We start from the raw sequence: 115,343 nt of genomic DNA, 5'->3' as shown, positions 1-115,343 counted from the left end.
GTGGATTCGTCGAATCCGAGTTGACGAATGGCTGCTGCCGAGTCGCCGCCACCGACCACCGAGAACATTGAGCCTGATGACAGTGCCTGCGCCACGGCGCGGGTGCCCTCTGCGAATGCCTCGAACTCGAATACGCCCATCGGGCCGTTCCACGCCACAGTCTTGGCCTCGGCCAGTGTCTGTGCGAACAATTCGCCGGACTTCGGTCCGATGTCCAGACCCATCTGGTCAGCGGGCATCTTGTCGGCGTCAACAACCGTTGCCGGCGCGTCAGCCTTGAATTCGGGCGCCGCAACGACGTCGACTGGGAGAACCAGCTTGACGCCGCGCTTGTCGGCCTCGTCGATGTATTCCTTGACTGTATCGATCTGATCTTCCTCGAGCAGGGACTTGCCCACCTCGTAGCCTTTCGCGGCCAGGAAGGTGAACGACATGCCACCGCCGATGAGCAGCATATCGGCCTTGGTCAGCAGATTCTCGATGACGCCGAGCTTGTCGGAGACTTTCGAGCCTCCCAGCACAACGGCGTAGGGACGCTCAGGATCGCCTGTCACGCGTGACAGGGATTCAATTTCCTTGACGACCAGGAGGCCGGCTGCGGAGGGCAGGAGCTTGGCGATGTCGTATACGGATGCCTGCTTGCGGTGGACTACGCCGAATCCGTCGGAGACGAATGCGTCGGCCAGTTCAGCCATTTCCTTGGCGAAGGCTTCACGCTCCGCGTCATCCTTCGAGGTTTCGCGGGGGTCGAATCGAACATTCTCCAGCAGGACGATCTCGCCGTCCTTGATCTTTTCTGCCGCCTCGTGTGCCGAGGGGCCCGTTGTGTCCTCTGCGAGGCTGACGGGGGCATCGATCAGCTCTGCCAGACGTGCGGCAACGGGCTTGAGTGAGAATTCAGGCTTCACTTCGCCTTTCGGTCGACCCATGTGTGCCATGACGAGGATGCGTGCTCCTTCGTCAACAAGCTTGTTCAGTGTCGGTAGAGCTGCCCGGATACGTCCGTCGTCGGTGATTTCGCCGTCCTTGATCGGGACATTGAAGTCCGAGCGGACGAGGACGCGCTTGCCGCGCAGGTCACCCAATGTTTCTATGGTCCTCATTGAACCTCCCTTGATTGTGCAGTGCAGGGTATGTCAAATTCGTCGATGGGGGCGGCTCGTTAAGCCACCATGGAAAAGGCGCCCGCACGCAGAGATATGCATGCGGGCGCCTCTCCTCATTCTAACGTCGTGCTCAGAGCGCGGCCGCGACCTTCGAGGTCAGGCGAACGAGGCTGTTGGAGTAGCCCCATTCGTTGTCGTACCAGGAGACAACCTTGATCTGGTTGTCAATGACCTTGGTCAGCTTCGAGTCGAAGATGGAGGTGTGGGGATCGCCGGTGATGTCGGTCGAAACCAGTTCATCCTCGGAGTACTTGAACGCTTTGGCAAATTCGCCGGTCGAGGCTGCCTTGCATGCTGCGTTCACGTCTTCGGCGGTGACGCCTTCCTTCTTCGGGATGAAGGTGAGGTCGACGACGGAGCCGGTCGGAACCGGGACGCGCATTGCGTAGCCGTCCAGACGGCCCTTCAGCTGAGGAAGAACCAGGGACACGGCGCGGGCTGCACCGGTCGAGGTCGGGACGATGTTCAGAGCTGCTGCGCGGGCGCGACGCAGATCCTTGTGCGGTGCGTCGTGGATGCGCTGATCGCCGGTGTAGGCGTGCACGGTCACCATGAGGCCGCTATCGATTCCGAAAGCCTCATCGAGAACCTTGGCCAGAGGAGCAAGGCAGTTGGTGGTGCACGAGGCGTTCGACACGATGTTGTGCTTCTCGTTGTCGTAGTCGTCGCTGTTCACGCCCATGACGAATGTGGCGTCAACGTTCTTGCCAGGCGCGGAGATGATTACCTTCTTGGCACCGGCTTCGATGTGGGCCTTTGCCTTCTCACCGTCTGTAAAGAATCCGGTGGACTCGACGACGACATCTACGCCGAGGTCCTTCCACGGCAGGTTGGCCGGATCGCGCTCTTCGAGAGCAACAATCTTCTTTCCATCGACGGAGATTGACTCCTCGTCGTAGGTCACCTCTGCGTCAAGACGACCCGTGATGGAGTCAAACTTGAGCAAGTGAGCGAGGGTCTTGTTATCGGTCAGATCGTTTACTGCCACGATTTCAAAATCCGCACCCTGCTGACGAGCGGCACGGAAGAAGTTGCGGCCGATGCGGCCGAAGCCGTTGATTCCAACGCGGATGGTCACTATAGTCCTCCTGCTTGTACCCCATAAAGGGGCACGTATTTCGTGCAACCGGATAGGGCTCGGTACCACAATCCAGCCCGCAGACTTCTGCGGTTCAAGCACTCTTCAATGTACACCCCATAGGCCATTTAGTCAGGGTCGAATGGCCTACAAGAAGTTTGCGTCAAGCGAACAGGCTGTTCGTGACACTTCTAATCATCGAACATTTCGAGCGTGAGTGCAGACTCAGTGTCGGGTATCCCCTGCTCGTGTGCAGCCTTATCGGCCATTGCCAGCAGTCTACGGATGCGCCCCGCCACGGCGTCCTTAGTCAAGGGTGGATCAATGTGCTTACCCAGTTCTTCCAATGAAGCCTGGCGGTATTGGATGCGCAGTTCGCCCGCCTCACGCAGATGCGGCGGCACGGAGTCGCCCAGAATCTCAAAGGCACGTCGAACCCTGGCACCTGCGGCTACTGCCGCACGAGCCGAGCGCCGAAGGTTCGCATCATCAAAGTTGGCCAGGCGGTTGGCGCTGCCTCGCGCTTCGCGACGTTCGCGGCGTTCTTTCCACACCTCAAACGTCTTGACGGCACCCATCGCATTGATGAGCGTGGAAATCGAGTCCGCCTCCCGGATGACAACCCGATCAGCTCCGCGGATTTCGCGCGACTTCCCCGTAGCTCCCAGTCGTCGTGCACACCCGACAAGGGCCATTGCCGCTTCAGGGCCGGGACAGGTCACTTCCATCGACGTTGATCGACCCGGTTCCAGCAGGGATCCTCGTGCCAGAAAGGCTCCTCGCCATCCTGCTGCTGCTTCGTCTTTTCCGGCGCTGACCAGGTGCGGCGCCAAGCCTCTGACCGGGCGTCCCAGTTGATCGACCAGTCCTGTCACGCGTGCCAGGGCGTCTGCTTCCTTGACGACGCGCACCACGTATCGGTCACCGCGACGCAGCGCACCACCTGACACGACAACGACAGATGATTCCGTACCGTACAGCGAGGTGAGGAAGGCTCGCAGGCGTCGAGCGACAAGTGGGGAATCCAGTTCAGCCTCGATGATAATTCGACCAGACACGAGGTGCAGACCTCCGGCAAATCGGAGCATCACAGCAGCCTCGGCCGCCATTGTCGATTGACGTGCAGGAACCAGGTGAGCAAGCTCCTCTTTCATGTCCATCGTTAAAGACATGATCGCCTCCTCGTGTCGTGTAGAGCGCCTTGATGACAACTGCTCATGCTAACCACGGTTCCGATCGTCCCACCTCTCCCATGAATCCATCGAATGCATCTCGCAGAGCCGCAGCCAGACGCAACGGATCATGATGGGGCTTCCCGTCGCCCGTTCGCACCTGGCGCAACATGACTCGAGCGCCCACGTCCTGCGCTGCCTGAATGAGCGTATCAATATCATCCGTGGCAGTCGGGTCGGCAATGACAACGTCCAGCTTGAGATCAGGTGCATGGTCGCGTAGGACGCGCACGTGATCGGCAGCGCTCATCGTGTCTGTTTCACCACGCTGGCGGGCCAGATTCAGGACCAGTGCCCTGTGGGCATCTGTTGTGACCAGTGCCCGGTGCAACTGTGAAACCAGCAGGTGCGGAATTAACGAGGTGTACCACGACCCTGGACCGAGCACGACCCATTCAGCTTCCTGGATGGCGTGCATTGCAGCCTCTGGGACGGGCGGATCCTCAGGGATAAGGCGCACGTGGCGCACACGTCCGGGCGCGACGGCGACGCGTGACTGGCCCCGTACCGTGTACAGCTCGCCTTCGTTTTCCATATCGGCTTCAATGTCCAGTGGAACTGATGCCATCGGCAGGACCCGGCCCTGAGCGCCCAGGAGCCGGCCGACCCATTCCAAACCCTCAACGGGGTCGCCCAGAAGCTGCCACAGGCCGGAGATCAGCAGGTTCCCAAGGGCATGGCCATTCAATGGTCCGTTGGTACGCAGACGCAGCTGCATCACATCGCGCCAGGTCAGTCCCCATTCGGTTTCCTCGCACAAACTGGCCAGAGCCATTCGCAGATCTCCTGGAGGTAGAAGATCTGTTTCAGAACGCAGACGTCCTGAGGATCCCCCATCGTCGGCTACTGTGACGATCGCTGTGAGCTGATGCGTGATGTGTCGCAGAGCCCGCAGGGTTGCGGACAGCCCGTGTCCACCCCCCAAAGCAACGACACGTGAGCCGGATTCACCGCGCTGTGCCCATCCTTCTGCATCCAGATATCCCGCCATAATCAGTCCCTGCCTATGTCGCGGTGAAGGACTCGCACCGTCAATTGGTGGCTACGGAAACGCTGAGCGATCAGTTCTGCGATCGCGACCGACCGGTGCCGACCACCTGTGCACCCGACGGCAATCGTCACGAAAGGCTTCAGCTCACTGACATAGCCCTCCATGATGGGCAGCAGCAGGTCAACATAATTCTCGGCAAATTCGCGAGCTCCGGGCTGATCGAGCACATACTGTGCGACCGGTTCGTCGCGCCCCGTCAAGTGGCGCAGCTCCCCCACCCAGTACGGGTTCTTCAGGAAGCGGACGTCCACGACATGGTCGGCATCCAGCGGCAGTCCGTACTTGAATCCGAAAGATTCAACTGTGAGCTGCAGGGGACGCTCTCCTTCCCCTGCAATGACGTCGCGGATGTGTCGCGACAGGTCATGCACTGACATAGCGGACGTATCGATCACTTCATCCGCGTGTTCGCGCAGCGGTGCCAACAACTCCATTTCACGTGTGATGCCGTCCAGTAGTGTCCCGTCCCCCTGAAGAGGGTGCGGCCGCCTGTTCGACTCATATCGGCGCACCAGTGTCGGTTCGTTGGCTTCCAGGAAAATGAGGCGGTACATGATTCCGCTGTCGCGCATCTTTTCCAGTGTGGATGTCAAGTCAGCGAAAAAGGCGCCTGAGCGCACATCTACCACGGCGGCCAGGCGGTGTACGCCCGCACCTCCGCGTGGAGACATCATGCCGACCAGTGCCGGCAGCATCGAGGGAGGCAGATTATCGACCACGTACCAGTCGAGGTCCTCTAACGCACGCGCAGCCTGAGAGCGGCCAGCACCTGAACGGCCGGTGATAATGAGGACTTCGTTCGTGTCCTCCTCCGCTTCTTCCGGCGGAGGCGTGTCACGATCTAGCAGTGGAATGCCCTGAGGAACTGTCAGCGGATCCACGTCGTCACTGTTGTGCGTTGTCGTCATGAAACTAGGATGCCATCTTCATCGGTATTTTGTGCTGAGTCATCACGTTCGACTACCGTCACTTCGCTCGCAATCGCCTGAGCACGTTCACGTGCTTCCGGCACCGAGTCGCCCCATGCCAGCGCCACCGCCAGCCTGCGGCCGGCACGCGTGGCGGATTTCGAGAAGATTCTCAAATCTCCTCCGTCACGTAGCGCGCGGGCGACACCCTCGTAACCGGCAAGGGAAAACGCTCGTGGCGCCTTCACAACTGCAGATGCTCCAGTGCGGCGCATCGTCGTGTCGACGGGCAGGCCAAGGATCGCGCGAGCATGAATGTCGAATTCAGATTGGTCCTGCGTCATCATGGTCACCATGCCGGTGTCATGTGGGCGCGGTGACAACTCGGAGAACCATACGTCGTCGCCCTGAATGAAGAACTCCACTCCAAACAGTCCCAGACATGGCTCCGTCCCGTGCTCTGCCAGAGCGCCGGTGACGGCAATAGCCATCTCCTCGGCTCGCTCACGTGCACGCGGTGAAATGTCGGCGCTTTGCCACGATTCAACGTAGTCACCGCTGACCTGCCGGTGACCGATCGGTTCACACACGCTGGTTCGAACCTCGCCTGCCTCGTCGTCCCACCACCGCACGGTGAGCAGAGTGATTTCACAGTCGAATGTCACGCCCTCCTCAACGATGACGCGCCCTGTGGTGGCCCGCGCATCGTCCTGGGCACATGTCCACGCCGATTCAGCCTCGTCAACGGATTCAACTCGCGACTGTCCATGTCCCGACGAGGACATCGTGGGTTTAATGAAGGCCGGTACGCCCGTATATTCCAGCGCGCTGCGCACCTCGTCGACACTGGATGCGAAGCGAAACTTCGATGTGCGCACCCCTGGAACAGCACTCGCCACGCTACGTATGCGTTCGCGATCCATCGTTGCCTGCACCGCGAACGCGTTCGGAACGACGCGTGCGCTCCCAGCCTGTTCAAATTCGGCCAGCACGTGCGTGGCAATTGCTTCCAGTTCGGGCACAATCAGGTCAACGTGCACGCTGCTGAGCACGTCACGCAAAGAGTCCGGATCGCTCATGTCGATCACACGATAGTCATCCGCAACCTGCATCGCGGGAGCATGCGCATAGGCATCGACCGCAGTGACATGGGCGCCCAGGCGCTTGAGCGAAATCGTCAGTTCACGCCCCAGTTCCCCCGATCCCAGCAACAAGACCCGCGCCGGAAGCGGTGTTGGAACGGGCCACGTCGATTCAGTCATTGCGAGTCTCCTCACGGTCAGTGCCAAGCGATTCCACAATAATAGCGGCCAATGCTGGTCCGATACCCTGGACGTGTTCAATCTGCTCAGCGCTGGCAGCCCGCAGGCGCTTCACCGAGCCGAAATGAGCCAGCAACGCTTTTTGACGTACGGGCCCCAGTCCCTCAATTCCGTCCAGGACAGACCGCGTCTGTGCTTTCGTGCGTCGACGCCGATGGTGCGTAATCGCAAAACGGTGAGATTCATCGCGCAAATACTGCAGCAAATACAGAGCAGCCGAGGTGCGAGGCAAAATCAGTGGAAACTCATCACCAGGCACCCACACTTCCTCCAGACGTTTGGCCAGTCCTACAACCGGCAGGTCAACCCCCACCCCCGTTAAAGCCTTTTCGGCCGCATTCACCTGCGCCAGTGCGCCGTCAACCACCACAAGATCCGGCCGGTAGGAAAATCGACGAGGGCGTCCCGTGTGCGGATCGATCGGTCCAGTAGCGAACTCCACACCATCATCGTCTTCACCTTCAATGCCGGCCTCTTCCGCCAGCAGGCGGGTGAAGCGCCGCTGCAATACCTGCGTCATTGCCGCCGTATCGTCAGGCGGTGTGCCGTCGGAGCGCGGTCGGATATTGAACGTGCGGTAGTCCGACTTACGCGGGGCACCATCTTCAAATACCACCATCGAAGCAACCTGCTGCTGGCCGGCTGTGTGGGAAATGTCGTAGCACTCGATACGCAGCGGTGCTGCTTCCAGGCCGAGGTTCTCAGCCAGTTCTTCGAGCGCCCGGGACCGCTGGGTGAGGTCACCGGCACGTTTCGTGCGGTGAAGAACCAGCGACTGCTGCGCGTTTTCCTGCACCGTTTTCATCAAGGAAGCCGCGGTTCCGCGCTGAGGCACACGCACACGCACACGCGCACCGCGCAACGTGGTGAGCCACTTCTCCAGGGCGTCGCGATCCGCAGGCTCCACTGACACCAGAACTTCCCGGGGAAGCGCTGATGTGGGCGTATGTGCCACATCGTCGACCGACCGGGCTTCAGCCTGGCCGCGCGGCCGCCCTCGTAAAGGTTGTTCGGCGGCAGGAACGTCTCCGTAAACTTGCTCGAGCAGAGCGCTCATCAGATCTGCCTCACTCGCATCGTCAACGCGGTCTACTACCCAGCCGCGTGTGCCTCGTACGCGACCTCCCCGCACGTGGAAGACATACACGGCAACATCCAGTTCATCACACGCCAGGGCGAATACGTCAGCGTCAGTTCCGTCCTCCAGGACCATCGTGTTACGCTCCAGCACCGTCGTCATGGCTTTCAGATCGTCACGCAGCCTGGCGGCTTTCTCAAAGTCGAGTTCGGCGGCAGCCTGCTTCATCTGTTCCTCAAGGGAGCGAATAACCGGCGCAGCCTTGCCCTGCATGAACTCACACAGGTTCTGCGCAAGTTCACGATGAGCGTCGGCACTGATGCGCCCGGCACACGGCGCAGAGCATTTGCCAATATCGCCCAGCAGACACGGCCTGCACTGCGCCTGGTAGCGTTTGAAGACACCAGGTGAACATGTTCTGACAGGGAAAACTCGCAGCAGCATGTCGATGGTTTCGCGGATCGCCCACACTTGCGTGTAGGGGCCAAAATAGCGTGTGCCTTTTCTGCGTGACTGCCGCGTGATATGGACGCGCGGAAACTTTTCTGACATCGTCACCGCAAGGTACGGATAGGACTTGTCATCGCGATACATCACGTTGAATCGCGGGTCGAATTCCTTGATCCACGTGAATTCCAGGGAGAGCGCTTCGATCTCGTTGGACACAACTGTCCACTGCACGCTGGCAGCTGTTGCAACCATGTGGCGGGTGCGCGGGTGCAGAACCTGAGGATCCTGAAAATAGTTGGTCAGCCGGTTGCGAAGGTTTTTCGCTTTACCGACATAGATGACGCGACCCTGGTCGTCACGAAATCGGTACACTCCCGGCTGCGTGGGAATGTCGCTCGTCCGAGGGCGCCACTGATCCAACTTCGCCATTCCTTTAGCCTAGCTTCCGGCAGCGACGGCGCCAATTGAACGGCACGACGCAGGACGGACGCGATGTGAGTGCGGGCGTTCAAATGAGTACACTCAGACATGGCGACTGCCGTGATCTCATGAATCGACCCGGAAGGGACACACGAATGTTCACCAGCGAGAAAGAAATAGTCGACTTCATCACACGTGAAGAGATTGAATTCATCGATGTACGCTACTGCGATCTTTTCGGCATTCAGCAGCACATGATTGTTCCTCCCAATGAGTTCATCGACGGCGCGTTGTCAGACGGCCTGATGTTCGACGGTTCATCTGTGCGCGGCTTTTCCGCGATTCACGAGTCCGATATGAAGCTCGTCCCCGACATCACCACCGCCTACGTCGACCCTTTCCGCGCTGCCAAGACACTGGTCGTCGTCTTTTCGGTCGTTGATCCGTTCACCTCTGAACCGTTCTCCCGTGATCCGCGGCAGGTGGCGCAAAAAGCTGAGGCCTATCTGAAGTCGACCGGCATTGCCGATACGTGCTTCATCGGCGCTGAAGCCGAGTTCTACATGTTTGACAGCGTGCAGTACAAAGTCGAGCCTCACCACAGCATGTTCCGTCTAGACAGCGATGATGCCTACTGGAACACCGCGCGCAACGAGGACGGCATGAACCTGGGCTACAAGACGCCACTGAAAGGCGGGTACGCGCCGGTTTCCCCGATAGATATGTTTGCTGACGTTCGTGACCACATGACACACAATCTTGCTGAAGCGGGCCTCGTCATTGAGCGCGCGCACCACGAGGTCGGTGCAGGCGGCCAGCATGAGATCAACTACCGTTTTGCACCTCTGTGCCAGGCCGCCGACGACATGATGAAGTTCAAGTACATTGTGCGCAACTCCGCGTGGGAATGCGGCAAGACCGCCACGTTCATGCCTAAGCCACTCTTCGGTGACAACGGCTCTGGTATGCACACCCACCTGTCCCTGTGGAAAGACGGCGACCCGCTGTTCTATGACGAACGAGGATATGGTTCCCTGTCCGACCTGGCGCGCTGGTTCATCGGAGGCCTGTTGGAGCACGCGCCCGCCCTGCTCGCCTTTACGAACCCGTCGATTAACTCCTACCGTCGACTCATGCCGGGCTTCGAAGCGCCGGTCAACCTCGTTTATTCGGCGCGCAACAGGTCAGCGTGTATCCGCATTCCGGTGTCAGGAACCTCACCAAAGGCCAAGCGTGTCGAGTACCGCGTACCTGACCCGTCAGCGAACCCGTACCTGTCCTTCTCGGCGTGCCTGATGGCCGGCCTGGACGGTATTCGCAACCGCGTGGAGCCTGCCGCCCCCATCGATAAGGATCTGTACGACCTGCCTCCGCAGGAATACACCGATATCGCCAAGCTGCCTCACTCTCTTGAAGCGGCGTTGGATCACCTGCGTGCCGATTCAGACTTCCTGACAGAAAACGACGTCTTTACGCAGGATTTGATTGACACGTGGATTGAGTACAAGATCGCCAACGAGATCGCGCCGATGCGTGCCTACCCGCACCCAGCAGAGTTCGACATGTACTTCAACGTGTAAGGTGCTCGCCCGCCTGCGGTAAGCTTGTCTGAAACATAGATGATGGCCGCCCCGTCGTCCATCATGACTGTCCACATGAAAGGGAATCACAATGCCTGACCGAGATCAGACCGTATATCGAGCTGACCTCTCCCAGCCGGTGGATCCATCGATGACGATTCCAGCAATGCTGCGCAAGCGCGCCGACGAGTTTCCCTTTGATGTCGTGGTTGAAGATCGCTCCTCGGTGGGCGCAACGCTTCCCATCACCGCGTCTGACCTGCTGGATCGCGTCGAGGTGATCGCACGAGGTTTTCTTGCGTGGGGTCTGGAAGCCGGTGAGCGGGTGGCAATCTTGTCGCCCACCAGTTTTGACTGGCTGGTCCTTGACCTGGCAGTAATGACCGTTGGCGGCGTAGTTGTGCCCATCTACGAATCGGATTCAACCGCACAGATCGATCATATTTTGACCGACGCGCACATCCGACACGTCATCACGGCAACCGTGCAGCAGGCAGATCTGGTGGAGACTGTTCGCCCCGAATGCGTCGAGTCGATCCATTCCCTCGATCGCGGAGCAATGCGTAACCTGGCGCGCGCGGCGGGCCGCATCGTGCCGGACAAGGTTGAGGAGCGTTTCCGCGATGTACGTGGTGATTCTCTGGCCACTCTGGTCTACACGTCGGGCACGACCGGCACCCCGAAAGGTGTCGAGCTGACGCATCACAACTTTGTGGGCACGACGCTGGGTCTGGGGCAAGTCCTGCCGCAGCACCTGTACAACGAGAACTCACGCCTCTTGCTGTTCCTCCCGGTCGCGCACGTCCTGGCGCGCCTGGTCATGCATGCCTTCGTGAGCGGCCGAGGGCGACTTGCTTTCTCACCGGACATTAAGAACCTGCTTCCCGATATTCAGGCCTTTAAACCATCGATTCTGCTGGCGGTGCCTCGCGTCCTTGAAAAAGTTTACAGCGCGGCGTCAGCAAAAGCGGGGAAGGGCACAAAGCTGCGCATCTTCCAGTGGTCAGCCAGACAGTCCCGCCTGTATGCACGCGCAGAGCGCTCCGAAACCAGCACTCCCCTGACGCTGAAAGTCAATCATGGGATCGCGACGGCTCTGGCGTTACGCAAGATCCAGGCGGCACTCGGTCCCAATATCGAGCTGATTATTTCCGGTGGCGCGCCCCTGGCACCGGAACTTGCTGAGTTCTTCTCAGGCCTCGATCTCACGTTGATTCAAGGCTACGGGCTGACCGAGACAACCGGCCCGATCGCCGTGCAGCATGCCGATTACACGCCGTTCAACACGGTTGGCAGTGTTGTTCCCGGAAATGAAATGAAAATCTCCGAGCACGGTGAAATTCTGGTGCGCGGCGTATCTGTTTCAACTGGCTATCACAGCTTGCCTGACGAGACCGCTGACTCGTTCGAGGACGGCTGGTTCCATACGGGCGATCTAGGAACGATCGACCCGCGCAATGGTCACCTGTCGATTACAGGGCGCCGCAAGGAACTCCTGGTAACCGCCGGTGGCAAGAACGTGTCGCCCGAGGTACTCGAAGAACAGCTTCAGACACATCCGCTGATCGGACATGTGATCGTGGTGGGCGATAATCGGCCCTACATTGGTGCACTCATCACCCTCGATTCAGATATGCTCGCCAACTGGCTGGTCGCGCATAATCTGCCAGTTGTTGATCCCTCGGTTGCAATGCGCATGCCGGAAGTCCAGCGTTCTTTGCAGCGGGCCATCGACCGCGCCAACCGCGCTGTTTCGCGAGCTGAGTCGATTCGTCGTTTCCGCCTCGTCGACACCGTCTTTACTGTTGAGAACGGGTACCTGACCCCCTCGTTGAAACTTCGTCGCTCGAAAGTGCTGAAGGATTACGCGCGGGAAGTGGATGCCCTGTACGAGGAAGGCCTGGCCGAGCGCAATGCGACCGTGCGTGCACGTCAGCCGCACGCGAGGCCTGCGTCCACGATGAGCAGGAAACTGCGGTCCTGGCTGCGGCGCTAATTCAGGTGGACTACCGCGCCACTGCGTGCCGATTGCTGTGCTGCCAGCATGATGTCCAGTGACCGGATAGCCGATGCTGCGTCCGGCTGAGGTGTGTGACCGGTGCGCACAGCGTCAGTGAACGTGCGCAGCATGACGCCATCCATATCTTCACCGTATCCCAGCCATGCGGCTTGCCCACAGACGGCACCAGACACCCGCGCATCAAAGGGGGCGAAACGCGCGGTACCTCTTGTGCCGATAATGTCGAGGGTAAGGCCACCCCATGTTGGCGCCGCTTCCGGCATGCTCCATGAACAGTCAATTGTGCCGACCAGACCTGACGGATAGCGCACCGTGACGAGTCCGCTGGTCTCCACGTGAACGTCGGGATTATCTGCGCCCAGAATCCGGTTATCGGCAGCCCACACGGATGATGCCTGTTCACCGTCGAGCAGCATGTCCAGAATGTCAGCGATGTGGACGACATGGTCGACGAGGGCACCGCCACCGGCCTGATCCGGATCAGTGAACCAGGTGCGGCCACCACTGGGGATTTTCCCGTTATTCGAGCCAGCGAAGCCCACCAGATCGCCCAGCTGGCCGTGATCAACTCGCGTCTTGAGTTCTCGGCACGCTGTTGAAAAACGCACCGGATAAGCGGTCATCAGGAAGACTCCTGCCTGACGGCATGCATCCCACATGGCGACAGCATCGTCATGACTGGTGGCGATCGGTTTCTCACACAGGACGTGATATCCACGCTCAGCCGCCCATTCGACCATGCGCCTGTGTTCGGTATTTTCGGAGCAGACGATCACTGCGTCCGGCCCCCATTGCTCTAACTCCTCACAAGTGTCGACGTAGGGCACACCGAGCGCGCGGGCTCCTTTTCTGCCGCGCCATGCAGGGCTGGGGCGTCCTGCCCTGTGTGAATCCGGGTCGGTGCACATCAATTCGACGCCGTCCATGCCCATGAGGGCTGTGGCGTATCCCTCGGCATGCATGTGTGCGAACGACAACAGTCCGATACGAATGGTTTTCATCTCACAACTCCACTACCGCATCGCGATGGGCTGACAGGCGAACCGCGTCTGCCAGCTTCAGCGCTTCGACCGCGTCTTCTGCACTCACCCTCGGCGTTGAGCCGGTGGACATGGACTCCATGAAGTCGCTCAGTTCTGCGTAGTAGGGGTCGGCCGGGGATCCTGATGTGGTCGGCAGCATTGATGCGTCAGTTGGTGCGTCGCTGCGGACCTGCAGAGGTGGGTGAGCTGTTGAATCGTGCTCCAGACACCCGTCGGTTCCCGCAACATAGAATGAAGTGCGAAATGGTGTGCCCACCGGCCCCCACGTCGCGCGCACATTCGAGATCGCTTCGTCCTCATGACGCAATGTCGCCTGAGCAACGCTCACGCGCCGCCCATCGGGAGCAGTGGCATGGCGCAGCGTTGCATACACGCTGCGTACCTCTCCCAGCACCCATCGGGCAATATCAAGGTCATGGATCATGAGATCATCGACAATTCCACCGGATTTTTCCTCGTCAGCGAACCACGAGGCCCATTGCGGGAACGTGCCGGTCCGGTTCAGACGTGCTACCGCCGGGCGGCCGATATATCCGCTGGAGACGGCATCGTGGAGGGTGGCATATTCCGGGAAATACCGCACGACATGCGCGACGTACAGTGCGTTGTCGCGTGCGCGTGACAATTCAAGCAGCTGCTGTGCTGTCGGCGCGTCCAGTGCCAGCGGTTTTTCACAGATGACCTGGCGCCCGGCGTCCAGTCCGGCGCGCACAGCTTCCTCGTGTGCGTATGTTGGTGTCAGGACATCGATCACCTGGGATTGTGCGACCAGGTTCTCGAGCGTGTCAACGACGCGTCCGGTGGAGAACTCCGCGCACAGCTCGTTGGCGTCTTCCTTCGAATAGACGAGGATGTCAACGCCCAGTGACCGCCACGCTGACATGTGGGATCGCGCAATGCCGCCAGCTCCGACCAAACCTACTATTATGCGCCGGTCACCACTCATAGATCTACTCTACGCTGAAGTCGAGAATTTTTCTTAAATACTGACCAGTGAATGATTCGTCGACGGCGGCAACATCTTCAGGTGTGCCCTCAGCCACGACCTGGCCACCGCCGGATCCCCCTTCAGGGCCCATGTCAATGATCCAATCCGCGCACTTGATGACATCCAGGTTGTGCTCAATCACGATGACCGTATTGCCTTTATCAACCAGTGTCTGCAACACCATCAAGAGCTTGCGAATGTCTTCGCTATGCAGACCCGTCGTCGGCTCGTCCAGAACATACACTGATCGTCCTGAGGAGCGTCGCTTCAGTTCGGACGCCAGTTTTACACGCTGAGCTTCGCCACCGGACAGTGTCGTGGCGGCCTGTCCCAGCCGCACGTACCCCAGGCCAACCTCGACGAGCGTGTTGAGATGACGAGCGATACGCGGCAGCGACTGGAAGAACTCCGCCGCTTCCGAGATGGACATATCCAGAACATCTGCCACTGTCTTGCCCTTGTAGTGGACTTCCAGTGTCTCCCTGTTGTACCGCTTGCCGTGACACACCTCGCACGGCACATACACGTCGGGCAGGAAGTTCATTTCAATGCGAATCGTGCCGTCGCCCTTGCAGGCTTCGCACCTGCCGCCCTTGACATTGAAGGAGAAACGTCCCGGCATGTAGCCGCGAACCTTGGCTTCATGCGTTTGTGCGAAAAGCTGGCGAATCAGATCCCACACCCCGGTGTAGGTAGCTGGGTTCGAACGCGGGGTGCGTCCAATGGGTGACTGATCCACATGAATCACCTTGTCGAGGTGATCCAGACCGGTGATCGCGCGGTGGCGTCCCGGAACCATGCGCGCCCCATTGAGGCGGGATGCGAGGGACCGATACAGAATCTGGTTAACCAGAGTGGATTTGCCCGATCCTGACACGCCCGTCACGGCGATGAACACTCCGAGAGGGAATGACACGGTGAGGTTATCGAGGTTGTTTTCACGCGCGCCTTTCACCGTGATGACGCGGGAGCGGTCCACCGGCCTGCGTTCGGTTGGAATGGCAATGGACCGGCGCCCCGACAGGTACTCCCCTGTCAACGAGTTCCGATTCTTCTTCAACTCCTCCACGCTTCCGGAGTACACGACCCATCCGCCGTTTTCTCCGGCACCCGGTCCAATGTCCACGACCCAGTCGGCCGATTCAATCGTTTCTTCGTCATGTTCGACAACGATCAGCGTGTTGCCGAGGTCGCGAAGGCGCTTCAGGGTGGCGATCAGGCGCTGGTTATCACGTTGATGCAGGCCGATAGATGGCTCATCCAAGACGTAGAGAACCCCGACCAGTCCCGACCCGATCTGGGTGGCCAGCCGGATACGCTGAGCTTCACCACCGGAAAGGGTTCCGGCCGCCCTTGACAATGTCAGGTACGTCAACCCCACATCGTTGAGAAACTTCAAGCGGGCGATGATTTCCTGCAAAATAGGGCGCGCAATGAACTGCTGTCGCTGGTCGAGCTCGAGCTCACTCATGAAACGCTCGAGATCAGCAATCGACAGGTTCGACACCTCGGCAATGTTCAGGCCACCGATGCGCACAGCCAGCACTTCCGGCTTCAGGCGGGCACCCTGACACACGGGACATGGCACCTCACGCATGTACGCTTCCAGGCGTTCCAACGTTCGATCCGACTCAGTTTCCTCACGCTTGCGTTCGATGTAGTTGACAGCGCCTTCGAAGCCAGTCGTGTAGGAACGCTCGCGCCCCCACCTGTTACGGAACTTGACTTTCACTTCGTAGTCTTTGCCGTACAGGATCGCCTGGCGCGCCTGACTGGGCAGCTCCTTCCACGCAGTCCTGGTCGAAAAGCCGAGCTCCTTACCGAGGGATTTCAGCAAGCGTACGTGGTACTTAACGTTCCGGCTCCACGGTGCGACAGCCCCATCCTCAAGAGACAGTTCTTCGTCGGGAACGACGAGGTCAGGGTCGACTTCCAGCCGCGAGCCGATTCCCATACATTCAGGACATGCACCGTAAGGAGCGTTGAATGAGAATGTGCGAGGCTCGATCTCTTCAAGTGCAAGTGGATGGTCGTTCGGGCAGGCGCGCTTTTCAGAGTAGCGGCGCCGCCTGTTCGGATCGTCCGCGTCCAGATCCACGACGTCAATGACAACCAGGCCTTCCGACAGCCCCAGCGCTGTTTCTACCGAGTCAGTCAGACGCTGCTTCATACCGTCGCGCACCACCAGTCGGTCGATGACGACTTCGATGGTGTGTTTCAGCTTCTTCTCAAGGGTCGGCGCGTTCTCCAAACGCACCACTTCACCGTCAATCAATGCGCGTGAATAGCCGGCAGCGCGCAGATCGTCAAGTAATTCGCGGTACTCACCCTTGCGGCCACGCACGACGGGTGCGAGGACCTGGAAGCGGGTGCCCTCCTCCATCGAGCGCACACTGTCCACGATCTGCTGCGGGGTCTGGGCGGTGATTTCAGCGCCACACGTCGGACAGTGCGCAGTGCCCGCCCGTGCGAACAAAAGACGCAGGTAGTCGTGGATTTCAGTGATCGTGCCTACCGTTGATCGCGGGTTACGTGAGGTGGATTTCTGATCGATGGACACTGCCGGAGAGAGGCCCTCGATGAAGTCAACGTCAGGTTTGTCCATCTGACCGAGGAACTGGCGCGCATATGACGACAGGGATTCAACGTAGCGGCGCTGCCCCTCGGCAAAAATGGTATCGAATGCGAGGGATGACTTTCCGGAGCCGGACAGGCCGGAAAAGACGATCATCGCGTCACGAGGTAACTCGAGGTTGACGCTTTTGAGGTTGTGCTGGCGCGCTCCGCGCACGATCAACTGGTCTGACACCCCTCGATCCTACGGCTCCGGCGCGATTCTCGCACATCTGTTCCATGTGGGGTGGGTGCGCAGGATCTGTTCATGCATTCAGGCGCGCCGCGATCGCAATGCTGGGATAATTGACCTATGCGTATCTATGTCGTTGAGTACACGTATGACACCAAGTTGAATTCTCTGACGCAGGATTTCCGCCCGGCGCACCGCCGTTTCCTGCGGGATCTGTATACGAAAGATGTTCTGCTGTCCTCAGGTTGGCTCCGCGATGCGATGCATGAGGGTGCCCTCATCATCTTGAAGGCAGAGTCCGCCAATGTGGCGCTGAAGATCCTCGAGGATGATCCGTTCTACGTTCAGGGGTTCATCATTGATCGGCGCATCATGCAGTGGGAACCGACCATCGGCAGCCTGGCCGAAGAATTCGACACGAAGTTCCCGTACTCGTAGATTTCGGCTGCCTCTAGTCGACCAGCCCTTTGAGAGCCCGAGCCACCAGCTCCGGCTTCTCAACGGCGCTCATATGCCGCGCCTGAGGGATGCGTGCCACCTGCACAGTCGCCCCTCCACTGCGGATGGTGCGGGCCAGTTCGTCAGCGCCCGCCCAGTTCAGTGAACCGTCCTCTTCAGCGCTGATCAGGAGGGTTGGAGTGTGGATGCTCGCAACGTCGCCACGCATGTCCGTACTGGCGAGGACCTCGCAGCACTGCGCGTATCCCTCGTCATCACAGTTTTCGAAGATCCTGCGAATCGCCTCAACGCGGTCAGCACCCTCCCCCGAAGCAAATTCAGGCATGAACCAGCGCTCGAACGTTGCGTCCACCAGGCTTGCTGTGCCGTCGCGACGCACAGCCTCAGCTTTGTCGTACCACTGATCAGGCTGACCATTGATCGGCCCGGCACTCATGACGGTGAGGCTGCGCACCCGCTGAGGATGTGTGATTGCAGTAGCCATGGCGACCATGCCACCCAGTGACAGTCCGGCGCAATGAAACGTATCGACGCCGTGATCATCCAACGCGCCAAGCAATGCTTCCACAACGTCGGTCATCTTCAGTTCGCGGCCGACCGGAGCAATCGGTGTTCCTCCGTGCCCGGGAAGATCGTAGAGGACAATATAAAAATCGTCGCGAATCAAGGGGATGACGCTCTCCCACATGTCGTGGCTTGATCCCAGTGAATGTCCCAGCACCAACGCCGGAGCATCCTCGTTTCCCAGGATCGTCAGCGGCAGCTTCCATGCAGTCATCTTCAACTCCTTCACGCGGTATCTCCGCACTGTCAGTCTAGTGGCGCACCGTCCGTTTCAGCCTTTCGCTGGTGGCGCAATGAGTATGCGCGATGCGCCGCTTCGATGAGGATACAGGCGGTGAGGCCGCACGCGAGGATCACCCATCCGTCGTGCGCTGCCGGCCACTCCAGCGCAAAGAAGTCGCGGATGAGTGGAATGAATACTCCCGCGATGGCACAGATCAGCATGAGGGCGATCAGTCCCGCCCTCCACGAATTCACCGGGCGTGCGGTAATGGACAGGAGCCACAGTGCACCACACATCAACGACAACGCGGCAGCGGTTTGGCCCTCCACTTGTCCTACGCCCACCATCCAGTACGCAGTCAACGCAGCTGCAGCCAACACGCACCCTGATGGAACGGCCAGGCCGAGCACGCGCTTCAAATATCCGCTGACGTATCGTCGCCTGTTCGGTCCCAGCGCGATGAAGAATGCCGGGATTCCGATGGTCAGCGCATCAATGTAGGTGAAGTGACGGGGCAGGAACGGGTAGTGCCAGGCGGCAAGCGCGCAGATCACGGCTATGAGGCTGGCGTAGACCGTCTTGGCCAGGAAGAGCGCGGAGACACGTTCCATATTCGCCATGATGCGCCGCCCTTCAGCGACGACCCCTGGCAGAGCTGCAAACGCTCCATCGACCAGCACGATCTGCGCCACCGCTTTCGTGGCGCGGGCACCGCTGCCCATCGCGATTCCCAGGTCGGCATCTTTCAGGGCAAGTGCGTCATTGACGCCGTCACCCGTCATCGCGACAGTATGCCCGCGAGACTGTAATGCCCGCACCATTGCGCGTTTTTGCTCCGGAGTGACACGTCCGAACACATCATGATCCATCACGGCCTGCACGAACGCGTCGCTGTCCATGTCCTCAGGCAGGGTGCGCGCATCCATCCCGCGAATCGTCGCCTGGTCCTCACGCAATGAGGCCACGCTCGCGATAGCCTGCACAGTCGCAGGATTGTCACCTGATATCACGCGTACCCGCACGCCCTGCCGGCGGAAATACGCCATTGTGTCAGCAGCGTCGGGGCGGATCTGTTCGCGCAGGACGATCAGAGTGTTCGGCTGAAGTCCCTGCGGCAGTTCCTCCCCCATTAACGAGGGCGCTGCCGGCGCACAGCTGAGCACCACAACGCGAAGTCCCTGGTCGGCAACGCGCGTGACGTGATCCAGCACGTTCGCGTCAGTCACCGTCATTTCCGGAGCGCCCAGCACCCAGGCCTGCTGTCCATCACTGAATCCCGACCATTTGCGTGTCGAATTGAATGGGACGCTCCAGTTATCAGACAGGTCAGCTGGCTCCACCTCGAGTGCCTGCGCCTTCAGATGAGCAACGATCGCTTCCGCAGTTGCGTTGTGTGTGGAAGCATTGAGTGTCAACAGTGCGCGGGCGGCACCCTCGTCAATTCGGTCACCGCTGTCACCCGCGCCTAGGGGAATCATGGAATCGACGCTCACTCCGCCAGTGGTCAGCGTTCCCGTTTTGTCAACGCAGAGGGCATCCACACGCGCGAGGACTTCCACCGCGGGAAGCTCATTGACGAGGACTTTGCGCCGTGCCAGTGTTGCCGCGCCGAGGGCGAAGTTCATGGAGGTCAGCAGAACCAGGCCCTGCGGGATCATGCCGACAACTGCCGCGACCGCCAGGACGAGTGCGTGCCGCCATCCACCACTGAGTGGATCGAGGCGGATCTGCGACCATACGATCAGCGCGGTGACGGGCACAATCAGCCACGAAATGACCCGCAGGACGCGGTTAATGCCCTGCTGAATCTCGGAAGTGGTGCGCGTAAACCGGCGGACCTGCTCTGTGAGCGTATGGGCATAGACGGCGTTTCCGACAACAGTGGCTTCGATAAGGCCGTCACCTGAGACGACGGCGGTGCCGGCCAGGACGCGGTCACCCTGCTTTTTTCTGATCGGTACGGATTCGCCCGTCAACAAAGATTCGTCAATGTCGAGGCTGTGGGAAGTCTGCACGATTCCATCGACGGGAACCTGGTCCCCCAGGCGCAGCTCGATGATGTCGCCGCGTACCACGTCTTCCGACAGGACCTCGCGCTCTTCACCATCCCGCCACACCAGCGAATGCGGCGCGTCGACAATCGCCAGGGAATCGAGCGTTTTCTTCGCGCGGTATTCCGCCGCGATACCGATGATGGCGTTGAGTACCATCACGCCGCCGAACACTGCGTCCCGCCAGTCCCCCACAATCAGTACCACAACAATTGCGGTGGTAAGGATCGTGTTGAACAGGGTGAAAACATTCGCTCGCGCTATTGATCCGAGCGAGCGGGACGTCTTCGTATGGTGATGGTTGACCTCACCCTGACGGGTGCGTTCTTCCACTTGTGCGGCCGTGAGGCCGGATGGCCCGGGTGCTGGCATCAGTCCACTGACGGACGCGGCTCAGTATGCTGCTCGTCGGAGTCAGCGACCTCACGCACCGAGGAGCGTGCCGCATCCTGCTCGGCCTTGGCACTGCGATTAATCGGCTGAGGCGCCCGCTGGGCGTTTGAGTGGCGTGACTTCAGGATCGAGGCGATCACCGTGATGATCAGCGTTCCGGCGATGACGGCCAGTGAGAGCGGTGTGCCCACCTCGGGGACGCTTTCGAAGCCCTGTCCACCGTTAATGAACGGCAACGTGTTCTCATGCAGGGCGTGCAAAATGAGCTTCACGCCGATGAAGCCAAGAATGACGGCCAGGCCGTAGTGAAGGTACACGAGACGATCAAGCAGTCCGTCGATCAGGAAGTAGAGCTGACGCAGGCCCAGCAGGGCGAAGGCGTTGCACGCGAAGACCAGGTACGGCTCTTTCGTGAGGCCGAAGATTGCCGGAATGGAGTCGAACGCAAACATGAGGTCGGCTGACCCCAGAGCGAGGACCACCAGCAGCAGCGGTGTCACAGCAGTCTTTCCGCCATGGCGATAGAGGAACCGGTCCGAGTAATACCCGTCGGTGACGGGAACGATGCGGCGCACGAGGCGGATGAACCCGTTTTCACCCTGTTCGGATTCTTTCTCGTCTCCGCCGGTCCCCTGGCGTGCCTGAGAGTATGCCGTCCATAGCAGCCATGCACCGAAGATAAAGAAGACCCAGGAGAAGCGCTCAATCAGTGCGGCGCCGATCAGGATGAAGATCAGGCGCATGACGAGCGCAATGATGATGCCGCTGAGCAGCGCTTTTTGCTGATATTCTCGCGGCACTCTGAACGAATTCATAATGATGACAAAGACGAACAAGTTGTCGAGCGACAGGGACCATTCGGTGATCCAGCCGCCGTAGAACTCTCCGGCATACTGGCCGCCATAAATCGCCCAGATCCCGATTCCGAATAGCATCGCGAGAGAAACGTAGCCCACAGTCCACAATGCCGCCTCTTTCATGGTGGGGGCGTGCGGTGTACGGACATGACCGATGATGTCGATAGAAATAAGCACAATGACGACGAGGCCTAGGCCGACCCAGCCGAGCGCGTGAACGTCCACGTAAAACCTTCCGTGTTCGGGGTGATACAGCCGAGGTCTGGTCCGCCTGTCTGCGACAGGCCTCGGTACCGGGTTCGCTGCGCGCACGTAGCGTCCCGAGATGACGATACCGGGTTAAAGGATTACTCCCCTCGTGGATCTCATACTACCGCGTTCAGACGCCCCGGAATCAGTTTGCTTCCTTCATCTGTCGAAGCTCACGTTTGAGATCCGCCACCTCGTCACGCAGCCGGGCGGCCAGCTCGAACTGAAGGTCGCCTGCCGCCGCATGCATCTGCGCTGACAGGTCGTCAATGAGCTGCGCCAGTTCAGCTTCAGCCTGAAGTCCCAGTCGTTCACGGGTATCCCTGGCGTGGCGCAACACGTCGTCGCTGGCTCGGGCATGTCCGATGGGCTTGCCGGAGCGTTCCTGACGGTACCCACCTTCCAGCAGTGATTCCGTGTCAATGTCCTCGCGTGCGAGCATGTCTGTCACGTCAGCGATCTTCTTGCGCAGAGGTGTCGGATCAATGTGATGTTTTTCGTTATAGGCAATCTGCTTGGCTCTGCGCCTTTCGGTTTCCTCAATCGCCGCACGCATCGAATCGGTGATGTTGTCGGCGTACATGTGAACCTCGCCCGACACGTTACGGGCTGCGCGGCCAATCGTCTGAATGAGGGAACGCGTTGAGCGCAGGAACCCTTCCTTGTCCGCATCCAGAATGGACACGAGCGATACTTCGGGCAGGTCGAGGCCTTCTCGAAGCAGGTTGATCCCGACAAGGACGTCGAACTTGCCCTGACGCAGTTCCCGCAACAGTTCCACGCGGCGCAACGTGTCGACATCCGAGTGCAGATATTCGACGCGAACGGAGCGTTCGGCCAGATACGTGGTGAGGTCTTCTGCCATTTTTTTGGTCAATGTGGTGACGAGGACGCGCTCATTGCGTTCCACACGCACCCGGACTTCTTCGAGCAGGTCATCAATCTGTCCCGAGGTAGGCTTCACAATCACCTTCGGATCGACTAGGCCAGTTGGGCGAATGATCTGTTCAACAACTCCGTCGCAACGCTCGAGCTCGTAGGGGCCGGGTGTGGCCGACAGATACATGGTCTGCCCGATGCGCTCAACAAATTCATCCCACTTCAGTGGCCGGTTGTCCATTGCCGAGGGAAGACGGAAACCATGATCGACGAGGGTGCGCTTACGCGACATGTCGCCCTCGAACATGGCACCGATCTGCGGAACCGTGACGTGAGATTCATCGATAATGAGCAGGAAATCGTCCGGGAAATAATCCAGGAGAGTGTGCGGCGGCGTGCCGGGGCCGCGACCGTCAATATGGCGTGAATAGTTCTCCACACCCGAGCAGGTGCCGACTTCCTTGAGCATTTCCAGATCATAGGTTGTGCGCATGCGCAGTCGCTGCGCTTCGAGAAGTTTGCCCTGAGATTCGAACCATTCGAGGCGTTCGGCCAGTTCATCCTCAATCGACTTGATCGCACGCTTCATACGCTCTTCGCCAGCGACATAGTGAGAGGCCGGAAACAGGTAGACCTGGTCAACGTCACGTATTACGTCACCTGTCAGCGGGTGCAATACGGCGAGCTGGTCGATTTCATCACCGAACATTTCGATGCGGATAGCGAGTTCCTCGTACACCGGGATGATCTCGATGGTGTCCCCGCGCACACGGAACGTGCCGCGGGTGAATGACATGTCGTTGCGCACGTACTGCATATCCACGAAGGCGCGCAGCAAATCGTCGCGGTCAATGACCATTCCTCGCTGCAAATCCACCATACGTGCCACGTATTCTTCAGGCGTGCCCAGGCCGTAAATGCAGGACACCGACGAGACCACAACCGTGTCCCGACGCGTCAGCAATGAGTTGGTTGCCGAATGTCGCAGGCGTTCAACCTCGTCATTAATGGAGGAGTCTTTTTCAATATAGGTGTCTGTCTGAGGCACGTATGCTTCAGGCTGGTAGTAGTCGTAGTACGACACGAAGTATTCGACCGCGTTCCTGGGCAGGAATTCGCGGAACTCGGCGGTGAGCTGAGCGGCCAGCGTCTTGTTGGGCTCCATGATCAGGGCGGGACGCTGAATTTGTTCGATGAGCCACGCGGCCGTTGCCGTCTTGCCGGTGCCGGTCGCGCCCAACAGCACGACATGTTGTTCCCCACCGTTGATGCGTTCGGCAAGCTCACGAATCGCGTGTGGCTGGTCGCCTGAAGGGGAATACTCCGCGATCACTTCGAAAGGATGTTCCTGGCGTAAGATTCGTTGCCCGCTCATACGTCCCACCGTAGTCGCTGCTAACTGCTACCGCTTCCCGCCCATGGAGCAAGTGTCCTAGACTCATATCTATATGAGTGCCTGCATGCGCCATAAGACCAGAGTTGTCTTCGATGAAGGTGGATTACTGTGACACATACTGCTGATCAGCCCCAATGGTGGAAGTCCTCGACTGTTTACCAGATCTATCCTCGGTCTTTTCAAGACTCCAACGGTGACGGCATCGGTGACATTCCCGGCATTACATCGCGGGTGCCGTATCTGAAGAAACTCGGTGTTGACATCGTGTGGCTGTCTCCCCTGTACCGCTCCCCTATGGCCGACATGGGATACGATATTGCGGATTATCAGGATGTTGATCCGATGTTCGGTACCCTCGATGATCTTGATGAGCTGATCGCGCAGCTGCATTCTCACGGCATGCGCCTGATCATGGATCTTGTAGTTAATCACACCTCCAACCGGCACCCCTGGTTCCAGGAGGCGCTCGACCCCGCATCAGACAAGCGCGACTGGTACATCTGGCGCGACCCGCGCCCGGGAGCAACCGCCCACGAGGTGCCGGCAGGGCAGCGCCGCGGTGATGAGCCTAACGACTGGACTGCGGCATTTAACGGCCCGTCATGGACGTGGCACGAAGCCTCCCAGCAATACTACCTGCACCTGTTTGCGCCTGAGCAGCCGGATTTGAACTGGGACAACCCTCAGCTGCGCCAGGCGATCTTCGAGATGATGTGCTGGTGGCTTGACCGAGGCGTTGACGGCTTCCGCATGGACGTCATCAACCTGATTTCCAAGCCTGAAGGATTCGACCAGCCTGGCGAAGGCTCTATCACATCGGCCGCTTTCGGCCCGCACTTCCACGAGTACATCCAGCAAATGCACCGCGAGGTGTTCGACCGCTATCCCGACCGCGTGTTCTTCACCGTCGGTGAGACACCGGGTGCCACACCCCATGATGCGATTTTGACCTCTGATCCGGCGCGCCGCGAGTTGGATATGATCTTCCAGTTCGAGCACATGGGGCTGGACAGTGCTGACGGGGACAAGTACCACATTCGCGATCTGCATTTGCCTGACATGAAGCGCAACCTTGCGCGCTGGTCGCAGGAACTGGCTGGAAAGGGCTGGAACTCCCTGTACCTGTCGAACCACGATCAGCCGCGTCCCCTGTCGCGCTATGGCGATGAGGAGAATCACCGCTACCATTCAGCCACCGCATGGGGCGCGATGCTGCACGCTCACCCGGGCACACCGTTCGTGTTCGAAGGCGAAGAGATCGGCATGTCGAACTACCCGTGGTCCGGTATCGACCAGTTCAAGGATGTGGAAACGATTGGTCAGTGGCGCCAGTCAGTCACCCTCGACGGCCAGGATCCTCAGGCAGTGTGGCCGGCGATCGTGAAGATGAGCCGCGACAATGCCCGCACCCCGATGCAGTGGGATGCGACCGAGAACGCCGGATTCACGACCGGTGAACCGTGGCTGCCGGTGAACCCGAATTATGAGACGGTCAACGCGCAGGCACAGGTTGATCAGGCAGGCTCCACGTTCGAGTTCTACCGCGCGATGATCGCGCTGCGCAAGGAGTATCCGATTCTGGTCGAGGGTGACTTCGAGCTGGTCGAGCCAGATGATCCATCGATGTGGTGGGTGCGGCGCACCCTGGGCGGCCAGGTGCTCGATGCGGTGGCGAATATGTCCTCGCATTCCATTGCCTGCGCTGTCCCCGACGGCGACGTGATCTTGTCGAACCGTCGTCACGACAACGGGGATGACTGGGAGTACGCGGCTCTGGCCCCGTGGGAAGTCCGGTGGGTGATCCACCCAGCTTAAGTGCTCACCCGACCAGGGTGCTGCCCAGGTAAACGGCCACGAGAATCAGCCCGACCCCGGCGATGCGCTGAGAGATCAGTGCTCGCGAGGGGGCGGGCTGTTCCGATGCTTGCGTGCCGCGTACCAGAAGCTTCCAGATGATCTGCGGGCGGATGACCATCAGGAGGCCAAGGGCGCCAAAAAGGACGACGAAAAACCACAACATAAGGTGATTTTACAAATTCTGCCCGCGAACCACAGCGACGATTCGCTGCGCCTCGTCAGGATCGGTGCGTCCTGGCTGCTGTGCCGGAGCACGCATATGCACTTCAGTCGCTCCGGTGCTATGGATCACGGAGGCGACATTGTGCGAGCGCAAACCGCCCGACACGAGGATGATCATCTCTCCAGCTGCGCGGTCTGTCAGGTGGCGAATATTCTCCACGTTGACCACAGACGCATCACCGCCGGTGGTAAGCACTCGATCGAATCCCGCACAAATAAGCTGGTCGAGGCTTCGGTCCATATCCTGCACGGTGTCGAAGGCACGGTGGAAAGTCAGTGGTCTCTCCCCGGCCGCGTCGCGCCACAGTAACAGCACATCCTGATCGATCTCGTGGTCACTGGTCAGCCCACCGACGACAAAACCCACCGGTATGTCGGTGTGGTCGGTGCGTTCACGCAGGCGTCGCATCGCCTCGGCAATGTCGCGTTCCTCACCGGAGGGCATCACGAATGTGCCGGGACGGGGGCGGATCAGCACCTGCATCCCGCCTGACGGTGCGACGCTGAGCGCGCTGTCCACCACTCGATCAGAAGGAGTCAGGCCTCCGCAGCTCAGGTCATCGCACAGTTCGACTCTGTCGATGCCCATCTGTGAGGCAATCTGCACTCCCTCAGTGTCTTCAACACATAACTCGATAACCGTCATTGATCTTCCAGTCGTTCCACATCTGCCGGTTCGCAGCCTGGGCACCCAGGATCGCGGCTCCCCACTTCCCTGCCTCTGCGCCCAGGCGGGCCGTCACAATTTCGGGAGGTGTTCGCCACGCCATCAGGTCACGCAGGTGACGGCGCACCGGTTCCAGCAACGTCTCACCGGCGTTGGACAGGCCCCCGCCGACAACGAAGCGGGTGGGGTCGAGGGCGAAGGTGAGGTGCGCGAAGCACAGGGCCAGCGCGTAAGTGGCGGTATCCCATACTTCATCTGCAATGGGGTCGATTCCCAGCAGATCCTCTACCGTGCGAGCTGTTGCCTCTTTGCCGGTCTTCTGCGTGAAGCGTCGCGCGATGGCTTTTGCTGATGCGTACACCTCCGTGCAGCCTCGCTGTCCGCACGTGCATGTTTCACCATTCGGAATGACCGGCGTGTGGCCAACTTCTCCGGCGCTGAAGGCATCACCTGCCCACGGTCGGTTACCGTGGCAGATGGCTGCCGAAATGCCGGTGCCGATGGGAACCATGATGAAGGTGGGTGCGCCCTGGCCAGCGCCCAGGAGACCTTCAGCCAATCCTGCTGCCCGCCCGTCATGTCCGAGGCGCACCGGCCGTAAGCATGCTTCCTGCATGCGCTGGGCAAGGTTCACGTTCTTCAGTTCGAGGTTAGACGCATACTTGATAACGCCGGCCTCTTCGTCCACCACACCAGGTGTGATGACACCGATTCCGGCGACCTCTGGCCACTTGTCCACGATGGTCCGGGCGACGTGGCACGCTTGTTCGACCACGTTGCCCGGACGCGTGTCCAGGTGTACAGCATCGGTGACGTGTCCAGCTGAGTCCACCAGGAATGACTTGATGGACGTACCGCCAACATCAACCCCCGCAACCACGGTGTTCAAGAGATAAACACCTCTACGTCCAGTTTGGCGTCGGTCACATCCTCATCGAATGGGAACATCGGTCGGTCAATGCGGCGATGTCCCAGACGAATCAGATCCTGATCAACTCCGCCTGGAGTCAGTGCCATCATCCAGTCGGCCTGCGCCTTGTACAGATCCGGTTCCAGGTAGCCGATCTTGACTACCACGACATCGGGATCATCGATCGACAGCCCCAGTCGCTCATATTGCACGCGAGAATGGTATTGCATGCGCTGAGAGGTCACAATGACAGTCAGGCTATTGATCTTCAACGCACAGGTGCGACCACCCTCCGGATCGTCGATTACTCGGAGCACTGTCGCGTGGACCTTTTGCGGTCCGGGTTCACGCGTATCGATGTGCGCGCCCAGCTCAACATCGACCTGTGCCCCTTCACCGGCCTGATCCGCCATCTTCACGGCATTCGGATCAACCAGCGATGCATACAGAACGTTGAGCGCCTCATCCTTTACCGGTGCCCACTCCAGGAGCTCCGACAGCGCCGCAGTGCAGTCATCAGCACCGCCGGCACCGGGGTTGTCTCCGGAATCCGAAATGAAGAACGGACGCGGAGCGTCGAGGGCGTGCTCAAGGCACTCGCTCATGGTCCCCACGGGTGCAACGAATTCGAACTGATCGCGTACATCCCAGAAATGCTGAGCCAGACGCAGAGCCTGAGCCTTCACGTCCTCAGCGTCATCGCCTGTGACCACAACGGCCCCCTGGCAGCGTGGCTGATCCGCCCATGCGAATCCGACCCAGATTGCCGCGTCAAGAATACCGGGACGCTTTTCAACCTCCGGAATCATGGCATACAGCGACTTGGCTGGTTCAATACGTGTCGATGTCTTCTCACCAGGCAGCAGCACCGGCACGTGAACCAGTGCCTTAGCCGGCCTGCCTTTGCCACTGACCAGTCGTTCCACTAGGTTCACCGCTGCTCGCTTGCGCGATTCGAACGCATCCTCATGGGGTGCCATCCTGTAGCAGGTGAGCAGATCGCATCCTGCGAACAGGGCTCGGGACACGTTTCCGTGCAGATCCATGGAGGTCGAGATCAGGGGTTTATCTCCGACAACTGCACGGACGGCTGTGATCAGGTCACCCTCGGTATCGTCGTATCCCTGAGCGGTCATGGCGCCGTGGATGTCGAAGAAGACTGCGTCGACAGGTGCAACGGCGGTTAAGCCGTCAACTATTTCCTGCCGCCAGGCTTCGTAGTCTGAACGCAGCACCTGGCCGCCCGGCAGTGCGCGGGCGTGAAGGATCGGGATCCATTCGACCTGGCGCGCCCAGTCCTCGTCCATCCACGTGTAACGTGCGAGCAGCTCGTCACCACGGCTGACCTGGAAATCCTTTTCAGTTGAAACGTATGGGGTAAAAGTCGAGGACTCGATGTGGAGCCCACAAATTGCTATTCGCGGAAGAGTCATGTTTTTTCCTATTTCACCAGTTCTGTTTAGCGACCACCCATGCCGGACATGGCGATACCTTTAATCAGGTGTTTCTGAAGAATCATGACCAGGACTGTTGTCGGGATCATTGAAATAATCGCTGCAGCAATCTGCAGATCCCATCGCGTCCCGGTCTGGCTTGAGAACGAGGCAAGACCAATTGGCAAAGTTCCCAAGCGCGAGTAGTCGACGGTCACAATCAGCGGCCACAGGTATGAGTTCCAGAAAGACATAAATGTGAAGACCGCCAGCACGGCGATTGCCGACTTGGTCAAAGGAAGAATGATCTGAACGAACGTGCGGATCGGACCGGCACCATCAACACGTGCCGCTTCTTCCAGTTCGAATGGGATACCGCGCATGAACTGACGCATCAGGAATGTGCCAAATGCGCCGAATGCGAATGGGAAGATCAATGCCTGATAGGTGTCAACCCAGCCAAACCATTTCATCACGGTGAACATCGGAACGACCAGAACTTCCTGCGGAACCATCATGGTTCCGAGGAACAGGACGAAGACGAGTTCTCGCCCGCGCCAGCGCAGTCGACTGAATGCGTAACCGGCTGTCGCGGATACGAACAGCACCAGCAGCGTTCCTGCGATTGAGACGATGAAGGAGTTCTTAATGTAGGTCAGGAACGGGCCGTAGGTGAAAACTTCGAGGTAATTGCTCCACCGCAGCTTCTCACCAACCAAAGTCGGGGGCATCGAGAAAATCTCGTCCTTCGACTTCAGTGATGAGAAGAATGCGTAGATCAGTGGGGACGCAAAGAGGATGGCTGCGAGCCATACGGTCGCATTTGCCACGATGTCCTTGACGCGCGAGGGTTCACCGCCCAGAAGTCCGGGCTGACTGTGCCTGTTGGCAACCTGCTTTTTCTGTGTCCCCTTCTGGGGTGCCGTGGTTGTTGCGACATCAGTACTCATAGTGGACCCACCTCTTTTGAGCCTTGAACTGGAAAGCTGTGACCAGGATGACCAGAATGAACAGAATCCATGCGCCGGCAGCTGCAACACCGAGCTGCTGGAACTTGAAGCCCTGGTTGTAGATGAACATGACCAGCGGCAGCGTTGCGTTTCCAGGCCCACCACCGGTGAGCATCTGCGGCTGGACGAAGACCTGAAGTGAGGTGATGATCGTCATGACTGCAGCGAAGAAAATTGACGGCGACATCATGGGAAGGATGACGCGGAAGAGCATCTGCGCTCCCTTGGCTCCGTCGAGGCGTGCTGCCTCGATAACGGGTTCGGGAAGCTGCTCGAGTGCTGCTGAGAAGATCAGCATGTTGTAGCCCACGCCCTGCCATACCGACATGACAACGATCATGACCATTGCCCATACGGGATCAGCAAGGAAGTTCGGCAGTTGGAAACCGAATACTGATACCGCTATGCCGTTGAAGAGACCCTGAGGCTGGAGCAGCATCTTCCAGACCAGGACGTTGGCAACCATTGGCGTGACGACCGGAATGAAGAAGAGAACGCGGAAAGCGTTGCGTCCCTTGATTCTCGGGCCGAGGAGCAGTGACAGCGTCAGTGCGACAACGATGTTGACAGGTACGTAGGTAACCGTGAAGATGATGGAATTTCGCAGAGCAGGATAGAAGTCAGGATTTTGACCTGACAGCAGGTTGCGATAATTCTCAAGGCCAATGAAGGTCCGTTCGCCAAAGGCTGGCCAGTTGAACAGACTCATCACGACCGACAGGACGACGGGAACGACTGTGAAGAGGCAGAGGCCCGCAAGCGCTGGGCTGACAAAGCCCAGCGCTTGACGGGACTCAATCTTCCGCAGTGAACTCCGCCGATTCGTGACGGCAGGTTGTGCGGTCATTGCGGTCAACCTCACTTATTGCCAAATTGTGCCTGAGCTTGCTCAAGCATCTGAGACATTGGCGTCTGGCCAGTGTAGACCGACACGAGGTTGGGCTGAATGTAGTTGTTAACCTGCGACCACACAGGGGCGGAGTTCTGACCCTGCTGATCCTTGAATGCAGCGTCGAATGCGGCCTTCACTTCTTCCCGGACAGCTTCATCGAAGGAATCGAAGTACTGCGCCTGAGATTCGATACGTGAGGGGTAAGAACGGCCCGAGGAGCTCAGGAGGTCCTGTGCTTCCTTCGACACCAGTGAGCCCAGTACCTTCAGTGCGGCGTCACGGTTGTCACAGTTGGCCGAGATACCGAAACCGGAGCCAAGGATAAGGCCCAGAGATCCGTTGTCTCCCTGAGGAAGACGTGTTGCGCCGGCCTTGAAGCCTGCTTCGTTGTTGAAGTAGCCGTAGGCGTTCCAGGTGCCGTCCACAGCCATTGCAACGTTGCCGTTCTGGTACTGTTCTTCGCCCCAGCCAGCTTCAGATGCTGACGGGACCGGATCGGCAACCTTTTCCGTCAGAACAAGGTCGGCATACCATTCAGCGGCCTTGACGAAGTCAGGGTTCGTCAGGTCGATGTTGCCATCAGCGGTCACAGGCTGGGTGCCGGACAGTGCGATCGGCAGTGCCATCCATTGGAATTCACCCATGCCGATACCGAAGCCCTTGTGCTGGTCGGTCGTGGTCTTCTTCACAGCTTCATTGAAGTCGTCGAAGGTCCAGTCCAGGGTCGGTTCCTTCGCACCGGTTTGAGCGAACATGTCCTTGTTGTAGAAGACCATCATCGCTGACACGTCGTAGGGAATGCCGTACAGGTTGTCGTTGAAGGTCATGATGTCGAGGGCTCCGTCGGTGAAGTCCTCTTTCTTGATACCTGCTTTTTCAAGGTCTTCATCTGTCAGCGGTGACAGTGCCTGATAGAAGCCCGACAGCTTCTGCCCGTTCATTGAGGTGATGCACGCCAGGTTTCCTGACGACATGTTCGAGGTGAGCTTGGTGAAGTAGTCGCCCCATGAAGCGGTCTGTGTTTTCAGCTCAATATCCGGATTCTGTTTGCGGACGATGTCGGCAGTTTGGCTAATCCAGTCCAGATCATCGTCGGAGCCGCCCCACATATCCCATGTGATCGATCCGCCTGATCCATTCCCAGATGCCGATGCGTTGTCACCGCCCCCAGAACATGCAACGAGGGAACATGTCATACCTGTAGCAAGTAGCGCCGCTGCTGCTTTTTTCTGTAGAGATTGCATTAAGAGACCTTTCTTCGGTGAGTCCCACATAGGACTTGACCTGTGTATCGAGATGCTGATTCCAAGAAGTCTTCGCGTCGTCAACGATACTTCAGCCTTCTTTTAACGGCATCGAAGAAACTATCATCGTTTCCAATAGAACTATATATGACTTTCTAGTAAAATTCGAACCAGACAGGTAACAAATCGATGACGTAGTCCCGCTGTCCGATCCTTCAAACCGAAAGAAGCGTCCTCTTGACGAACCAGACATTTACTCCACAGGAGACAAGCACAACTGATGCGATGATTATCGAAGCGGTTGCAAGTGGTTCTGCGACGACACGTTCAGACCTCTCGACTCTCCTTAAGTTATCGCCTTCTACCGTTTCGGTGCGAGTGCAGGCACTTCTCGAGAACAACGTGTTACGTGAGGCCGGAGCGGGTAAGTCCAAAGGTGGCAGGCGTCCTCAGGTTCTTGAGACGGCTGGCACCCCCAGCACGTTCGCCGCCATTGACATGGGCGGCGCCCATGTTCGCTTCGGAGTGTTCGACACGCAAGGGAACCTTCTGGCCTCGTGGGAAGCGTCTCTTGACCTGTCTTTACCGCCCCGGGATGTTCTGTCCAGCGCCCTTGACTCACTTACAGGGGCCGATCTGGACGTCGACCTTGACGCGACGCTTCGTGGCATCAGCCTTGGCGTTCCGGCACCTGTGAACCAGGAACTCCAACGCATCGACGTCGGGGCACGCATGGCAGGGTGGACTCACTTCCCTATTCGCGAATGGATGGAATCTCACATCGATGTGCCCGTCGCGGTCGAGAACGACGCGAACCTCATGGCATTGGGCGAAGCCCGTCACCATCCGGAAATCGAGCGCTCCATTACCGTTAAAGCTGGTGCCGCCATCGGCAGCGGCATCGTGGTGGACGGAAAGATCTATCACGGCGCCTCCGGCATGGCAGGTGACATTTCACACGTGCGCTCCCATCGCAGTACTGACCGGCCGTGTGGATGCGGAAATATCGGGTGCCTCGAAACGATCGCCTCTGGAGTCGCCCTCGTGGAGCGTGCACGCGCCAACGGGATGTCGATCACCTCGCTACCCGAACTTGTCGCGCGTGCGCACGAGGGTGATTCAGCGGCGACCACTTTGATACGCGATGCCGGTCGCGCGCTCGGTGAAGTTCTGTGCAGCGTGGTCGGTTTTGCCAATCCTAATGCACTGTTTGTCGGCGGCAGGCTTTCCACGCTGGAGATCTTCATCGCCTCCATACGCAGTGAGCTGTACGGCGGATGCCACCCCCTCGTCACTCGCAACTTGCTGATATCGCAGGCAACTCTGGGCGCTGACGCCGGTATCTACGGCGGCTTTGAGCTGATTCGAGATACCGTCTTTCATCTTCCTGACCTCATTCATTAAGACCACCGAAGAAATCAACAAATGACAAAGGATAGTGTCCATGATTAATTTCGAACATCGCACCGGCCCGGTTTTCTCTCCTGAGCCAACCTACCCACAACGCGATGTGCCCGACTGGTTCCAGGATGCCAAACTCGGCATTTTCGTTCACTGGGGTCTCTACTCTGTTCCCGCCTGGGCATCGCTGCCTGAAGAAGGCGTACAGCCCGATGACGAATACGCAATGCATTCCTACGCCGAGTGGTATGCCAATACAGTGCGGATTCCGCACAGCCCGGCGCATATTCGCCACAACAAGAAGTACGGAATCGGAACCTCCTACGAGGATTTTGCGCACATGTGGCACGCGGAGAAGTTCGATCCGCGCGCGATGGTGGATCTTTTCGTTGAGGCAGGTGCGCGCTACCTCGTTCCCACAACCAAGCACCACGACGGTTTCTGCCTGTGGAACACGGACACCACGAACTTCTCAGCCGCGCAGCGAGGCCCCCAGCGCGACATCATTCAGGAGTTTCATGACAGTGCGCGCGAGGCGAAACTCAAGTTCGGCGTTTACTTCTCGGGCGCCCATGACTGGCACGTTGCGCATTTCCCGCCGATCGAATCGGACAGAGATCTGTTCGTCTACCGTCGCAATGACCCTGAATTTGCGCGCTACGCGGCCGATCAGCTGCGCGAGCTGATTGACCGCTTCCATCCCGACATTCTCTGGAACGACATCGAATGGCCCGACAGCGGAAAATCGAATGAGGATTACGCTCTGGCCTCGCTTTTCCGCAAATACTTCTCGACTGTTCCCGATGGTGTCGTGAACGATCGTTGGGGTATTCCCTACCATGGCTACCTGACGCGCGAGTACAGCATCATCGACTCAGTGATCCCCGAGCCGTGGGAAGCAACACGTGGTCTGGGGCATTCATTCGGCTACAACACCAATGAAGACGAGAACAACACCCTGTCGGCACCAGCCCTGATTGATCTTCTCGTCGACACTGTCTCCAAGAACGGCAATCTGCTCATCAATGTCGGACCACGCGCCGATGGCACGATCCCGGAGCTCCAGCAAAACTCGCTGCGCGGCCTGGGACAGTGGTTGAAGACGAACGGCGAGGCGATCTACGGCACGCGCGTCTTTATCGATGCTGACAGTAGGAAAGCCTCGCAACGCTACACGCGCAATGATGGTGAACTCTTCATCTTCGTGGATCCTTCTCAGCGCAGCGACGTTGAGATTCCGTCAGGGTGCCCGAGCGATGCGTCTGTTCGCTGGCTCGGTAATTCGTCACCGGCTGAGCGCAACGGTCTCGCGGTACAGATTCCGGACAGCCTACGTTCAGGTTCCCTCGCGGTGTGCGCAGTGCGCATGAAGTAGGCACCACCGTCGCTGTCATATAGAAAGATCCCGACTCGCTTCGCGAGTCGGGATCTTTCGTGCAGCTTCTTACCGCATCAGCATCAGTTGTTCGTCAGCTTCTCGCGCAGAGCGGCGAGTGCCTCATCCGATGCCAACGTGCCGGAGTTGTCAACCGGCGAGGAGTAGGACGCCTGTTCCTCGACTGACGGAGCAGCCTCTGCGTCTTCTTCCAGCGCCTTGGCAACCTGGGCACGGTGGGCTTCCCAACGGGCGTGCGCTTCGGCGTACTGGGCTTCCCAGGCCTCGCGCTGCTCGTCGTATCCTTCCATCCATTCCTGGGTTTCCGGATCGAAGCCTTCAGGGTACTTGTAGTTGCCGTTTTCGTCGTATTCGGCAGCCATTCCGTACAGTGACGGATCGAAGTCTTCCGATTTCGGGTCGACGCCCTCGTTGGCCTGCTTAAGCGACAGCGAGATGCGGCGACGTTCCAGGTCAATATCAATGACCTTGACGAAGACCTCTTCACCGACCTTGACGACCTGCTCCGGCATCTCAACGTGGCGCTGGGCGAGCTCGGAGATATGGACAAGGCCTTCGATTCCGTCCTCGACGCGCACAAACGCACCGAACGGAACGAGCTTGGTGACCTTACCGGGCACAACCTGGCCGATTGCGTGGGTACGGGCGAATGCCTGCCACGGATCTTCCTGGGTGGCCTTCAGGGACAGGGAGACGCGTTCGCGGTCCATGTCGACGTCGAGGACCTCGACGGTGACTTCCTGGCCGACCTCGACAACCTCTGACGGGTGATCGATGTGCTTCCAGGACAGTTCGGAGACGTGCACCAGGCCGTCCACGCCACCCAGGTCGACGAATGCGCCGAAGTTGACGATCGAGGAGACGGTGCCGTTGCGGACCTGTCCCTTCTGCAGGGTGTTGAGGAAGTTGGTGCGAACCTCGGACTGCGTCTGCTCGAGCCATGCGCGGCGCGACAGGACCACGTTGTTGCGGTTCTTGTCGAGCTCGATGATCTTGGCTTCAAGCTCGCGGCCGATGTAGGGCTGCAGGTCACGCACGCGACGCATCTCAACCAGGGATGCGGGCAGGAAGCCGCGCAGGCCGATGTCGAGGATCAGGCCGCCCTTGACGACCTCGATGACAGTGCCGGTGACTACACCTTCTTCTTCCTTGACCTTTTCGATCTGGCCCCATGCGCGTTCGTACTGTGCGCGCTTCTTCGACAGAAGCAGGCGGCCGTCCTTGTCTTCCTTCTGGAGTACCAAAGCTTCGATCTGATCACCCACCGCGACGACGTCATCAGGATCGACGTCATGCTTGATGGATAATTCGCGTGAAAGGATGACTCCTTCGGTCTTGTAGCCGATGTCGAGGAGGACCTCATCGTGGTCAATCTTGACGACTGTTCCCTCGACAATGTCCCCATCGTTGAAGTATTTGATGGTCTTGTCGATGGCGGCGAGCAGGTCTTCTTCAGACCCAATGTCGTTCACTGCAACCTGAGGCGTAGAGATGCTCGGCTGCTCGGTGCTGGTGGTCATGTAGTTATGTACTCCGAAACGGACGATCTAGTAGATGGACAAAATTGAGTGTGTCCGTCAGTCACCGCGAAGGCAACTGACACACACCCGAGAAAGTTTACCAGTTCAGGATCAAAGATCTACCCTCAGCTCCTGAAAAGATGTGTGAGCAGTGACATATTTGACCAATCTCACAACTGGTGCACTTAGTGAGCAGCTTCTTTCCATGAATGGCCGATCCCCACCGCTACATCCAGCGGCACGCGCAGCGCCAGCACCGGGTGTTCGGCGCGCGTATGGTCGGTGGCTTCCTCCTGGCCGGTGGGTTCCACATCGCCATCGTCATCGGATTGCGGGGCGCGAGCAGTCTGCAGGCCATGCGGCAATGGAGGATAGGCCATGTTCTCACGTACCAGCTCTTCCACGTGCACAGCTTCTCCCTCGGCTATTTCAAGAATCAATTCATCGTGAATCTGCAGCAGTATGCGCGAGCGTAGTTTCTCGTCGCGCAAGGCACTGTCGACTCCAACCATCGCGATCTTGATGATGTCGGCTGCCGATCCCTGGATCGGCGCGTTCAGTGCGGCACGCTTGGCTATTTCACGGCGCTGACGGTTGTCGGAGATGAGATCGGGCAGGTAGCGGCGACGACCGAACATTGTCTGGGTAAAGCCATCCTTCTGGGCCTGCTCCACGATGCCGTCCAGGTAGTCACGCACGCCGCCGAAACGCTCAAAGTAGCGTTCGCGCAGCTCCGCCGCCTCCGGCACACCGATTCCGAGCTGCGCAGACAGACCGTACGATGACAGCCCGTAGGCCAGACCGTAGGAGGTGGCCTTGATGCGCGAACGCTGCTCGGATGTCACCTGATCGACAGGCGTGTCGAACACCATCGACGCCATCGTGCGGTGCAAATCCTCACCCGAGTTGAATGCGTCAATCAGTCCTTCATCGTTGGACAGGTGCGCCATGATGCGCATCTCGATCTGCGAATAGTCCACGCTCATCAGGGACTGCCACCCCTCCCCTGCAACGAACGCGTGCCGGATGCGCATGCCGTCGGGTGTGCGCGCGGGGATATTCTGCAGGTTCGGTTCCGACGAGGCGAGCCGCCCCGTGGCAGTCGCAATCTGAGAAAACGTCGTGTGAATCCTGCCGTCATCAGCAATCGCGCTGTGCAGGGACTGCGTCATCTGGGACAGCTTGATGCGGTCGCGGTGCGTGAGCAAATGCTCCAGGAACGGGTGGCGCGTCTTCGCGAACAGTGTCTCCAGCGCTTCCGCATTCGTCGTGTACCCCGTCTTCGTCTTCTTGGTCCTGGGCATATCGAGTTCATCAAACAGGACCTGCTGGAGCTGCTTGGGGCTCGACAGGTTCACCGTGTGGCCGATTGCGTCATAGGCGCGTTGCGCAGCACCTTCAACAGCTTTCGACAGCTCCTGACGTTGCAGGTCGAGTTCCTCACTGTCAATCGCGATCCCCACGTGTTCCATGCGTTCCAGCATGCGCGCGACAGGCTGTTCCACATCGTCAAGCAATGTTCGTTCATCATCATTCATCGCCCGCCTGAGAGCATCAGCCACATACGGCAGGACGGCTGCGCGCTGCGCCATCTGTCTACGCGCCGCAGCCTGTTTCTCCTCCGATTCACCGTCCAGATCCAGCATCTGCTGACCGGATTCTTCCTCTTCTAGGGCCGTGATGTGCACGCCCAGATACTGCTCAGCCAGATCGTCGATCGCGTAGGAGCGCTGCTCGGGCCGCAGCAAGTAGGCGCCCAATGCAACGTCGAAGGTCACCGGCAGGGTCTCCACGTCCCAGGCGCGCATCATATGCACCAGTGTTTTGAGGTCATGGGCAATCAGGGGTCGTGTCAGGTGCGCCAGCCATTGCGTGCACTGAGCCGTCTGCTCGGTGGTGACCTCTCGAGCATCAATGAGGAGTACCTTCATGCCGCTCGCGATCGCAAGATGTTCCAGGTCAGGCAGGGGCGGGTTCGCGACGCCTTCGCACCAGATTCCCACTGACGTCTCTGCCTCAAAGGTTGCAAGGACCTGCTGGACATTCGTGTTCGCATCGGCTCGGATAATTTCCACGTCATCAAGGATGAGTGATTCTTCCGCGCCACCCTCGTCGGCCGTGCTGCCCCCGGAATTGACGAGGGCGTCCGGAGCAGAGGGGTTGAGTGCGATCGATGCGACCGAGACGATCTCGCGGCGCGTGCCGGGTCCGAATTCAAGGCTGTCGCACAGACTCATCGCCTCTGAATGCTCGGTGGGACGACGGTAAAGGTCATCGAGGGTGATTCCCAGATCAACGTCAGTGAGCAGGCGGTTCAGCGAGCGGTTGCGGCGCACGTCATCGATATGGGCGCGCAGATCTGTTCCGCGTTTGCCACCGATCTCATCTGCGCGAGCCAGGACATTTTCCAGTCCGTCGAATCTGTTAATCCACGTGGCAGCGGTCTTGGGGCCGACGCCAGGCACTCCTGGCAGATTGTCGGCGGTCTCCCCCACCAGCGCGGCAAGCTCCGGGTAACGCTGAGGCGGCACGCCGTACTTCTCCTCAATGGCTTCCGGTGTCATGCGACGCAGGTCCGACATCGACTGACCGGGGTACAGAATCGTGACGTGTTCGTTCGCCATCTGGAAGGCGTCGCGGTCACCTGATGCCACGACAACATCCAGCCCCTGTTGAGACGCAGTATGTGCAAGGGTGGCCAGAATGTCGTCAGCCTCTATATTGTCTTTGCGCAGACGGCAGATACCCATGGCTTCCAGGAACGCGTCGATCAGATCAACCTGTCCGTGAAATTCAGGAGGGGTCTCATCGCGCGTGCCTTTGTACTCCGGGTACTTATCCGTGCGGAACGAATGACGCGAGACGTCGAAGGCAACAGCGACACGTGTCGGATTCTCATCCTTGAGGATCTTCGTGAGCATGCGGATAAATCCGAACACAGCACTGGTGTCCTGACCGGTCGAGGTCTGGAAATTACCCGAACGCATCGCGTAAAACGCGCGGTAGGCCATCGAATGTCCATCAATAATCAGCAGTTTTCCGTCCACACATGACACCCTAGAGGTATGAGCGAGACGAATCACGCCAATGACACACATTCACATCAATCTGATGACCATCAGGAATCTCACAGTGACTATGGGCCGACGATGGTGGGTCAGCATTGGCCAGGGACGCTGATGGAAGCGATGGGCATGGAAGTGACACAGTATGGCCCTGACTGCACGTCGATCACAATGCCGCTTGAGGGCAATACGCAGCGAATCGGAATCCTGCATGGCGGCGCATCGGCGGCTCTGGCTGAGACAGCGGGATCGCTTGCGGCGGGAGCACATGCCTACAGTGTGGGCGGCCCGGATGCCTACGTGGTGGGCGTGGAGCTGTCCATCTCGCATCTTCGAGCAGGCACCAAGGGGCCGATTACGGCGACGACCCGTGCGGCCCATCTGGGTGGCTCATCAACGGTTCATCTGGTCTCGATCACCGATGGAGATGAACGCCTCATCGGAACCGCACGTATTTCCAATCGTGTGCTGAAGCGACGCTGACCTCGAACTTTAGCGAGACTGACAAAAGCGACGAAATTACGCGGTCTACACCTCTTGAGTTCACTGAGACGAATGCCACAGACACTGTTAATCTCATTTTTGGGATAGGGACTTACGTCACACCTACCTAAACTCCAATTGAGAGGACATTGTCATGACCACACACTCAATCGAAGAACTTGCCAACGCAATAGCTTTCGACTCCAACGGCGACAAGCTGGGCGACGTGAAGCAGGTATTTACCAACGATGCGACGGGTGAGCCCGATTTCATCGAAGTTGCTCACGGCCTCTTTGGCATGGGCTCCAGCCTTGTCCCACTGCGTGGATACCGCCTCGACGAGGAAGGCCTGCACCTCGCGTTTGAAAAGGATCGCATCAAGGATGCGCCTGACCTCGCTGATGAAGGTCACCTGACTCCTGAGGATCAGGACACACTGTACCGCCACTACGGTGTCGGTTCTCTGGCCGATGGTGCAGCACCGATCGAGGACCAAGCTCCGCGCACTGCACCGGAATCAGACGTTCCTGCCGCCGCCCCCGTTGCGCCTGTGGCAGACGAGGAAGTTCACGAGGAGGATCGCGCCGCTGAGGCTCGTCACCTGGCTGACCAGGAGCCGATCCACGACGAAGCAGACCAAGGCGAAATCATTCGTTCCGAAGAACAGCTCAACGTTGCCAAGGAACGCGTCGCGACTGGTGAAGCTCAGCTCCGCAAGACGGTCGTCACCGAAACCGAGACTGTCGAGGTTCCCGTCGAGCGCGAGGAAGTACGTGTGGTTCGCACCCCCATCAGTGAGGAAGAGGCAAAGAACCTGGATGGCCAGGACATCTCCGAGGGTGCTGCTTCCGTGACCCTGCATGAGGACCGTGTCGTTGTCTCCAAGGAGAGCGTGCCTGTTGAGCGCGTGTCACTCGAGACGCAAACCGTTCAGGACACGCAGACCGTGTCAGAAGACCTCAAGAAGGAGCGCATTGAAAGCAACGTCGACGGCGAAGAGCGTCTCGACTGATTGAGCGCGACTCTCACTCAACAATGCGGGTCTTGCAACTTCGTGCAAGACCCGCATACACATATCTCAAGCAGTCTCAGTCATCCACCTGATCGATCACTGCGTCTGCGACCTCACGCATGGACAGGCGACGATCCATGGACGTCTTCTGGATCCATCGGAACGCCTCAGGCTCAGTCATGTCCATCTTTTCCATCAGGAGTCCCTTGGCGCGGTCAACGCGCTTGCGCGTCTCGAAACGCTCCGACATGTCGGAGATTTCTTCTTCCAGTGACTCGATTTCACGGTGACGGGACAGGGCGATTTCAACTGCGGGAATCAGGTCGGCAGGGCTGAAAGGCTTCACGACGTACGCCATAGCTCCTGCGTCGCGCGCACGTTCGACCAGTTCTTTTTGTGAAAAGGCAGTCAGCATGACAACAGCGCAGGAGAGCTCTCGCAGAATCTTCTCTGCAGCTGTGATGCCATCCATTTTGGGCATCTTGACATCCATCACACACAGATCAGGAGTGTCATCCTCGTTGTCGGGCTCCAGTGCCAGCCGAACAGCCTCTTCTCCGTCACTTGCCTCTGCGACGACGTCGAAACCTGCTGCGGTCAGCGTCTCGACAATATCAAGGCGGATCAGGGATTCGTCTTCAGCTACTAACACTTTTCGCGGCTTGTTTTCGTCTGTGCTCATCTGAAATTCCTTCAATTGGTGTCTGATCAATAAATATCTTATCCTTGATGAGCACGTTCGCGTGTGCCCTGGTAGCCCAATTGGCAGAGGCGGTCGGCTCAAACCCGGCTTGTTGTGGGTTCGAATCCCACCCGGGGTACAGATGTATTCGGCATTATTCGGCTGAAAACTCCCTCGACGAGGGCGTTTAGGGTGCGTTTATCACACCAGTTGGAATCACCCTTCTGAGCTGTGTTTCACTGCAGTATCCGCTCGTAATGGGATGGAAAAAGTCCTGCAGCAGGCTACGACAATGTGAATGTCTTTTCACCCCCGAAGCAAGAAAGATCTCACTCGATACGGCCGAGAAGCAGGGCAGCGCCGTGGACCAATGGAACACAACCGCTGCGCCTGGTCACATTCCCAGCAAACTGACAGGTGGAATGAAGTATCTCCCAAGAATCGTTTCTTATGCTCAAGCTATCCGAGCCGGACAGAACATGAAGCACGACACGTGCTGGTGCGACTGGCCGTTACGCTCGGGGATCTGAAGGAAGGGGCTCTGTTTTCGAAGGACTCGCACTGTGTTGATGGGATAGTGTTGGGGGTCGGCCACATGTGGCCGACCCCCAACACTGCGTCTGTGGTAGCTTTCCCTTATGCAGCTTCAATGAGTTCAAGACCCAGAAAGTCTGCTGCAGCGATGCGGCTGGCAGGCACACGCAGAGCCTCGATGGCGCGACGTACGTCGCCGTTCGTGAAATCAGCAAACCACGGGCGTACCGCATTGGAAAGTTGATCAAGCAGAACGTTGTTTGCCTGCCGATCCGAATTCCGGTCATGGACTGACACGGTCTTTGCATTGCGATCTTCAATTGTCATATTTCTATCCTCTTCTTCTTCCTCACGCCATAACGGGGTATGTACTCTTTGCGCACAGGCCGCCCCGTCAGGCATTCAGTTCTCAATCACACTCGCCCACCCCTCATCAGGTGGAAAGTGTGAAGTCATATCAGCGCAACTCTCAACACCAGGTTGACAGTTTGCATCCACGTCAACGATAACACATCATCGGGTCGCGTGAGAATAAGCCTCGGCGGCCGTTAGAGAAAACGTCCTCCCCGCAGCATCGCCGTTGATGCTGACGGCTCGACGCGATCATCTACTGTCTGCCCAGCATTCCGACTCGGCCACCAATGGAGTAATCAATATCGTCACCCACTGAGTGAACACGAATCAGGTTCGACGAGCCCGACACGCCCGGCGGCATACCGGCCACGATGACCAGCTGGTCACCCTGCTTACACAGCCCGGCTGTCTGTGAGATTTGATCGACCTGCCAGACCATGTCATCGGTGTGCATCACCGAGGGCACACGGTAGGTCTGCACTCCCCACGTTAGTGCCAACTGCCTGCGTGTCTCTTCGAGCGGCGTGAAAGCCAGCATTGGGATAGGGCTACGCAGACGCGCCATATAGCGCGCCGTCATTCCTGCCTGCGTGAAGGTCACCAGGAACTTCGTATCGAGCTTCTCTCCCACTGACACGGCGGCCTGGGAGATCACGGCCGAGCGGTCTGCGATGAAACCACCCAACGGCGCGATGCGCTCACCACCGTTTTCTTCGATGTTCTCCACAATGCGTGCCATCGTGCGTACAGCCTCGATCGGATACTGACCAATCGACGTTTCACCCGACAGCATGACGGCATCAGCACCGTCAAGGATCGCGTTCGCACAGTCCGATGCCTCAGCCCTGGTCGGACGCGGGTTCTTGATCATCGACTCCAGTACCTGGGTCGCAACGATAACCGGCTTGGCTGCCCGGCGTGCCAACTCAATGGCGCGTTTTTGAACCAGCGGCACAGCTTCAAGCGGCATCTCCACACCCAGGTCACCGCGCGCCACCATGATGCCATCGAAGGCGTCGACGACCTCCTCGAGCACCTCAACCGCCTGCGGCTTTTCAATCTTCGCGATGACAGGGCGCCTGCGGCCTTCCTCGTCCATGATCGCGTGCACTTCGTCAATGTCGCGGGCGTTGCGCACAAAGGACAACGCAATAAAGTCCGCACCGATCCTCAGTGCCCACCGCAGGTCATCGCGGTCCTTTTCCGACAGCGCCGGCACTGACACCGCAACACCCGGAAGGTTCAGGCCCTTGTGATCGGACACAAATCCGGGGACCTCTACCTTGGTGGTTACGTCGGTGTCCGTTACTTCCATGACACGCACGGCGACGTTTCCATCGTCGATCAGGAGACGGTCACCAGGACGACAATCCCCCGGCAGGCCTTTGAACGTCGTGCCGACGCGTTCCTTGGTGCCCTCGACATCTTCAGTCGTGATCGTGAAGGTGTCTCCCATCTCAAGGAACTGCGGGCCGTCCTTGAATGTCTGCAGACGAATCTTCGGGCCCTGGAGGTCCGCAAGAACAGCTACGGCCCGGCCCGACGTCATCGCTGCACGACGCACACGCTCAATGACACGTTCGTGTCCTTCGTGAGTTCCGTGTGAGCAGTTGATACGGGCCACATCCATGCCCGCGTCCACGAGTGCCTGTACTTGTTCGGCAGATTCAGTGGCTGGGCCTAACGTACACACGATTTTTGCTCGACGCATACTCTTACTCTACAGTGCCGATCTCGATTCAGGGGAACCCTCACCGGCTTCGACGCTTTCAAAGACGTTTTTCGCGCCCTGCGCGCTGCCCGATTCGTCCGCGAGTTTCGATACATCCTCTTCATCTAAAGATTCGTCGGCCTCATTATCTGCGCCATCCGACTTGTCGAGGCCCAGGTGTGCCCGCAGGCGCTCATGCTCGTCTTCGCTGACAGTCGTTGACCTGCCGAGGCGTCCTGCCACGCAGAAAACGGCCAGGCCCGCGAGGAAGACCGCGATCGATGTCCACACGTTCAGACGCAGCCCCAGAATGTGCTGCGCTTCGTCAACGCGGAGCATCTCGATCCACACACGCCCGAGCGTGTATCCCATCAGATACAGCCCGAAGACCTGACCTGAAGCGAACCTTGCGCGTCGATCCACCCACACGATCAGTGCGGCAATAACCAAATTCCACAGGCATTCATAGAGAAATGTCGGGTGAAAGAGCGTGCCGGCGGCATACTGGGCAGGCATGTGAGCCGCGTCGACCTGCAGCCCCCACGGTAGTGTCGTCGGCGCGCCGAACAGTTCCTGGTTAAACCAATTCCCCCACCGGCCTATTGCCTGTGCCACCAGGAGGGCCGGTGCAATGGAGTCAGCCAGAGGTCCCATTCGTTGGCCGGCGCGTCGCAGCGCAATGTAGGCACCAACAGCGCCCAGAGCTACGCCGCCCCAGATTCCAAGACCGCCATTCCAGATTTTGAACGCGTCAATGGGATTGCCGTTGGGGCCGAAGTAGGCATCAGGTGAGGACACCACGTGGTAGATTCGCGCTCCGATGATTCCCAGCGGGATCGCCCACAACGCAATTTCGTACATGAAGTCGGCCACGCCACCGCGCCGCTCGTACCGCCGGCCGGTGATCCACACTGCAGCGACCATCCCCACCATAATGAGGATGCCGTACATATGGATGGTCAGTGGACCAATGTTCCACGCTCCCTGCGGCGGAGACGGTATCGCTGAGCCAATCAGTGAGCTTGCCACAGTCAGATCGTTCATCGTCACCGCGCCTTCCGGTTAGACAGTTCGTGAGTTCTTAACGCCATCACTGAGTTCACGGGCCAGAGTTCCGAGCGCTTCGAAAGCCTGTTCCCTGTCCTCGTCAAAAAGTGTGCGCACAAGTGCAGAACCCACAATAACGCCATCGGCGTAGGAGCCTATTTCATGTGCCTGCGTGCCGCTGGAAACGCCCAGACCCACACACACGCGTTCGGCACCGGCTTCACGCGTGCGTGCGACCAGTTCGCGCGCGTGAGTGTCGACCGAGGATCGCGCCCCTGTCACGCCCATCGTTGACGCGGCGTACACCCATCCGCGTGCGTGGGAACTGATTAGTTCCAAACGCGTGCGAGTTGACGACGGTGCCACCAGGTAGATGCATTCCAGGTCATTTTCGCGAGCTGCATTTTCCCATTGCTCGCCTTCGTCGGGTGGCAGGTCCGGCGTGATCAGGCCTGATCCGCCGGCTTGGGCAAAGTCACGGGCAAAATGGTTCACGCCGTACCATTCGACCGGGTTCCAGTACGTCATGCACACGGTGGTCAGACCATAGTCCACGACTTCCCTGGTCGCTTCCAGCAGGTCCTCCAGGTGTGTTCCATGTTCGAGGGCGGCCACGGTTGCGCGCTGGATCGTGGGGCCATCCATCCCAGGGTCGGAATACGGGAAACCAAATTCAAGGACATCAACGCCGTTATCTGCCAGCACTTTCGCTGCACGCACCGAGTCTTCCACAGTGGGGAAACCGACGGGCAAATATCCGATCAGGGCGGCGTGCCCGGCATTATTGGCGCGATCAATCGCATCTGCGCTGTGCATCATTTGTCGGCCTCCCTGCTCGGATCAATGTTCTGGTATGTGGGTTCACCCAGGCCGAACCACTTCGAAGCGGTTGTCACGTCCTTATCGCCGCGCCCAGACAGGCACACCACGATAATGGGTTCCTTGCCTTTTTCGATCGGTCCTGCTTCGAGTCGCTCGTGGGCCCACTGAATTGCCCCTGCAAGTGCGTGTGCCGATTCGATGGCGGGAATGATACCTTCGGTGCGACACAGGCGCACGAATGCGTCCATGGCGTGCGTGTCGTCAATCGCAATGTAGCGTGCTCGTCCGGAACGGGCCAGCCATGCATGTTCGGGTCCCACACCCGGGTAGTCCAGGCCCGCAGAAATCGAATGGGAGGCCTTGGTCTGCCCGTCGCGTTCCTGCAGCACGAATGTGCGCGCACCGTGCAGAACACCGACTTCGTTCGCTGAAATCGATGCAGCGTGGCGACCGGTCTCGATGCCGTCGCCTCCGGCTTCACATCCGATCAGCTCGACGTCCTCATCATCGATAAAAGCAGTGAAGGATCCAATCGCATTTGAACCACCGCCCACGCACGCGGTCACGGCATCCGGCAGGCGTCCCTCGCGCTCCAGGATCTGCTCGCGGGCTTCGTCACCGATGACGCGTTGGAGGTCACGGACGAGGCTGGGGAACGGGTGCGGACCTGCAGCAGTGCCGAAAATGTAGTTCGTGGTCTCCACATTCGTCACCCAGTCACGGAACGCTTCGTTAATGGCGTCCTTGAGCGTTTGAGACCCCTGAGTCACACCAATGACTTCCGCGCCGAGCATCTGCATGCGGGCTACGTTGAGTGCCTGACGTTCGGTGTCTTCCGCGCCCATATAGATCGTGCAGTCCAGGCCCAGCAGCGCCGCGGCCGTTGCGGTGGCAACGCCGTGCTGTCCGGCTCCGGTCTCAGCGATGATACGGGTCTTGCCCAGTTCCTGTGTGAGCAACGCCTGTCCCAGCACGTTGTTGATCTTGTGGGATCCGGTATGGTTGAGGTCCTCGCGCTTGAGGAAGACTCGGATTCCCCCCAGATCGGCAGCAAAGCGCGATGCTTCTGTCAACAATGAGGGGCGTCCGGCATAGTTGACGAACAGGTCATGGAGTCGTTTCTGGAAACCGTCATCATGCCACAGACGCTGCCACGTTTCATCAAGTTCTTCCAGTGCAGACATCAGCGATTCGGCCACGAAACGACCACCGAAGGCTCCAAAATACGGGCCTCTCAGGTCGTCCGAGCGCGGCGATGCGGTTTTCGACATGCCGACTCCTCCTTACTCGTCAGATGATTCATTGCGTGCCATGCGCACGCGAGCTTTTCTATCGGTGAGCAGTGCCGGATGTTGGCCGGCGCTGACGATATCGCTGACGGCGGTCGCTGGATCACCGGACGTTACCAGTGCTTCTCCGACCAGCACAGCATCAGCGCCCCAGTTGGCGTACTGGATGACGTCGTGGCGATCGCGCACACCGGATTCGGCTACAGCGATCACGTCGGGCGGGATGACATCGATCACCTGCTCGACAACAGTTGGATCGACATCCAGGGTGGTCAGGTCGCGTGCGTTCACGCCAATGACGCGCGCTCCGGCATCGAGCGCCCGCAGCACTTCCAGGCGCGAATGCGCCTCGACCAGCGCCGTCATTCCCAGTGATTCCGTTCGTTCCAGCAGCGACACCAACGCCGGCTGTTCAAGTGCGGCAACAATCAGCAGCACAATGTCAGCGCCGTGAGCGCGCGCTTCATGGACCTGATACGGGGTGACAATAAAATCCTTGCGCAGCACAGGGATATCGACTGCTGCGCGCACTGAGTCAAGATCGGACAGTGACCCCGAGAAGCGACGCTGTTCAGTAAGCACCGAGATTGCAGCCGCACCGTTCGCCTCGTAGATGTGGGCCAGTGCTGCCGGATCGTCGATATGCGCCAGCGCGCCCTTCGAGGGCGAGGACCGCTTGACCTCCGCAATCAGCGAGACGGCACCACTGCTGCGCAGTGCTGACACCGCGTTTTTCGCGTCGGCGCAGCGTTGCGCACGCTTCTTGATGTCATCCATCGGCACGCGTGCTTCCCGCTCACGCAGATCTTCCAGCACTCCCGCGATGATCCCATCGAGGACTGTTGCCATCGCTCCTCCTCACCGTTGCCTACTGTGATGCTAACCAAAGTCAGGGTGTTTTCCCCAATTGGCTCACATGATGGGCTCAGTCCAGGTCCCCCGTCAGCTTCGCTGCGGTCAGTACGGATGCCAGTGCCGCGGCCGCTTTATTATGGGTCTCCACATACTCCGTGTGTTCAACCGAATCAGCCACAATTCCAGCTCCCGCCTGCACGCTGGCGCGGCCGTCTTTCAGGCATGCTGTGCGGATCGCGATCGCAAAATCTGTGTCGCCGCCCAGGTCAAAATAGCCGACCACTCCCCCGTACACGCCGCGCGCACACGGTTCGAGCTCGTCGATCAGTTGAATGGCGCGCGTCTTGGGCGCACCTGACAGTGTTCCGGCAGGGAACGTTGCCACCAGACAATCCAGCGCGTCCACCCCCTCGTTCACGATGCCCGTAACGGTGGAGGAAATGTGTTGAATATGGGAGTAGCGCTTGATTTCCATCAGCGTAGACACTTCCACCGATTCAGGCCTGCAGACTCTCGACAGGTCGTTGCGCGCCAGGTCCACCAGCATGGCGTGTTCGGCCAGCTCCTTCGGATCCTTCAGCAGGTCTACGGCCAGGTCGTGGTCCTCGCTCCCGTTCGCTCCGCGTGGGCGTGACCCGGCAATCGGATAGGTCCACACGCGCTGTCCCTGCGTACGCACCAGTGTTTCAGGCGAGGAACCCACCACGTCGAAGTCACCGCCCACGCCATCGGGCAGGCGCAGCAGGTACAGATACGGCGAAGGGTTGAGGGTGCGCAGCACCGAGTACACGTCCAGCGCATCCGCCTGGGTGGACACATCCATGCGTTGCGACAGCACAATCTGGAAAGCGTCGCCTCGCCCGATCGCCTCTTTCGCATCCCTGACGGATTGTTCAAAATCGTCCTGCGGTGTGCGGTGCTGGATCGCCAGATCATCCGACGAGGGGGATGCACTGACCCATACAGCTGGATTCATGCTGGATTCCAGGCGGTGACACATGTCGCCCACTCGACGGCACGCTTCGTCATACGCCCAGTCGACTCGTTCATCGGTACCGTCCATGTTCCACGCATTCGACACCAGCCACAGTGAGCCGTCACTGTGATCGATAGCAGCCACGTCGCGCGCCAAAATGAGCGATGCATCCGGTACGTCCATCTCGCGCGGAGCCGACATCGTGATGCTCGGCTCCCATTCGCGGGCCATTGCCCAGCCAATCGAGCCGACAAAAGCGCCCGTCAAGGGTGGCAGACCTTCGATGGGATCAGCTCGCAGCACCTCGAGAGCCGAGTGCATCACCTCTCGAAATGATCCGGTCTCCATTGCGCCCCTCGGGCACACCCCCTGCCAGGACGTGACGCCATCACGGGTGATCACTGACGAGGCGGAATCCACTCCAATGAATGACCAGCGTCCCCACCTGCCGTCGTGTTCGGCTGATTCAAACAGGTACGTCCCCGGCTTCGAGGCACACAGGTGGCGGTACAGGCCCACCGGTGTAATATCGGGCGCTAGGACTTTCCGTGCCACGGGAATGAGCCGTCGGTTGGCCGCCAGCTCATGGAACTCTTCACGCGATGGCCATATCTGTCCCAGAGGCAGGTCAGTGGCGTGACGTGTCATTGAATTGTTCCTCCCGCTTCAAAACATGAATGTGTCCCCGTATGACACGCAGCACCGATCTGATCGACTTTCATCAACAGGGCATCCCCGTCGCAGTCAATCTGAATGCTCTTGACGTGCTGCACGTGTCCTGACGTGTCGCCTTTGCGCCAGTACTCCTGACGGGAACGTGACCAGTAGGTCGCACGCCTGCTTTCCAGTGTGCGTCGCAGTGCTTCGTCGTCCATCCATGCCAGCATCAGAACTTCGTCAGTGTCGTATTGCTGGACGATGACTGCCACGAGACCTTGCTCATTTCGCTTCAGTCGCTGCGCGATGCGCGGGTCGAGGTTCTCAGCCGACCGTTTCACAGTCGCACCGCGATTCCGGCACGCGCCATCGCATCCTTGACCTGCGTGATCGTCAAGGTACCGAAGTGGAACACTGAGGCAGCCAGAACTGCGTCCGCACCTGCCTGAGCTGCCTGAACGAAATCGTCAGTTGTACCGGCCCCGCCCGAAGCGATCAGAGGAATGGACACTGTGGATCGAATCGCGCCGAGCATTTCCAGGTCGAATCCGCCCTGAACCCCGTCTGCGTCCATCGAGTTCAACAGGATTTCGCCTGCTCCCAGTTCAGCGACCCGGTTTGCCCACTCGACCGCGTCGATGCCGGATGAGCGCGTTCCACCGTGTGTCGTGACTTCGAATCCGGAGGTCGTTGAGACACCCTCGGGCGTGCGCCGTGCGTCCAGGGACAGCACGATGATCTGGTCGCCATAGCGTGAGGCGACCCGTTCGATCAGGCTCGGGTCAGCGATCGCCGCCGTATTGACTGATACTTTGTCGGCTCCGCAGTCCAGAAGGCGTGACACGTCGTCCACACTGCGTACACCGCCACCGACAGTGAGCGGCACAAAAATCTGGCTCGCAGCGGCAGAGACGACATCGAGCATTGTCGAGCGCTGCTCGGTCGAGGCGGATACGTCGAGCAAAGTGATTTCATCAGCGCCCTCGTCGCTGTAGTGACGGGCACGCTCAACAGGATCGCCCGCATCTTTCAAATCTGTGAAGTTGACACCTTTAACGACGCGTCCGGCGTTGACGTCCAAGCATGGAATGATTCGGCAGGTCACTGACATGCTTCCATCGTAGCCATGTGCACGCACTTGGTTGGCACCGGCTCAGGAAGTGGATGACGACGGCGGGTAGGTGGCAAGGATATCGACCAGGACGCACAGCGTATCGTCACCTTCGGCCAGATCAGGAGGAATGGTGATCGCCAGGCGTGAGCCGACTCTTTGATCGACCAGCCCCTGCTGCAGGCCCGGCATGATGGTCGCCATGTCCAACCGTTCCGGCATTCCGTCGTTCCACGTTGATCGACGCTTGTCCGGATTGTTCCACCCCGCAATCACGTATTGCACCAGGACCCGGTCATCGGGCCCGACCTGAGGACCGTCGCCTTTGATATGTGGGGCGATGACGATCTGGCTGGGGGCCTCTCCCGTGTGAGTGACCTTGAAGCCATCTTCTGCGAATTCGACGCTGAATGGCTGGGTTGGTTCGGGATCAATCGGTGTGCCAGTAGCAGTCGAGGAGATCACATCAACGACGTCAATTTCAATGCGTGGCTGCGCAGGGGTCGTTCCGGCAAGTGTCTCCCCGTCCTTATCCGCCGCCGGTGTCAGTGGTCTGACGAACAGGAGGCGCGTCCCTTCGCGAGACCCGATCAGGGCCTGAACCAGCGTGGCATCCAGTTCGTCACTCGTTGCACGCTCCGTAAAGATCGCAGGCTGCCCGTCGGCCGTGATGACTTCCCCCGTGTCTCCGTCAAACGGTGTGATCGCGGCGATCACGGGCGACCCCTCGGTAATTTCCCGTCCTTGCCCCTCGATAATCGTTCTCACGAAAGGTGCCGTCACCGTCAAGGTCCCGTGAATGGACACAGTCGGTATGGCCCCGTGGTTACCGAATACTTCAACCTGATTGCCCACTGACTGTGTGTCATCAGCGCTTTGCACCACGTCAGGTGAGCTGCGGCGCCCCAGGGTCCACCACCCGACCATGATGAGGACGACGACCACCAGCACAGTCACTGTGGCAACCGTTCTGCGCGAAGACAGTGTCATGTGATCACGCCGGCAAGTCAGGCGCCGACTGGTTAATGTGCTCGATCAGCGCATCCACTCGCGCATCCTCGTTCGAGAGCGGGTCATTGAGTGTCAGTGGGGTGGCTGAAATATCTCCGAGCCGCACGTGCACCCAGTCGACCGACAGATCCCGGCGCGCGTCCTGTGCTGCACCGATGATCCGGCCGCGCAGGGACGCCCTCGTTGTGGCAGGAGGCGTGGTGACTGCGCCTGACACCTGGTCGGCTGCGATCAGCCGGCGCATCAATCCGCCGCCTTCCATGCGGTCACGCAGGCCTGTCGCCGTGATGTCGTGGTAGCTGAGCTCCAGGCGCGCCACGCGCGTGTCGGACAGCGGCACTGAGCGGCGTTCACAGTACTGGCGCAGCAGGCGGCGCTTGATTGCCACATCCAGTTCGGTCTCGACGCCGGACCAGTCTCCTGATTCGATCGCATCCAGTCCACGCTTCCACAGGTCCAGAACGTAGGTGTGCATGGGATCGAGGGCGCTGGTGTCCGTGTGGTCGAGGATCCTGCGCCGGATTTCCCGCTGGATTGCCACAGGTGACATGGATGTTCCCGAGGCCAATGGGATAGGTGCCTGTCCCGTCAGGTCCGCGTTGATGGAGCGAATAGCCGACATGGGATCGGCCAGCGCCAGGTCTGCCAGCTTCACACCATCTTCGACCGCGCTCAGCAGCAGCTCGGTTGCCCCGACCTTCAGGGCGGTTGTCGGCTCGGACACGTTCGTATCCCCCACGATCACATGCATACGCCGGTAGGAGCCTGAATCTGCCAGTGGTTCGTCGCGCGTGTTGATGATTGGGCGCGAACGAGTGGTTGCTGCCGAAACTGCGTCCCACATCTGGTCTGCACGTTGGGAAAAGACGTACGTGCTGCGTCCTGAAATGGTGCGGATATGTCCAGCTCCGACGACGATTTGTCGGGTGATGAAGAATGCGACGAGGGCGTCCGCGACTTCTCTGAAGTCACGTCGGCGGTGCAGCAGATAGTTCTCGTGGCAGCCGTAGGAGTTTCCCTGGGAGTCCACGTTGTTGCGAAACAGGTGGAGTCGGGCTGGGACGCCCTCGGACTCGAGCTGCTCGTCTGCGCGAGAGGCGAGGTCAGCCAGTAGAAGGTCACCTGCACGATTTTGGGCCAGGAGGTCCTCCAGCAGGTCGCATTCGGCTGTCGCATATTCAGGGTGTGAGCCGACGTCGAGGTACAGGCGCCCGCCGTTGCGCAGGAACAGGTTCGAAGAACGTCCCTGGTCAATGAGCGGGGCGAACAGGTACCGCGCCGCCTGATCCGCATCCACTGGTGAGGGCGCGGAGGTGGTGGAAGCTGCGGTCAGCCCGTATTCCGTTTCGATTCCGACGACTCGGCGCCTCACTTTATTGGCCGCCCTTCTGCACGAAGCCCTGAACGAAGCTTTGCGCGTTTTCTTCCAGGACGGTGTCGATGTCATCCAGCAGGTCATCGAGGGAATCGGTGTTCGCCTGAACCTGCCCGGCCTGGGCGTCGTCCTCGTCGAGCGGGTCTGAGTGAGGTGAATGTGTGTGTGACTGAACCATGGATGCTCCTTAGACAAGGTCAGAGATGTCGGTTGTGGTATCAGATGCGTCAGGCAGTGAGATGCGGACCAGGCGGTTGTGTTCGGGGTCGTCGACTACCACTGATGTCCATGATGCCCGAACGACGTTCGGTATCGAGGCAACAGCGTGTCCGCGTACTCTGGCGCGGGTTGACTGCGGCGGCGTATCGGCCGCACGGATCACGTCGTCAGGTGTGAAGAGTCTGCGGACTCGTCCCGCACGGTCGAGGCGGTTCACCAGGGAGCGTTCTTCTCGCAGGTCCGCCCATTGCAGATCCATTGCCGCCAGACGTGGGTCGGCCCAGTCGGTGTTCAGCCGCTCACGCTGGCGATCGAAAAGCTGGTATTTTGCCACCCATTCAACGTCGCTGGCCACCGAGAACATGTCGGTGCGCAGACCGTCCAGGACTCGCTGCCAGGTGTCAAGCAGGTCGCGTGTGTCCTCATCCGGATTCTGGCCAGTCTCGTCGAGTGTTTCGAGCACCAGATCCAGGTAGATCTGCTGAATATCAACGGCATTCAGTGCGCGTCCGGCAGCGATCGGAACTTTGTGGCTCAGCGTCGGGTCGTGACTGACGTTCCATGTTTCCTGCACCGGATCGTCAATGCTCAGTCCATCCCAGTGCATCGACGTGCCCTGTTCAATGGCCCACAGGACAATCGAGGTCGTCCCCATCTTGAGGTAGGCCGAGATGTCGAAGAGGCTGGCATCGCCTCCGATGACATGCAGGCGACGGAACCGTGCGGGATTGGCATGAGGTTCGTCGCGCGTATTGATGATCGGGCGATTGAAAGTGGTTTCCAGGCCGACCTCGTTTTCCACGAAGTCAGCGCGCTGCGAGAGCTGGAAGCCGGGAGCCTGTGACTTTTGACCCAGCCCGACCCGACCCGAACCACAGGTGACGGGGCGCGTCACCATGAATGGGATGAGGCCGCGGATCAGGTCATCCAGATCAACTGAACGCTCCACCTGGTAGTTCTCATGAGTGCCGTAGGCCGCACCTTTACCGTCGGTATTGTTCTTGACCAGGACGAGCGGCACCTCCGAGCTGGCATCGATATGTGCCATGATTCGGCGCGCAATCTCATCACCGGCCCTGTCCCACAGCACTGCTTCGCGCGGTGACGAGGTTTCAGGTGCGGAATACTCCGGATGTGCGTGGTCGACGTACAGGCGCGCACCGTTGGTCAGCACCGCCACCGTCGGAGTTGGCAGTGCGCGCTCACTGTCACTGGGGCGTTCCAACGCTTCCACGCCCCCTGACGGTGCCAGGTGGTAGGGATCATCGGTCAACAGTGACGGGTCGGCTGCGGCACGGGACAGGCGCATACCGCGCAGATCATTGAGCGGGTCCTCACCCGTGTAATCCCATCCAACAGGGTCGCCCTCGCGTGACAGCTGTCCGCCTGCAGCGATTGCCTGCGTGGACAGTGCGACCGCATTTGCCCACGGGTTGCCTGGCTGATAGACACCGAATTCTGTTTCGGTGCCCATGATGCGGTGGACGCTCATTGTGGATCTCCTTGAATGGGGGTCACGGATTGAATATCATCACGCACTCCCACGGTGCGTGCCCAGTCCACTGGCGAAGACGTAGCAGCCAGCTCCATTGATTCGCGCATCTCTTCTTCCACGCCGCGCAGCACGTGTTCCTGGCTCAGCCCCTGCTCGCTCCCGCCAAGCGTGGCGCGGATAGCGTGTTTCTTGGCTCGCTCCACGCTCGAGGCGATCAATGCGCCTGAAACGATGTCACTCAGGTACAGCGTCGTCTGCGCGCCTGAGGTCAGCGTCGCGTGGAACAGTGCAGTGGACTGATCGCGTGCATACAGACGCTCCACGGCGGCGTCGATCATCTGATTGAGGGCCTCCTCGTGGCTCCCATAGCGGGAAATCTCGCTCGCTGCAATCGGGACGTGCGTGGTCAGATACTTCGTGAAGATATCGCGCGCGCCCGTCCGGTCGGGTCGGTCGATGCGTATACGCACGTCGAGGCGTCCGGGCCGCAGTACAGCAGGGTCGATCATGTCGGCTCGGTTGGATGCGCCAATGATGATGACATTGTCGAGGGCTTCCACTCCGTCCATTTCAGCCAGAAGCTGCGGGACAATCATGGTTTCCACGTCAGAGGAGATACCTGCGCCGCGCGTGCGGAACAGAGCTTCCATCTCATCGAAGAACACGACAACAGGGATCCCGGTTGCCGCCAGTGCACGAGCACGGGAGAGAATTGCCCGAATCTGGCGCTCTGTCTCCCCTACGAATTTGTTGAGCAGTTCGGGGCCCTTGATAGACAGGAAGTGGCCGCGCACGCCTGATTCGGTCTGCGACAAGGCGTTTGCCACTGCTTTGGCAATGAGTGTTTTACCCGAACCTGGCGGCCCGTACAGCAGGATGCCTTTGGGCGGGCGCAAGCCGTAATCGCGGTAGAGCTGCGGGTGACGCAGCGGCATCTCGATCGAGTCACGCACACTGGCCAGCTGCTGATCCAGTCCGCCGATGTCGTCGTAGGTGACGTCCGGGACCTGCGGGGTGAGCAGCTGCTCGACATCCGAGCGGGTGACGCGTTCGATGGCCTGACCGGCGCGCAGATTCGCCATGACGGAATCGCCTGCCCGTACGCTTCCGTGCCGCAGTGGTCCGGCCAGCGTCAGAACCTGTTCCGCGCCGCCTTCCAGGGACACCAGTACGCGATCGGCGCCCAGTACTTCCAGCACCGATGTCAGTGTCCCGGTGCGCTCGAAGTGGTCCACACCCACCACGACCATGTTCTCGTTGAGGCGTACCAGCTGTCCGACGGCCACCGTTGACAGGTCAACACTGGAGTCAACGGTCAGGCGCATGTGTTTGGTGCCCACCATCGCATCGATCTGACGCGCGGCGGTATCGACCGCAAGAACTGAGACGAGTGTGTGTGGAGGCTGCTGAGAGCGGTGGATTTTCTCGTTGAGTTGGACAAGCTGTCCGCGGGCCGTCGACAGGGCACGTGAGAGGCGTTCGTTCTTCTCTTCCAAAGAAGCGACAGATCGCCGCAACGCGTCAACGGTCTGTTGGTCGGCAGACGTGCTCACTCGTACCCTCCTCGCGAGTCAGTTTTAGTGGTCATTCAACACTATGACGATCAGTGGGATTCCTCCAGATCCTTCCGAACCGTGGTCTGTAATGTTTCTCCCACCCAATGTTCGCTGCGCGCAGTTGCGTCACGACGCACTCGCCGTACTTTCTTGTCACTGGGCACTCGCTGCCCGATTGACGAGGGTGTCCACCCATCCTCGTCGTCCCACATTCCACCCTGTCCTTCAGCAGCCGGAGCGGGGCGGCGTTGGGCGGTTTGCGGACGGGTGTGCGGTGCCAACAGACGCGTGGTGACCAGAAAGCCGGTATGGGCCACCATGCGGTGTTCGGGACGCACAGCCAGCCCTTCGAGATGCCACTCACGCTGCATCGTTTCCCACGCCACTGGCTCTGTGAATCGTTCGCATGCGCGGATGTCTTCGACCAGACGGGACATCTGGGTCACTGTGGCGACGTAGCACGTCAATACTCCTCCGTAGTTCAATGCGTGTTCCACGGCTTGAAGGTTCTCCCACGGGGCCAGCATGTCGAAGACGATGCGATCCACGCTATGCGCCTCGCATCGATTGAGCACATCAGCCACCTCGCCTACTTCCAGGGTCCACGCGGGGTGGTGAGAGCCGAACCAGAGATCCACATTGGCGCGCGCAATGTCCGCAAAGTCTTCGCGGCGTTCCACTGAGTGGAGGTGGCCGTGTTCGCCTACCGCGTTGAGCAGTGCCAGTGTCAATGCACCTGATCCCACACCTGCTTCCACTACGCGTGCGCCGGGGAAAATGTCCCCCATATGAATGATGGTGCCGGTGTCTTTGGGGTAGATCACCGTTGCGCCGCGCGGCATCGACATGACGTAGTCGCTTTGCAGGGGTCGCAGCACCTGGAATGAGCGTCCTTCAGGCGTGGTGATCACCTGACCGTCGGGCTGACCGATCACGGCGTCGTGATCGAGCCACCCGCGATTGGTTTGGAAGCGTCCGCCCGCCACCAGCGTGATGGTGTGGAATCGTCCCTTTGGGTCGCGTACCTGCACCCGATCGCCTTCGCGCAGTGGCCCGCGCCGGTTTTCCTGACCTAGTTCACTATGAGTACTCATCGCTGGGATTGTATCCACAACCGGAGCAGGCGAGCACGCAGATGCCGGTGCGCGGCGCTACGGTAGGCACATGTCGTCTTCATCATCGTCTGAACAGTGGGCGCCCGCACTGTCGGTGTCGCGCGCCCGCGATTTCATGAAATGCCCTCTCAAGTTCCGCCTGTTGGTTGTGGATCGCATTCCCTCGCCCGCCACACGTGCCACGGCGATGGGCACCCTCGTACACGCTGTCCTCGAGCATCTCTTCGACGTGCCGCAGCACGATCGCACCCCTGAGCATGCTCAGGAACTGGTTGCCCCGCAATGGGAAGTGCTACGCAGCAACGATCATACAGTGATGAATCTGTTCGATTCTGAAGAGGATTTGCAGTCATGGATGCGTGACGTGCGAACCGTCATCGAGCAGTACTTCCATATCGAGGATCCACGGTGGCTTGAACCGGTTGGACGTGAAGAACTGATCACTGTGGTGATGCCGGAAGGCATTCGTCTGCGCGGATTCATCGACCGCATCGATCAGGCTCCCACAGGCCAGCTGCGCGTTGTGGACTACAAGACTGGCAAGGCACCCAGTCCACGTTTCCAGGACGAAGCTCTCTACCAGATGCGCTTCTACGCATTACTGCTTCAGCTCACTCGTGAGCTTCCGGCCCGCACGCAGTTGGTGTACATCAAGTCCGGTCAGGTCCTCACCTTGGACCCCACCGACGCCGACATGGTGGACATTCGCGCCGATGTGGCACAGCTGTGGGAGCGCATCGAAAGTGCGGCTCGCCAGCGTCGTTTTGTTCCGACAAAAAACCCGCTGTGCAACTGGTGCCACGTGCAGTCCATGTGCCCCATCTTTGGCGGTCAGGTGCCCGATATTCCTGAAGAAGGCATCGAGCGTGTACTGTCCATGCGTGCGAGTCAGTAAGTCACCCTCGTCAGGCTGCGACTCCCCCGGGCGTCAGGACGCCGGTCAGCAGCAGGATCGCGACGAGGGCGGCCAGACCCAGGCGGTACACGACGAAGGGGCTGAACGAGCGGGTGGAGATCAATTTGAGGAACCACATGATCACCACGTATCCCACGCCGAAAGCGATGAGCGTGGCCAGGATCGTCGGCCCGACCGCAACAATGTCACCACCGCCGATCACCTTGGCCATCTTGTAGAACCCCGATGCGAAGACGGCGGGCATGGCCAACAGGAATGAGTAGCGCGCTGCTGCTTCTCTCGTGTAGCCCAGCGCGCGCCCCATCGTGATGGTGCCACCTGAACGGGAGACGCCGGGAATGAGAGCCATCGCCTGAGCAAAGCCGTAAGCAATGGCATCGCGCCAGCTCATGCGATCAAGGGTGAGTTCCCTGCGCCCCAAGCGATCAGCCGCGCCGAGCAGCAGACCGAAGAAAACAAGCATGGCCACCGTGATCCACAGGTTACGGAATGATGTGTCGATCCAATCTTCGAGCAGCAGTCCAAGGATTCCGATCGGCAGGGATCCGACGATGATCATCCACCCCATGCGCGCATCGGGATCGGCACCGCTGACGCGCTTGGCGGGGCCGACTACGGGAAGGGAACGCGCCCATTTCGACACGATCCTCACGATGTCTTTCCAGAAGAACACCAGCACTGCAGCTTCAGTTCCGATCTGCGTGATCGCGGTGAAGGCAGCTCCCGGATCTGCCTGTCCGATCAGCTCTCCCACAATGCGCAGGTGAGCAGATGAGGAAATAGGAAGAAACTCCGTGAGGCCCTGAACCAGCCCCAGGATGATTGCATCAAGCCAACTCATGAGGCCTACTGTACGGGCACCACGCCGATTCCCCTACCGCGCCACCCGGTCACCACCACACTACGGTTACAGTATGCGCACTCGTTTTTGCGGCCGTTCGGGCCTGAGCGTCTCTGATGTTGGACTCGGCACACTCACGTGGGGCCGCGACACCGATGAGCACGAAGCTGAAGACATGCTGCGCCATTTTGTCGATGCCGGTGGGAACCTGATCGAAATTGCACCAACGCACGGAGACGGCGCGGCGGTGGACGTCCTCGGGTCGCTCATCAGCACAGTCAGTCGCAATCAGCTCGTGATCGCACTTCGAGGGGGCGCACACCTGGATGCGTCCACTAAGTGGCGTGCCAGTGCGGCGCGCGGCGACATGCTCGCCAGTCTGGACGATGCGCTGGCCCGGTGGCACACCGATTTCGTTGACCTGTGGCTCGCGGAGTTCACGCCGCACATTCCGGTCGACGAAACACTGTCCGCGCTGGAGGTCGCCTGGCGTTCGGGTCGTGCGCGCTACGTAGGGATCGCTCACGCGTCGGCGTGGACGGCGGCATCAGCATCGACGAGGGCGGCCCTGGCGGGGATGCCTGTGGTTGCGTTGGAAGATGCCTGGTCACTGCTGGATCGCGGCCTCGAGTCTCAGGTGTTTGCACCGGCACGCTCAGCCGGGATGGGAATCCTGGCGCATTCGCCACTGGCGTGCGGCGTCCTGACCGGGAAGTATCGCCATGCCACTCCCCCAGATTCACGCGCCGCGTCACCGCACTTGCGTTATACCGTTGAACGCTACCTGGATCCTGCTTTGTCTGGCACGGTCAACGCCCTCGAACGCGCTGCTCAGGGGCTTGATCGCACGAGTATGGATGTGGCGTTGGCATGGGTGCGTGACGCTGAGGGTGTGGCAAGCGCGATCGTCGGTCCGCGCACGGTCCGACAGCTCGATCAGCTGCTCGAATGTCAGGATCCACTTCCTGAGCAGATCCGAACGGTACTCAGCGAAGTATCTGATCCGCGCGTAGATTAGTCGTCCTCGTCGTTATCGTCGTCCAGGTCGATCTGGTCGTACTCGTCATCGTCGAAGCCGTCGAAGCTGTCATCGTCATCATCTTCGTCGTCGCCGTCGTCCTCATAGTCGTCATCATCGTCGTCGTCATCATCTTCATCCAGAATGTCGAACGGCAGTTCAGCGTCGAATCGTGTGAAGAGAACGTCGTCGTAGGTGAAGAACGCATCACGGAGGCGTTCTTCTGCCTGCGAAATGACGGCATCCGACGCGGCTGTGCCGCCCTGGACGACATCAAAGTGGTGCTCAAATGCTGCGATGAGTAAGTTCAGCGCGTCGCGAGGATCTTGTGTCATGCTCCCAGCCTACCTGTTCACGCCTAAATTGACGTGCTCAATTCAGGGAAGATTCAGTTGCGAGCGGATAACGGAAACCATCAGATCAGTGCCCTTGATCTCCGCTGTCTGTTCTGCACCGAGGATACGCATATTCCCGTCTGCGTCGATCAGCTGTGATGCACCCATCGACGGCCCGAGCGGCAAGATGACCCACTCCTTGGTGGGTTGGTAGGAGATATCGGGCTCTCCGCCTTCCAGCTGATGCGTGATATTGGCAATGACAACTCGGGCTTGCTGACGTGCCGCATCTGCGCGCTTGGATTCACGCACGTCGGTGATATCACCAATGGCGTACACGTTGGAGTGTCCCTTGACCTGCAGCGTGGGATCAACACGAATTGTTCCGTTCGGGTGAAGAAGTTCTTCGTATTCCGTTCCCGCCAGGTATCCGGAGTTCGCTGTCGCGCCGTAGCACTGGAACCATATATCTGCCTCGATCTGGTCACCGTTATGCGTCTGAACACTGAAGCGTCCTAGCTGGCCGGCCTGAATCGGCGGCAAATATGCCAGCGGGGAGCCTGTCACCACGCGCACACCCAGTTCGTCGAGCTGTTCCGTGATCGCGTCGCGAAGCTCCTGCGTGTAGCCAGGCGTGGACAGAATGGAATCACCGGATTCAACCAGAATGATCTCCAGATCAGGGAACGCGCTGGCCAACTCGCCTGTCATCTCAATGCCGACGGTGCCTCCGCCTACCAACATGACCGAGCCGGCCGATGTCAGTGCGTCGTGGAGCTGTTCAAGGCGCGCTTTCGCCACAGTCGCTTTCGAGGAGGAGTACTTTGCGGGGAACGGATACGTTGATCCACTTGCCAGGATCACGTAGTCCGCTTCGATGGGGTCGTGCCCAAAGACATGCACCGTCGTCCCCGTCACTGACGAGACGACGCCCTGGATCACCTGCCCATTCTTCAGCAGGTTCGAGTACGGCATGAAAATGGCGTGCTCCCACACCTCGTCGACTGCTGCCCGAAGTGCGGCCGCGTGGTGAACGAATTGGTCCTTCTGCTCAATGAGGATCACGTCAGCGACTGGATCCAGTCCTTTCGCGACGGTGACACCACCGTACCCACCGCCGACAACTACCACTTTGGTCACAGTTGATCTCCTTCGTTGATGATGATGCCATCATCTCACGTGTCAGTCGTCTAGGTGGAGCACGCGAGCAATATTGGGTGGGAAAAAGTTCGGTCCCTTCAGAACTTTTCCGTCCTCACGACGCTTCACCGACCCATCCGGCATGAGTTTGGACAGGTTCGATGCCTGGACTTCTTCCAGGACCGCATCCAGGTCGATGCCTGATTCCAGTGCCATCCCGTAGATGACGTAGACCAGGTCGGCCAAAGCGTCAGCGGTCTCGACGATATCCGAGGTGGCATGATCGCCTTCAGCTGCCTGCTGATAGGCCTGCTCAATGAGTGTCCTCGCGGCAGGTCCCCACATGGCTCCAATCAGTTCGCTGAATTCCTCAGCGATCAGGCTCATGCGCATCATGACACGGTCGTAGTCCAGCGTGGGTTCCCCGCCGTCTGCCACACGGTTGGGCATGTGGTAGGTCGAGTGGAACTCGCTGACCAGTTCCTGGGGGCTACGCGTGCTGCGGCCCGGTGTGTGCGAAGTGCCACTGCGCCGCCCCATCACCGGTGCGGGTGCAGCCGGCCCGTCCCACGGTGCAGCAGGCTCCATCGTGTCATCTGGTTCAAGGAATGCTTCCCAGACTTCTTCACCCTTGTCGTTTTCGACTTGCCGCCCTCGTTTGCCTGCGTGGAAGCCCAGTCGCCACGCCACGCGCCACGACGGCCAGTTGCCGACCCGTGAGCGCCACACGAGGCGCGGCGCGTTCAGCGTATCGAATGCGACGCGCGCAGCCAGGATAAGTGCTTCGGTAGCGTAGCCTGATCCCCGGCTGTCGGCGCCTACCCAGTAGCCCACATCGAGCGTCCCGTCCTCGGATTGAATCCGCATCGACAGGGTGCCCACGAGCGTGTTGGTGGCCACGGTGCGGATCGCCCAGTGTGGTTCGTTCTTCTCCCAGCCGGCGGTCGCGACTTTTTCAACGAATTCCCTGGCCTGGTCACGCGAATATGGCGAGGGAACCGTCGTCCACTGCATGATGGCAGGGTCCTGGCACAGACGGTAGATATCGTTGGCATCGTCACAAGCTAGTGGCACCAGGGAGATGCGCGCGCCGGTGACCGTGAAGGGAGCGAGCGACATTGAATCCTCCTTTGGATGATCGCTTCAGGCTTCAGCGTGAGTGTGTTCCCACGCGGTCGCCAGCATAGTCCCCAAGGCCTGCGCATTCTGTGCGCCCTGGATCACAAATTTCTGATCGATGAGCATGGTGGGAACCGACTCAACACCCATTTCAACGGCGATCTGGTAGTCGGAAACTACATCTGCTGCTCGCTGCTCATCAGCGAGGGCGGCCACCACATCTTCTGCTGACATACCGACTCGCTTCGCACACTGAATCAACACCTCCGGGTCGGAGACGTCCTGACCCATTTCGAAGTGGGCACGGTCAAGCGCTTCAGCCAGAGCAAGCTGAGTGGTATTCGCACCTGTCAGCGTGTCGTGCGCAAGGTCGTGTTCGTAGGCTGCGGCGAGGAGCCGGTGTGCGTTCGAGGTGGGCGCCACCACCATTGTTTCGAAGTTGAAGGTGATGTCCTCAGCCATCCCCAACTCAGTGAATTGAGCCAGGCTCTTGTCTGCATCTTCTTCTGACATTCCACGATGTGCTGTCAGGTATTCGCTTTGAGATAGCTCCAACGGTTCTGCTAAGTCAGGGTCAAGGAAGTAGGCGTGAAGTCGAATCTCAACCTCGTCAGCATGCTCGAATGAGCCCAGGGCCGTGCGCAGGTGGTGAAGACCCAGATAGCACCACGGGCATGCCACGTCAGACCAAATGTCGATGTGCATGTCGGCAACTGTCTCATAACTTTGCTCGATTGTCAGGGTGCCCGGGCCTTTGTCACCTAACTCATGAGCAAATGTGACGTGTCGCTCGTTCATATTGGACGTTTCGATTTGCCGACAGGTACCATTGTCGTGTTAAAGTTCTATCCGCTCTCATTGAGCATTGCGCGGGTGGCGGAATAGGCAGACGCGCTAGCTTGAGGTGCTAGTCCTCGCTTTAGAGGGTGGGGGTTCAAGTCCCCCTCCGCGCACAATGAGAAGAATGGTCGCGACACCTTGGGGTGTCGCGATTATTTCTTACTCTGCTCTACAGTAGAGACGTGGAAACTTCTCGCTGGACCTGTGTACTTTTCGACGTGGACGGCACAATTGTCGATTCGGCAAGTGTCGTTATCGACTCGTTCCAACGCACACTTGCACACTTGAACTATCCGTTTCGTTCACGCGATGAGCTGGCGAAATACGTCGGCCCACCGTTGTGGGACTCCTTCATGGATCTGGGGATGGATGCTGAGCAGGCTGACAATGCTGCCACCATCTACCGTCACTACTATCGTGAACTGTTCCTTCAGCCAGAACCGTATCCCGGCATTGGACAGCTTCTGGAAGATTTACATGCCGCCGGATACGCCTTGGCTACGGCTACCTCAAAACAGGAATACATGGCGCGCGACCAGATGGTTCATCTGGGTTTTGATCGCTTCATCGATGTCATTGCGGGAGCCATCCCAGATCCCGCCTATTCGAAAGCTCATGTAATCCGCGATGCACTGAAGCGCCTGGAGGAAAAAGGCCTCGACATTTCTCGCCCCGTCGTGGTAGGTGACCGCTCATGGGACCTGGAAGGTGCTCTGGAAGTCGGTCTGCCGGCGATCGGGGCAGGATGGGGATATTCGCGTCCTGGCGAGTTCGATCAGGCACTGGCAGTTGCTCACGATGCTGACGAACTGCGCCAGCTGCTGATAGGAGATCACTCATGACTGATTCATCACGCACCTCAGCGTTCGGCAATCTGAAGCAGAACCTGAGCCGGTTCGTACGTTCTCCGCACGTCACTCAGGTGCCGGCCACGACGCGCACATCCACGCCGGCGCGCCCTGCCCCATATCGCACACCCCAACGGCGACGCGTCTCCTCGCCTCCGACCAAGCATTCGCGGACCAATACTGCCGTGAAGCGACCTGAGCTTCCTGACTGGCTGCGTAAATCCGGCCTGGCAGCGTGGGCCCTGATCGGCATCATGATCATCGTCGCCGCCGTCGTCTATGCTCTGGCACGCGTCACCCCGGTCTTCATCGCTGTTTTCGTCGCACTGGTGGTCACTGCGATTCTCAATCCCGTGGTCAATTTCCTTTCGCGCTTCATTCCGCGTGGCCTGTCAGTGGTTCTGACATTGCTGGGATTCTTCGGCATCTTCGCAGGTTTGATGGCATTGGTCGTCAACTCCGTGATGGGACAGTGGACGAGGCTGGCCAATCAGTTCTCACGCGGTCTGGATGTGATCTCCGATTTCCTGTCCTCCCTGCCATTCGACATCAAGGTCACGCCGCAGGATGTGTCCGCATGGATGAACGACATGATCGCCAAGGGCCAGCAATACGTCCAGCAAAACTGGAGCAGGCTGGCATCCGACCTCCTGTCAAATGTCTCAGCCGCTGCCATCACGTTCACAATCGCCGCACTGGGCTTGTTCATCACGATCTTCTTCCTGCTGTCGGGAGAAAAAATGTGGCGCTGGTTCCTGGATGTCACACCGGCACGCAGGCGTGAGCCTATCCATCGCGCAGCTCTGGCTGGATGGGACACTTTCTCGGGCTACGCGCGCGGCACGATGATCGTGGCCGCGACCGATGGTCTGTTGGCGGGGATCTTCCTGCAGATCCTGGGCGTGCCGGTTGCGCCCGCATTGGGCGTCCTGGTGTTCATTGGTGCCTTCATTCCCCTGATTGGTGCGCCCGCAGCGATGATCATTGCGATGATCGTGGCTGCTGCAAGCGGCGGTTTGATGCAGGCCGCCATCGTTGGCCTCGGCATCGCCGGCATCGGCCAGCTCGAAGGTCACGTTCTCCAGCCCCTCATCATGGGCAAGCAGGTGTCTTTGCACCCTGTGGTTGTCGGTGTTGGCGTCACCGTCGGTACACTCACGGCGGGCCTGCTGGGTGCCGTCATCGCGATCCCGATTATCGGCGTGATCTGGTCTGTCTTCTCTGAACTGTATGAGCGTGATGCACCGATCGAAGATCCGCTGCCTGAACGCCGCAATGCGCCCGACGTTGAGGAAGAGCACGAGAACAAGATCGGCACCAGAATTGTGCGTTTTTTCCGCAACCGCGGCGACGACGAATCCGAGGCTGACCGCCAGAAAACCGAGGCTTCAGCGGAAGTCTCGTGATCGGACGCGCATCGGCATGTGCAGCTCTTTGAGCGAATGTGCCCGGATCATGACGACACCCTCGCCTCTTTCGACAGTGCCACTGACGATCAGCGCCTGCGCTGTCGTGGCGGTGGTGCGATAACGCGTCCACAGTCCCGGTGAGCACACAATGTTGGCAAACCCGCTTTCGTCTTCTAAAGACACGAAAATCAGGCCGCGCGCTGTGTGGGGACGTTGGCGGTGCGTGACAATACCAGCGACTGACGCGATGGACCCATCGTCACCTTTCTCCATCAGGTCACGCGCTTTCACGACGCCGCGATCATCAAGGAATGAGCGGATCAGGGCCAGCGGATGTTCTGCCACGGTCAGGCCGGTGGCCTGATAGTCGGCGCGCATCTGGTCAACATCGCTCATCTGCGGCAGGTTCCCTGGCGTCGTGCCCACCTCGATACCAGGAATATACGGCTGATACGCGTGTTCTTCTGCCACTCGCTCGGCACCCCACAGTGCGTCTCTTCTGCTGATTGCCAGCGAATCGAAAGCACCGGCTCGCGCGCATGCTTCCACCTGGCGCTCGGTGAGGTGAGCACGCTGCGCCACGTCACTCATACTGGAAAACGGACCGTCAGCTCGCGCATCGACGATGCGGTGGGCACCCTCCCCCAGTCCGCGTATCGATTCCAGCCCGATCCGAATCATGGCATCGTCATCCATGTCCAGTTCAACGCGTTCGTTTGCACATCGCTCGACAGCCGGGTCGTAGGGCTGGACGCATGCGGATACGTCAGAAAACTGCACATCGGCCCGAGCAACTGCTACGCCGTGACGCCGCGCGTCGTGGATCAGGCTATCCGGAGAATAAAACCCCATAGGCTGACTGGACAGGATACCTGCGTAGAAGAACTCCGGGTAGTGCACTTTCAGCCAGGCTGACGCGTAGACGATGTGAGCGAAGGAAAAGGAGTGCGACTCAGGAAAACCGAACGATGCGAAGCCTCGGAGTTGATCAAAAATCCTGTGTGCGCATTGCTCAGAGATTCCGCGTTGACGCATTCCTTCCATCAGCGGAGGTTTGAGCATGTCCATCTGTTTGAGTGAACGCTTCGACCCCATCGCCTTGCGCAAGCGGTCAGCTTGCGCCGCGGTGAAACCTGCCGCATCCTGCGCGATGCGCATGAGCTGTTCTTGAAACAGCGGAACACCCAGAGTCTTTTCCAACGCAGGCTTGAGCAGCGGGTGCAGATACGTCACCGCTTCTGCGCCCTGTCTTCGACGCAGATACGGATTCACTGCCTGCCCCTGGATGGGGCCAGGTCTGATCAGCGCCACCTCCACCACAATGTCGTAGAAGCAGCGCGGCCGAAGGCGTGGCAATGTATTCATCTGCGCGCGCGACTCCACCTGAAACACTCCCACCGTGTCAGCTGCGCACAGCAGGTCGTAGACACGTGGATCCTCTTCTGTCAGATTATGCAGTCCCAGCGCGCGCCCGTTCCTGCCGGTAATGCCGCGCTCCCCCAGCCAGTCGAATGCCCGGCGAATGGCGGTGAGCATTCCTAATCCCAGCAAGTCGAATTTCACCAGTCCGGCATCAGCGCAGTCGTCCTTGTCCCACTGGAGAACGGAACGGCCCTCCATGGCTCCCCACTGCACGGGGCAGATATGACTGACCGGTGTGCGCGTGAGCACCATTCCTCCGGTGTGGATTCCCATGTGACGCGGAAGGTCAGACATTTTCTGTGCGATTCGAGTGACCTGATCAGGGGGCGGGTCGCCCTCGCTCTTGCTCCACTTCGTCGCAATACCGGCGGCATATCCGCATGCGCGAGCAGCATCATGGATCGCTGAGCGGTGCCTGTAGGTGATGACGGTGGCAACCTGTGCGGCGCGTTCACGCCCATAGTGCTCGTAGACATGTTGGATGACTTCTTCGCGCCGCCCTGCCTCGATGTCGACATCGATATCAGGAGGGCCGGAACGTCCAGGCGACAAGAAGCGTTCAAAAAGCATTGAGTGACGCACCGCGTCAACTGCAGTGATGCCGAGGGCGAAACATACGGCTGAATTGGCGGCTGATCCTCGTCCCTGGCACAGGATGTTGCGGGAGGCACAAAAGTCAACGATTTCTTTGACGATCAGGAAATATCCCGGAAAATCCATGCGTTCGATGATGGACAGTTCGTGGTCAATCACCTCCCACGCATGGGGGTTGTCTGCCCGCGTTCCGTAACGTTCGAGGGCGCCCTGTTCAGTCAGATGACGCAACCATGTCGCGGACGTAAATCCCTCGGGCACCTTCGTTTCAGGCAGTCGGGGGGCAACGAGGCGCAGGTCAAAACTTGCGTGAGATCCGATGTCTGCCGCCATGCGAACAGCATCCGGGTAGTCGTGGTACATCAGCAGCATCTCTTCTGCGCTGCGCAGGAAGGAGCGAAAGGCCGGCAGGTGCGGTTCAGCTTCTTCCAGTGACATTCCCAGTCGGGTGGCAGCCAGGACATCACCGAGGGGCCCGGATACCGGGGTGGCACATCGCGCGGCCGTTGTGGCAACCAGCGGCACGTGGGCACCTGTGGCCAATTCACTGAGTGCACGCAGAGTCTCAGGTGGCTCCGTGGGGCTCAGCGCGCTTTCGACGGCGACGCGGTCACGTCCAAAGATACTGATCAGGCGTGTCAACATGGAGCGGGCGGCCGACATGCCACCCGCCCGCAGCGCTCGACGCAGCGGGCCACGCGACGTGCCGGTGAGCACTATCCACTCCCCTGCACCCAGTTCGTCCAGCATGTGTATCGGCGTGCGCCGACCTGGATGAGAAAGGGTGTGCCGACTCATTGCCGCACACAGCTGCGTGTATCCACACGGATTCGTGGCGATGATGGGAAGACGGATGCCGGGTTCTTCGGCTCCGGGAACCAGTCCCCATCCAGGCTGGGCTGAAAATTGCTGCGGATCCAGGGTCAGTTCCGCCCCGCACACAATCGGCAGTCCGCGCGCTCGACCGGCAGTGGCCATCTGTATTGCAGAATACATACCATCGACATCCAGTACCGCAAGCGCCTCCAGGTTCAGCGCGCAGGCAGCATCGACCATCTCGCTGGGCATATTGGCGCCGTCGAGGAATGTGAATGCGCAGTGAGCATGTAATTCCGCGTAACGAGCAGGTTCGACCACTCCACCATCATATCGAACATCTGTTCGATTCTGTAGCGGTCTTATCCGTCGATCAGCGCACGCAGGTCAGCCACGTTAAGGCGCGTCCACTGCCCCGCGTCCTTCTGATCAACAGCCGCATCAACCAGGGATGTCACAAGTTCACGTTTGCGTTCCTGCAGTTCGACGACTTTATGTTCAATGGTGTCGAGGGCGACCAGACGGTACACACTGACAGGACGTTCCTGCCCGATGCGGTGCGCACGATCCACTGCCTGTTCTTCCACGGCCGGGTTCCACCATGGATCCATGACGAACACGTAGTCCGCTTGCGTCAATGTCAGTCCTGTCCCCCCAGCCTTCAGGGAGATGAGGAACACGTCAGCGTCCCCCTCGCGAAACTGTTGAATCACTGAGCGGCGATTGCGGGTTGAACCGTCGAGCTGGACACAGGAAATGGAGCGCCGCTTCAGCTCCTCCCGGATTCGTGCCAGGTAGGACGTGAACTGGCTGAACACCAGAGCCTTGTGACCTGCAGGCAGAATCTGCGTCAAGTGGTCCACCAGCACGTCGATCTTTGCCGACCCGACACCCTGGTAGTGTTCATCGACCAATGCCGGGTCAAGGGCCAGCTGGCGCAGTCGCGTCAGCGCGGCCAGAATGTCGATGCGGTGCCGTGAAGCGTCGTCAAGCAGATCGAGCAATTGGACGCGTATGCGCGTCAGATACTGGTCGTAGATCTGGCGGTGTTCAACTCCCAGCTCCACACCGACGGTTGTTTCAGTCTTGACGGGAAGATCAGGTGCCACTGCTTCCTTGGTGCGTCGCATGATGAACGGTCGGATCGCTGCGCTCAACGCTGCGGCGGCGTTCGCGTCCCCCTCGTCAATGGGTCGCAAGATATGTGTGCTGAACGTTTTCCAGCCGGGCAACAAGCCGGGAGCAACCAGGGCTGCGAGTGCCCACAGATCCGCTGCGGAATTCTCCACGGGTGTACCGGTCACTGCGAGTGTCCACGGCCGGGACAGCTGCATGAGCAGGCGGTGGATGACAGTGCGCGGATTCTTCACGTGCTGCGCTTCGTCGATCACCAGGCCGCCCCATTCGCGCGCTGTCCATTGGTCTGATTCCAGGCGCGCGATGGTGTATGTGGTGACGACGATGTCGGCATCGCGGATGGCACTGTCAAGTGATTCGTCGCGGCGTTTGGAGGTTGACGTAATGTCGACGACTCGCAGCTCGGGTAGGAAGCGTTCGGCCTGTTCAACCCATGTGCCGACGACGGAGGTCGGTGCCACCACCAAAACTGGCGGCTCGATGCCACCAGCGCGTTGCGACGCGATCGAGGCGAGGATTTGCAGGGTCTTGCCCAGGCCCATATCGTCAGCGACAATGCCGCCCAATCCGTTGTGAATGTGGGAGGTGATCCACTGATGACCGTCGACCTGGTAGGGCCGAAGATCCGCATTAAGGGTGTCAGGCAGCGGCAACGGATCGCGCGCACCTCGGGCAGTAAGTACGTCGATAGTGCGGCGCAGGGAGTTGGGCACGGTGAGCGAGTCCGTCAGGTCGTCGAATTCTTCCCACAGCCCCACATGCATGCTCGATAGCTGCAGGTCAGATTCAGTAAAGCTGCCGCCCAGTTCCTGCGCGTTGTGGAGCAGGGCGCGCAGCCTGTTGATACGAGCGCTGTCGAGGGCGACCCACGTCCCCTCAACCAGCATATGATCGCGTCCATCGGCAAGTGCGGTGAGGACATCAGATAGGGCGACATCACTGTCACCGATGCGGATGCGTATATGGACATCAAACCAGTCGGTGGATGAGGACGGTTCAGCGTCCGTGTGGATCGTCAGTTCCTCATTGCTGATGCTCAGTGCCCGCACATCAGGGTTCACGTCCCATTGCAGAGCGTCGGCGGTCACCTCGTCGAGGGTGGCAAGCAGTTCCGGGGCTTTCCAGGCGGGCATACGGATGGGTGTGCCGACGGTCAAGGGCGCGCCGGTGGGAAGCGAGATCTGGCCGATTGCAGACTGTACGCTGCGTGCCAGGTGCGTGACATCGGGGTCTGTACTGTCGTAGGCGGTGCGCACATGAGAGGTGCCGACAGCTTGATCGACCCACCAGCGCATCACGACGTGTTCGATGTGATCCATACTGACGCGTCCGACGATGCTTGTCTTAACTGAAACGTCTGCGCTCACTGAGTCGTCACTGGACATGACCGGGTTGGTGCCGCTGAGCCGAGGAAGCCACTGGGCATGGAATTCGGCCGCGTCTTCAGCCGGAATGATCAGCGGTGAGGCACCTTCGAACGCGTCGAGCAGATGCGCCCCTGAACGAATATGTGCGACTGTGCGCCCGGCGTTGAAGAATGCCAGCTGCGTGGCTGCGCTGATGCGAACTCGGGCGGCGATGCGCGCACCGTCGGTGAGCACGGGTTTGATGAGAATGTCGCCTGTTTCGCCAGTGCGAGTGGTGTCGAGACTGACGTGCCAGGGAGTCGGGTCGACGCTCAGTGGTGTGAGCGGGTCGAGGTCAACGAACATGTCAAGGCCGGCTCGCGTAGCTGCCTCAATCCACGGCCCTGCCTGCACGCCCAGCGATTCCAGTGTGACGTCATTTGGTGAGCGGTACGTTCCATCTGAACGTGAGTGGCGGTAGGCCTGCCTGATCAGCGCGACGTGTGTGGGGTTGAGTCCATCTGTGACCGATTCCCACTGCGTGGCGGTCAGGTCCTGCCACGTTGCACGCTTCGTGGTCCACGCGCTGTGCATTCCAGGGCGCAGCGGTGTCAGTGCAATAGGTTCACGAGGGTTATGCGTATCAACCAGTAACGCCAGTGGCTGACCCTCCATCGCCGTGGTGCCGGAAAGGGTGCGCAGCCTGTCACGCCATGTGGGGCCCTCCTCCGATTCTGCGGGCACGGAGCGCACGGCAAGTAAGGCTGCCACACTGTGCGGACAATCACGTCCGATCGCGCACGCGCAGCTCAGATCCAGGTGGACAGGGGCGCCGTCACGCAGGCTCACCCATGTGCGGTAGGTCAATCCGGGGCCTTTGACGCGGCACTGGGCTTCGCGTTCTGACGTGAGGTCGGTGTCCAGGACGTCGCCTCGGGTAAAGAACGCCAACCCTTTTGCCCACGTTGCCGGGCCTACGCGCATCATGATGTCGTCGTCACTGAGGTGGTGAACATACGTCACGATGTCGCGTGGAGCCATCTTTCCAGTTTATGACGCCGCGCGCGCAGATGCTCAGTCTCCCAGCTTCCCGCCTGATTCACGCAGGTAGCAGCGTGCGCACAGTGATTCATATCCTGAGTCGACACCGTCGATCGCGACCTGTCCGCCGTCAAAGATGAAGGAGCCATTGACGATGCGGCCGTTGAAGACTGCTTTCTTTCCGCATCGGCAAATCGTTTTGAGTTCTTCGAGGCTGTGCGAGATTTCCAGGAGGCGGCGAGCACCAGGAAATGCGTTGGTCCGGAAATCGGTGCGAATGCCGTAAGCCAGGACGGGGATGCCATCCATGACGGCTACCCGCAGGAAATCGTCAACCTGACGTGGGGTGAGAAATTGCGCTTCGTCCACCAGGATGGCGGAGGTGGAAGCCATGCGGCCGGTTGCCTCGAGCGCTTCAAAGACGTCATCGGTGGAGTCCAGAAGGACATCAACGGTGCGCGTTACTCCCAGACGGGACACCACTGTGTCGTTGCCGCGCACGTCGACGCGCGGTTTGATCACCAGGACATGCTGGCCACGTTCTTCGTAGTTGTAGGCAACCTGAAGCAGTGCAGTTGATTTGCCTGAGTTCATCGCTCCGTATCGGAAGTACAGTTTCGCCACAGCTTCCCTTTCCTCGTCGACCGTGTCCTCCTGAGCCTGATGGTACCCGAGCTCGTTTTATTCAAAGAAACCTTCGATCCACCATCTGCCTGACTGAAAGCTCAGCAGGACGTCGCTTCCGTCCCGACTTGCAATGACATAGACACGTGCCGAACGTTCTGTTGTCTGTTCCTCCCACCAGCGCCCTTGGACAACCCAGATGCCCTGCACCTGCACGATGGAGATCTGTTCCCTGGCGCGCACGATATGTGTGGGCGGTGCGCTGAGGTATCCGCGTTCAGTCACCACGACAGGAGTCAGCCCGGCGCGCACCTCAACCTGCTCGGGTTTGTCCAGCATCACTGTGGGCGCGCGCAGCAGAGCGCCGTCCCATTCTCCTTCGCTCCTGACGGGCTCTTGTCCCGGGCTTCCCCAAGGGGAAGAGTGCACACGCGACCGTGGATCGAATCCTCCCTGCATACATACCGCGCGCACTCCCTCGGTGCCGACCACTGACTGCACCCGCAAAGCGGCCCGTTCAGCGCGTCGACTGCTCTCCGGCCCTGCCCACAGCTGGTCCGGCATTACTGTGTCGTACAGGTCGCAGGCCACCACCTGCATCGTGCTCAACCCACCGGCATCGCCATCGTCCTGTGGAAGCAGGCGGTCAAGCCAGCCGCGTAATTGCCAGCGCAGACGATCAACAACTTCACTGGGGTCCAGGCAGTTCACCCCACACCATGTGCGCTCACAGTCCTGTCCTGTTGTCGTCGCGACGCGGATACTCAGCGCGTGCGCGTTGACACCCTGGCTCCACAGTTTCTGCCGCAGATTTTCCGCCACTGCTCGAAGCTGCAAGGCAACCATGTCAAGACTGGTCACTGGGTCATCGAATGTGCGTTCCACGTTCACCGCTGAGGTGGTGCGTGCACGCGGCGCAATAAACAGGTCACCCCCGCTGGCCAGGCTCCACAGGTCCTCCCCTGAGCGCCCGAATCGTGACAGCAGCGCCTTCTTGCCGACACGCAGCACATCAGCGCACGTTGTCACCCCCAGGTCCTCAAGCACCTCGATCGCATGATGTGCGTCCTGTGTGCGTTGACACGGTACGATGCGTGGAATATGCGCCAGCGGTATTTCACTCACATACTGTTCGGCACAGGTGGCGGGAACGATCTCATCAGAGCGGGCGGCCCATATTGCTGTCAGTATCCCCGTCGCAATCCCCACGTGGCATTCGACCCCGCATTCCTCGATGATCGTTTCAGTCAGTTTTTGTGCGAGTTTTTCTTCCGATCCAACCCACCGCGCCGGGCCTGCAGCAGGCGCCCACGCCAGTCCTGGCCGCAGGCACGTCACATGTGCGGCCACCCGGTCGCATGCATCGAGCACATGTTCGAATGCGGCATTTTGCTCAAGCGGATCATCTGGGTAGATCAGTGCGTCGGGGCACAGATACTGCGCAGTCGTCAAGAGCATCGACGTGCGCACACCTGCGCGGCGCGCAGCCAGTGTCGCAGCCTGCACGCGACCATTTGACGCAATAATGGCTCGCCCTCCTGGCGGCGTGTTAACTGCAAGTGACTGGGTAGGCCAGTCGGGAACCCACACCACCACGCGTCTGCTGGCCGCCATCTCAGACCGCCTGCTTCGTTGGAGCCACCAGACTTGCAGCCAGCGGACGCGAAAGACCGATCCACGGGTAGGCAGTGACGATCCGTATCCCGCGTGTGCGCGCTCTGCCTGCCAGTTGGCGCTGTTCGCGCACGGTCAGTTCGACCCGCCCCACTGCGACGACATCCACGCCGTCGATCAGGGTACTCAGGATCTGGGCAGCACAGCGATCCGGGTGCGGCACATCGATGACGCGTTCGAGTTCAAGTCCCATGTTCGATGCCGCTTCCCACCCCATATTCGCCACGCCGACAAATGCGCACCACGCTCCGTGCGGTGCCAGGTCAATAACGGCGCGGATCAGGTGAGCCGCAGAGGGCTCAACGTGAAAAATACAGCCCACCGGAGCCTCGGCGTCGTGAGCACGTGAGTTCAGATGGCGTTGGATGTCATACTCGTCGCGATGACGCACGCCAGTTTCTTCTTCCGCCTGAGCAAGCGCTGCGCGTGCGCGCTCCAGTCGTTCGCGTGCACTCAGTGCCATTCCCCCTCCTTTCGAACAGATGTTCGACATCATAGGGCACTCCCCCGGCATCTGGAGCTCATCCGCCAGTCGCCCTCGAAAATCACGCACAGCACGACTATGGTGGATATCACAAACGAAAGGAGCAATGGTGAACCTCAACGATCGCCCAACAGCCCCCGATCCCTACGATCTCCTGCCTGTTGACGCTACTTTTCCCGTGACTTCCAACGACATTGTTGACAACCAGACTCTTCCCGCCATCCACAGCGCCGAGGGAGGAAACGTCTCACCCCATCTGGCGTGGAGCGGCTTCCCCGAGCAGACCCGCTCATTCGTCGTCACATGTTTCGATCCGGACGCCCCCACACCGTCAGGTTGGTGGCACTGGATAATCGTGGACATTCCTGCCACGCAGACCGAACTTCCACAAGGTGCCGGATCCTCCGACCTTGACCTTGACGGCGCCGCTTTCCATATTCGCGCAGACCACGGCGACCATTCGTACTACGGAGCCGCCCCGCCGCCTGGAGATCGCCCGCACCGCTACATTTTTGCCGTTCACGCACTGGACGTCGAAACCCTCGAGGTGGACGAGGACGCCTCGGCCGCCCAGGTTGCCTTCGCAACCATGTTCCACACGATTGCACGAGGGAGACTGACGGCAGTCTTTGCCACGCCTCAGGAGTAAAAGATCACGACGCGCCATGTCGCTGTCAGCGCCCGACAGGGGGCAAGATTGAACACGTGCTACATGTGATCTTTTATGAACCGCGCATCCCGGGCAATACGGGAGCCGCCATCCGGCTTTCCGCATGCACCGGATCGATGCTGCATCTGGTTGAGCCACTGTGCTTCGACATGGATGACGCGAAACTGCGTCGCGCCGGCCTGGATTATCACGACTTGGCGCACGTGAAGGTTCACCCCAACCTCGACGATGCACTGGCCGGCATTCCCGGAAAGATCTGGGCATTTACCGGACACACAACCACGATGTACACCGATGTGTCCTACAGCGACGGCGACGGGTTGATGTTTGGCCCTGAACCGACCGGTCTGCCTGAGGACGTGATGGATGATCCGCGTGTGACGTCGCGGGTCCGTATCCACATGTGCGAGGGGATCCGGTCACTCAACCTGGCGAACTCGGCTGCTATCGGCCTGTATGAGGCCTGGCGTCAGATCGGATTCCCGCACTCGTGCTAACTGCGGCGCCTCGGCTGGCGTTCGATCTGTTCGGCAAGTTCCACGATACGACGCGGATTTGACCACCACAGCCACACCAGTCCGACGACTGCCAGCAGCAGCGGCAGATAATAGTATTCCGCGCCGAAACGACTCCACGGGGATCGCTCGGATGTGGGCTCGTTGATTCCCCAGAACGACAGTCCGACGATCAGTGGGCCGACCGTCTGAGTGATGACACTGGCCCATCCGACCATGCGCATGCGGCGCCCGTTATGAGTCAACGCCGCTGCTGCAACGAGGTACAGCAGTGAGGCGACCAGGGCGAGCACATAGGGCCCCAGCGGTTCCTCGCCCCGACTTGTCAGGCTACGAATCGACACGACCGTTGTCCATGCACCGAAAAGCCAGTACGCGGCAGGAACAAGGCGGCCCAAGCCCCATGACGGGCCGCGATCATCTGCCACGCTTTCTGCTGGCTGTGGTGCCGGCGTAACACCCATGGACAGTGTCTCCTTTCAGCAATGGCGGTACTGTCGCATATGACATAGTACGGCCCAGAAGCGACAAAACGGCCGTTCTTGGCGCGATGGCGCCAGATATGGGATGGCGCACCAAAAGTTCCCACGTACAAGTCAGAAAAAAACCGCTGCAAGTGGGACAATAGACCCAGTTGGTCCATGACGGTCCACACGAGTCCAACTTTGAGGAGTGAATAAGTGAGCGAGCCCGATTACGACATCGTCATCTTAGGAGCAGGATCCGGCGGATATGCCGCTGCCTTACGAGGCGCCCAATTAGGACTGAAAGTTGCACTGATCGAGGGAGACAAAGTCGGGGGCACATGCCTGCACCGCGGCTGCATTCCAACGAAAGCCTATTTGCATGCCGCTGAGATCGTCGACACGGTCAAGGAATCCGAGCACTTCGGTGTGAAGTCCTCCTTCGAAGGCGTGGACATGCCACAGCTGATGAAGTACCGCGACTCTGTCATCAAGAAGCTTTACAAGGGCCTGCAGGGGCTGATTTCCCAGCGAAAGATCGACGTGATCGAGGGATGGGGCCGTCTGACCTCCCCCACCACGATTGACGTTGACGGTCGCACCGTGACGGGAAAGAACATCGTCCTTGCGACGGGGTCATACTCGCGCTCAATCCCCGGTCTCGAGATCGGTGGCCGTATTATCGCCTCTGAGCAGGCGCTGCAGATGGAATGGGTGCCCGAATCCGTGGTCGTCCTGGGCGGCGGTGTGATCGGCCTGGAGTTTGCCTCCGTGTGGTGTTCACTGGGTGCTCAGGTCACGATCATCGAGGCACTGCCGCACCTGGCCAATAACGAAGATGAAGCGGTCTCAAAGCAGCTGGAGCGCCAGTTCCGCAAGCGCGGCATCAAGTTCCACACGAATACGCGTTTTGCCGGTGCCACGCAGGATGATTCCGGCGTTCACGTCACGACCGAAAACGGTAAGGAAATTGACGCCGACATTCTGCTGGTCGCAGTCGGACGCGGTCCTGTTACCAACGACTTGGGTTACGAAGAGGCCGGCATCACGATGGATCGTGGTTTCGTAATTACCGACGAGCGTCTGCGCACCGGCGTGGGCAACGTCTACGCTGTGGGCGACATCGTCCCCGGATTGCAGCTGGCTCACCGTGGCTTCCTGCAGGGAATTTTTGTCGCCGAGGAGATCGCGGGGCTCAATCCTCAGGTCATCGATGAGACAGGAATTCCGCGCGTCACCTTCTGTGAACCGGAGATCGCCTCTGTTGGTCTGACTGAAAAGCAGGCTCGTGAAAAGTACGGTGATGATGCCGTTCACACAGTCGAATACAACTTGGCTGGCAATGGCAAATCAAATATCTTGAATACCAGTGGTTTCGTCAAGCTGATCAACGTCCAGGATGGCCCGATCGTCGGGTTCCATGCTGTGGGTGACCGTATGGGTGAACAGATCGGTGAAGGCGAACTTATGGTGAATTGGGAAGCGTATCCGGAGGATCTGGCCGCGCTGATTCACACTCACCCCACCCAAAACGAAGCAATTGGTGAAGCAGCTCTGGCCCTTGCCGGCAAACCTCTTCACTCCCACAACTGAGTCACGCATAAAGGAGATTGAACGATGGCGACAGCAGTGAAGATGCCCGCTCTGGGCGAGTCCGTCACTGAAGGAACAGTGACAACGTGGCTCAAGCAGGTGGGCGACAAGATTGAAGCTGACGAACCGATTGTGGAAGTGTCCACCGATAAGGTCGACTCTGAAGTTCCCTCCCCCGCCAGCGGCGTTCTGCTCAAGATCCTGGTTGAAGAAGACGAAACCGTTGAGGTCGGAACCGAGATCGCCCTGATTGGCGAGGAAGGTGAAGAGGCTTCAGCGGACGAGGCAGGCGACGAGGGCGACCAGAGCGCCGATGAATCACAGGAAGCTGCCTCCGAGGAATCTGAACCAGAGCCGGAAGCCGAATCCAGGCAGGCCCCTGCCTCGGGCGGCGGTAACACCACCGAGGTCACCATGCCCGCCTTGGGCGAATCAGTCACTGAAGGCACGGTGACAACCTGGCTCAAGCAGGTCGGTGACGAGGTCGAAGCAGATGAGCCGCTTCTGGAAGTGTCCACTGACAAGGTCGACTCTGAAGTTCCCTCCCCCGCATCCGGTTACCTGGTGGAAATCCGGGTGGAAGAAGACGAAACGGTGGAGGTCGGCACCGTGGTGGCCGTGATCTCCGATCAGGCCGGCGGCGCAGCATCTGACCAGTCGGCGGAAAAGAAGACGGCAGATGCTGTCGCACCCGATGAGCCGTCGGAAGATACATCGGCTCCATCCCCATCGGCCGAGCCGCCCGCACCTCGTCAGGCGCCTCCGGCACCCCCTGCGCCACCCGCACCGCCTGCACCCCCGGCTCCTCCGATGCCGCATCAGCCAGGCGATTCGGATAAGAAGGAATTCGAGACGCCTGAAACGCTGGCGCCGAAAGCTACCGAGTCCGGCACGAAGGTTGCGGACCAGCCTGAACAGTCGGTTGCTTCTGGTCAGTACGTCACACCGATCGTGCGCAAGCTGGCACGTGAGGCCGGCATCGACCTGTCCACCGTGACTGGCACGGGTGTTGGTGGCCGTATTCGCCGCGAAGACGTCGAAAAAGCCATTGAGTCCTCCTCGTCGAAGGCAGCGCCGGCCGCATCTGGTGGGGCTCCTGCACCGCAGTCATCCGATGAGCCGATCGTCTTCGAGCCGTCTGAACTTCGTGGAAAGACTGAGAAGATGACGCGTCTGCGCCAGACGATCGCAAAGCGCATGATCGAGTCTTTGCAGACAGCTGCTCAGCTGACCACAGTGGTCGAAGTGGATGTCACCCGTATTGCTGCCCTGCGCGCAGCCTCCAAGGCTCCGTTCCAGGAAAAGCACAATACGAAGCTGACGTTCCTGCCTTTCTTCGTCAAGGCCGCTACCGAAGCCCTCGTTGCGCACCCGAAGATCAACGCAACGATCGACGACAAGAAGGTGACGTACCACGATCACGAGCACATCGGCATTGCCGTGGACACCGAGCGAGGGCTGCTGGTTCCGGTCATCAAGGATGCAGGAAGCAAGTCACTTCCTGAAATTGCAGCCTCGATCAATGACCTGGCCAAGCGCACACGCGATGGCAGCGCAGGTGTCGATGACCTGAGCGGATCCACCTTCACGATTACCAACACGGGATCGGGTGGAGCACTCTTCGACACTCCGGTTCTCAACATGCCGGAAACCGCAATTCTGGGCGTCGGAACGATCGTGAAACGCCCTGTGGTTGTCAAGGACGCGATGGGCAATGATTCAATCAGCATCCGCTCGATGGTGTACCTGGCCCTGTCGTACGATCACCGTTTGGTCGACGGCGGCGACGCGGCCCGCTACCTGATGGACGTCAAGCGTCGTCTGGAGCAGGGAGCATTCCAGGCAGATCTGGGTCTCTAGAAATCCTCACCAGGCGGGGGTGCGCTCGAGTTACTCGGCGCATCCCCGCTTGCTATGTCGTGAACACTCAGCGGATGTCCGCCCAGTGTCAGTTCCACGTTGTGTTCAGGCTGGGTGCCGACGCTGTGACACAGTCCAGCCTCGCAGCGCTGGTGGCTGGCCTGCTGAATGCGGGTGCTGACCGTCACCATCTGCCCGTCGCAGCGAACCGTCACATCGCCCACAACGGCTGTCGACAGATTCTTCAATTCCACACCGTCTGCGACCAGATTCTCTATCAGTGCCTGGTCCGACTCCAGCAACACACCACTGGTTGCATACGTCAGCCCGTCAACATCGCGATTCATCAATGCGCTGTCACGTGAACGCAGCACATCGGTGATGACGTCACGAGCTTCATCACTGCTCGGGCACGCTGATACCGCGCCCGATTCGGAGACGCTCTGTTCAGCATCGCTGCGCACTGCATGCCCGATCACCCATGCGCCGACTCCGAACGCCATACACGCTGCAAAACCGACTTTTGCGTGAGAAGACCGAGGTCGCTTATGCCGTGCCGGCGCGTTCTCATGCTGTGTGAGCTCCGTGTTCGCCGCGCGACGCAGCACCTCCCCTAATTCGTCGCCCACACTGCCGGGGCTGCTGAGCTTGCGTTCAATACGCGCAACGCTGTCCCAGTCGCCCTCGACTGTGCCCTCACCATCGGACCATCCTTCAGTGCCGATGATGCCTTCGGGACCATCGATAATGTCAATGAGGACCGCCTGATAGTCGGGGCGCACCACGATATTGGATGGAGACAGGTCGCCGTGCACGATGCCGTGCTCGTGGAGCGCTTCCACACCGCGCCGGATGGACGCGCTGATGCGCTCGCGCACCTGCCTGCGACGAAGTGAGGGGGTCCCGATCAGCGTGTCGAGTGTGCGACCGGTGACGTACTCCATCACAACGGCACACCGTCCATCGTCATGGCGCGCCACGTCGTGGAGCCGTACCACGTTGTCACAGTCAATCTGCGCCCAGGCGCGCCACCGTGACTCCAGGCGCTGCGCATCGTCAGCTGACCGCAGTGCCAGCAGGCCTGCGTTCCCATCGCGAGTCAGTGTGTGCCACATGGGGCCGGCATGGCTCATCGAGGCCAATGACCGCAACTCGTAGGAATTGATATCCATGCCCCTACTGTGACGGGCCTTCCCCTATGGCACAATACGCAATCGCAATCTGTGGATGGCGCATGGATACACGCTAGAATGACACCGCTGCCGTGGCGCAGCAAGCCCTCCTGCTCTTGCCTGGCAAGACCCTTGAGGGCACGCCTATGTTGGGACATGCTTTCGTGCAGACATCACCATTTCGCGCTCTGGCGCATTATCGTATTCTGCCCGCTCTGGTTGGGTGGCCCGAGCTCATCATCGCGTTTGTGGCTCGCGCACCTTACGCCATGGTTCCGTTGGGGACGATGACGGCAATCACCGCCTCTACTGGATCCGTCGCAACCGGCGGACTGGCGACCGGTGTGGTCTCTCTGTCAACAGCCATCGCTTCGCCGCTGATCGGACGCTGGGCTGACCTTGGCGGACAACGACCGGTACTGCTCACGCTGCTCCCCCTCAACGCGCTCTCCCTAACTGGACTATGCGCTGTAGCGCTGACTGCTCACAGTGGCCCAGGTTTGTGGCTAGCTGCCTTATGCGTGGGCCTGACTGCCGTTCCGATTGGCTCATTTACGCGTGCACGCTGGGTGGCGCGCACTACCTCCCCCCATCATCTGGCCGCAGCCTTTTCCTATGAGTCCACCGCTGATGAATTCGTCTTCGTCCTCGGCCCAGCCCTCGTTGGCATCGCCGCGTCCGCCGCAGCACCTGCCGCGCCATTGGCACTGGCCGTCCTCCTCGTGCTGTGCGCCGGGATTCCTTTCGCTATTCGCACGCCCGCTTCCCTGCCGAACGAGGACGACGCTGATCGCACGCAAACCCCGCCGGTGTCGATCGCCTCGGTGCTGCGCGTTGTCCTTCCGGCGATCCTCATCATGGCCTGTATCGGTACGATATTTGGCTCCGTTCAGGCCGGCACCACCCAACGAGCAGCAATGGCCGGAATGCAGACGCAGGCCGGTTTGATTTACGCGGTCATGGGTATCGGGTCAGCCGCAATGGCCCTGATGGTTGTCTTGATTCCCGAATCCGTGCGACTGTCGTGGCGCGTCATCATCGGCGGGGTCGGAATTGCGGCAGCGATGGGGGCAACAGCTGGGGCCTCGAGCATTATCCTGACTGCTCTCATGCTGCTCATTGCCGGACTCTTCGTGGGGCCCACAATGGTGACGGCCTTTTCATTGTCGGAACGCCTGGCTCCCCCACAAGGTGTTTCAGTGGCGATGACGTCGATGCAGTCTTCGGTCACAATCGGCGTGTCCTGTGGATCAGCCGCGGGTGGCATGATGGCGTCTTCGTCCGGTGCGCCGTGGGCGTATGCGATCGCAGTGTGCGCCGGACTTGTTATCGCACTCACGGGTGAGATTTTGCGTCGCGCAGGAAGCCGTGGTCCCGCACGGCTCCAATCACAGGTAGGATAGGACCATTATGGCAAAGGAAAACGCACCCCAGGAAAAGAAGCGTCGGTGGTATCAGAACTTCGCTGACGCTTATAAGATCACTGCGCGCTCATATCCGTGGATCGGATGGGTGATGATCGGTGGTTCCATCGTTCTCATCGCTCTTGGCATCCTCCTCGGATTCCTCACCAACTCATGGTTCATGTGGATCCTGACGGGAGTCATGTTGGCACTGCTGCTGTGCATGGGTCTGCTCGCTGCACTTGTGCGCCGCGCAATGTATCAGCAGATCGACGGCACGATCGGATCCGTGTATGCGGTTATCAGTCAGATCAAGCGCGGGTGGATTGTCAGCGAAGAGCCTGTTGCAGCGAATCGCCATCAGGATCTGGTGTGGCGCCTTGTCGGCAGGCCCGGTGTGGTTTTCATTTCCGAGGGACCCTCCTCGCGTGTGCGCCCGATGTTGAATCAGGAGCGTCGCAACACGCAACGTGTCGCCCAGAACGTTCCGATTCACCTGATTGAGGTGGGCCATGGTGATGGACAGATCACCCTCGGGCAGCTTGACCGTCGTATCCGGAAGCTCAAGAAGACGCTGACTCGTGAGGAAGTTCCTGCGATCTCTCAGCGGTTGACAGCGTTGGAGAACAAGACGCACCAACGCGTTCCTCGCAGCATTGATCCCATGAAGGCGCGCCCGTCGCGTCGTGCCCTGCGTGGCCACTGACCATGTCTGAGCGGCGATGCCGCCGCGCCGGTCGCTTCACATATTGAGACGGCGACGCATAACTATACTTTTATGCGCATACTCGTATATGTTGGTCGACGTGGAGAAATAGTTCCTTCGCGTTGCTCGCATATTGGAGGAAATCATGCGTAAGTTTACTGTCGTCACTGCAATTGCTGCCCTGACCGCCTGTGGCCTGGCCGCGTGCTCTGATCCCGATGACGTCCCTGCCGATCAGTCGAATGCCGGCGCATCATCCGGAGCACAATCAGCGACCTCATCTGCCGACAATCCAATGGCGTCCACGGGGATCACCCCCTTCGATACCAGCCAGATTCCAGTCCAGGATGATATCGCTGCCCTCGTTCCACAGGAAATCAAGGATCGTGACGTCCTGCGAAATGGAGCCTCCACGGACTACGCGCCGGCGGAATTACGCGGTGACGATGGTCAGACCCCTGTTGGCTACGAAGTTGACCTGGTGCGCGGCCTCGCACAGGTGCTGGGTCTGTCGGAAGGCACCACCACGCACGCCGAGTTCCCCACGATCATTCCGGCACTGGGCACCAAGTTTGACATCGGCATGTCGGCGTTCACGATTACTCCAGAACGTGAGAAAGAAACCAACTTCGTTCAGTTCATCGAGGTTGGTTCCGCATACGCCGTATCGACAGGCAACCCGAAGAACTTCGACCCCGCTGACCCCTGTGGCGCCACCCTCGGCGTTCAGAACGGCACGTTCCAGCACGAGTACGCCAACGAGCTGTCCGCAAAGTGTGAAGCCGACGGCAAACCCGCCATTCAGGTCATGCCGATGGATCTGCAGACTGACGTCGCCACGAAGGTTGTGGGTGGACAGTACGACGCAACCCTGGCAGATTCCACAGTGATCAGTTACACGGTCAAGCTCACCCAGGGACAGCTCGAACAGGTTGGAGACGTCATCGAAGCAGCCCCACAAGGCGTTGCGGTTTCCAAGTCTGATCAGGCTCTGACAGATGCCCTTGCCAAGGCCATGCAGTACCTGATGGACAGCGGATACCTAGAGAAAATCCTCGCGCCCTACGGCGCGGACTCCTCCGCCCTCGACACGGCCACTGTCAACCCGCCGGTTGAGTGACCTGTCGGTTAACCAGAGAAAGAGTGACCAGTGCCGAAGCAAGACATTCGTGACGGCGTTGAGATTATTCACGCCAAACCCGTGCCACGTATCGGTCGGCTCGTGTCGGCTGCGATTGTCGCCGTGCTTGTCGCCATGGCGATCAACACGCTGCTGACCAACCCGAACTTCCGGTGGGACGTTGTGTGGCAATGGCTGTTCTCACGCACCATTGTCAGCGGCGTGATGTACACGATCCTCCTGACGATCGTCGCCATGATCCTCGGCACGGTCCTCGCGGTGACGATGGCAATTATGCGCCAGTCGCCCAACCCGATCCTGCGGTGGGTCGCCACGTTCTACATCTGGTTCTTCCGCGGCACACCAATCTACACGCAGCTCATCTTCTGGTCTCTGCTTCCAACCCTCTATCCTCAGCTCTCACTTGGTATTCCCTTTGGCCCCGAGTTCGTCACCTTCGACACCGCTCAGGTTTTCACGCTGCTTTGGATGGCGTTCATTGGCCTGGGACTCAACGAGGGTGCCTACCTGGCTGAAATTATCCGCGCAGGTCTGCTGTCCGTTGATAAGGGACAGGAAGAAGCAGCGACCGCGCTCGGTATGCATCGCGGTCTGATCCTGCGTCGCATTATCCTGCCGCAGGCAATGCGCGTGATTGTCCCGCCGATCGGGAATGAGACGATCTCGATGCTCAAGACCACCTCTCTGGTTGCCGCCATTCCGTTCACTCTGGAATTGACGTTCGTGGCGCGCGCCAAGGGGCAGGCGCTGTTCGTGCCGATCCCCCTGCTGATCGCGGCCGCACTGTGGTATCTGGCGATCACCTCGCTGTTGATGGTCATTCAGTACTTCATTGAGCAGCACTATGGGCGTGGCTTTACCTCTGACCGCCCGGAAGGCACGACCGGCACTTCCTCGCACAAGACGGGACGCCAGAGCGCCATCAATTCCTCTCACACCACGAAAAACGATCCATTTATCGAGGTCACACCATGAGCTCTTCACTTGCCCCGATGGTCTCCGTGCAGGCAGTTCACAAGTTCTTCGGTGATCTTCATGTATTACGCGGCATCGACCTGACGGTACGCAGCGGCGAGGTGTGCGTGATCCTGGGGCCGTCCGGTTCAGGAAAATCAACCCTCCTGCGCTGCATTAACCAGTTGGAACGTATCAGCGCAGGCAGGATTTATGTTGAAGGCGACCTGATTGGGTACCGCGAAACCACTGACTCATCTGGTCAGCCTGTTCTGCATGACCTGCCCGACAAGGTCATCGCTCAGCAACGCTCTCGCATTGGCATGGTGTTTCAGCGTTTCAACCTGTTCCCCCATATGACCGCCCTCGAAAATGTGATGGAAGCACCTGTGCACGTCAAGGGCGTCAAGGAAAAAGAGGCACAGAAAACGGCGCTGTCGCTGCTGGATCGTGTAGGTCTGGCTGACCGTGCTCAGCACTATCCTTCGCAGCTGTCCGGTGGCCAGCAGCAGCGTGTTGCCATTGCACGCGCACTTGCCATGGACCCGGAGCTGTTGTTGTTCGATGAGCCGACGTCAGCCCTCGACCCTGAGTTGGTTGACGAAGTGCTCGGCGTGATGAAAGATCTGGCCCGCTCCGGCATGACGATGGTGGCTGTCACGCACGAGGTTGGGTTTGCGCGCGAAGTGGCCGACCAGGTCGTGTTCATGGATGAGGGTGTGATTGTGGAGGCGGGGAAGCCTTCCGACGTCATCGAGCATCCCACGCGCGAACGCACCAAGGCGTTCTTCTCGAAGGTTCTCTAAGCACTCAGTTCTGATCGCACCAGTGGAATCTCGCCGTCGGGCACGGGCCATTGGTCGATCGGACGGTCGTTCCATGTGCGCGCAACCCACTGGCCGCCTTCACGATCGAGCACCGTGGTGCCGGTGTTGCGCATCGGATTGGTTACCGTCATGCGCGCATCCGCATTCGAGGCAAGCACGGGTGTGATTGTGCGCAAAATAGCGCCATGCGCGACAAGTGCGACGACTCCGTCCTTGTGCTCCTCGGCCCACTGTTCAATTTCTCCGATGACGGGACGCACCCGTGCCAGCACTTCATGCCCGTTTTGCGCACCCGGCATTCTGGCATCCAGATTGCCCTGAGCCCAGTGGACGATGGTGCGCACGTACGTCATTTCCGAGGCGCGGTCCACCGCCATTTCACCGTCGCCTGTCTCGATTTCACGGATGCCGGGTCGAATCCACACGTGTGGGTTGAAGCGGGCGATCAGCGGTGCTGCTGTTTGCCGCGTTCGGATCAAAGGTGAGACGACCACCAGGCCTGGTGCCGGTGCAATATCGTTTTCCCACCGCGCTGCCAGCGATTCGGCCTGTTTACGTCCTCGCTTGTCGAGGGGTGCGCCGGGACGGCCCGTATCCAGTGCGTGTGATCGATTGGCGGCGGTTTGTCCGTGCCGGACAAGAACAAGTTTCATTTCCTACTTCCTCAAGATGCCATTCACCGTGAGTCTGACCAGAAGAGCCGTTCCATCACATCCCGTGAACGCCGGGCCGCACGCAGCCAGTCCTCTTCCAGGGCGTGATAGCCGCCTGCCCCATATCCTAACAAGTGCGCCAGCGAAGCCAGTTTCGCACCCGAGCGCGCCAGCACGTCGATTTTGACCCCGGATGTGCGCCCGGTTGCCAGCACGTTTCCCGTACGGATGCGTCGAGCTAAACTCCACGCGCGATCCAGGTCATCAGCGTCCTCTCCGCTGATCAGGTTGCTGTGTCGTAGGACCGCCAGCGCGCGCTGCGTGGAGGTGGTGCGCAGCTCCTCACAGCTGTGAACGTGACGCATCTGCATGAGCTGCACGACCCACTCCACGTCGCTCATTCCCCCCACGCCAAGTTTGACATGCCGCGTCGGCTCAATGCCACGAGGCAGTCGCTCGCGTTCCATTCGAGCTTTCAGCAGGCGAATCTGCTGAATATCAGCGTCCGAGGGTGACTGATCGTAGCGGATCGGATCGATGGCGGCAAAGAAGTCGACCAGCAGCTCCCCGTCACCTGCTGCGGGTCTGGCTCGTAACAGTGCCTGACGTTCCCATACTGATCCCCACCGCTGGTAATACTCCTCATAGGAGCTCACCGTGCGCGAAACTGGCCCGGATTTTCCTTCCGGTCGCAGATCCATATCCACGCTCAGCCCCGATCCCTCGTGGACAGAGCTGAGCAGCTTTTTCACGCGCATGGTGATGTCAACGGCGGCACCGGCGTCCCCCTCGTGAACGGCAATAATGTCGGCGTCGGACATCAGCGAAGATTCGCGTCCGCCGTATGAACCCATCGCAACAAAAGCCAGGCGTGGCGGCTGCGCGTCTGCGTGCTCACTGCTCCACTGGCGAGTCGCGATAGTCAGTGCGCCATGAAGCGCCACATCCGAAGCGTCCGCAATGGCGGTTCGCACAGGGGCAACATGTGCCAGTGCATCTCCCAGGGCTGCGCGCGTCACTTCACGTACACGTACCGCCTGCACGCGCCACATGGCCTGTTCAGTGTCGCTGTGTCGCGAGATAAGCGCGTCCACCTCGTTGATCAGGCGCTGACGGTCGCGCGCTTTGAGCTGCTCATCACCGTCAAGCCACTGCACTGCTTCAGGCAACTCAGCAAGAGCGGAGGCAACCCAGCGTGAGGACGGCAAGAGTTCGCACAGTCGTGAGGCCGCCAGACCTGAATCGCGCAGAAGCGACAGGTACCAATGCGAATCGCCGATGCGTTCGGACAGGGTACGGAAGTTCAACAGCCCGAGGTCAGGGTCAGCTCCGTGCCCAAGCCACGTCATAAAGACAGGCAACAGGTGGCGTTGAATGGTGGCACGGCGTGACGTGCCGTGTGTCAGAGCTTTGATATGACCGAGCGCTCCGGCAGGATCCAGATACCCCAGCGCCGCCAAACGAGCCTTGGCAGCCTCCAGATCCAGCGCGGCTTCGTCGGGAGCCAGGCGGGCGGTGGCCGCGATAATCGGCCGGTAGAACATATCGTCATGCAGCTTGCGGACGCGCTCACGCACGTCGTCCACGGTGTCGATGAGGTTTTCCGCGCTCATGAGCTCCGGCCCCATCGCTCGGGCAATACGCCGCAGTTCGTGTCCTGATGAGGGGATCATGTGTGTTCTGCGCATGCGTGCCAGCTGGGCCCGGTGCTCAACAGTGCGCAGGAAGCAGTAGCAGTGCGTCAGGTCGCGTGCATCCGTTCGGGCAACATATCCTCCGTCGGACAGTGCCCGGATTGCTCCGACGGTGTCGGCAATACGGATCGATTCGTCTGTGCGCCCGTGAACAAGCTGGAGCAGCTGAATCGTAAATTCGACGTCCCGAAGTCCTCCGGCACCGAGTTTAAGTTCCCGGTCGCTGTCCGCAGCCGGGACCAGGGCTTCGGCGCGTTGCCTCAAGGTGCGGGCGTTGTCCACGAACCCTTCGCGGTCCGCGGCGGACCACACAAATGGAGTAATCGCGTCAATGAAGTCTTGTCCGACTTGACGATCACCTGCCACAGGGCGCGCTTTGAGCAGTGCCTGGAACTCCCAGGTGTGCGCCCAGGACTGGTAGTAGGCGACGTAGGATTCGACGGTTCTGACCAGTGCGCCGTCACGGCCTTCCGGCCGCAGCGTGGCGTCAACTGCCCACAGCGGTGGCTCACTGCCCGCACCAGAACACGCCTGAGCGGTCATCGCTGCCAGCCGCGTGGCAATTTCAATAACGCTGCGCTCTGACTGGCCTTCCTGCACGCCCACCACGTACATGACGTCAACGTCCGAAATATAGTTCAGTTCACGCGCCCCCGTCTTACCCATAGCGATGATCGCGAACTTGACGGTGTGATCGGGGTCGATCTGGCGCCGTGCCAACAACAGGGCACCTTCCAACGCCGCGTCAGCAGCATCAGTCAGCCGTGCAGCCACCTCAGGCAAGTGCCCAACCGGGTCGGAGTCCGTCAGGTCAGTGGCGGCAATCGAAATCAACACGTTTCTGTACGCTCGTCGCAGGTCATCTGCTGTTGCGGTGGCCGAGGCAAGAGCGTCGAGGATGACCTGGCGAGCATCACGTGCCTCGACCCACACCGCGTCAATGGCGTCAGAGTGGGCAACAATAAAATCGCCGAGGGGACGCGATGCGCCCATCACGGCGGCAAGATGGCGCACCGCACCGTGGTCGAGTACGTGACGCAGAGCATTCGGGTCAGCTTCGTGCAGTCGCACGAGCTGGAGGGCAACCAGGTCTGGATCAGCACTGGTCTGAGCTGCCCGCATCCAGATGTCGGCACTGTCAGGAAGCTGCCTGAAATAGTCCGCACTGGTGCGGGCATCGTGAAAGCCTGCACTGCGCAGGTGCGCTTCAATGCGCTCGCTGCGCATCAATTGGCCTTAATGAATTGTCTGATTTCCTGGGGCGTGATCTGGTGGCGGTACTCAGCCCATTCCTTGAACTTGTTGCGCAGCACGTAGTCGAAGACTTCTTCACCCAGGGTCTGAGCGACAAGATCTGAATTCTTCATACATTCCAGGGCGCTGTGCAAGGAGGCAGGTAGGGAATCGATGCCAAGAACCTGACGTTCGTGTTCGGACAGGTCCCACACGTTGTCCTCAGCTTCAGGCATGAGCTCCATCTTCTTGTCAATGCCATCCAAGCCTGCGGAGATGAGCACTGACAGCGCAAGGTAGGGGTTGCACGCCGGATCAAGTGCGCGGTATTCAATCCGCGCTGAGCGCCGTTTATCCGGCTTATACAGTGGTACACGAACCAGTGCCGATGAATTGTTGTGACCCCAGCACACGTAGCAGGGAGCTTCTCCCCCGCCCCACAGACGTTTGAACGAGTTGACGTGCTGATTGGTGATCGCGCTGATTTCGCGGGCATGCGCCAGCAGTCCGGCGATGAAGTGGCGTCCGGTAGCTGACAGCTGATACGTGCCGGCCGGATCGTAAAATGCGTTGTGGTCACCTTCGAACAGTGACAGGTGGGTGTGCATGCCTGAGCCGGGGTAATCGGCAAACGGCTTAGGCATAAACGTGGCGACGACGTCCTCGCTCAGTGCCACGTATTCAATGAGCGTGCGGGCGGTAATGATGTTGTCGGCTGCCCGAACCGCATCGACTGCCCGCAGGTCAACTTCGTTTTGCCCAGGGCCGCCCTCGTGGTGGGACAGTTCGACGGCGATGTCCATGCTTTCGAGCATGTGAACCAGGCGACGACGAAAATCGTGGGCAATGGATCGCGTGACATGGTCGAAATAGCCGGCACCGTCAATGGGAACGAGGTGATCGGGGGTTGCAGGCTTATGCAGCAGGTAGAACTCGATCTCGGGATGCACCATCACGGTGAATCCCATGTCGGTTGCACGCTGCACAGTACGTTCCAGCGTTCCTCGCGGATCGGATCGAGCCTGCTCACCGTCGGGGGTGAGCACATCGCACAACATGCGTGCAACTTTGTCGTCCTCACTACCCCACGGTAAAACCTGGAAGGTGCTGGGATCTGGTTTCAGGAGCATGTCCGACTCGTGGACGCGTGTCAGCCCCTCGATCGAGGAACCGTCAAAGCCGATACCTTCGCTGAGCGCATCCTCCAATTCACCTGGATCAATGGCCAGCGATTTGAGTACGCCGGCCACATCCGTGAACCACAGGCGGATAAAGCGAATTTCCTGATCGGCAACTTCACGCATCACCGAGTCGGACAACTGATCCATCTATTTCTCATTCTCCTCTGGAGGCAGCTCCACATCTTCGATCGGCTCAATCAGGTCTTTGAGCTTTTCGGAGGGGCGGGCCTGCGTTGGCTCATCGAGGACGCTCGGCCCTTTGGGACGGGTGTCTACAATCGGTGCCTGGCTTGAGTGCCTCACAGGGTTGGGCGGCATGGTCGGCTTAGCCGGCCCGGATTCTCCATCCGTTCCCCCACCTGAAAAGCCTTTCGCCACAGCGTCGAGGGCGGCTGTCAGCTCAGTTGGCACAACCCAGACCTTCGATGCTTCACCTTCAGCGATACGCGGCAGCATCTGCAGGTACTGGTAGGACAGAAGATCCGGGGTCGGCTTGCCGGCGTGAATGGCGTTGAACACGGTCTGGATGGCCTCGGATTCACCGCGAGCTTTCGTCACTGCGGCCTGTGCGGCACCTTCAGCGCGCAGAATCTGGGACTGCTTGTCACCTTCAGACTTGAGGATCTGAGACTGGCGCACACCTTCAGCAGTCAAAATGGCGGCACGCTTGTCGCGCTCAGCGCGCAGCTGCTGCTCCATCGCGTTCTGAATGGACGGCGGCGGATCGATGGCCTTGAGCTCGACTCGATTCACGCGAATACCCCAGCGGCCGGTTGCCTCGTCCAGGACGCCGCGCAGCTGAGAGTTGATCTGGTCGCGGCTGGTCAGTGTTTGCTCGAGGTCCATTGAGCCGATCACGTTACGCAGCGTCGTGACGGTGAGCTGCTCGATAGCCTGAATGTAGTTCGCGATTTCGTAGGTCGCGCTACGCGGATCGTTGACCTGGTAGTAAATGACCGAATCGATGGAGACCACAACGTTGTCAGCGGTAATGACAGGTTGGGGTGGGAACGACTGGACCTGTTCACGCAGGTCAACCTTGCTTGCGATGCGATCAAGGAAAGGTACCAGGACGTGAAGTCCGGCGTAGAGCACCGACTGGAACTTGCCGAGACGTTCCACCACCAGGGCCCGCGACTGCGGGACCACCTGGATTGACTTGGCTACGGTGACGACAACGAACAGCACGATGAGGAAGATCAGCGCCATTCCGATTGTCTGCCCGAATGAGTTAAACATTGTGACAGCCTCTCACTGCATAGGGGGTTCGTTACGTTCAATAATGGCTGTTGCCCCATCGATGCGGACAACGTGCGCGTGGACGCCGGCGGGGATTTCCCGCCCATCCGCCGAGCGCGCGCTCCACGTATCGCCGGCAACTTTGGCACGCCCGTCGATTCTGTTGACTCGAGTAAGCGTGAGGGCGTCTGTTCCAATCAGCCCTTGTGCATTGGTTCGAATATTCGGGTTCGTGCGTGTCAGATGCGCCTTAGCCCATGGACGAACGAGAAGGAGAAGAAGCAGGCTGGCGACCGCAAACACGGCCACCTGCACGCCTGTTTCCCCTCCGGCAGCGCTGGCAATTCCGCCTGCAAGTGCCGAAATAGCCAGCATGAGGAAGAAGAGGTCGAGTGACAGCATCTCGACGATGCCCAAGCCTAGTGCGATGAGAAGCCACCAATAAAAGACCACTGTTTCCTCCGTTTCAGTGTCGACGGGAACTGTCGGGCTTCCGGTCCCTGTTCATACGCGCCCACCAGCGCCCGTCACCGTGACCGACCTCCAGCGGCAGATCGAATGCCGTCGACAGGGTCTCACTGGTCAAAGTCTGTTCAATTGGCCCGCTCGCAACGAGGTGGCCCTGTGACATCACCACGCCGTGCGTGAAGCCGGGTGCAATTTCTTCAATCTGGTGGGTAACCAGCAGCAGTTGCGGTGAACGCGTATCCCCGCTCAGCTCCGTCAGCGCCTCCACCAGCAGTTCACGCGCCCCCAGATCAAGTCCGGCACTCGGTTCGTCAAGTATCAGAATTTCCGGGTCCGCCATGAGTGCGCGAGCCAGTGCGACGCGTTGGCGCTCCCCTTCTGACAGCGTTCCGAAACGGCGCTCCGCCAGGTGCGAGACGCCGAACAGGTGCAGCAGGTTATCTGCGCGCCCCTCGTCCTCAGTGTCGTACTGTTCGCCGTAGGTAATCGACCTGCCCCATGCTGCGGTCATCACCGCCATGCGCACCGGCATGGACACTGAGATTCGTGCCGTCAGTGACTGTGAAGCAAAGCCGATGCGCGCGGACAATTCCCCGGGGTCGGCTTCTTCGATCGGCGTGCCCAGAATGGTCACGGAACCGCTGGTTGCGCGCTCGCGCCCACTAATCAGTCGGATCAAGCTGGTTTTGCCTGCACCGTTCGGGCCAACAATGACCCAGTGTTCACCGCGATGCGTCGACAGCGTCAGGGAATCAACAAGGTGGGATCCGCCGCGCTCAAGCGTGACGTCGTGTAGATCAACAACGTTCTCCATGTCTTCAGTGTAGCCAGAACCTTGCCTCATCAGCCCACCAGCGCGCGATAAAGGTCGAGTGTCTGCTGGCCGATTGTGTCCCACGAAAATTCAGTGCGCGCCCGCTCCAGGCCGGCTTTGCCCATCTGACGCGCCTGCCCTGGATCAGCCAGCACGGCATTGATGCGTTCAGCCATCGCAGATTCGAACGCTTCTGGATCAATGGGGGTTCCGGTTCCGTCAGTCTTCTGCTCGATGGGAACAAGGTAGCCGGTTTCTCCCTCGACAATAACGTCGGGAATTCCGCCGGTGCGTGTGCCCACCACCGGCAACTCCATCGCCATAGCCTCCAGGTTCACGATGCCCAGCGGCTCGTACACAGACGGAGTGATGAAGACGGTCGCCACGTCCAGGATTGCACACAGATCGGCTCGCGGCAGCATCTGGGAGATGAGCACGACCCCGTCTCTGTCGGCCGCCAGTTCCTTGACCAACGTGTCGACCTCAGCGGCGATTTCCTTGGTGTCCGGCGCTCCTGCACACAGCACGATTTGAGCATCTCGTGGAAGCTGGCGAGCTGCGCGCAGGAAGTACGGCAGACCTTTCTGACGGGTGATCCGCCCGACGAAGACCACTGTGGGCCGGTCAGGATCAATACCGAATTCCTTGAGCACGCGCGTCTGGTTGGCTTTCTCATCCTCGGTGGAGGGTTTGCGCCACTCATTCAGATCGATACCGTTAAAGATGACGTGAACCCTGTCCACTTCGACACTGGGATACGAGCGCAGGATGTCATCTTTCATCCCGTTGGACACTGCAATGATCGCGTCAGCATTCTCGTAGGCGATGCGCTCAGCGAAGCTGGACAGACGGTAGCCACCGCCCAGCTGCTCGGCCTTCCACGGGCGCAACGGTTCGAGCGAGTGTGCGGAAACAACGTGAGGGACGTCGTACAGCAGCTTCGACACATATCCGGCAAAGTTGGCGTACCACGTGTGCGAATGCACCAGGTCAGTTCCGTCGGTGTGGGCCGCCATCTGCAGATCCACCCCGAGTGTGCGCAACGCTGCATTTGCGCCGTCCAGTTCGGCAAGTTCGTCGTATCCTCGCACACCGTCGAGGGCACCCTCGTCCCCCGGCTTCCTGGGACCATCGAATGCGTGAACCCGAATGTCAGGACCTAGGCTTCGCAATACGCGAGCCAGTTCAGTCACGTGAACACCCGCACCGCCGTAGACGTGCGGCGGATATTCACGTGTCAATAAATCTATACGCATGGCTGCCTCCTACTGAGAGCTTATCGAACAGCAGCGCATCTCGTGTCGTTTGCGCACATTCACGCTGATTATTGCCTACCCTTGAGACATGGCAAAAAAACATGTCCTAGCAATCGTTCTTGCGGGTGGCGAAGGCAAGCGTCTCATGCCCTTGACCATGGATCGAGCCAAGCCTGCAGTACCTTTTGGTGGAAACTACCGACTGATTGACTTCGCGCTGTCCAATATCGTCAACTCCGGCTACATGCGTGTCGTCGTGCTCACCCAATACAAGTCGCATTCGCTGGACCGACATGTTACAAAGACGTGGTATATGTCACCGTTGCTGGGTAACTTCATTGCTCCCGTACCGGCGCAGCAACGACGGGGACCGCACTGGTACCTGGGCAGTGCCGACGCGATCTACCAGTCCCTGAACGTCATTGAGGACGAGCACCCTGACTACATGGTGATCATTGGTGCCGACAACATCTACCGCATGGACTTTTCTCAGATGGTGGAGCACCACATTGAGTCCGGTCTTCCGGCAACTGTGGCAGGCATCCGCCAACCGGTTGAACTCGCTCCCGCTCTGGGCGTCATCGACGCCGAAGGTGGCGTGGTGAAGAACTTCCTCGAGAAGCCGCAAAACGCTGAGGGTCTGCCGGATGATCCGACCAAAGTGCTCGCATCTATGGGTAACTACGTGTTCGATACGGACGCCCTCGTCGCCGCACTTCGTGCAGACGCGGAAAACGAGGATTCAAATCACGACATGGGTGGCAACATCATCCCGTGGTTCGTCGAACGTCAGCAGTGCGGTGTCTACGATTTCAAGGACAACATCGTGCCCGGGTCCACAGAGAGGGACCGCGACTACTGGCGCGATGTCGGCACACTGGACGCGTACTACGACGCGAATATGGACCTGATCAGCGTCCACCCGATCTTTAACCTCTATAACCGCGACTGGCCGACGATGACCCTCATCGATGGCTCCTTGCCGCCGGCAAAGTTCGTCTACGGCGATGAGCATTCGCGTATGGGGCACGCCGTCGACTCGTTTGTCTCCCCCGGCTCGATTGTCTCGGGCGGCGAGGTTTACCATTCGATCATTTCGCCTGGCGTGTACGTGCACTCGTGGGCTCAGGTCACTGACTCGGTCGTCATGGGCAACACCCGCGTGGGTCGCCACTCCATCGTCTCCAAGACGATCCTGGATAAGGACGTCGTCGTGGAAGAAGGAGCGACGGTCGGTGTGGACCTGGAACATGATCGCGCTCGCGGTTTCACCGTCACCGAGTCCGGCATCACCGTCGTCCCCAAGGGTATGGTGGTGACTAAGTGAGCCAACGGGCTGGCGCAGCACTTTGCGTCATTGCCCCGCATGACGTCGCAAGTTTTCCGTACGAGGCTCCGGCAGTTCGCGCACTGGCAGATTTTGCCGGTGTGCGCCGTTCAAAAATACATGTGCGAGCATTGCCGTTCGTGGCGAACCCGATTGGCGGGGACGTCCCTGCGTGCGTGGTGGCCTGCGTGCGCGAGGGTGATGACGGTGTGGGCATGCTGGATCTTGACGGTGCGCACGCCGCGTTGTCACGGTGGGGAGATGTTCTGGTTGTCCCTGTTTCTGTTCGTGAAGAAGGCGGGCCAGCGCTGATCGTCACCGACGTGGATTCAACGCTGATCGCTCAGGAAGTGATCGAAGAACTTGCCGAGTGGGCCGGTACGCGTCAGGAAGTGGCGGCAGTGACCGCGCGGGCAATGAACGGTGAGATCGATTTTGCGCAGTCCTTGCGGGAGCGGGTCGCCACACTTGCCGGCGTCCCTGAGACCGTGTTCCGCCACGTTACCCGCTCCCTCACCGTCACTCCCGGCGCCAAGCAACTCATCAAAAGTGTCCACTCCGTTTCCGGCGGTGCCTTTGGTGTGGTCTCCGGCGGGTTCGAGGAAGTCGTGGGCCCATTGGCAACGCGACTGAGCATCGATTTTTACTGTGCGAACCGACTGGAAGTGCGTGACGGGCACCTGACCGGCCAGGTCCTCGGAGAGATCGTGACATCGCACGTGAAGGTCCGTAAGCTCACTGAATGGGCAGCTCAGCTGGGAGTATCCCCCTCACGGTGCGTTGCCATTGGTGATGGCGCGAACGACATCCCCATGATGCAGGCCGCAGGATGGGGCGTCGCTTTTTGCGCCAAGTCCGCTGTCCGCGACGCGATTCCCAATTCTCTGGCCGTGCGTCGCCTCGACGCGCTCGTCGCTGCCCTGTTCTAGGTTCGGCTACTTCCAGTCGACGCCTTCTGAACGGTGCCAGGTGAGCCGCTTGGCATCCCACAGTTCCGTGAGTGAGGTGACGCGCCGGGAGAATTCCTCCCACTTGTCGTCACCACTGCCGGTCCATGCGACCTCAGCAATGGCAGTCAGACGCGGCAGGAGCTTCTCAAAGAGCTGTTCACGCGTGCGGATGTACTCTGCCCACACACATGCTTCAACACCGATCACCGCCCGAGGATCCAGCCCTTCGAGCGCGGTGCGCGGATTCCACTCCAGCGCTGTCCGGAACGGTAGAGGCCCGGCCCAGTCCTGGCCCCACGGCTCATCGGCATTCTCTTTCATATCCAGATATGATTTCTGTCCAGGCGACACGATGACGCGTGCACCGCGCTCAATGCCCGCCAGCACGCCCTCAGTATGATTGTTGGTGGTATCCCACAGCTGCACGATGTCGCCCTCGTGTGCCATTGCGCCCGCTTCCTGCCACATGATCGCCCGCCTGCCGCATGCGTGGACGCGTTCCACCGCCATTGTGACCAGGGCGCGGAACTCGTCGTGAGGTGTGGAATGGCTTTCGTCGCCGCCGATATGCATACCGAGCGGCGAGTCAGCTGCCAGCTGTCCGATCACTTCGTCCATGAAGCGTTCGGTGTCGGCTGCCTGCGTGCTCAGCGTCGACATTCCCACGTCGATACCTTCGTAGACATCCCGCGCCTGACCGTCGGGATTCAGACCCGGCATCGCGTGCAGTGCGGCGTTGGTGTGTCCCGGCATATCAACCTCAGGCACCACGTCAACTCCGCGGGCACTCGCGTAGCGTCGCAGATCGTTGTACTGCTCGACAGTCAGGTATCCGCCACCTTCGCCATTCACGGCACTCTGTGATGATTTTTCCGTCAGTTCGGGAAGAGCGGGAATTTCGACTCGCCACCCCTGGTCGTCACTCACGTGCAGGTGAAGGACGTTCAGTGACAGGCTTGCCATCAAATCGACGATCTCCTTGAGGACATCGAGGGAAAAGAAGTGGCGCACAGTGTCGATCATGAGGCCGCGCCATTCGAATTCGGGCCAGTCCACAATCGTTCCGCTCAGCGCGACTCCGCCTCTCTTGAGCTGATTCAGTGTGCGGCTGGCGCGCACCACACCAACCTCGGTGATGGCCCGAATATGAGTGCCGTCCTCACCGATCGTCAGGGCGTACGCCTCCTTTTCCTGGAAAGGCTCCAGTGCCGTGTCAATACCCAGTTGCGTCGCGTCCTGAACCAGTTTCGTCGTGACAGGTGAGAACCGTCCTGCACCCTCGGACATATCGGCATGTCGGACAGTGGGAATTACGGGCACATACATGACATTCTCCTCAGTGGCTGATGTGGTGGCTACTTTACCCGACGGATGACTCGTCAAGCTCGATCATGGTCCCATCCCACCCGTCTTTCCATTGACGAGCCATCGCGACCAGGTCACGTGGATAGACTTCCGCTCTTCGGGCTTCGATCTCAAGATCGTCCAAGTCCCACCACGTCATCGCATCGAGCACGCTGCGCTCCAGTTCAGTCCAGCCGTCCCAGTTCAACTCTGTGCGGTGCACGTGCGCAACGAAGAACCATTCCTCCTGGCGCGCTGTCACGTTGAGAAAATCGAACAGCGCGCGCCGATGCAGGACAGGGCCAACAAGACGAGTCGGATCCAGGGCGATCCCCGTCTCTTCACGAATTTCGCGCACCGCCGTCTGCTGCAGTGTTTCGCCTTCTTCCTGCCCGCCTCCTGTGGTGAACCACCAGGAGCGTGTGACATTTTCTGAATCGTGTCCGCGCACGAGGAGCAGCTTGCCGTCCTCGTCGAATACGGCTACGCGGGCAGCGCGTCGGAACGGTATGCCGTCTTGGTCTGGAATCCATTCCGGTCCAAGGTCACTCACTCGTTATCGTCCAATCTGCCTGTTGGCGTGAGCACTGCGCGTGCGCGTCAGGAACACGTCTCGGGACGCGATCAACTGCTGCAGCATGTCCTGATCCTGTGCCACGCGATCTGCGTGCCTGCCTGCCTTACGGTGGATCATTTCATCCATTCCCAATGCGGCAGCCAGTCGCTGGAAATTCTTCATGGCGCGTTTGGCAGCGCGACCGCCCTGAGCTGCCCACCTAACGGCTGAACGGCGGGCACCGCGGTTGACCACCATTGTCACTTCGCCCGGCAGGATCCATCCGGTACGCACATAGGGCTCCAACCCGTTGGCAATGGTGCGCGCCTGCCGCGCGGACATGACCAGCAGCGCGACGATCCACGCGATGAAGATCGGGACCTCGACGAAGAGGTAAAACACGAACCAGCGTTCCATCGACGTGCTGGCCAGGTAGTTCCACGATCCGTGGATGAGGACCGCGACGATCCACCCCAGCGGCAAGGTCCAGACCCATGCGAGACCCGACTTGTGGCGCACCACGCCCCACGCTGCCGCCAGCCCGATGAACGAGGTGGCCATCGGATGCAGGAACGGGCTCATGATGCCGCGCATGAACCACGTGATCATCAGTTGGCCCTCTTCTGAGCTGCGCAGGAAGTACTGGATGTTCTCGATAAACGCGAAACCTGCGCCTGCCATTCCGGCGTAGACGATACCGTCAATCAGCGAGTTGATGCGGTAACGTCGCCAGGCCAGAACAAACACCACGCCCGCGCCCTTGAGGGTCTCTTCCACGATGGGTGCCACGATCGAGGCCGTAGCTACCATCGTCAGGCCTGAGTGCCCGGTGATCAACTGGATGTTCGTCTGCAGCGCAGTGTTGATCACCATCGCCACCACTGCTGCAGCTCCCGCTCCCCACACGAAGGTCACGAGCATCGCGACCCACGGTTCGGGTTCCCAGCGATCAATAAAACGCAGCACTGCGATGATGAATCCCAAGGGAATCAATGCCAGCACTCCGGTCAGAACTGTTGACGGTAAACCACCGGTGCGCACGTATCCGAACAGCGCAAAACCCAGTGCCGCCACGCCAACAATGGTGAAAATGATTTCAAACCACGCAATCGAGCGCTTGCGCGTGGGCGGAGACCACACGGGAGCGACTTCCTGCGGACTGGGCACACCCGTTGCCGGCGCGCCTGCCGGGGCGTCAGCCCACTGATTCCCGCCGACGCGACCAATCCTGGCAAGGCGGTAGTCCTCGCCGGGACCTCCCCACTTCACACGTTGCTCGCTCACGGGTCTCACCGCCTTTAGTTACTGCGCGTCGTCGAAGTCGATGCTCGATGGCACTCGTGCATGGCCGTACAGGTGAGCGATGCGCACCAACGGATGAGCACGCAGTCGCCTAATTTGTGTCACGTCTAGATTATGCACTGAACGAGCCACATGCACGCGGTAGTGCGACGCGTCGAGAGCGCTGATCAGGTGTGCAGCATCGGCATCGTCACGCGCCTCGTCGCGCAGCTGGGGTGTCATGCACGCACGAATCTGTCGCGACAGGGCCGACTCGGCATTCAGACGTCTTGCAGCCATCTGCGCATCGCCGTCAGACAGTCCGTCAATGTCACGCTTGCGGTCGAAATCGTCATCCACCAGTGGGGTTCCGCTCAACGCCAGGCAGCGCGCGGCAGCATCGTCCAAGTCGGCGCTTCCCTGTCCTGCCAGTCCGCTGGCCGCCAGCAGCCCTGCATCGACGGCTCGTCTGATCAAATGCGTGTCGAGGGCGACGCGTGACATCGTCACGCGCCAATGCAACCTGTCCAGGCGCCCAGCCAACATGACGCACTGCCAGATCAATACCGCCACAACCACGATGACACCGGCCAGGAGGATCCACTGCCACAGGCTCATTGGTCAACCTCCCGCAGCCGTCCGCCACGCATGAGCGACAAGGCGTTCTGCCTGCCAGGATCTTCACGCGCCCCGGCCACAACGGTCTGGTACACAGCCATAATGCGATCAGTGACGGTCGACCAGTCATAGGCGGCTGATGCGGCCTGCCCTCGTACGGCAAGTTCGTCCAAAGCGTCCGCGTCGCTCAAGGCATTGACGAGGGCGTCCGCCAGTGCAGTCGAATCGCCGCTGTGGAACAACATTCCGGCGTCACCATTGTTGAGAACGGCTCGGAAGGCTTCGATATCGGATGCGACGACGGCACACCCTGCAGCCATCGCTTCGACCAGCACAATGCCGAAGGATTCTCCCCCTGTTTGCGGCGCAACATAGATTGTCGCGCCAGCCAGCAGTGATTCTTTTTCCTCGTCCGTAATTTCGCCCAGGAACTCCACTGAGTCTCCCAGGCCTTCCAGATCGGTTCGTATCTGGCCGGCATCGCCGCGTCCTGCGATCATAAAGCGCGCCCCGGGGACGTGTTCAAGCACTGTGCGGATCGCACCGGCAAATATGCCCAGTCCTTTCCGCGGCTCATCGAGGCGTCCCAAGAAGACGACCACCGGCCTGTGCTGGGTGGCTTCCCACTGTGGCAGCGGCTGAGCGCGACGGAAGTTCTCCGTCTCAACGCCGTTGGGGATAATCACAGCGTCACCACCATGGTGTTCGATCAGGGTGCGGCGCGCTTCAGCCGACACTGCGATGCGCGCACTCAGGCGCTCCATGAGGGGGCGGATCATGCCCGCGGTGATTTCCCTGGCGTAGGAGCGCTCCATTGCTGAATGGAATGTTCCCACCATGGGCACATCCGCATTGATCAAGGCCAGGAAGGACACAGATGGCACCCCTGGTTCATGGATATGGACGACATCGAAGTCGCCCTCGTCGAGCCATTTCCTGGTGCGTACGGCTGAACGTGGAGTAAATGAGAGGCGTGCGACGGACCCGTTGAAGGGGATCGGAATGGTCTCACCCGCGCCGACGGCCCAGCTCGGTAAGTCTGTGTCGTGTTTGGCCGGAGTCAGAACGGAGACGGTGTGGCCTCGGCGGATAAGCTCTTCAGCAAGGTCACGCACGTGGAACTGGACGCCTCCAGGCACGTCCCATGCGTAGGGGTTGACGATTCCGATTTTCACTGTGAGTCCTCGACGCGTCGGCGGGCCCTGGCCAGGCGTTCTGGATCGAGGTCGTCGACAAATAGCGGTTGCATCATGTGCCAGTGTGCCAGATGTTCACGAATCATAGGGACAAGCGCGTCGACCCACGCCTGGGTGTGTGTTTCCACACTGGTACGCGATTGGGTAGCGCCGGGATTGTCGATCACGTCGGAAATATCGATGCGAATGTGGCTACCTGTGGTGTGATAGATCATCGCGGCTGCCAGTGGGCGGTCCAGGCGCTGTGCCAAAGCTGCGGGGCCTGCTGCGACAAGTGCGCGGCGGCCTCCAAAATCAACGTCAACGCCTCTGCCTGAAATATCGCGGTCTGCCAGCAGCGGTACCAGAAGGTTGGCGCGTCCCTTCGCCTGGGCAGCGAGCTGGTGAAAGACGGATTCCTTCTTCCCCACCCCGATAATTTCCATACCGAGGTCTTCGCGCAGGTCGACAAACGCCTGGAACAATTCCGGTGGGTCGAGCTTTTCAGCCACGGTCAACACGGGAAGGCCGTTGCGGCACATCCATGCGCCGGCCAGGTCCCAGTTTCCGGCATGTGCGAGGGCGAGCACAACGGGGCCGTCAGCAGCCAGTTCGCGCAGCATGTCCATCCGCGGCACGTCCACCATGTCATCCAAGTTTCCGTCAATGAGGTGTGTGAGCGCGAATTGTTCGGCGTAGGTCTGCGCGCTCAGTCGCACGGCCTGGCGCACGTGGCTCGAAGGGAGCGAATGCCCGGCGACTCGCTCGTGGTTGAAGCGCAGCCGCGCCGTCACGTCTAGCGGGAGTGCGGCGACGATGTCACCTGCCATTCGTGCCGCACCGAACAGAAGTGAGCGTGGCAGGCGCGGAGCGAGGCGAAATGCTGACAGCTGCCAGGCGTTACTCACCCGCGTCGCCTGCCTCGATCTGCTTTTTCGTGTACAGCACGCGCTGCGTCACCGTGATAAGCGAGGCGAATGCCACCCATATCAGTCCGATCGGGTAGAACCACGACCACAGGTTCCAATCGGTCAGGGCTGCGCACACCAACGCGATGATGAGTCGGTCAGTGCGTTCAGCTATACCGACCGACGCGGTAATCCCCATAATTTCAGCCTTGGCACGGGCATAGGGGACGGCTGCCACGCCCACCATCGCGACCGTTCCGGCGATGATCGCGGTCGTGCGTTCAGGTGAAGGCTCCAGGTGGAATACGGCATTGACCAGCAGCGCACCGAACACTGCCCCGTCACCGAGGCGGTCCATCGTCGAATCCAGGAACGCGCCAAACCGTGAGGTCTGTCCGCTGTAGCGTGCAAGCACTCCATCAACGGAATCACAAAACAGGATCACGCCGAGTATGACGCCAGCCTGCCAGACGTAGCCGCGTGCCAGCACCGCACAGGAAATCATGACGACCAGTGTCGTCGATGTTGCTGTCACCATATTCGGTGTGACGTGAAGGCGATGCAGAAGTTTGGCGAAAGGTGTGAAGATCGTCGTCGCCACCGACCTGCCATGATTACCGAGCATCTACTTGTCATCTCCCTGAGGCCACGCCTTGGCCAGACGCTGCCGCACATCACCGAGCAGTTCGGGGAGTGCACGTGAGCGGGCCACGATCGGCAGAAAGTTTGAGTCTCCTCCCCATCGGGGCACCACGTGCTGATGCAGGTGCGCGGCGATTCCGGCTCCGGCAACCTGTCCCTGGTTCATGCCCAGGTTGAAGCCCTGCGCACCCGCCGTCTCACGTTCCACACGCATGGCCGTGGCGGTCAGCTCGCCCAGCTCGATGCGTTCCTCGTCCGTCAAATCCGTGTAGTCGGCAACGTGGCGGTACGGGCACACGAGCATGTGGCCGGAGTTGTAAGGGAACAGATTCATCAATACGAAGCAGGTGCGTCCGCGGTGAACGATCAGTGCCTCTTCATCTGTCTTGTCCGGCGCCGCGCAGAAGGGGCATTCTCCTGCTGACGAGTCCGCAGGCTTGTGATCTCCCTGGATGTAGACCCAGCGGTGGGGCGTCCACAGCCGGTCAAAGCCATCCAATTCACCGGCAAAATCGCCTGAGTCTTCCGCCTGCGGGTCACCCGGATGAGGCTGACCGTTCCTCATGTCGCTGCTCCCCTTCCCTACGCTTTGTCCTCGTTGTTGTGAGTCTCAATGTGGTGCACGATGCGTTCAACGGCTTCATCAACCGGAATGCCGTTATCCTGGCTTCCGTCACGGTAGCGGAACGAGACAGCGCCTGCTTCTTCGTCCTCACCGCCCGCGATCAGCACGAACGGCACTTTTTCCTTCGAGGCGTTGCGAATCTTCTTGCCGAAACGATCATCGGAATGGTCGACCTCAACACGCACGTGGCGCGCGCGCAGTTTCGCAGCCACCTGGTCGACGTACTCATCGAATGCGTCTGCTACGGGAACGAGTTTGACCTGCACAGGTGCCAGCCATGCCGGGAATGCGCCGGCGTAGTGCTCAGTCAGCACGCCGATAAAGCGCTCAACGGATCCGAGCTTGGCGCAGTGAATCATCACCGGACGCTGGTGCGTACCATCGGGCGCAGTGTATTCCAGGCCGAAGCGTTCAGGCTGATTGAAGTCGTACTGGACGGTGGACATCTGCCATGTGCGGCCGATCGCATCCTTGACCTGAACGGAAACCTTCGGACCGTAGAACGCGGCACCGCCTGGATCTGGCACCAGGTCCAGCCCTGTTGACGCGCATGCTTCCTCCAGGATCCGAGTTGCCGCATCCCAGTCCTCATCCGAGCCGATGAACTTGTCTTTCTTCGACTCGTCATCACTGCGGGTGGACAGTTCCAGATAGAAGTCCGTCAACCCGAATTCGCGCAGAATCGACAAGAAGAAGTTCAGCAGCATCGTGATTTCGTCGCGCGCCTGTTCAGGTGTGCAGTACGTGTGCGAATCATCCTGCGTAAATCCGCGCATACGTGTCAGGCCGTGCACCACTCCGGACTTTTCGTAGCGGTAGTCGTGTCCCATTTCGAAAAATCGCAGAGGCAGTTCACGGTAGGAACGCCCTCGTGAACGGAAAATCAGGTTGTGCATCGGGCAGTTCATGGCCTTGAGGTAGTACTCCTGGCCTTCACGCGTCACGTGCCCGTCTTCTGCGCGTTCTTCATCGACCATCATCGGCGGAAACATCGTGTCCGCGTAGTACGGGAGGTGACCCGAGGTGTGGAATACGCCTGACTTGGTGATCTCAGGCGTATGAACGAAGTCAAAGCCTGCTTCCAGGTGGCGCTGCGTGACGTACTCTTCGATCACGTGACGCAAAATACCGCCTTTGGGGTGGAACAGAACCAGGCCGGGGCCAACTTCCTCGGGGAATGAGAACAGGTCAAGTTCCTGTCCCAGTCGCCGGTGGTCGCGGCGCTGTGCTTCCTTGATTCGTTCCTGGTAGGCGACGAGGTCGTCCTTGCTGGCCCACGCGGTGCCGTAAATGCGTTGCAGGTGATCATTGTTCTGATCACCTTTCCAGTACGCTGCCGACGACTTCGTCAATGCGAAGCCATTGCCGATCAGTTTGGTGGACGGCAGGTGCGGGCCGCGGCACAGATCTTTCCATGCGACGCTGCCGTCGCGCCGCACATTGTCGTAGATTGTCAGTTCGCCGTGGCCGACCTCAACGGACGCGCCTTCTGCGCCTGATCCCTTCGTAGTGACCAATTCGAGCTTGTAAGGTTGGTCAGCCAGTTCGGCGCGCGCCTCGTCTTCGGTGACGACGCGGCGGCGGAACGTTTGGCCTTCCTTAATGATCCGCTTCATGCGTTTTTCGAGGTCGCGAAGCATTTCTGGGGTCACTGCATCGATGTTGCCGAAGTCGTAGTAGAAGCCGTCCGTGATGAACGGGCCAATTCCCAGGTTGACGTCCGGAAATACATCCTGCACTGCCTGGGCCAGCACGTGCGTGGTGGAGTGGCGCAGAATCTGCAGACCTTCCTGAGAATCCAGCGTAATAGCGCTGACTTCAGCGCCATTGGGAATTTCAGCGGTCAGATCGGTCGGTGCGCCGTTGACGTTCATGGCGATTACCCGCCGGTTGGAGGAGTACCACGTGGCTCCTGTTGTTCCTTCGTCAATCTGTTCAATGTTGCCGTCAATGGTCGCGGTCAGTTCTGACACGATGATGCTCCTTCTCTGGCACGCTGTACGGGTGCGTGCCGATCAATGTCCCAAGCCATCGTAGCGCGTGCGCGGCGAACCAGATTCTCCACTGCATGTTTCGTGGCCAACGCAGCTTTCAGGGCGCTGACTGCTCCGGGGATCACCGGCACGTCCCACGCGCCGTCCACGTCAGTAAATGACTGGCACCAGCGACGCTTATAGCGGCCCACCGAATACAGCTCCGGCACACGTGGCGAATACACGCCCATCAGGTCAAGCCCCTTGACGCCTTCCTTCGCCAGCCGAACAGCCACGTCAAAATCCAATGCGTCAGGCCCCAGCACGGTGCGCGCCTGATCTGTCGATGCGCCGTAGTAGGCAACAGCTTGCTTATCGTGCACCAACACCAGATCCCAGCACACCAGTGTGTCATCGGGCAGACGCACGCCGAACAGTCGGGAAGATTCGGGCATGGAGTCCAGCATCGACCAGTAGACCTGCGGCGGATGTGGATGGAACCCATCCCTGCGCGCTGTTTCCTTCATCACCTCGTAGTACTCACGGAATGCTGCGCGCGTCAGGCCTGTTTCTTCAACGACTCGCGCGCCTCCCTCGGCCATCTTCTTCTTGGCTCTGCGTACTGCACGGCGTCCGTCTTTCGTCATGGTCGCGAGAATCGAATCCTCAGTGCCGCCGCTGATGTCAATGATTGCGGTGCGGTCATATGTGATGAACTGGAGTGACTCATGCAGGTCCGGCGCCTGGAAGAAGGCGTGCATGCGGATAAAGGCGATGCTTCTGTCGCGGTTCCTGACCATGCGTACCAGGTCGGCCCGCAAGGCAGCTTCACTATCGGGTGACTGTTCTTTCAGCCAGACTGGTCCGTGTTTGGCCCACAAGTACTTCACTCCGCGTAGCGAATACTCGTACAGTGCGATGATCGCCTGGTCTTTATCGTCTTTTTCCCATGCAAAACGGCCCCATAGTCGCCGTCCCTGCGTCTGTTCGAATGCCTCCCACGGCGCTGCCTGTTCGATCGGCAGCGGTATCACGCCAGCGGCGGCGATCCTCATCTGATCTGCGGTCAGTTCACGCAGCTCGGTTGCCATGATGGCTCCTCCTTAGAATGAGCGGTCTGTGGCCTCAGGGTAAAAACGTCGGAACTTGCGGATATGGTTGAGCGTCTGGAGAGCGACGATCGCCGATCGTACCAGTGACGTTTCAGCGGTGTAGACCAGCGGATTCTTGCGCTTGCCGCTGCGCTGCAACGCGTGGACGCGTTGGCGCAGTTCTTCATCGCGCACGTAGTGGCGCAGCAGTGCATCGGGAACTAGGGAGTAGAGAATTTTGTTGTGCACTTCCTGCGGCTTGACGTGCTCATGGTCAATCAGGTCGCGCACCATGATGGACATGGGGTTCACGCCCGCAGCGCTCATGTACCAACTGTTGCGTCCGATGCGCGGATTGACTTCAAAGAACACGGCTCGGCCGTCACGCGGATCCACTTTGACGTCGAAGTTGGCAAATCCGCGATATCCGGTGTCGGTCAGAAAAGCACGGGCACTGTCCCACAGATCGTCGAATGGCTCGGTGATCATCGCAACAGGGTTGCCGATCATGGTGGGCGCATGGTCCTCGAGCAGCACGCGTGCCGACCCGATCATTGTCACGTCGCCGTGAGAGTCGACGTACGCGGTGATGGAACGCATCTGCGTGTTGTCTCCGGGGATGAGTTCCTGCACAAGGAACGTATCGTCGAATCCTGCCTTACGCAGCGTCGCCCACAGCTCGTCCAGTTCGGCTGCGGTCTCGATGAAATAGATCTTCCGTTTACCTGGGAAGTCGACCTGGTCGTAGGCGTCCCCTCGCGCCGCTTTGGCAACGACGGGGAAGTCGAACGGTAACGAGGGTGTCTCACCACTCCCCACGTTCACGCTGACGGTGCGAGGTGTGTCAATGCCAAGTTCGGTGCAGATCTGTGCGAACTGAGCTTTATCTGTGACGCGTTCGGTGACCTCAACGGGTGGGAAAGGCAGTGAGTATCCTGCTTTTTCAAGTTCGCTGTGATAGCGCCCGACGAATACCGAGTGTCGGTCGTCGTTCGCCATGAGTACGAGTTTCCTGCCGGGATTCGCAGCTGCCAGCCCGCGGAGGACTGCAAGTGTCTGCCGGTCATCCGCATGTGGCGGAAGTGTTTCCACGTCAAAAAAGACGGAGCGTGTAATCGCATCTGTTGGGGATGCCGCCAGGCAGATGCAGCGGCACCCGTAGGCTTCGTGGAATGAACGCCCGATGGCGTACACGCCGATGTCACCGCCGACAATGACGGGAAGAAGGTCTGTAGTCATCCTTCTACTGTAGCGGCTGGCGATCCGTCCACTCGGTCAGTTCGACGCGAGGCCCGGTGAAGAACGGAGTGTCTTCGCGCACGAATAGTCGAGCTTCCGCGTCGCGCTGGCGACGCAGCACACCCATGACGCGGTCGAGGCTGTCGGATTCGAGGGCGACCGTCCACTCGTAGTCCCCCAGCGCGAATGCGGCCAGCGTGGAAACCTGCACGTCCAGGTAGTCGACGCCGTTCATGCCGTGCTCTTTCAAGATGGCAGCGCGGCGAGCTTTCGGCAGGTAGTACCAGTCCCAGCTGCGCACAAAGGGGTAGACGGCGCAGTATCCGCGCGGCGCTGCACCGTTGAAGCAGGCGGGCAGGTGACGGGTGTTGAATTCGGCAGCCTTGTGTGCCGCCATTGCTGACCACACGGGTTCGAGAGCTGCGCCCAAGTCAGACGCAACGATCGCATGGTAGCCGGCCTGCAGTTTGTCGGCGCTGTCAGACAGTGCCCACATCATCAGGTCAGCGTCAGCGCGGTATCCGCCCACGTCATACCACCCTCGAATTTCCACGCCGGTGTCCCGCACGGCTCGTTCCATTGCCGCCGCCAAGTCGTGTGCGCTGTCGGCCGGCAACGGCACCACGGTGCGGAAGACGCACTGCAGCGAGTAATTGTCGCGCGCGTTGACTTCTTCGGGGTCAATGTCGGTCCGGTCGCGAGGGTCGTGAACCGGTGCCGGATGGTGACCATGTGGCATTTCACTCATGGGTTTCTCCTTGGTTGGGGTGATTAAAACAGGTTGGACGCATCTGGTAGGACTCACGCGGCAGGCAGCATTCCTGCGAGCATGTCACGGGCCACCTGATGTCAATCGCGTCGCCCGCTGCCCCGCTTCCGATCCGTTCGCAGACCACGTCAGCGAGCGAGGACACGAACGCTGGATCGGTGCCTGGAGTGGCGGCGCGCCGATAGTCCATTCCCAGATTGTCTGCAGTCGCCTTGGCTTCAGTGTCGAGGTCGTAGACCACTTCCATGTGGTCGGAAATAAAGCCAATCGGCGCGACGACCACGGCGCGCGTGCCGCCATCATGCAGGAATTCAAGATGGTCATTGATATCCGGTTCGAGCCACCGCGACTGTGGCGGACCCGATCGGGAACAGTACGCCAAATCGAATGGCACCTCTCGCCCCAGTTCGTCACTAACGCGTCTACAGATTTCCTCGCCCAGCTGGTGGTGCTGGCCGACATACGTGGGCAGGTGGTGGTCACCGGAGTTAGCCTCCATCGACACGGGGATGGAGTGCGTGACGAGGACAAGGTGCGGGTCGTCCAGCTCACGCATTGCGCGTGTGATGGAACGGACGTGGGCGCTGAGAATTCCCTGCGTCGTGTAATAGGGACGCACTTTCGTCAAAACCAGCTCACTGGCTTTGTCGCCCAGCTCGTCGAGCGCCGCAGCCAGATCTTCGCGGTACTGGCGACACCCGGAATAAGAAGCGAACGCTGAGGTGAAGACACATAGGACAGTGCGGTGTCCCAGGTCGATCAGGCTCGTCAGTGTTTCCGTGAAGTAGGGGTGCCAGTTGCGGTTTCCGACAACGACTGGGCATTTGACTCCTCGCTGCTCGAGTTCGCCAGCGAGGGCGCGCGAAAATTCGTCGTTGCATTCATTGATCGGGCTCTTCCCCCCAAACAGGCTGTAATGGCCGCCGACCTGGATGAGACGCTCGTCAGGGATCCCTTTGCCGCGCGTGGCGTTGCGCAAAAACGGCAAAATGTCGTCGGGTTGCCTGGGTCCTCCGTAGCTGCAGAGCATGATCGCATCCACGCTGGTTGTTTCGGCCTTCACGTTGAGCAATTTAAACAGAAAAGTGTGCTCTTCGCTTGGATTAGTCCTGCGGATGTTTTATGACTGAGCGTCGCTTCGAGCGGGCAGCGCCCTGCCTCGTTCGTCCATACCGAGGCGAGCGTAGGCCGTGGGAACTGTCACGAGCATCCACACTGCGCAGCAGGCAGCTGCCACTGCGGTCGCCCACGCGCTCATCGTTGCTCCCCATGCGGCCACCAGCACGGAAATCACGAATGGACCCACCGTCGGGCCCACCTGCGAGATGGCCTGCCAGATTCCCAGGAATCGGGAGCGGTTGATGTCCGGAGACAGATCGACTCCCATCGTCATAACGGTTCCTGCGCTGAATCCGTTGCCGAACCCCACGACACATGCACTGACCATGAAGCTCACGACTCCCCCGCTCAGGGCCAATCCCACGAACCCTGCCGCCATGATCAACAGGCACGGCAGAACGGATGCTCGTCTGCCGAAACGGTCCATGATCGCGCCTGAGAAGTAGAAGACGGCGACATCCAGTCCCGCTGAAATCGCGAAGGTCGCTGATATGAGTTCCTCTGTGATTCCGAGGCTCGTGCCCACCAGAGGCACCACAATGATCTGGTTGGTGCGCACCAGCGACAGCAGAACTGTCCCCACCGACAGCAGCATGGTCGACACGACGTCCACGTGGGTACGAGGGCGACGCTGCAAAGACGCCGGCGGCGTTTCACTGGACGATCGTTGGGACGCCGGCGGTTTGACATCCAGAATTTCGGGCGTAGGCGCGGTGAACAACAGGATCAGACTCAGGGCAAGCACGGTGGCTGCGATGAAGAACCAGAATGTGCCGGGAATACCTCCCAGCACAATGGCCAGCGACGCCAGCGCAGGACCGATCAACCGGCCGAGCCTGGACATTCCTCCGAGCATCGACATTGATCGTGCTCGCCATGTCATAGGCACGGATTCTGCCACATAGGACTGCCGCGCCAATTGCCACATGTCTCCGGCGATCGAAATGGCGACCATCGCGATAACGAATGCAACAACTGCACGGTTAATGCCGGGAAACCGTAGACATACCAGGGCGCATGTTCCGGCCAGCACAGCGATCAGCCCGCCGATGACGAATGATGAGCGGTCGCCGATGCGGTCGACCATCCGGCCGATCGGTACAGATGCGATGACACCGGCAACGCCCATGATTCCCACCATCGCCGATGCCCATGACTCGCTCATCTGCATGGACAGCCCGGCCAATACCACCACTGAATTGAGCGCACCGATACCGGTGGACCATGTCAGTGACGGGACGTAGACCGGGAGAGCCAGCAGGACAATTGGCGATGATGACCGTCGCATGAAGGTCTAGCGTAGTGCCATCACATCAAGCGCTGTACCGACAAACATACGTACGCCACGCACCATAGCGTCTTCGTTTGGTGAGAACGTTACGGTATGCCCAGCAGTCGGCGAATCAACAAGGATACGAATGAATGAAGCCTGGCCCCCATTGGACTGCACCCGATCCATCATGAACGAATAGTCTTCCGATCCAGGTGAAATCAGTCGGTTGGGCGAAGCAGGGCGCACCTCAACTTGTTCGGCTACCCGATCGATGCGCTCCATCAGCTCTGGAGAGGACTCGAGTGAAATTGCTTCTCCTGTTTTCGTGATCTCGCATTCGACTCCATGCATGTGCCCGGCATCTTCAAGAATCCGTCGGGCATATTCCTCCATATACGCATTGATCTGAGTGTTGGCGCCGCGAATTTCCACCAGCATAGTGGCATTGTTGGCAATGATGTTACGGCCCGATCCAGCGTGGACAACACCCACGTTCACGCGCGTTTCTCCCTGTGAATTTCGCGGAAGCGCATACAGGTTGAGGATCGCTGTAGCAACAGCAGGCATCACGTTCCTGCCTTTTTCCGGAGCTCCTGCAGCGTGAGACGCCAAACCGGTGTAAGTCACGTCCAGTTTCGTTGTGGCCAGTGATCCGCCTGCGCCCGCGTATATATCAAACTCGTTGCATTGGTTCGATGCTGTCACATGAGAACCGAGCATGACAGTTACATCATCAAGGTGTCCGTGCGCGACGATGGATTTTGCTCCACGCACGCCTTCTTCAGCTGGCTGAAAGACTAACTTGAGGGTACCTGACCATTGATCGCGCATTTCCATCATCAGCTGCGCAACTCCCAGGCCGATGCTCGTGTGGCAATCGTGTCCGCATGCGTGCATCGTGTTGGCATGCACGGATTGAAAGCCTTCCCTGTTCGGGAAATGCTCTGGATCCGTCGTTTCTGCCAGCGGAAGCGCATCGATGTCAAAGCGCATTCCCACAACCGGGCCGTCACCGTTCTCAAGGATGCCGACGGCTCCGGTAAAACCGCCTTTCATGGCTTCAAGAAGTTCCTCCGGTGCACCTTCCTGCAGCGCTCTCTGGTAAGCCGATTCGAGTTCCTCTGCGGGAGGCACTCCCATACGGGCAGACTCTTCGCACACTTCTTTACCCACACGAACGATGTAACCCAGCTCGCGAAGTCGCTGAACGACAATACTGGTGGTTCTGAATTCTTCCCACCCTAGTTCCGGATGCTGATGAAGGTCACGACGTACAGCGATGAGGTCGTCAGCGATCTCATTGGAGCGTGCGACGATGGTGTCAAACATGGTCTTCTCCTTTCTCAGTGAATCAGATACAGCCAGATAAAGGATGTGGTGATCTGCGTGATGTACGCCGCCGCCATCACAGGAATTGTGCGTTTTGCCAGGTCGACGGGATTGACTTCCGCCAGACCCGACACCGCGATCAATACACCGGAGATCGGCGACATTGAACGTCCGATGCCCGCCGACAGCTCCATCGGCAGAGCTATTGCTACAGCAGGCTGGCCAAGGGGCTGCGCCACCTGAGGAGCCAGGGGTGCAAAAGCGAACCATGCTGCGTTTCCCGACCCGGTAAGGAGTGCAGTCAACAGGATTATCAGTGTCATGAGCACTGTCATGACGACAACGCCCAGGTGCAAATTGAACGCTCCATCGACAATGAACTTGATGAATCCGATTTGCGTGAGGCCTGCCGCGAACATCTGTCCTGCGACGATAAGCGTGGCAATTGCAACGAACTGCTTCCCCATTCCTTGAAAGAACACTTTCATGATTTCGCTGGCTCTGCTGAATGAGCGATATCTGATCATTTCGATGATCAGGACCACCAACATTGATGTCAGCATTGACGTCGCAACATTCATCTTGACGGAGGAGATGAGATATTCCGAAAAAACAATGAGTAAGACGAGCGGTATGAGCGGCAGAACTGCATAGTAGACGGGGGTCTTGAGCTCGGTTTTTACACTGCCTGTATCCGGTGAGGCTCCTGATGCTTCCTGTTCGAGATTCGAGGGCGGATTCATTTCCGGCAGCGTTCCGGCTTTCTTGTCGAAATGACGCTGAATCAGCATGTGGCTGATGGCAATCACTGCCATCGTCACAATTGCCACAGGCCCCTGATAGTCGATGAAGTATTTCTGAACGGTCATGGAGGACACCTCGGCCGACAAATTGGAGTTCGACGACGCTGGCCCGAGATCCAGGCAGGAGGTTGTCGCAATCAATGCTGCCGCGCTCAGACGCGAAATCCTCAAGGAACGCAGAAGGGGATACAAAGTCACCATAAGCAGCATTGCCAAGCCAGATGCAGACGGAATGATCATTCCGAGGCACTGTCCGAAAATATACGCGATTCCAAGGAAAATGTATGGCCTACGGATCCGCGACAGCGGCTTCATAGCGAGGTGCACCAGCATTGCGCTGGCACCGACTTTTTCCATTATCAGAGAGAATCCGCCCACAGCCATGATGATGAGTCCAAGACTGGCGGATGTGGAGGCAAATGTGTCGCGTAAGAAATCCACGACGTCAAGAACCATATTCCCCGTGGTTTTCTCGCTGTCCATCAGCGGCTCTTCAGACAGAGGGAGTGAAATGAAAAGAAGCAACAATCCTGCAAGGATCAATACTGTTTGTGGATGGTGTTTCTTAATGATCAGCCATGCCACTACAACTGTGACAGCCAAGCCAATCAAAAATCCGATTAGCGTCATCGCCTATGGCCTTTCGACTTCAACTATTGACTAAAGGGTCTCTTGAAGTCTAAGGCACATAAAACAAATGGTGGGCGATACTGGGATCGAACCAGTGACCTCTTCCGTGT

At 59.5% G+C, this 115,343-nt stretch carries 97 protein-coding genes and 2 tRNA genes (1 of these 99 running past the window's edge); 25 read left to right on the top strand and 74 right to left on the bottom strand.

The features are described 5' to 3' along the window. The 7 genes from AC1DA5_RS03455 to uvrC all read right to left on the bottom strand — a co-directional run. Positions 1-1,103 carry the 5' portion of a phosphoglycerate kinase gene (locus AC1DA5_RS03455; RefSeq protein ID WP_058236670.1) on the bottom strand. 88 nt of this gene lie to the left of the window's left edge, so only the first 1,103 of its 1,191 coding nucleotides appear in the window; it begins with the start codon at positions 1,101-1,103; its stop codon lies beyond the left edge, outside the window. A 133-nt stretch (positions 1,104-1,236) separates the two neighbouring features. Then, positions 1,237-2,244, bottom strand: a complete 1,008-nt coding sequence (gene gap / locus AC1DA5_RS03450; RefSeq protein WP_480289224.1) for a type I glyceraldehyde-3-phosphate dehydrogenase — start codon at positions 2,242-2,244, stop codon at positions 1,237-1,239. Positions 2,245-2,435: 191 nt separating this feature from the next. Then, the gene (gene whiA, locus AC1DA5_RS03445) at positions 2,436-3,416 is read right to left on the bottom strand and encodes a DNA-binding protein WhiA (protein WP_058236668.1); all 981 of its coding nucleotides are present in this window, start codon (positions 3,414-3,416) and stop codon (positions 2,436-2,438) included. Positions 3,417-3,459: 43 nt separating this feature from the next. Next, positions 3,460-4,467, bottom strand: coding sequence for a gluconeogenesis factor YvcK family protein (locus tag AC1DA5_RS03440; RefSeq protein ID WP_070727155.1), 1,008 nt, complete (start codon positions 4,465-4,467; stop codon positions 3,460-3,462). A 2-nt stretch (positions 4,468-4,469) separates the two neighbouring features. Beyond that, positions 4,470-5,435, bottom strand: a complete 966-nt coding sequence (rapZ, locus tag AC1DA5_RS03435; RefSeq protein WP_058236666.1) for an RNase adapter RapZ — start codon at positions 5,433-5,435, stop codon at positions 4,470-4,472. Continuing rightward, positions 5,432-6,697, bottom strand: coding sequence for a formate-dependent phosphoribosylglycinamide formyltransferase (gene purT, locus AC1DA5_RS03430; RefSeq protein WP_480289222.1), 1,266 nt, complete (start codon positions 6,695-6,697; stop codon positions 5,432-5,434). The genes rapZ and purT overlap by 4 nt, the downstream gene beginning before the upstream one ends. Next, the gene (gene uvrC, locus AC1DA5_RS03425; protein ID WP_480289221.1) at positions 6,690-8,714 is read right to left on the bottom strand and encodes an excinuclease ABC subunit UvrC; all 2,025 of its coding nucleotides are present in this window, start codon (positions 8,712-8,714) and stop codon (positions 6,690-6,692) included. The genes purT and uvrC overlap by 8 nt, the downstream gene beginning before the upstream one ends. Positions 8,715-8,860: 146 nt before the next feature. On the opposite strand from uvrC, the gene glnA reads away from it, so the two are divergent. Together glnA and AC1DA5_RS03415 are read left to right on the top strand one after the other, a co-directional pair. Beyond that, the gene (gene glnA, locus AC1DA5_RS03420) at positions 8,861-10,285 is read left to right on the top strand and encodes a type I glutamate--ammonia ligase (RefSeq protein ID WP_070727148.1); all 1,425 of its coding nucleotides are present in this window, start codon (positions 8,861-8,863) and stop codon (positions 10,283-10,285) included. A gap of 151 nt (positions 10,286-10,436) precedes the next feature. After that, complete coding sequence (locus AC1DA5_RS03415; RefSeq protein WP_480289309.1) at positions 10,437-12,281, top strand: AMP-dependent synthetase/ligase; 1,845 nt, start codon at positions 10,437-10,439, stop codon at positions 12,279-12,281. Here the strand turns inward: AC1DA5_RS03415 and AC1DA5_RS03410 are convergent. The 3 genes from AC1DA5_RS03410 to uvrA are packed head-to-tail and all read right to left on the bottom strand — an operon-like array spanning position 12,278 to position 17,145. Beyond that, the gene (locus AC1DA5_RS03410; protein ID WP_070727143.1) at positions 12,278-13,306 is read right to left on the bottom strand and encodes a Gfo/Idh/MocA family protein; all 1,029 of its coding nucleotides are present in this window, start codon (positions 13,304-13,306) and stop codon (positions 12,278-12,280) included. The genes AC1DA5_RS03415 and AC1DA5_RS03410 overlap by 4 nt on opposite strands. A 1-nt stretch (position 13,307) precedes the next feature. Then, positions 13,308-14,294 (bottom strand): Gfo/Idh/MocA family protein, encoded by a 987-nt coding sequence (locus tag AC1DA5_RS03405; RefSeq protein WP_480289219.1) that lies wholly within the window; start codon positions 14,292-14,294, stop codon positions 13,308-13,310. A gap of 4 nt (positions 14,295-14,298) precedes the next feature. After that, positions 14,299-17,145, bottom strand: coding sequence for an excinuclease ABC subunit UvrA (uvrA, locus tag AC1DA5_RS03400; protein ID WP_480289218.1), 2,847 nt, complete (start codon positions 17,143-17,145; stop codon positions 14,299-14,301). 117 nt (positions 17,146-17,262) lie between these two features. On the opposite strand from uvrA, the gene AC1DA5_RS03395 reads away from it, so the two are divergent. Further along, a complete protein-coding gene (locus AC1DA5_RS03395) occupies positions 17,263-17,580 on the top strand; it encodes a YciI family protein (RefSeq protein ID WP_070727138.1) in 318 nt (105 codons plus the stop codon). A 13-nt stretch (positions 17,581-17,593) separates the two neighbouring features. On the opposite strand, the gene AC1DA5_RS03390 is transcribed toward AC1DA5_RS03395, so the two are convergent. From AC1DA5_RS03390 to uvrB, 4 genes are all read right to left on the bottom strand, one after another. Continuing rightward, positions 17,594-18,379 carry an alpha/beta fold hydrolase gene (locus AC1DA5_RS03390; protein WP_480289217.1) on the bottom strand — a complete coding sequence of 262 codons (786 nt, stop codon included), beginning with the start codon at positions 18,377-18,379 and terminating at the stop codon, positions 17,594-17,596. 32 nt (positions 18,380-18,411) lie between these two features. Next, positions 18,412-20,811 (bottom strand): HAD-IC family P-type ATPase, encoded by a 2,400-nt coding sequence (locus tag AC1DA5_RS03385; protein WP_480289216.1) that lies wholly within the window; start codon positions 20,809-20,811, stop codon positions 18,412-18,414. After that, positions 20,811-21,914 (bottom strand): TerC family protein, encoded by a 1,104-nt coding sequence (locus AC1DA5_RS03380; RefSeq protein ID WP_480289215.1) that lies wholly within the window; start codon positions 21,912-21,914, stop codon positions 20,811-20,813. Before AC1DA5_RS03380 ends, AC1DA5_RS03385 begins: the two co-directional genes overlap by 1 nt. A gap of 169 nt (positions 21,915-22,083) precedes the next feature. Next, positions 22,084-24,192: an excinuclease ABC subunit UvrB gene (uvrB, locus tag AC1DA5_RS03375; protein ID WP_058236656.1), complete on the bottom strand. Its 2,109-nt coding sequence runs from the start codon at positions 24,190-24,192 to the stop codon at positions 22,084-22,086. 129 nt (positions 24,193-24,321) lie between these two features. On the opposite strand from uvrB, the gene AC1DA5_RS03370 reads away from it, so the two are divergent. Continuing rightward, positions 24,322-26,028 (top strand): alpha-glucosidase, encoded by a 1,707-nt coding sequence (locus AC1DA5_RS03370; protein WP_082628511.1) that lies wholly within the window; start codon positions 24,322-24,324, stop codon positions 26,026-26,028. 4 nt (positions 26,029-26,032) lie between these two features. Here the strand turns inward: AC1DA5_RS03370 and AC1DA5_RS03365 are convergent, their stop codons facing one another. The 7 genes from AC1DA5_RS03365 to AC1DA5_RS03335 are packed head-to-tail and all read right to left on the bottom strand — an operon-like array spanning position 26,033 to position 32,448. Then, positions 26,033-26,233 (bottom strand): DUF6199 family natural product biosynthesis protein, encoded by a 201-nt coding sequence (locus AC1DA5_RS03365; RefSeq protein WP_058236654.1) that lies wholly within the window; start codon positions 26,231-26,233, stop codon positions 26,033-26,035. Between the two features lie 9 nt (positions 26,234-26,242). After that, entirely contained in the window at positions 26,243-26,938 is a 696-nt protein-coding gene (locus AC1DA5_RS03360; RefSeq protein WP_058236653.1) for a copper homeostasis protein CutC, read from the bottom strand. After that, complete coding sequence (locus AC1DA5_RS03355) at positions 26,913-27,839, bottom strand: ROK family protein (RefSeq protein WP_257525470.1); 927 nt, start codon at positions 27,837-27,839, stop codon at positions 26,913-26,915. Before AC1DA5_RS03355 ends, AC1DA5_RS03360 begins: the two co-directional genes overlap by 26 nt. 5 nt (positions 27,840-27,844) lie before the next feature. Continuing rightward, the gene (locus AC1DA5_RS03350) at positions 27,845-29,302 is read right to left on the bottom strand and encodes a M81 family metallopeptidase (protein ID WP_058236651.1); all 1,458 of its coding nucleotides are present in this window, start codon (positions 29,300-29,302) and stop codon (positions 27,845-27,847) included. A 26-nt stretch (positions 29,303-29,328) separates the two neighbouring features. Further along, positions 29,329-30,252, bottom strand: coding sequence for a carbohydrate ABC transporter permease (locus AC1DA5_RS03345; protein ID WP_058236650.1), 924 nt, complete (start codon positions 30,250-30,252; stop codon positions 29,329-29,331). Then, positions 30,242-31,159, bottom strand: coding sequence for a carbohydrate ABC transporter permease (locus AC1DA5_RS03340; RefSeq protein WP_058236649.1), 918 nt, complete (start codon positions 31,157-31,159; stop codon positions 30,242-30,244). Before AC1DA5_RS03340 ends, AC1DA5_RS03345 begins: the two co-directional genes overlap by 11 nt. 11 nt (positions 31,160-31,170) lie before the next feature. Further along, positions 31,171-32,448, bottom strand: a complete 1,278-nt coding sequence (locus AC1DA5_RS03335) for an ABC transporter substrate-binding protein (RefSeq protein ID WP_058236648.1) — start codon at positions 32,446-32,448, stop codon at positions 31,171-31,173. A 285-nt stretch (positions 32,449-32,733) separates the two neighbouring features. Between AC1DA5_RS03335 and AC1DA5_RS03330 the strand changes: the two genes are divergently transcribed. Beyond that, positions 32,734-33,852: an ROK family transcriptional regulator gene (locus AC1DA5_RS03330; RefSeq protein ID WP_058236647.1), complete on the top strand. Its 1,119-nt coding sequence runs from the start codon at positions 32,734-32,736 to the stop codon at positions 33,850-33,852. A gap of 40 nt (positions 33,853-33,892) precedes the next feature. Then, positions 33,893-35,224 (top strand): alpha-L-fucosidase, encoded by a 1,332-nt coding sequence (locus AC1DA5_RS03325; RefSeq protein ID WP_058236646.1) that lies wholly within the window; start codon positions 33,893-33,895, stop codon positions 35,222-35,224. A gap of 83 nt (positions 35,225-35,307) precedes the next feature. Here the strand turns inward: AC1DA5_RS03325 and rpsA are convergent, their stop codons facing one another. Together rpsA and polA are read right to left on the bottom strand one after the other, a co-directional pair. Continuing rightward, positions 35,308-36,765, bottom strand: coding sequence for a 30S ribosomal protein S1 (gene rpsA / locus AC1DA5_RS03320; RefSeq protein WP_058236645.1), 1,458 nt, complete (start codon positions 36,763-36,765; stop codon positions 35,308-35,310). A 185-nt stretch (positions 36,766-36,950) separates the two neighbouring features. Continuing rightward, the gene (gene polA, locus AC1DA5_RS03315; RefSeq protein ID WP_257525457.1) at positions 36,951-39,812 is read right to left on the bottom strand and encodes a DNA polymerase I; all 2,862 of its coding nucleotides are present in this window, start codon (positions 39,810-39,812) and stop codon (positions 36,951-36,953) included. Positions 39,813-39,830: 18 nt separating this feature from the next. On the opposite strand from polA, the gene AC1DA5_RS03310 reads away from it, so the two are divergent. Together AC1DA5_RS03310 and AC1DA5_RS03305 are read left to right on the top strand one after the other, a co-directional pair. Continuing rightward, positions 39,831-40,313 (top strand): PaaI family thioesterase, encoded by a 483-nt coding sequence (locus AC1DA5_RS03310; protein ID WP_257525456.1) that lies wholly within the window; start codon positions 39,831-39,833, stop codon positions 40,311-40,313. 154 nt (positions 40,314-40,467) lie between these two features. Next, entirely contained in the window at positions 40,468-41,325 is an 858-nt protein-coding gene (locus AC1DA5_RS03305; protein ID WP_058236644.1) for a YsnF/AvaK domain-containing protein, read from the top strand. Positions 41,326-41,401: 76 nt separating this feature from the next. Here AC1DA5_RS03305 and AC1DA5_RS03300 read toward each other — a convergent pair whose 3' ends face one another. Further along, a complete protein-coding gene (locus tag AC1DA5_RS03300) occupies positions 41,402-42,007 on the bottom strand; it encodes an ANTAR domain-containing response regulator (protein ID WP_058236643.1) in 606 nt (201 codons plus the stop codon). Between the two features lie 65 nt (positions 42,008-42,072). Between AC1DA5_RS03300 and AC1DA5_RS03295 the strand changes: the two genes are divergently transcribed. Then, positions 42,073-42,146, top strand: a tRNA-Leu gene (locus tag AC1DA5_RS03295). Between the two features lie 497 nt (positions 42,147-42,643). Here the strand turns inward: AC1DA5_RS03295 and AC1DA5_RS03290 are convergent. From AC1DA5_RS03290 to AC1DA5_RS03220, 15 genes are all read right to left on the bottom strand, one after another. Continuing rightward, positions 42,644-42,868, bottom strand: coding sequence for a hypothetical protein (locus AC1DA5_RS03290; RefSeq protein ID WP_058236642.1), 225 nt, complete (start codon positions 42,866-42,868; stop codon positions 42,644-42,646). Between the two features lie 280 nt (positions 42,869-43,148). Then, the gene (pyk, locus tag AC1DA5_RS03285) at positions 43,149-44,606 is read right to left on the bottom strand and encodes a pyruvate kinase (protein ID WP_092648555.1); all 1,458 of its coding nucleotides are present in this window, start codon (positions 44,604-44,606) and stop codon (positions 43,149-43,151) included. 9 nt (positions 44,607-44,615) lie between these two features. Beyond that, positions 44,616-45,650 carry a prolipoprotein diacylglyceryl transferase gene (gene lgt, locus AC1DA5_RS03280; protein WP_480289210.1) on the bottom strand — a complete coding sequence of 345 codons (1,035 nt, stop codon included), beginning with the start codon at positions 45,648-45,650 and terminating at the stop codon, positions 44,616-44,618. 18 nt (positions 45,651-45,668) lie between these two features. After that, positions 45,669-46,472 carry a tryptophan synthase subunit alpha gene (trpA, locus tag AC1DA5_RS03275; RefSeq protein ID WP_058236639.1) on the bottom strand — a complete coding sequence of 268 codons (804 nt, stop codon included), beginning with the start codon at positions 46,470-46,472 and terminating at the stop codon, positions 45,669-45,671. Continuing rightward, positions 46,469-47,746 (bottom strand): tryptophan synthase subunit beta, encoded by a 1,278-nt coding sequence (gene trpB, locus AC1DA5_RS03270; protein ID WP_480289208.1) that lies wholly within the window; start codon positions 47,744-47,746, stop codon positions 46,469-46,471. The genes trpA and trpB overlap by 4 nt, the downstream gene beginning before the upstream one ends. Before the next feature lie 12 nt (positions 47,747-47,758). Continuing rightward, a complete protein-coding gene (gene trpC / locus AC1DA5_RS03265) occupies positions 47,759-48,613 on the bottom strand; it encodes an indole-3-glycerol phosphate synthase TrpC (RefSeq protein WP_058236637.1) in 855 nt (284 codons plus the stop codon). Between the two features lie 76 nt (positions 48,614-48,689). Continuing rightward, positions 48,690-50,243: a chorismate-binding protein gene (locus tag AC1DA5_RS03260; RefSeq protein WP_480289206.1), complete on the bottom strand. Its 1,554-nt coding sequence runs from the start codon at positions 50,241-50,243 to the stop codon at positions 48,690-48,692. Further along, positions 50,240-50,593 (bottom strand): phosphoribosyl-AMP cyclohydrolase, encoded by a 354-nt coding sequence (gene hisI / locus AC1DA5_RS03255; protein WP_092648551.1) that lies wholly within the window; start codon positions 50,591-50,593, stop codon positions 50,240-50,242. Before hisI ends, AC1DA5_RS03260 begins: the two co-directional genes overlap by 4 nt. After that, complete coding sequence (gene hisF, locus AC1DA5_RS03250; RefSeq protein ID WP_092648550.1) at positions 50,590-51,363, bottom strand: imidazole glycerol phosphate synthase subunit HisF; 774 nt, start codon at positions 51,361-51,363, stop codon at positions 50,590-50,592. Before hisF ends, hisI begins: the two co-directional genes overlap by 4 nt. Before the next feature lie 42 nt (positions 51,364-51,405). Continuing rightward, the gene (locus AC1DA5_RS03245) at positions 51,406-52,353 is read right to left on the bottom strand and encodes an FKBP-type peptidyl-prolyl cis-trans isomerase (RefSeq protein WP_480289203.1); all 948 of its coding nucleotides are present in this window, start codon (positions 52,351-52,353) and stop codon (positions 51,406-51,408) included. Positions 52,354-52,357: 4 nt separating this feature from the next. After that, positions 52,358-53,746: a Pup--protein ligase gene (pafA, locus tag AC1DA5_RS03240; RefSeq protein ID WP_480289202.1), complete on the bottom strand. Its 1,389-nt coding sequence runs from the start codon at positions 53,744-53,746 to the stop codon at positions 52,358-52,360. A gap of 1 nt (position 53,747) precedes the next feature. Further along, complete coding sequence (locus AC1DA5_RS03235; protein ID WP_058236631.1) at positions 53,748-53,927, bottom strand: ubiquitin-like protein Pup; 180 nt, start codon at positions 53,925-53,927, stop codon at positions 53,748-53,750. Positions 53,928-53,936: 9 nt separating this feature from the next. Continuing rightward, positions 53,937-55,460, bottom strand: a complete 1,524-nt coding sequence (gene dop / locus AC1DA5_RS03230) for a depupylase/deamidase Dop (RefSeq protein ID WP_480289199.1) — start codon at positions 55,458-55,460, stop codon at positions 53,937-53,939. Further along, entirely contained in the window at positions 55,457-57,016 is a 1,560-nt protein-coding gene (gene arc / locus AC1DA5_RS03225; protein ID WP_480289198.1) for a proteasome ATPase, read from the bottom strand. Before arc ends, dop begins: the two co-directional genes overlap by 4 nt. 50 nt (positions 57,017-57,066) lie before the next feature. Continuing rightward, positions 57,067-58,113: a tRNA (adenine-N1)-methyltransferase gene (locus tag AC1DA5_RS03220; protein WP_070726657.1), complete on the bottom strand. Its 1,047-nt coding sequence runs from the start codon at positions 58,111-58,113 to the stop codon at positions 57,067-57,069. A gap of 70 nt (positions 58,114-58,183) precedes the next feature. Here AC1DA5_RS03220 and AC1DA5_RS03215 point away from each other — a divergent pair, with 70 nt between their 5' ends. Continuing rightward, on the top strand, positions 58,184-59,029 hold the full coding sequence (locus AC1DA5_RS03215) for a RecB family exonuclease (protein WP_480289196.1): 846 nt from the start codon (positions 58,184-58,186) through the stop codon (positions 59,027-59,029). A gap of 10 nt (positions 59,030-59,039) precedes the next feature. Here AC1DA5_RS03215 and AC1DA5_RS03210 read toward each other — a convergent pair whose 3' ends face one another. Beyond that, positions 59,040-59,891, bottom strand: coding sequence for an undecaprenyl-diphosphate phosphatase (locus AC1DA5_RS03210; protein WP_070726652.1), 852 nt, complete (start codon positions 59,889-59,891; stop codon positions 59,040-59,042). A gap of 73 nt (positions 59,892-59,964) precedes the next feature. Between AC1DA5_RS03210 and AC1DA5_RS03205 the strand changes: the two genes are divergently transcribed. After that, positions 59,965-60,909 carry an aldo/keto reductase gene (locus AC1DA5_RS03205; protein ID WP_058236625.1) on the top strand — a complete coding sequence of 315 codons (945 nt, stop codon included), beginning with the start codon at positions 59,965-59,967 and terminating at the stop codon, positions 60,907-60,909. Here AC1DA5_RS03205 and AC1DA5_RS03200 read toward each other — a convergent pair. Genes AC1DA5_RS03200 through AC1DA5_RS03185 form a run of 4 tightly spaced genes read right to left on the bottom strand, consistent with a single transcriptional unit; the run spans position 60,906 to position 64,301 of the window. Then, complete coding sequence (locus AC1DA5_RS03200; RefSeq protein WP_070726651.1) at positions 60,906-61,244, bottom strand: DNA primase; 339 nt, start codon at positions 61,242-61,244, stop codon at positions 60,906-60,908. The two genes, AC1DA5_RS03205 and AC1DA5_RS03200, sit on opposite strands and share 4 nt — an antisense overlap. Before the next feature lie 42 nt (positions 61,245-61,286). Then, positions 61,287-62,384, bottom strand: a complete 1,098-nt coding sequence (locus tag AC1DA5_RS03195) for an NAD(P)/FAD-dependent oxidoreductase (RefSeq protein ID WP_058236623.1) — start codon at positions 62,382-62,384, stop codon at positions 61,287-61,289. A gap of 42 nt (positions 62,385-62,426) precedes the next feature. Next, positions 62,427-63,503, bottom strand: a complete 1,077-nt coding sequence (locus AC1DA5_RS03190; RefSeq protein WP_480289195.1) for a GNAT family N-acetyltransferase — start codon at positions 63,501-63,503, stop codon at positions 62,427-62,429. A gap of 24 nt (positions 63,504-63,527) precedes the next feature. Continuing rightward, positions 63,528-64,301, bottom strand: a complete 774-nt coding sequence (locus AC1DA5_RS03185; protein WP_480289194.1) for a DsbA family oxidoreductase — start codon at positions 64,299-64,301, stop codon at positions 63,528-63,530. Between the two features lie 69 nt (positions 64,302-64,370). On the opposite strand from AC1DA5_RS03185, the gene AC1DA5_RS03180 reads away from it, so the two are divergent. The 3 genes from AC1DA5_RS03180 to AC1DA5_RS03170 all read left to right on the top strand — a co-directional run bounded on the left by AC1DA5_RS03180 (position 64,371) and on the right by AC1DA5_RS03170 (position 66,597). Then, positions 64,371-64,456: transfer RNA gene (locus AC1DA5_RS03180), tRNA-Leu, on the top strand. Positions 64,457-64,525: 69 nt separating this feature from the next. Next, the gene (locus tag AC1DA5_RS03175) at positions 64,526-65,185 is read left to right on the top strand and encodes an HAD hydrolase-like protein (protein ID WP_480289192.1); all 660 of its coding nucleotides are present in this window, start codon (positions 64,526-64,528) and stop codon (positions 65,183-65,185) included. After that, the gene (locus tag AC1DA5_RS03170) at positions 65,182-66,597 is read left to right on the top strand and encodes an AI-2E family transporter (RefSeq protein WP_480289190.1); all 1,416 of its coding nucleotides are present in this window, start codon (positions 65,182-65,184) and stop codon (positions 66,595-66,597) included. The genes AC1DA5_RS03175 and AC1DA5_RS03170 overlap by 4 nt, the downstream gene beginning before the upstream one ends. Here the strand turns inward: AC1DA5_RS03170 and AC1DA5_RS03165 are convergent. The 5 genes from AC1DA5_RS03165 to AC1DA5_RS03145 are packed head-to-tail and all read right to left on the bottom strand — an operon-like array spanning position 66,580 to position 75,717. Beyond that, positions 66,580-69,753, bottom strand: coding sequence for an error-prone DNA polymerase (locus tag AC1DA5_RS03165; RefSeq protein WP_480289188.1), 3,174 nt, complete (start codon positions 69,751-69,753; stop codon positions 66,580-66,582). The genes AC1DA5_RS03170 and AC1DA5_RS03165 overlap by 18 nt on opposite strands. Positions 69,754-69,794: 41 nt before the next feature. Then, positions 69,795-72,956 (bottom strand): DEAD/DEAH box helicase, encoded by a 3,162-nt coding sequence (locus AC1DA5_RS03160; RefSeq protein ID WP_480289186.1) that lies wholly within the window; start codon positions 72,954-72,956, stop codon positions 69,795-69,797. Positions 72,957-72,989: 33 nt separating this feature from the next. Beyond that, entirely contained in the window at positions 72,990-73,580 is a 591-nt protein-coding gene (locus tag AC1DA5_RS03155; RefSeq protein ID WP_058236617.1) for a thymidine kinase, read from the bottom strand. A gap of 57 nt (positions 73,581-73,637) precedes the next feature. Continuing rightward, the gene (locus AC1DA5_RS03150; RefSeq protein ID WP_480289184.1) at positions 73,638-75,194 is read right to left on the bottom strand and encodes a DNA polymerase Y family protein; all 1,557 of its coding nucleotides are present in this window, start codon (positions 75,192-75,194) and stop codon (positions 73,638-73,640) included. Between the two features lies 1 nt (position 75,195). Then, positions 75,196-75,717 (bottom strand): hypothetical protein, encoded by a 522-nt coding sequence (locus tag AC1DA5_RS03145; protein WP_070726636.1) that lies wholly within the window; start codon positions 75,715-75,717, stop codon positions 75,196-75,198. Between the two features lie 130 nt (positions 75,718-75,847). Between AC1DA5_RS03145 and AC1DA5_RS03140 the strand changes: the two genes are divergently transcribed. Together AC1DA5_RS03140 and AC1DA5_RS03135 are read left to right on the top strand one after the other, a co-directional pair. Continuing rightward, positions 75,848-76,387 carry a YbhB/YbcL family Raf kinase inhibitor-like protein gene (locus AC1DA5_RS03140; RefSeq protein ID WP_257525469.1) on the top strand — a complete coding sequence of 180 codons (540 nt, stop codon included), beginning with the start codon at positions 75,848-75,850 and terminating at the stop codon, positions 76,385-76,387. 56 nt (positions 76,388-76,443) lie between these two features. After that, entirely contained in the window at positions 76,444-76,905 is a 462-nt protein-coding gene (locus tag AC1DA5_RS03135) for a tRNA (cytidine(34)-2'-O)-methyltransferase (RefSeq protein WP_058236891.1), read from the top strand. Here AC1DA5_RS03135 and AC1DA5_RS03130 read toward each other — a convergent pair. Continuing rightward, complete coding sequence (locus AC1DA5_RS03130; RefSeq protein WP_070726632.1) at positions 76,902-77,387, bottom strand: hypothetical protein; 486 nt, start codon at positions 77,385-77,387, stop codon at positions 76,902-76,904. The two genes, AC1DA5_RS03135 and AC1DA5_RS03130, sit on opposite strands and share 4 nt — an antisense overlap. Positions 77,388-77,603: 216 nt before the next feature. Between AC1DA5_RS03130 and lpdA the strand changes: the two genes are divergently transcribed. Next, positions 77,604-78,980 (top strand): dihydrolipoyl dehydrogenase, encoded by a 1,377-nt coding sequence (lpdA, locus tag AC1DA5_RS03125; RefSeq protein ID WP_058236612.1) that lies wholly within the window; start codon positions 77,604-77,606, stop codon positions 78,978-78,980. Between the two features lie 24 nt (positions 78,981-79,004). Beyond that, positions 79,005-80,840 (top strand): 2-oxoglutarate dehydrogenase, E2 component, dihydrolipoamide succinyltransferase, encoded by a 1,836-nt coding sequence (gene sucB / locus AC1DA5_RS03120; protein ID WP_058236611.1) that lies wholly within the window; start codon positions 79,005-79,007, stop codon positions 80,838-80,840. Here the strand turns inward: sucB and AC1DA5_RS03115 are convergent. Next, positions 80,837-82,012 (bottom strand): protein kinase domain-containing protein, encoded by a 1,176-nt coding sequence (locus AC1DA5_RS03115; RefSeq protein WP_480289180.1) that lies wholly within the window; start codon positions 82,010-82,012, stop codon positions 80,837-80,839. The genes sucB and AC1DA5_RS03115 overlap by 4 nt on opposite strands. 92 nt (positions 82,013-82,104) lie before the next feature. Between AC1DA5_RS03115 and AC1DA5_RS03110 the strand changes: the two genes are divergently transcribed. The 5 genes from AC1DA5_RS03110 (at position 82,105) to AC1DA5_RS03090 (ending at position 87,022) form a co-directional block, all read left to right on the top strand. Then, positions 82,105-83,415 (top strand): MFS transporter, encoded by a 1,311-nt coding sequence (locus AC1DA5_RS03110; protein ID WP_480289179.1) that lies wholly within the window; start codon positions 82,105-82,107, stop codon positions 83,413-83,415. 7 nt (positions 83,416-83,422) lie between these two features. Further along, positions 83,423-84,121, top strand: a complete 699-nt coding sequence (locus AC1DA5_RS03105; RefSeq protein WP_058236609.1) for a DUF4191 domain-containing protein — start codon at positions 83,423-83,425, stop codon at positions 84,119-84,121. Positions 84,122-84,266: 145 nt separating this feature from the next. Next, positions 84,267-85,241, top strand: a complete 975-nt coding sequence (locus tag AC1DA5_RS03100; protein WP_480289177.1) for a transporter substrate-binding domain-containing protein — start codon at positions 84,267-84,269, stop codon at positions 85,239-85,241. Between the two features lie 30 nt (positions 85,242-85,271). Further along, on the top strand, positions 85,272-86,237 hold the full coding sequence (locus AC1DA5_RS03095; RefSeq protein ID WP_480289176.1) for an amino acid ABC transporter permease: 966 nt from the start codon (positions 85,272-85,274) through the stop codon (positions 86,235-86,237). Next, complete coding sequence (locus AC1DA5_RS03090; RefSeq protein ID WP_058236607.1) at positions 86,234-87,022, top strand: amino acid ABC transporter ATP-binding protein; 789 nt, start codon at positions 86,234-86,236, stop codon at positions 87,020-87,022. Before AC1DA5_RS03095 ends, AC1DA5_RS03090 begins: the two co-directional genes overlap by 4 nt. Here the strand turns inward: AC1DA5_RS03090 and AC1DA5_RS03085 are convergent. The 7 genes from AC1DA5_RS03085 to glgA are packed head-to-tail and all read right to left on the bottom strand — an operon-like array spanning position 87,019 to position 95,581. Continuing rightward, positions 87,019-87,696, bottom strand: a complete 678-nt coding sequence (locus tag AC1DA5_RS03085) for a histidine phosphatase family protein (protein ID WP_480289175.1) — start codon at positions 87,694-87,696, stop codon at positions 87,019-87,021. The two genes, AC1DA5_RS03090 and AC1DA5_RS03085, sit on opposite strands and share 4 nt — an antisense overlap. A gap of 23 nt (positions 87,697-87,719) precedes the next feature. After that, complete coding sequence (locus AC1DA5_RS03080) at positions 87,720-90,617, bottom strand: bifunctional [glutamine synthetase] adenylyltransferase/[glutamine synthetase]-adenylyl-L-tyrosine phosphorylase (RefSeq protein ID WP_480289174.1); 2,898 nt, start codon at positions 90,615-90,617, stop codon at positions 87,720-87,722. Beyond that, entirely contained in the window at positions 90,617-91,951 is a 1,335-nt protein-coding gene (locus tag AC1DA5_RS03075; RefSeq protein WP_058236604.1) for a glutamine synthetase family protein, read from the bottom strand. Before AC1DA5_RS03075 ends, AC1DA5_RS03080 begins: the two co-directional genes overlap by 1 nt. Continuing rightward, entirely contained in the window at positions 91,952-93,043 is a 1,092-nt protein-coding gene (locus tag AC1DA5_RS03070) for an SPFH domain-containing protein (protein WP_092648532.1), read from the bottom strand. Positions 93,044-93,055: 12 nt separating this feature from the next. After that, entirely contained in the window at positions 93,056-93,496 is a 441-nt protein-coding gene (locus AC1DA5_RS03065; RefSeq protein ID WP_070726619.1) for an NfeD family protein, read from the bottom strand. A gap of 13 nt (positions 93,497-93,509) precedes the next feature. Further along, positions 93,510-94,325 carry an ABC transporter ATP-binding protein gene (locus AC1DA5_RS03060; RefSeq protein WP_070726617.1) on the bottom strand — a complete coding sequence of 272 codons (816 nt, stop codon included), beginning with the start codon at positions 94,323-94,325 and terminating at the stop codon, positions 93,510-93,512. Between the two features lie 29 nt (positions 94,326-94,354). Next, the gene (gene glgA, locus AC1DA5_RS03055; RefSeq protein ID WP_480289173.1) at positions 94,355-95,581 is read right to left on the bottom strand and encodes a glycogen synthase; all 1,227 of its coding nucleotides are present in this window, start codon (positions 95,579-95,581) and stop codon (positions 94,355-94,357) included. A gap of 88 nt (positions 95,582-95,669) precedes the next feature. Here glgA and glgC point away from each other — a divergent pair, with 88 nt between their 5' ends. Together glgC and serB are read left to right on the top strand one after the other, a co-directional pair. Next, positions 95,670-96,908: a glucose-1-phosphate adenylyltransferase gene (gene glgC, locus AC1DA5_RS03050; protein ID WP_070726614.1), complete on the top strand. Its 1,239-nt coding sequence runs from the start codon at positions 95,670-95,672 to the stop codon at positions 96,906-96,908. 266 nt (positions 96,909-97,174) lie between these two features. Then, positions 97,175-97,837 (top strand): phosphoserine phosphatase SerB, encoded by a 663-nt coding sequence (gene serB / locus AC1DA5_RS03045; RefSeq protein WP_058236888.1) that lies wholly within the window; start codon positions 97,175-97,177, stop codon positions 97,835-97,837. A 6-nt stretch (positions 97,838-97,843) separates the two neighbouring features. Here the strand turns inward: serB and AC1DA5_RS03040 are convergent, their stop codons facing one another. The 16 genes from AC1DA5_RS03040 to dcuC are packed head-to-tail and all read right to left on the bottom strand — an operon-like array spanning position 97,844 to position 115,233. Further along, positions 97,844-99,184, bottom strand: a complete 1,341-nt coding sequence (locus AC1DA5_RS03040) for a family 20 glycosylhydrolase (protein WP_070726612.1) — start codon at positions 99,182-99,184, stop codon at positions 97,844-97,846. Between the two features lie 34 nt (positions 99,185-99,218). Further along, positions 99,219-99,755: an NUDIX hydrolase gene (locus AC1DA5_RS03035; protein ID WP_480289172.1), complete on the bottom strand. Its 537-nt coding sequence runs from the start codon at positions 99,753-99,755 to the stop codon at positions 99,219-99,221. Positions 99,756-99,758: 3 nt separating this feature from the next. Further along, complete coding sequence (locus AC1DA5_RS03030; protein WP_480289171.1) at positions 99,759-101,042, bottom strand: PrsW family intramembrane metalloprotease; 1,284 nt, start codon at positions 101,040-101,042, stop codon at positions 99,759-99,761. 18 nt (positions 101,043-101,060) lie between these two features. Continuing rightward, the gene (locus AC1DA5_RS03025) at positions 101,061-101,657 is read right to left on the bottom strand and encodes a hypothetical protein (RefSeq protein ID WP_070726607.1); all 597 of its coding nucleotides are present in this window, start codon (positions 101,655-101,657) and stop codon (positions 101,061-101,063) included. Further along, complete coding sequence (locus AC1DA5_RS03020; RefSeq protein WP_480289169.1) at positions 101,654-102,832, bottom strand: glycosyltransferase family 4 protein; 1,179 nt, start codon at positions 102,830-102,832, stop codon at positions 101,654-101,656. Before AC1DA5_RS03020 ends, AC1DA5_RS03025 begins: the two co-directional genes overlap by 4 nt. After that, a complete protein-coding gene (locus tag AC1DA5_RS03015; protein ID WP_058236595.1) occupies positions 102,829-103,740 on the bottom strand; it encodes a phosphatidylinositol mannoside acyltransferase in 912 nt (303 codons plus the stop codon). Before AC1DA5_RS03015 ends, AC1DA5_RS03020 begins: the two co-directional genes overlap by 4 nt. After that, on the bottom strand, positions 103,733-104,365 hold the full coding sequence (gene pgsA / locus AC1DA5_RS03010; RefSeq protein ID WP_058236594.1) for a phosphatidylinositol phosphate synthase: 633 nt from the start codon (positions 104,363-104,365) through the stop codon (positions 103,733-103,735). The genes AC1DA5_RS03015 and pgsA overlap by 8 nt, the downstream gene beginning before the upstream one ends. After that, entirely contained in the window at positions 104,366-104,947 is a 582-nt protein-coding gene (locus AC1DA5_RS03005) for an HIT family protein (RefSeq protein ID WP_058236593.1), read from the bottom strand. Positions 104,948-104,964: 17 nt separating this feature from the next. Beyond that, positions 104,965-106,980 carry a threonine--tRNA ligase gene (gene thrS, locus AC1DA5_RS03000; RefSeq protein ID WP_092648526.1) on the bottom strand — a complete coding sequence of 672 codons (2,016 nt, stop codon included), beginning with the start codon at positions 106,978-106,980 and terminating at the stop codon, positions 104,965-104,967. Then, positions 106,968-108,071, bottom strand: a complete 1,104-nt coding sequence (locus AC1DA5_RS02995) for a lipid II:glycine glycyltransferase FemX (protein WP_070726596.1) — start codon at positions 108,069-108,071, stop codon at positions 106,968-106,970. The genes thrS and AC1DA5_RS02995 overlap by 13 nt, the downstream gene beginning before the upstream one ends. A 12-nt stretch (positions 108,072-108,083) precedes the next feature. Continuing rightward, entirely contained in the window at positions 108,084-109,310 is a 1,227-nt protein-coding gene (locus AC1DA5_RS02990; RefSeq protein WP_058236591.1) for a carboxylate--amine ligase, read from the bottom strand. Between the two features lie 4 nt (positions 109,311-109,314). Next, positions 109,315-110,058: a hydrogen peroxide-dependent heme synthase gene (gene hemQ, locus AC1DA5_RS02985; protein ID WP_227469305.1), complete on the bottom strand. Its 744-nt coding sequence runs from the start codon at positions 110,056-110,058 to the stop codon at positions 109,315-109,317. Next, positions 110,051-111,142 carry a ferrochelatase gene (locus AC1DA5_RS02980; protein ID WP_070726594.1) on the bottom strand — a complete coding sequence of 364 codons (1,092 nt, stop codon included), beginning with the start codon at positions 111,140-111,142 and terminating at the stop codon, positions 110,051-110,053. Before AC1DA5_RS02980 ends, hemQ begins: the two co-directional genes overlap by 8 nt. 57 nt (positions 111,143-111,199) lie before the next feature. Further along, positions 111,200-112,486, bottom strand: coding sequence for an MFS transporter (locus AC1DA5_RS02975; RefSeq protein ID WP_058236589.1), 1,287 nt, complete (start codon positions 112,484-112,486; stop codon positions 111,200-111,202). A gap of 6 nt (positions 112,487-112,492) precedes the next feature. After that, on the bottom strand, positions 112,493-113,800 hold the full coding sequence (locus AC1DA5_RS02970; protein ID WP_058236588.1) for an amidohydrolase: 1,308 nt from the start codon (positions 113,798-113,800) through the stop codon (positions 112,493-112,495). A 14-nt stretch (positions 113,801-113,814) separates the two neighbouring features. Next, positions 113,815-115,233 (bottom strand): C4-dicarboxylate transporter DcuC, encoded by a 1,419-nt coding sequence (dcuC, locus tag AC1DA5_RS02965; protein WP_058236587.1) that lies wholly within the window; start codon positions 115,231-115,233, stop codon positions 113,815-113,817. Between the last annotated feature and the right edge of the window lie 110 nt (positions 115,234-115,343).

The organism is Pauljensenia sp. C0254C2 (assembly GCF_056583835.1).
This window is presented reverse-complemented; position numbering and strand designations above follow the sequence as displayed.

What these genes read in the sequence shown, in the direction of transcription:
- whiA (WP_058236668.1), bottom strand. Translation starts at nt 3,416, where the DNA reads ATGTCTTTAACGATGGACATGAAAGAGGAGCTTGCTCACCTGGTTCCT.
- AC1DA5_RS03440 (WP_070727155.1), bottom strand. Translation starts at nt 4,467, where the DNA reads ATGGCGGGATATCTGGATGCAGAAGGATGGGCACAGCGCGGTGAATCC.
- rapZ (WP_058236666.1), bottom strand. Translation starts at nt 5,435, where the DNA reads ATGACGACAACGCACAACAGTGACGACGTGGATCCGCTGACAGTTCCT.
- purT (WP_480289222.1), bottom strand. Translation starts at nt 6,697, where the DNA reads ATGACTGAATCGACGTGGCCCGTTCCAACACCGCTTCCGGCGCGGGTC.
- uvrC (WP_480289221.1), bottom strand. Translation starts at nt 8,714, where the DNA reads ATGGCGAAGTTGGATCAGTGGCGCCCTCGGACGAGCGACATTCCCACG.
- glnA (WP_070727148.1), top strand. Translation starts at nt 8,861, where the DNA reads ATGTTCACCAGCGAGAAAGAAATAGTCGACTTCATCACACGTGAAGAG.
- AC1DA5_RS03415 (WP_480289309.1), top strand. Translation starts at nt 10,437, where the DNA reads ATGACGATTCCAGCAATGCTGCGCAAGCGCGCCGACGAGTTTCCCTTT.
- AC1DA5_RS03410 (WP_070727143.1), bottom strand. Translation starts at nt 13,306, where the DNA reads ATGAAAACCATTCGTATCGGACTGTTGTCGTTCGCACACATGCATGCC.
- AC1DA5_RS03405 (WP_480289219.1), bottom strand. Translation starts at nt 14,294, where the DNA reads ATGAGTGGTGACCGGCGCATAATAGTAGGTTTGGTCGGAGCTGGCGGC.
- AC1DA5_RS03395 (WP_070727138.1), top strand. Translation starts at nt 17,263, where the DNA reads ATGCGTATCTATGTCGTTGAGTACACGTATGACACCAAGTTGAATTCT.
- AC1DA5_RS03390 (WP_480289217.1), bottom strand. Translation starts at nt 18,379, where the DNA reads ATGACTGCATGGAAGCTGCCGCTGACGATCCTGGGAAACGAGGATGCT.
- AC1DA5_RS03385 (WP_480289216.1), bottom strand. Translation starts at nt 20,811, where the DNA reads ATGCCAGCACCCGGGCCATCCGGCCTCACGGCCGCACAAGTGGAAGAA.
- uvrB (WP_058236656.1), bottom strand. Translation starts at nt 24,192, where the DNA reads ATGAGCGGGCAACGAATCTTACGCCAGGAACATCCTTTCGAAGTGATC.
- AC1DA5_RS03365 (WP_058236654.1), bottom strand. Translation starts at nt 26,233, where the DNA reads ATGTTGTGGTTTTTCGTCGTCCTTTTTGGCGCCCTTGGCCTCCTGATG.
- AC1DA5_RS03360 (WP_058236653.1), bottom strand. Translation starts at nt 26,938, where the DNA reads ATGACGGTTATCGAGTTATGTGTTGAAGACACTGAGGGAGTGCAGATT.
- AC1DA5_RS03350 (WP_058236651.1), bottom strand. Translation starts at nt 29,302, where the DNA reads ATGACTCTTCCGCGAATAGCAATTTGTGGGCTCCACATCGAGTCCTCG.
- AC1DA5_RS03345 (WP_058236650.1), bottom strand. Translation starts at nt 30,252, where the DNA reads ATGAGTACTGATGTCGCAACAACCACGGCACCCCAGAAGGGGACACAG.
- AC1DA5_RS03340 (WP_058236649.1), bottom strand. Translation starts at nt 31,159, where the DNA reads ATGACCGCACAACCTGCCGTCACGAATCGGCGGAGTTCACTGCGGAAG.
- AC1DA5_RS03335 (WP_058236648.1), bottom strand. Translation starts at nt 32,448, where the DNA reads ATGCAATCTCTACAGAAAAAAGCAGCAGCGGCGCTACTTGCTACAGGT.
- AC1DA5_RS03330 (WP_058236647.1), top strand. Translation starts at nt 32,734, where the DNA reads ATGATTATCGAAGCGGTTGCAAGTGGTTCTGCGACGACACGTTCAGAC.
- AC1DA5_RS03325 (WP_058236646.1), top strand. Translation starts at nt 33,893, where the DNA reads ATGATTAATTTCGAACATCGCACCGGCCCGGTTTTCTCTCCTGAGCCA.
- rpsA (WP_058236645.1), bottom strand. Translation starts at nt 36,765, where the DNA reads ATGACCACCAGCACCGAGCAGCCGAGCATCTCTACGCCTCAGGTTGCA.
- AC1DA5_RS03310 (WP_257525456.1), top strand. Translation starts at nt 39,831, where the DNA reads ATGAGCGAGACGAATCACGCCAATGACACACATTCACATCAATCTGAT.
- AC1DA5_RS03305 (WP_058236644.1), top strand. Translation starts at nt 40,468, where the DNA reads ATGACCACACACTCAATCGAAGAACTTGCCAACGCAATAGCTTTCGAC.
- AC1DA5_RS03300 (WP_058236643.1), bottom strand. Translation starts at nt 42,007, where the DNA reads ATGAGCACAGACGAAAACAAGCCGCGAAAAGTGTTAGTAGCTGAAGAC.
- AC1DA5_RS03290 (WP_058236642.1), bottom strand. Translation starts at nt 42,868, where the DNA reads ATGACAATTGAAGATCGCAATGCAAAGACCGTGTCAGTCCATGACCGG.
- pyk (WP_092648555.1), bottom strand. Translation starts at nt 44,606, where the DNA reads ATGCGTCGAGCAAAAATCGTGTGTACGTTAGGCCCAGCCACTGAATCT.
- lgt (WP_480289210.1), bottom strand. Translation starts at nt 45,650, where the DNA reads ATGAACGATCTGACTGTGGCAAGCTCACTGATTGGCTCAGCGATACCG.
- trpA (WP_058236639.1), bottom strand. Translation starts at nt 46,472, where the DNA reads ATGATGCACAGCGCAGATGCGATTGATCGCGCCAATAATGCCGGGCAC.
- trpB (WP_480289208.1), bottom strand. Translation starts at nt 47,746, where the DNA reads ATGTCGAAAACCGCATCGCCGCGCTCGGACGACCTGAGAGGCCCGTAT.
- trpC (WP_058236637.1), bottom strand. Translation starts at nt 48,613, where the DNA reads ATGGCAACAGTCCTCGATGGGATCATCGCGGGAGTGCTGGAAGATCTG.
- AC1DA5_RS03260 (WP_480289206.1), bottom strand. Translation starts at nt 50,243, where the DNA reads ATGACACGTCACGCCACTGACCTGCCTCTGGGACAGATATGGCCATCG.
- hisF (WP_092648550.1), bottom strand. Translation starts at nt 51,363, where the DNA reads ATGTCAGTGACCTGCCGAATCATTCCATGCTTGGACGTCAACGCCGGA.
- AC1DA5_RS03245 (WP_480289203.1), bottom strand. Translation starts at nt 52,353, where the DNA reads ATGACACTGTCTTCGCGCAGAACGGTTGCCACAGTGACTGTGCTGGTG.
- AC1DA5_RS03235 (WP_058236631.1), bottom strand. Translation starts at nt 53,927, where the DNA reads ATGGTTCAGTCACACACACATTCACCTCACTCAGACCCGCTCGACGAG.
- dop (WP_480289199.1), bottom strand. Translation starts at nt 55,460, where the DNA reads ATGAGCGTCCACCGCATCATGGGCACCGAAACAGAATTCGGTGTCTAT.
- AC1DA5_RS03220 (WP_070726657.1), bottom strand. Translation starts at nt 58,113, where the DNA reads ATGAGTACTCATAGTGAACTAGGTCAGGAAAACCGGCGCGGGCCACTG.
- AC1DA5_RS03215 (WP_480289196.1), top strand. Translation starts at nt 58,184, where the DNA reads ATGTCGTCTTCATCATCGTCTGAACAGTGGGCGCCCGCACTGTCGGTG.
- AC1DA5_RS03210 (WP_070726652.1), bottom strand. Translation starts at nt 59,891, where the DNA reads ATGAGTTGGCTTGATGCAATCATCCTGGGGCTGGTTCAGGGCCTCACG.
- AC1DA5_RS03205 (WP_058236625.1), top strand. Translation starts at nt 59,965, where the DNA reads ATGCGCACTCGTTTTTGCGGCCGTTCGGGCCTGAGCGTCTCTGATGTT.
- AC1DA5_RS03200 (WP_070726651.1), bottom strand. Translation starts at nt 61,244, where the DNA reads ATGACACAAGATCCTCGCGACGCGCTGAACTTACTCATCGCAGCATTT.
- AC1DA5_RS03190 (WP_480289195.1), bottom strand. Translation starts at nt 63,503, where the DNA reads ATGTCGCTCGCTCCCTTCACGGTCACCGGCGCGCGCATCTCCCTGGTG.
- AC1DA5_RS03185 (WP_480289194.1), bottom strand. Translation starts at nt 64,301, where the DNA reads ATGAACGAGCGACACGTCACATTTGCTCATGAGTTAGGTGACAAAGGC.
- AC1DA5_RS03170 (WP_480289190.1), top strand. Translation starts at nt 65,182, where the DNA reads ATGACTGATTCATCACGCACCTCAGCGTTCGGCAATCTGAAGCAGAAC.
- AC1DA5_RS03160 (WP_480289186.1), bottom strand. Translation starts at nt 72,956, where the DNA reads ATGGCTCCACGCGACATCGTGACGTATGTTCACCACCTCAGTGACGAC.
- AC1DA5_RS03150 (WP_480289184.1), bottom strand. Translation starts at nt 75,194, where the DNA reads ATGGCGGCCAGCAGACGCGTGGTGGTGTGGGTTCCCGACTGGCCTACC.
- AC1DA5_RS03145 (WP_070726636.1), bottom strand. Translation starts at nt 75,717, where the DNA reads ATGGCACTGAGTGCACGCGAACGACTGGAGCGCGCACGCGCAGCGCTT.
- AC1DA5_RS03130 (WP_070726632.1), bottom strand. Translation starts at nt 77,387, where the DNA reads ATGGGTGTTACGCCGGCACCACAGCCAGCAGAAAGCGTGGCAGATGAT.
- sucB (WP_058236611.1), top strand. Translation starts at nt 79,005, where the DNA reads ATGGCGACAGCAGTGAAGATGCCCGCTCTGGGCGAGTCCGTCACTGAA.
- AC1DA5_RS03115 (WP_480289180.1), bottom strand. Translation starts at nt 82,012, where the DNA reads ATGGATATCAATTCCTACGAGTTGCGGTCATTGGCCTCGATGAGCCAT.
- AC1DA5_RS03105 (WP_058236609.1), top strand. Translation starts at nt 83,423, where the DNA reads ATGGCAAAGGAAAACGCACCCCAGGAAAAGAAGCGTCGGTGGTATCAG.
- AC1DA5_RS03100 (WP_480289177.1), top strand. Translation starts at nt 84,267, where the DNA reads ATGCGTAAGTTTACTGTCGTCACTGCAATTGCTGCCCTGACCGCCTGT.
- AC1DA5_RS03090 (WP_058236607.1), top strand. Translation starts at nt 86,234, where the DNA reads ATGAGCTCTTCACTTGCCCCGATGGTCTCCGTGCAGGCAGTTCACAAG.
- AC1DA5_RS03085 (WP_480289175.1), bottom strand. Translation starts at nt 87,696, where the DNA reads ATGAAACTTGTTCTTGTCCGGCACGGACAAACCGCCGCCAATCGATCA.
- AC1DA5_RS03080 (WP_480289174.1), bottom strand. Translation starts at nt 90,617, where the DNA reads ATGCGCAGCGAGCGCATTGAAGCGCACCTGCGCAGTGCAGGCTTTCAC.
- AC1DA5_RS03075 (WP_058236604.1), bottom strand. Translation starts at nt 91,951, where the DNA reads ATGGATCAGTTGTCCGACTCGGTGATGCGTGAAGTTGCCGATCAGGAA.
- AC1DA5_RS03070 (WP_092648532.1), bottom strand. Translation starts at nt 93,043, where the DNA reads ATGTTTAACTCATTCGGGCAGACAATCGGAATGGCGCTGATCTTCCTC.
- AC1DA5_RS03060 (WP_070726617.1), bottom strand. Translation starts at nt 94,325, where the DNA reads ATGGAGAACGTTGTTGATCTACACGACGTCACGCTTGAGCGCGGCGGA.
- glgA (WP_480289173.1), bottom strand. Translation starts at nt 95,581, where the DNA reads ATGCGTATAGATTTATTGACACGTGAATATCCGCCGCACGTCTACGGC.
- glgC (WP_070726614.1), top strand. Translation starts at nt 95,670, where the DNA reads ATGGCAAAAAAACATGTCCTAGCAATCGTTCTTGCGGGTGGCGAAGGC.
- AC1DA5_RS03040 (WP_070726612.1), bottom strand. Translation starts at nt 99,184, where the DNA reads ATGTATGTGCCCGTAATTCCCACTGTCCGACATGCCGATATGTCCGAG.
- AC1DA5_RS03025 (WP_070726607.1), bottom strand. Translation starts at nt 101,657, where the DNA reads ATGAGCCTGTGGCAGTGGATCCTCCTGGCCGGTGTCATCGTGGTTGTG.
- pgsA (WP_058236594.1), bottom strand. Translation starts at nt 104,365, where the DNA reads ATGCTCGGTAATCATGGCAGGTCGGTGGCGACGACGATCTTCACACCT.
- AC1DA5_RS03005 (WP_058236593.1), bottom strand. Translation starts at nt 104,947, where the DNA reads ATGAGGAACGGTCAGCCTCATCCGGGTGACCCGCAGGCGGAAGACTCA.
- AC1DA5_RS02995 (WP_070726596.1), bottom strand. Translation starts at nt 108,071, where the DNA reads ATGGCAACCGAGCTGCGTGAACTGACCGCAGATCAGATGAGGATCGCC.
- AC1DA5_RS02990 (WP_058236591.1), bottom strand. Translation starts at nt 109,310, where the DNA reads ATGACTACAGACCTTCTTCCCGTCATTGTCGGCGGTGACATCGGCGTG.
- hemQ (WP_227469305.1), bottom strand. Translation starts at nt 110,058, where the DNA reads ATGAGTGAAATGCCACATGGTCACCATCCGGCACCGGTTCACGACCCT.
- AC1DA5_RS02975 (WP_058236589.1), bottom strand. Translation starts at nt 112,486, where the DNA reads ATGCGACGGTCATCATCGCCAATTGTCCTGCTGGCTCTCCCGGTCTAC.
- AC1DA5_RS02970 (WP_058236588.1), bottom strand. Translation starts at nt 113,800, where the DNA reads ATGTTTGACACCATCGTCGCACGCTCCAATGAGATCGCTGACGACCTC.
- dcuC (WP_058236587.1), bottom strand. Translation starts at nt 115,233, where the DNA reads ATGACGCTAATCGGATTTTTGATTGGCTTGGCTGTCACAGTTGTAGTG.